The organism is Synergistaceae bacterium, from assembly GCA_031267575.1.
In the GTDB taxonomy this organism is placed as follows: Bacteria; Synergistota; Synergistia; order Synergistales; family Aminobacteriaceae; genus JAIRYN01.
Map to the genome: position 1 here is coordinate 1 of JAIRYN010000052.1, position 105164 is coordinate 105164.

The 105164-nt window shown below is 52.0% G+C and carries 97 protein-coding genes, 10 tRNA genes and 1 pseudogene; 30 read left to right on the plus strand and 78 right to left on the minus strand.

Going from position 1 to position 105164, the window contains the following annotated elements; all coding sequences use genetic code 11:
* A partial coding sequence (locus LBJ36_08495) for a site-specific DNA-methyltransferase (protein MDR1379078.1) occupies positions 1-230 on the plus strand: 230 nt, incomplete at its 5' end.
* 123 nt (positions 231-353) lie between these two features.
* Here LBJ36_08495 and LBJ36_08500 read toward each other — a convergent pair.
* The 10 genes from LBJ36_08500 to LBJ36_08545 form a co-directional block, all read right to left on the minus strand.
* A tRNA-Gly gene (locus LBJ36_08500) sits at positions 354-428 on the minus strand.
* A gap of 12 nt (positions 429-440) precedes the next feature.
* Positions 441-516, minus strand: a tRNA-Phe gene (locus tag LBJ36_08505).
* 21 nt (positions 517-537) lie between these two features.
* A tRNA-Asp gene (locus LBJ36_08510) sits at positions 538-614 on the minus strand.
* A 16-nt stretch (positions 615-630) separates the two neighbouring features.
* Positions 631-702: transfer RNA gene (locus LBJ36_08515), tRNA-Val, on the minus strand.
* A 571-nt stretch (positions 703-1273) separates the two neighbouring features.
* Entirely contained in the window at positions 1274-1462 is a 189-nt protein-coding gene (locus tag LBJ36_08520; GenBank protein MDR1379079.1) for a transposase family protein, read from the minus strand.
* A 348-nt stretch (positions 1463-1810) separates the two neighbouring features.
* Positions 1811-3037: an ABC transporter substrate-binding protein gene (locus LBJ36_08525; GenBank protein ID MDR1379080.1), complete on the minus strand. Its 1227-nt coding sequence runs from the start codon at positions 3035-3037 to the stop codon at positions 1811-1813.
* 93 nt (positions 3038-3130) lie between these two features.
* Positions 3131-3850: an ABC transporter ATP-binding protein gene (locus LBJ36_08530; protein ID MDR1379081.1), complete on the minus strand. Its 720-nt coding sequence runs from the start codon at positions 3848-3850 to the stop codon at positions 3131-3133.
* Positions 3847-4725: an ABC transporter ATP-binding protein gene (locus tag LBJ36_08535; GenBank protein ID MDR1379082.1), complete on the minus strand. Its 879-nt coding sequence runs from the start codon at positions 4723-4725 to the stop codon at positions 3847-3849. Before LBJ36_08535 ends, LBJ36_08530 begins: the two co-directional genes overlap by 4 nt.
* Positions 4722-5774 carry a branched-chain amino acid ABC transporter permease gene (locus LBJ36_08540; protein MDR1379083.1) on the minus strand — a complete coding sequence of 351 codons (1053 nt, stop codon included), beginning with the start codon at positions 5772-5774 and terminating at the stop codon, positions 4722-4724. Before LBJ36_08540 ends, LBJ36_08535 begins: the two co-directional genes overlap by 4 nt.
* A 24-nt stretch (positions 5775-5798) precedes the next feature.
* Entirely contained in the window at positions 5799-6686 is an 888-nt protein-coding gene (locus LBJ36_08545) for a branched-chain amino acid ABC transporter permease (GenBank protein MDR1379084.1), read from the minus strand.
* A 372-nt stretch (positions 6687-7058) separates the two neighbouring features.
* On the opposite strand from LBJ36_08545, the gene LBJ36_08550 reads away from it, so the two are divergent.
* The 5 genes from LBJ36_08550 to LBJ36_08570 all read left to right on the plus strand — a co-directional run bounded on the left by LBJ36_08550 (position 7059) and on the right by LBJ36_08570 (position 11523).
* Positions 7059-8084: a 3-oxoacyl-ACP synthase gene (locus LBJ36_08550; protein MDR1379085.1), complete on the plus strand. Its 1026-nt coding sequence runs from the start codon at positions 7059-7061 to the stop codon at positions 8082-8084.
* Positions 8085-8121: 37 nt separating this feature from the next.
* Positions 8122-9438 carry a hypothetical protein gene (locus LBJ36_08555; GenBank protein MDR1379086.1) on the plus strand — a complete coding sequence of 439 codons (1317 nt, stop codon included), beginning with the start codon at positions 8122-8124 and terminating at the stop codon, positions 9436-9438.
* Between the two features lie 18 nt (positions 9439-9456).
* Positions 9457-10275 (plus strand): alpha/beta hydrolase, encoded by an 819-nt coding sequence (locus LBJ36_08560; protein ID MDR1379087.1) that lies wholly within the window; start codon positions 9457-9459, stop codon positions 10273-10275.
* Positions 10276-10326: 51 nt separating this feature from the next.
* Positions 10327-10758, plus strand: a complete 432-nt coding sequence (locus LBJ36_08565; protein ID MDR1379088.1) for a MaoC family dehydratase — start codon at positions 10327-10329, stop codon at positions 10756-10758.
* Between the two features lie 114 nt (positions 10759-10872).
* Positions 10873-11523 (plus strand): TetR/AcrR family transcriptional regulator, encoded by a 651-nt coding sequence (locus LBJ36_08570; GenBank protein MDR1379089.1) that lies wholly within the window; start codon positions 10873-10875, stop codon positions 11521-11523.
* A 26-nt stretch (positions 11524-11549) separates the two neighbouring features.
* On the opposite strand, the gene LBJ36_08575 is transcribed toward LBJ36_08570, so the two are convergent.
* The 9 genes from LBJ36_08575 to LBJ36_08615 all read right to left on the minus strand — a co-directional run bounded on the left by LBJ36_08575 (position 11550) and on the right by LBJ36_08615 (position 19431).
* Positions 11550-12398 carry an SDR family oxidoreductase gene (locus LBJ36_08575; GenBank protein ID MDR1379090.1) on the minus strand — a complete coding sequence of 283 codons (849 nt, stop codon included), beginning with the start codon at positions 12396-12398 and terminating at the stop codon, positions 11550-11552.
* 76 nt (positions 12399-12474) lie between these two features.
* Positions 12475-12627, minus strand: coding sequence for a hypothetical protein (locus LBJ36_08580; protein MDR1379091.1), 153 nt, complete (start codon positions 12625-12627; stop codon positions 12475-12477).
* 104 nt (positions 12628-12731) lie between these two features.
* Entirely contained in the window at positions 12732-14240 is a 1509-nt protein-coding gene (locus LBJ36_08585) for a tripartite tricarboxylate transporter permease (GenBank protein ID MDR1379092.1), read from the minus strand.
* Positions 14241-14279: 39 nt separating this feature from the next.
* Positions 14280-14765 (minus strand): tripartite tricarboxylate transporter TctB family protein, encoded by a 486-nt coding sequence (locus LBJ36_08590; GenBank protein MDR1379093.1) that lies wholly within the window; start codon positions 14763-14765, stop codon positions 14280-14282.
* Between the two features lie 170 nt (positions 14766-14935).
* Positions 14936-15544: a hypothetical protein gene (locus LBJ36_08595; protein ID MDR1379094.1), complete on the minus strand. Its 609-nt coding sequence runs from the start codon at positions 15542-15544 to the stop codon at positions 14936-14938.
* A gap of 110 nt (positions 15545-15654) precedes the next feature.
* Positions 15655-16734, minus strand: a complete 1080-nt coding sequence (locus tag LBJ36_08600) for a hypothetical protein (protein ID MDR1379095.1) — start codon at positions 16732-16734, stop codon at positions 15655-15657.
* A gap of 135 nt (positions 16735-16869) precedes the next feature.
* Positions 16870-17835, minus strand: a complete 966-nt coding sequence (locus LBJ36_08605; protein MDR1379096.1) for a transketolase family protein — start codon at positions 17833-17835, stop codon at positions 16870-16872.
* Positions 17836-17848: 13 nt separating this feature from the next.
* On the minus strand, positions 17849-18670 hold the full coding sequence (locus LBJ36_08610) for a transketolase (GenBank protein MDR1379097.1): 822 nt from the start codon (positions 18668-18670) through the stop codon (positions 17849-17851).
* Between the two features lie 35 nt (positions 18671-18705).
* Positions 18706-19431, minus strand: coding sequence for an FCD domain-containing protein (locus LBJ36_08615; GenBank protein ID MDR1379098.1), 726 nt, complete (start codon positions 19429-19431; stop codon positions 18706-18708).
* A 464-nt stretch (positions 19432-19895) separates the two neighbouring features.
* Here LBJ36_08615 and LBJ36_08620 point away from each other — a divergent pair, with 464 nt between their 5' ends.
* Positions 19896-20819, plus strand: a complete 924-nt coding sequence (locus LBJ36_08620) for a class I SAM-dependent methyltransferase (GenBank protein ID MDR1379099.1) — start codon at positions 19896-19898, stop codon at positions 20817-20819.
* A 440-nt stretch (positions 20820-21259) separates the two neighbouring features.
* Here LBJ36_08620 and greA read toward each other — a convergent pair whose 3' ends face one another.
* Positions 21260-21763, minus strand: coding sequence for a transcription elongation factor GreA (greA, locus tag LBJ36_08625; protein ID MDR1379100.1), 504 nt, complete (start codon positions 21761-21763; stop codon positions 21260-21262).
* A 177-nt stretch (positions 21764-21940) separates the two neighbouring features.
* Here greA and LBJ36_08630 point away from each other — a divergent pair, with 177 nt between their 5' ends.
* The 9 genes from LBJ36_08630 (at position 21941) to LBJ36_08670 (ending at position 33460) form a co-directional block, all read left to right on the plus strand.
* A complete protein-coding gene (locus tag LBJ36_08630; protein ID MDR1379101.1) occupies positions 21941-23191 on the plus strand; it encodes a DUF819 family protein in 1251 nt (416 codons plus the stop codon).
* A 10-nt stretch (positions 23192-23201) separates the two neighbouring features.
* Positions 23202-23846, plus strand: coding sequence for a M15 family metallopeptidase (locus tag LBJ36_08635; protein ID MDR1379102.1), 645 nt, complete (start codon positions 23202-23204; stop codon positions 23844-23846).
* A 53-nt stretch (positions 23847-23899) separates the two neighbouring features.
* A complete protein-coding gene (locus LBJ36_08640) occupies positions 23900-25081 on the plus strand; it encodes an acetyl-CoA C-acetyltransferase (GenBank protein ID MDR1379103.1) in 1182 nt (393 codons plus the stop codon).
* 14 nt (positions 25082-25095) lie between these two features.
* The gene (locus LBJ36_08645; GenBank protein ID MDR1379104.1) at positions 25096-25938 is read left to right on the plus strand and encodes a 3-hydroxybutyryl-CoA dehydrogenase; all 843 of its coding nucleotides are present in this window, start codon (positions 25096-25098) and stop codon (positions 25936-25938) included.
* An 809-nt stretch (positions 25939-26747) separates the two neighbouring features.
* Positions 26748-27887 carry an acyl-CoA dehydrogenase gene (locus LBJ36_08650; GenBank protein MDR1379105.1) on the plus strand — a complete coding sequence of 380 codons (1140 nt, stop codon included), beginning with the start codon at positions 26748-26750 and terminating at the stop codon, positions 27885-27887.
* A 13-nt stretch (positions 27888-27900) separates the two neighbouring features.
* Entirely contained in the window at positions 27901-28680 is a 780-nt protein-coding gene (locus LBJ36_08655; GenBank protein MDR1379106.1) for an electron transfer flavoprotein subunit beta/FixA family protein, read from the plus strand.
* Positions 28681-29182: 502 nt separating this feature from the next.
* Positions 29183-30202: an electron transfer flavoprotein subunit alpha/FixB family protein gene (locus LBJ36_08660; GenBank protein MDR1379107.1), complete on the plus strand. Its 1020-nt coding sequence runs from the start codon at positions 29183-29185 to the stop codon at positions 30200-30202.
* An 836-nt stretch (positions 30203-31038) separates the two neighbouring features.
* Entirely contained in the window at positions 31039-32331 is a 1293-nt protein-coding gene (locus LBJ36_08665) for an O-acetylhomoserine aminocarboxypropyltransferase/cysteine synthase (GenBank protein MDR1379108.1), read from the plus strand.
* Positions 32332-32368: 37 nt separating this feature from the next.
* Positions 32369-33460, plus strand: coding sequence for a homoserine O-acetyltransferase (locus LBJ36_08670; protein ID MDR1379109.1), 1092 nt, complete (start codon positions 32369-32371; stop codon positions 33458-33460).
* Positions 33461-33541: 81 nt separating this feature from the next.
* Here LBJ36_08670 and LBJ36_08675 read toward each other — a convergent pair whose 3' ends face one another.
* Positions 33542-34054: a PH domain-containing protein gene (locus LBJ36_08675; protein MDR1379110.1), complete on the minus strand. Its 513-nt coding sequence runs from the start codon at positions 34052-34054 to the stop codon at positions 33542-33544.
* A 173-nt stretch (positions 34055-34227) separates the two neighbouring features.
* Here LBJ36_08675 and LBJ36_08680 point away from each other — a divergent pair, with 173 nt between their 5' ends.
* From LBJ36_08680 to LBJ36_08690, 3 genes are all read left to right on the plus strand, one after another.
* Positions 34228-35604 carry an MATE family efflux transporter gene (locus LBJ36_08680; protein MDR1379111.1) on the plus strand — a complete coding sequence of 459 codons (1377 nt, stop codon included), beginning with the start codon at positions 34228-34230 and terminating at the stop codon, positions 35602-35604.
* Positions 35605-35709: 105 nt separating this feature from the next.
* Positions 35710-36888, plus strand: coding sequence for an iron-containing alcohol dehydrogenase (locus tag LBJ36_08685; protein MDR1379112.1), 1179 nt, complete (start codon positions 35710-35712; stop codon positions 36886-36888).
* A gap of 57 nt (positions 36889-36945) precedes the next feature.
* A complete protein-coding gene (locus tag LBJ36_08690) occupies positions 36946-38073 on the plus strand; it encodes a sodium ion-translocating decarboxylase subunit beta (GenBank protein ID MDR1379113.1) in 1128 nt (375 codons plus the stop codon).
* A 144-nt stretch (positions 38074-38217) separates the two neighbouring features.
* Here the strand turns inward: LBJ36_08690 and LBJ36_08695 are convergent, their stop codons facing one another.
* Together LBJ36_08695 and LBJ36_08700 are read right to left on the minus strand one after the other, a co-directional pair.
* Entirely contained in the window at positions 38218-39363 is a 1146-nt protein-coding gene (locus LBJ36_08695) for an ABC transporter substrate-binding protein (protein ID MDR1379114.1), read from the minus strand.
* Between the two features lie 187 nt (positions 39364-39550).
* Positions 39551-39790 (minus strand): hypothetical protein, encoded by a 240-nt coding sequence (locus tag LBJ36_08700; GenBank protein MDR1379115.1) that lies wholly within the window; start codon positions 39788-39790, stop codon positions 39551-39553.
* A gap of 111 nt (positions 39791-39901) precedes the next feature.
* Between LBJ36_08700 and LBJ36_08705 the strand changes: the two genes are divergently transcribed.
* The 3 genes from LBJ36_08705 to ftcD all read left to right on the plus strand — a co-directional run bounded on the left by LBJ36_08705 (position 39902) and on the right by ftcD (position 43048).
* Entirely contained in the window at positions 39902-40747 is an 846-nt protein-coding gene (locus LBJ36_08705) for an HAD hydrolase family protein (protein MDR1379116.1), read from the plus strand.
* Between the two features lie 53 nt (positions 40748-40800).
* The gene (gene gltS, locus LBJ36_08710) at positions 40801-42054 is read left to right on the plus strand and encodes a sodium/glutamate symporter (GenBank protein MDR1379117.1); all 1254 of its coding nucleotides are present in this window, start codon (positions 40801-40803) and stop codon (positions 42052-42054) included.
* A 94-nt stretch (positions 42055-42148) separates the two neighbouring features.
* Positions 42149-43048, plus strand: a complete 900-nt coding sequence (gene ftcD / locus LBJ36_08715; protein ID MDR1379118.1) for a glutamate formimidoyltransferase — start codon at positions 42149-42151, stop codon at positions 43046-43048.
* A gap of 31 nt (positions 43049-43079) precedes the next feature.
* On the opposite strand, the gene LBJ36_08720 is transcribed toward ftcD, so the two are convergent.
* The 15 genes from LBJ36_08720 to LBJ36_08790 form a co-directional block, all read right to left on the minus strand.
* Positions 43080-43676: a HutD family protein gene (locus LBJ36_08720; protein ID MDR1379119.1), complete on the minus strand. Its 597-nt coding sequence runs from the start codon at positions 43674-43676 to the stop codon at positions 43080-43082.
* 263 nt (positions 43677-43939) lie between these two features.
* Complete coding sequence (locus LBJ36_08725) at positions 43940-45325, minus strand: MATE family efflux transporter (protein MDR1379120.1); 1386 nt, start codon at positions 45323-45325, stop codon at positions 43940-43942.
* Between the two features lie 4 nt (positions 45326-45329).
* On the minus strand, positions 45330-45677 hold the full coding sequence (locus LBJ36_08730) for a hypothetical protein (GenBank protein MDR1379121.1): 348 nt from the start codon (positions 45675-45677) through the stop codon (positions 45330-45332).
* A complete protein-coding gene (locus LBJ36_08735; GenBank protein ID MDR1379122.1) occupies positions 45659-45991 on the minus strand; it encodes a hypothetical protein in 333 nt (110 codons plus the stop codon). Before LBJ36_08735 ends, LBJ36_08730 begins: the two co-directional genes overlap by 19 nt.
* Positions 45991-49857, minus strand: coding sequence for a hypothetical protein (locus tag LBJ36_08740; GenBank protein ID MDR1379123.1), 3867 nt, complete (start codon positions 49855-49857; stop codon positions 45991-45993). Before LBJ36_08740 ends, LBJ36_08735 begins: the two co-directional genes overlap by 1 nt.
* Positions 49858-49934: 77 nt before the next feature.
* Positions 49935-50720, minus strand: a complete 786-nt coding sequence (locus LBJ36_08745; GenBank protein MDR1379124.1) for a hypothetical protein — start codon at positions 50718-50720, stop codon at positions 49935-49937.
* On the minus strand, positions 50717-51823 hold the full coding sequence (locus tag LBJ36_08750) for a type II secretion system GspH family protein (GenBank protein MDR1379125.1): 1107 nt from the start codon (positions 51821-51823) through the stop codon (positions 50717-50719). The genes LBJ36_08745 and LBJ36_08750 overlap by 4 nt, the downstream gene beginning before the upstream one ends.
* Positions 51824-51878: 55 nt before the next feature.
* Entirely contained in the window at positions 51879-52313 is a 435-nt protein-coding gene (locus LBJ36_08755) for a hypothetical protein (GenBank protein MDR1379126.1), read from the minus strand.
* Positions 52314-52938: 625 nt separating this feature from the next.
* Positions 52939-53991: a hypothetical protein gene (locus LBJ36_08760; protein MDR1379127.1), complete on the minus strand. Its 1053-nt coding sequence runs from the start codon at positions 53989-53991 to the stop codon at positions 52939-52941.
* Between the two features lie 603 nt (positions 53992-54594).
* Positions 54595-55902, minus strand: coding sequence for a diaminopimelate decarboxylase (gene lysA, locus LBJ36_08765; GenBank protein MDR1379128.1), 1308 nt, complete (start codon positions 55900-55902; stop codon positions 54595-54597).
* 148 nt (positions 55903-56050) lie between these two features.
* Positions 56051-58060: a lytic transglycosylase domain-containing protein gene (locus LBJ36_08770; protein MDR1379129.1), complete on the minus strand. Its 2010-nt coding sequence runs from the start codon at positions 58058-58060 to the stop codon at positions 56051-56053.
* 79 nt (positions 58061-58139) lie between these two features.
* The gene (locus LBJ36_08775) at positions 58140-59009 is read right to left on the minus strand and encodes a 4-diphosphocytidyl-2C-methyl-D-erythritol kinase (GenBank protein ID MDR1379130.1); all 870 of its coding nucleotides are present in this window, start codon (positions 59007-59009) and stop codon (positions 58140-58142) included.
* A gap of 90 nt (positions 59010-59099) precedes the next feature.
* Entirely contained in the window at positions 59100-59333 is a 234-nt protein-coding gene (locus tag LBJ36_08780) for a Veg family protein (protein ID MDR1379131.1), read from the minus strand.
* A gap of 131 nt (positions 59334-59464) precedes the next feature.
* On the minus strand, positions 59465-60085 hold the full coding sequence (locus LBJ36_08785) for a hypothetical protein (GenBank protein ID MDR1379132.1): 621 nt from the start codon (positions 60083-60085) through the stop codon (positions 59465-59467).
* 28 nt (positions 60086-60113) lie between these two features.
* Entirely contained in the window at positions 60114-60539 is a 426-nt protein-coding gene (locus tag LBJ36_08790; GenBank protein ID MDR1379133.1) for a hypothetical protein, read from the minus strand.
* 98 nt (positions 60540-60637) lie between these two features.
* On the opposite strand from LBJ36_08790, the gene speE reads away from it, so the two are divergent.
* Positions 60638-61516: a polyamine aminopropyltransferase gene (speE, locus tag LBJ36_08795; GenBank protein ID MDR1379134.1), complete on the plus strand. Its 879-nt coding sequence runs from the start codon at positions 60638-60640 to the stop codon at positions 61514-61516.
* A 35-nt stretch (positions 61517-61551) separates the two neighbouring features.
* Here the strand turns inward: speE and LBJ36_08800 are convergent, their stop codons facing one another.
* From LBJ36_08800 to LBJ36_08840, 9 genes and pseudogenes are all read right to left on the minus strand, one after another.
* Positions 61552-62283: a lipid-binding SYLF domain-containing protein gene (locus LBJ36_08800; protein MDR1379135.1), complete on the minus strand. Its 732-nt coding sequence runs from the start codon at positions 62281-62283 to the stop codon at positions 61552-61554.
* A 125-nt stretch (positions 62284-62408) separates the two neighbouring features.
* Positions 62409-63515, minus strand: coding sequence for a hypothetical protein (locus tag LBJ36_08805; protein MDR1379136.1), 1107 nt, complete (start codon positions 63513-63515; stop codon positions 62409-62411).
* Positions 63512-64792 carry a YibE/F family protein gene (locus LBJ36_08810; GenBank protein MDR1379137.1) on the minus strand — a complete coding sequence of 427 codons (1281 nt, stop codon included), beginning with the start codon at positions 64790-64792 and terminating at the stop codon, positions 63512-63514. Before LBJ36_08810 ends, LBJ36_08805 begins: the two co-directional genes overlap by 4 nt.
* 362 nt (positions 64793-65154) lie before the next feature.
* Positions 65155-65457, minus strand: a complete 303-nt coding sequence (locus LBJ36_08815) for a hypothetical protein (protein ID MDR1379138.1) — start codon at positions 65455-65457, stop codon at positions 65155-65157.
* Positions 65454-65865 (minus strand): annotated as a pseudogene (tnpA, locus tag LBJ36_08820) (IS200/IS605 family transposase). Before tnpA ends, LBJ36_08815 begins: the two are co-directional and overlap by 4 nt.
* Positions 65866-66028: 163 nt before the next feature.
* The gene (locus tag LBJ36_08825; GenBank protein MDR1379139.1) at positions 66029-67381 is read right to left on the minus strand and encodes an aspartate aminotransferase family protein; all 1353 of its coding nucleotides are present in this window, start codon (positions 67379-67381) and stop codon (positions 66029-66031) included.
* A 149-nt stretch (positions 67382-67530) separates the two neighbouring features.
* Positions 67531-68553, minus strand: coding sequence for a TRAP transporter substrate-binding protein DctP (dctP, locus tag LBJ36_08830; protein ID MDR1379140.1), 1023 nt, complete (start codon positions 68551-68553; stop codon positions 67531-67533).
* A gap of 58 nt (positions 68554-68611) precedes the next feature.
* Positions 68612-69913 (minus strand): TRAP transporter large permease, encoded by a 1302-nt coding sequence (locus LBJ36_08835; protein ID MDR1379141.1) that lies wholly within the window; start codon positions 69911-69913, stop codon positions 68612-68614.
* A 3-nt stretch (positions 69914-69916) separates the two neighbouring features.
* A complete protein-coding gene (locus tag LBJ36_08840; protein MDR1379142.1) occupies positions 69917-70474 on the minus strand; it encodes a TRAP transporter small permease subunit in 558 nt (185 codons plus the stop codon).
* A 217-nt stretch (positions 70475-70691) separates the two neighbouring features.
* Between LBJ36_08840 and LBJ36_08845 the strand changes: the two genes are divergently transcribed.
* On the plus strand, positions 70692-71570 hold the full coding sequence (locus LBJ36_08845; protein ID MDR1379143.1) for a hypothetical protein: 879 nt from the start codon (positions 70692-70694) through the stop codon (positions 71568-71570).
* A 337-nt stretch (positions 71571-71907) separates the two neighbouring features.
* Here LBJ36_08845 and LBJ36_08850 read toward each other — a convergent pair whose 3' ends face one another.
* From LBJ36_08850 to LBJ36_08880, 7 genes are all read right to left on the minus strand, one after another.
* The gene (locus LBJ36_08850) at positions 71908-72369 is read right to left on the minus strand and encodes a DIP1984 family protein (GenBank protein MDR1379144.1); all 462 of its coding nucleotides are present in this window, start codon (positions 72367-72369) and stop codon (positions 71908-71910) included.
* A gap of 119 nt (positions 72370-72488) precedes the next feature.
* Entirely contained in the window at positions 72489-73478 is a 990-nt protein-coding gene (locus LBJ36_08855) for an ATP-binding cassette domain-containing protein (GenBank protein ID MDR1379145.1), read from the minus strand.
* 32 nt (positions 73479-73510) lie between these two features.
* Positions 73511-74509, minus strand: coding sequence for an ABC transporter ATP-binding protein (locus LBJ36_08860; GenBank protein ID MDR1379146.1), 999 nt, complete (start codon positions 74507-74509; stop codon positions 73511-73513).
* Positions 74510-74543: 34 nt separating this feature from the next.
* Positions 74544-75449 carry an ABC transporter permease gene (locus LBJ36_08865; GenBank protein MDR1379147.1) on the minus strand — a complete coding sequence of 302 codons (906 nt, stop codon included), beginning with the start codon at positions 75447-75449 and terminating at the stop codon, positions 74544-74546.
* 96 nt (positions 75450-75545) lie between these two features.
* Positions 75546-76475 (minus strand): ABC transporter permease, encoded by a 930-nt coding sequence (locus LBJ36_08870; protein ID MDR1379148.1) that lies wholly within the window; start codon positions 76473-76475, stop codon positions 75546-75548.
* Positions 76476-76503: 28 nt separating this feature from the next.
* Entirely contained in the window at positions 76504-78093 is a 1590-nt protein-coding gene (locus tag LBJ36_08875) for an ABC transporter substrate-binding protein (GenBank protein ID MDR1379149.1), read from the minus strand.
* 208 nt (positions 78094-78301) lie between these two features.
* Positions 78302-79909: a fused MFS/spermidine synthase gene (locus LBJ36_08880; protein MDR1379150.1), complete on the minus strand. Its 1608-nt coding sequence runs from the start codon at positions 79907-79909 to the stop codon at positions 78302-78304.
* A 388-nt stretch (positions 79910-80297) separates the two neighbouring features.
* On the opposite strand from LBJ36_08880, the gene LBJ36_08885 reads away from it, so the two are divergent.
* The 4 genes from LBJ36_08885 to LBJ36_08900 all read left to right on the plus strand — a co-directional run bounded on the left by LBJ36_08885 (position 80298) and on the right by LBJ36_08900 (position 85129).
* Positions 80298-80981 (plus strand): hypothetical protein, encoded by a 684-nt coding sequence (locus tag LBJ36_08885; GenBank protein ID MDR1379151.1) that lies wholly within the window; start codon positions 80298-80300, stop codon positions 80979-80981.
* 249 nt (positions 80982-81230) lie between these two features.
* Positions 81231-82238: a DUF4118 domain-containing protein gene (locus LBJ36_08890; GenBank protein ID MDR1379152.1), complete on the plus strand. Its 1008-nt coding sequence runs from the start codon at positions 81231-81233 to the stop codon at positions 82236-82238.
* A gap of 98 nt (positions 82239-82336) precedes the next feature.
* Positions 82337-83038, plus strand: coding sequence for a response regulator transcription factor (locus tag LBJ36_08895; protein MDR1379153.1), 702 nt, complete (start codon positions 82337-82339; stop codon positions 83036-83038).
* A 438-nt stretch (positions 83039-83476) separates the two neighbouring features.
* Positions 83477-85129, plus strand: a complete 1653-nt coding sequence (locus tag LBJ36_08900; GenBank protein MDR1379154.1) for an S-layer homology domain-containing protein — start codon at positions 83477-83479, stop codon at positions 85127-85129.
* A gap of 248 nt (positions 85130-85377) precedes the next feature.
* Here LBJ36_08900 and LBJ36_08905 read toward each other — a convergent pair.
* From LBJ36_08905 to prfB, 24 genes are all read right to left on the minus strand, one after another.
* A tRNA-Lys gene (locus LBJ36_08905) sits at positions 85378-85453 on the minus strand.
* A 12-nt stretch (positions 85454-85465) separates the two neighbouring features.
* A tRNA-Arg gene (locus tag LBJ36_08910) sits at positions 85466-85542 on the minus strand.
* 14 nt (positions 85543-85556) lie between these two features.
* Positions 85557-85633 (minus strand) — tRNA-His (locus LBJ36_08915).
* 5 nt (positions 85634-85638) lie between these two features.
* Positions 85639-85712: transfer RNA gene (locus LBJ36_08920), tRNA-Arg, on the minus strand.
* Between the two features lie 50 nt (positions 85713-85762).
* Positions 85763-85839 (minus strand) — tRNA-Gly (locus tag LBJ36_08925).
* Between the two features lie 76 nt (positions 85840-85915).
* Positions 85916-85992: transfer RNA gene (locus LBJ36_08930), tRNA-Pro, on the minus strand.
* A 271-nt stretch (positions 85993-86263) separates the two neighbouring features.
* Positions 86264-86947 carry a non-canonical purine NTP pyrophosphatase gene (locus tag LBJ36_08935; protein MDR1379155.1) on the minus strand — a complete coding sequence of 228 codons (684 nt, stop codon included), beginning with the start codon at positions 86945-86947 and terminating at the stop codon, positions 86264-86266.
* A gap of 11 nt (positions 86948-86958) precedes the next feature.
* Positions 86959-87678 carry a GerMN domain-containing protein gene (locus tag LBJ36_08940; protein MDR1379156.1) on the minus strand — a complete coding sequence of 240 codons (720 nt, stop codon included), beginning with the start codon at positions 87676-87678 and terminating at the stop codon, positions 86959-86961.
* A gap of 9 nt (positions 87679-87687) precedes the next feature.
* Complete coding sequence (locus LBJ36_08945) at positions 87688-89505, minus strand: N-acetylmuramoyl-L-alanine amidase (GenBank protein MDR1379157.1); 1818 nt, start codon at positions 89503-89505, stop codon at positions 87688-87690.
* Positions 89506-89570: 65 nt separating this feature from the next.
* Positions 89571-90692, minus strand: a complete 1122-nt coding sequence (locus LBJ36_08950) for a threonine aldolase (protein MDR1379158.1) — start codon at positions 90690-90692, stop codon at positions 89571-89573.
* A gap of 89 nt (positions 90693-90781) precedes the next feature.
* Complete coding sequence (locus LBJ36_08955; protein MDR1379159.1) at positions 90782-91690, minus strand: PHP domain-containing protein; 909 nt, start codon at positions 91688-91690, stop codon at positions 90782-90784.
* 3 nt (positions 91691-91693) lie between these two features.
* Entirely contained in the window at positions 91694-92221 is a 528-nt protein-coding gene (locus LBJ36_08960) for a chemotaxis protein CheW (protein ID MDR1379160.1), read from the minus strand.
* 180 nt (positions 92222-92401) lie between these two features.
* On the minus strand, positions 92402-93319 hold the full coding sequence (locus LBJ36_08965; protein MDR1379161.1) for a M23 family metallopeptidase: 918 nt from the start codon (positions 93317-93319) through the stop codon (positions 92402-92404).
* Positions 93320-93340: 21 nt separating this feature from the next.
* On the minus strand, positions 93341-94183 hold the full coding sequence (locus LBJ36_08970) for a purine-nucleoside phosphorylase (GenBank protein MDR1379162.1): 843 nt from the start codon (positions 94181-94183) through the stop codon (positions 93341-93343).
* Positions 94184-94216: 33 nt separating this feature from the next.
* Complete coding sequence (purB, locus tag LBJ36_08975; protein ID MDR1379163.1) at positions 94217-95545, minus strand: adenylosuccinate lyase; 1329 nt, start codon at positions 95543-95545, stop codon at positions 94217-94219.
* On the minus strand, positions 95538-96080 hold the full coding sequence (locus LBJ36_08980; GenBank protein ID MDR1379164.1) for a DUF4416 family protein: 543 nt from the start codon (positions 96078-96080) through the stop codon (positions 95538-95540). The genes purB and LBJ36_08980 overlap by 8 nt, the downstream gene beginning before the upstream one ends.
* Complete coding sequence (locus LBJ36_08985) at positions 96077-97132, minus strand: hypothetical protein (protein ID MDR1379165.1); 1056 nt, start codon at positions 97130-97132, stop codon at positions 96077-96079. Before LBJ36_08985 ends, LBJ36_08980 begins: the two co-directional genes overlap by 4 nt.
* Positions 97129-98097, minus strand: a complete 969-nt coding sequence (ftsY, locus tag LBJ36_08990; protein MDR1379166.1) for a signal recognition particle-docking protein FtsY — start codon at positions 98095-98097, stop codon at positions 97129-97131. The genes LBJ36_08985 and ftsY overlap by 4 nt, the downstream gene beginning before the upstream one ends.
* Positions 98098-98141: 44 nt before the next feature.
* The gene (locus LBJ36_08995) at positions 98142-99695 is read right to left on the minus strand and encodes a hypothetical protein (protein ID MDR1379167.1); all 1554 of its coding nucleotides are present in this window, start codon (positions 99693-99695) and stop codon (positions 98142-98144) included.
* Positions 99667-100500, minus strand: coding sequence for a hypothetical protein (locus LBJ36_09000; GenBank protein MDR1379168.1), 834 nt, complete (start codon positions 100498-100500; stop codon positions 99667-99669). Before LBJ36_09000 ends, LBJ36_08995 begins: the two co-directional genes overlap by 29 nt.
* Entirely contained in the window at positions 100476-100916 is a 441-nt protein-coding gene (locus LBJ36_09005) for a DUF327 family protein (protein ID MDR1379169.1), read from the minus strand. Before LBJ36_09005 ends, LBJ36_09000 begins: the two co-directional genes overlap by 25 nt.
* A 10-nt stretch (positions 100917-100926) precedes the next feature.
* Entirely contained in the window at positions 100927-101571 is a 645-nt protein-coding gene (gene tmk / locus LBJ36_09010; GenBank protein MDR1379170.1) for a dTMP kinase, read from the minus strand.
* A complete protein-coding gene (locus LBJ36_09015; protein ID MDR1379171.1) occupies positions 101568-103403 on the minus strand; it encodes a hypothetical protein in 1836 nt (611 codons plus the stop codon). Before LBJ36_09015 ends, tmk begins: the two co-directional genes overlap by 4 nt.
* Positions 103404-103569: 166 nt before the next feature.
* Positions 103570-104668 (minus strand): peptide chain release factor 2 gene (gene prfB, locus LBJ36_09020; GenBank protein MDR1379172.1). Its coding sequence is split into 2 segments (ribosomal slippage): positions 103570-104598 and positions 104600-104668, totalling 1098 coding nucleotides; the frame shifts between segments, so codons are not numbered across the junction.
* A 167-nt stretch (positions 104669-104835) separates the two neighbouring features.
* Between prfB and LBJ36_09025 the strand changes: the two genes are divergently transcribed.
* Together LBJ36_09025 and LBJ36_09030 are read left to right on the plus strand one after the other, a co-directional pair.
* Positions 104836-104970, plus strand: a complete 135-nt coding sequence (locus LBJ36_09025; protein ID MDR1379173.1) for a MerR family DNA-binding transcriptional regulator — start codon at positions 104836-104838, stop codon at positions 104968-104970.
* Positions 104954-105164 (plus strand): helix-turn-helix domain-containing protein (locus LBJ36_09030; protein ID MDR1379174.1); only part of this gene is annotated, 211 nt, incomplete at its 3' end. The genes LBJ36_09025 and LBJ36_09030, both read left to right, overlap by 17 nt.

Genomic DNA, 105164 nt, shown 5'->3' on the forward strand with positions numbered 1-105164 from the left:
TACATTTTTCGAACAGTGAACATCATGGCCACCCGACAGAAAAGCCTTTGGCGCTTTTCGAGTGGTTGATCCGCGCCTACACCAACGAAGATAACTTGGTTTTGGACCACTGCGTCGGAAGCGGAACCACAGCGGTCGCCGCGGAGAGATTGGGACGGCGCTGGCTGGCCGTCGAGAAAGAGTTGGAGTACTGCACCATCGCGAAAAGAAGACTGGAGGAAAACGGTTGATGAAAAGGGGGAAGGGCGGGGGCTCTCTTCCCTGCTTTTTTTATTTTGTTATATTTGTTATAAAGGTGTTATAACGAAAGAAAAAAGGGCTTACGCTCATCTGCGTAAACCCTTGGTATTACTTGGAGCGGAAGACGGGATTTGGACCCGCGACCCCAACCTTGGCAAGGTTGTGCTCTACCCCTGAGCTACTTCCGCGTTTAAATTACCTGGTGGCGGGACCCAGAATCGAACTGGGGACACGCGGATTTTCAGTCCGCTGCTCTACCATCTGAGCTATCCCGCCTCATCCTGCTATATTTCAAAATGGCGGGGCCGACGAGACTCGAACTCGCGACCTTCGGCGTGACAGGCCGACACTCTAACCAACTGAGCTACGACCCCGCATTTTTCACACAAATGGGCGAAACAGGGTTCGAACCTGTGACTCCCTGCGTGTAAGGCAGGTGTTCTACCACTGAACTATCCGCCCTTAAACATAGTAGAAGTATACCCGTCTATTCCTTTTTTGTCAACATTGCAGTCACCCCCTGTAGGGCAACAGCATTTACTTTTGAGTAAAAAGAATCTTCGACAATACATCCTGCTTGAGAGCGGCTTGAAGTATCTTTTTTCTGGCCTCGAGTTGTTTGCGTCCGAGGCAGGCCTTCTTAGTCAAAAACAGCACGCTTTTCCGTAAAACATTCATGTTTAGCTCATATCCACTGTGATTATATTTTCCTCTACATCAATTATGTCCAGAAGCATGTCCAGAAGTTCTGGCGCGACAGTTATTTCGTTCGTTTTCTCATCAACCTTTATCTGACCCAACGTTATCCGGTTTTCCACAACTCATGAGCTGACAACATGGTACGCTTTATGGTCGGCATTGCCGCTCCCACGTATCGTTTTACCATCGATATTTATAATGGAGCTAGATTGATGACTCTCTCCAATCCAGTTATTGAGGAACTTCGATAACTCGTCGGGTTTAGGCCTCCCAAAACGCGCTGGAATGTGTCACTGTTCGGTATTCTATTGGACAATTCGAGAAAATCACGCAGTCATTCTTTCCGTTTCTTGGCAAACTCCTCCATATCGGCAAAATCTTCTCCCAGACAAATTGTTGACGGCAAACCGAGGATTTTGCTGATTATGATGATTATGTTCTCAAGCTTGTGACGAAGATTCCCGTATGCCCAGCGAGGATCGCCAACTACTGCTAGTGCTTTTTTCAATTTTTGTATATTCATTACCTAATTCTGACTCTTCCTCAGCCAAAAGTAAATGCTCTTGCCCTGCACCTCTAAAACCTGTTCGTGGAATGAAGTAATCAAGTGGTATCACGCGCTAACCATGTGAATGGCTTTTTTTTTCTTAGGCAGAATCAAAAGATTTATGAAAAGTTTCGCCATCAATAGCGATAACTCCTAAGATTTTTTCAGCTAAATCTTGTGTCCAAGCAGTAAAATACCTAAAAAAATCTGTCGGAGAAAGCACAGAACGGGAATTAGACCTGATATCTGTTGTTTACCCTGGGGCCAACTCCAAAAGAGCGGCCCCTTATTGATAAGATTACAATTTCGCTACAAAATTACCGGCTATTTGGCGAGCAGAGCCTCAATGCTGGTGAGAGGCGCCACAACTTCCCAGCCGGATTTCCATTGATCGGAGGCAGGAACGGCCTTGGAGAGGTTCATTTCCTGGGTTCCACGACGCCTGCCGTTAGCGTAGTCGATAACACCGCCAAAGGGATTTTTAATAGGTCCGCCGTTTTCCAGAGTCTTCATGTAATTCTCCCATGTGATGTCCTGACCCGTGATGCGACGCAATCCCTCGCAGAAGAAACACCCTGCGACCCAACCGGTCTGGGCATATGTATTCATCGCGTACTGCTCCGGTGCCCATTTGACATAGAGGTCCAGCGCGCCCTGATCATCGTAGGCCACCCACCCCAAGCCGTACACGTCGAACTTGCTCTTGATATCGTTGACAATAGCACTGCTCATAGCGATGTCCACGTTGACATAAGTGGTGACGCAATCCTTGTTGACGCTCTGAGCGGCCAGCTCTTTCACGATGGTGGGCATAGTGCCCTGAATGGACGCCACGATAATGAAGTCCACCCCCGCGTTCTTGATGGAAGTGACCGTCGCCGACACGTCCGCCGTGCCTGCCGTGACCTGCTCGGCCACGAACTCGATGCCGTCCATCTCCTTGATCTGATCCGTCGCGCCCCGATACAGGTTCATGCCCGCGTCGTCGTTGGTATAGATGATTCCCACTTTCTTGGCCCTGAAACGACCTGTGGCGTAAGCCGCCATGATGCGCCCCTCGGTGATATAGAGAGGCTGTACCGGGAAGATGTTGTAACCCTCAGCGTTGGTTTTGGCGTTGTCGGCGTAAAGTTGACCGATACCAGTGGCGAAATAAACGGCCGGAATGCCATACTCCTTCAGATCCTCTACAGTGGCTGCCACCACGGGGGTGCCAAAGTGCCCGACGATAGCGAAAACTTTTTCATCCTCCACCAGGTTTGCCAGAGCCGCTTTGCCCTTGGCTGGGTCAAATTCGTCATCGGCGATGTGGTTGAAGATGATTTGACGCCCGTCAATGCCGCCTTCCGCGTTCACCATCTTCAGGTAGGCCTCTATACCCGCCAAAAACGGCACACCAACAGGAGCATAGGGGCCGGAAGTCGCGGCGGAGTTCCCTACCACTACCTTGGAGTCATCGGCGCCCTGAGAGTAGTTCACGGCCAAAGCTTCCCCACAAAGGAGCAATCCCACAATCGCTACTACAGAAAGCATAGTAAACAACCTTTTCATCTTATTTCCCTCCCGATCTTGAGATATGTAGATATAGTAACCATTGCCCATTTGTCGTGTTGTCGCGCAAACGACAAACACAAAGGAAAATCACTAGACAGAGCCCAGGTAAGCCTCCACCAGCCGGGTGTCCCGTATCAGTTCAGAGGCAGGGCCGTGTATATTGATCTCCCCTACCTCCATAACGTAAGCGTAGTCGGCGATCTTTAAGGTCTGCAGCGCGTTCTGCTCTACAATCAACACCGTGGCGCCCTCCTGTCTGATCTCGCTGATAATGGCGAAAATATCTCGCACCACCAGGGGAGCAAGCCCCAAAGAAGGTTCGTCCAGCAGCAAAATCTTTGGGTTGGCCATCAAAGCTCTGGCCATGGCCAACATTTGTAGCTCGCCACCTGAAAGAGTGTAACTCATCTGCTTTTTCCGTTCTTGCAAACGTGGGAAGAATCGGTAACAGCGTTTGAAACCCTCTTCGATCACTTTTTTGTCGCGCACTGTGAAGGCGCCCACCTTCATGTTTTCCTCCACCGTCATATCGCCAAAAATCTGGCGCCCCTCAGGGGACTGGGCGATGCCCAGGGCGGCTATCTTCTCGGCGTCCATATTCGTGATGTCTCGTCCGTAACAGGTTATCTTGCCGCTCGCCGCGGGGTTCAGACCGGAAAGCGTCCTTAACGTGGAGGTTTTGCCCGCGCCGTTAGCCCCCAGCAGCGCCACGATTTGCCCTTCCAGCAGATCAATATCTACGCCCTTCACGGCCTCGATCGCCCCGTAGCGCACTTTCAGTCCCTTCACGCTCAAAGCGATTCCGCTCATGCCTCTTCCTCCCCAAGATAAGCCTCCTGCACCAGCTTGTTACGCTGAATTTCCCTCGGCGAGTCGCAGGCCAAAAATTTGCCGAAGGAAATGGCGCAGATTCTGTCACACACTCCCATCACCAGACGCATGTCGTGCTCCACCAAAAGAATGGCGCAGTGATATTCATCCCGCACCTGACGAATCACCCCCGACAAGCTGTGGGTTTCGGTATCATTCAAGCCCGCCGCCGGCTCATCCAAAATAATCAACCGGGGTTTCGCCATTAGGGTACGGGCCAGCTCGACTTTCTTCAAAACACCATAGGGCTGTCCACCCGCCGGCAGATCTTTCCGGTCCGCGATGCCCAAAAATTCCAGAGCTTCCTCCGCCTTCTTTCGGAAAAGCCGTTCTTCCCTCCGGGCCTGAGGTAACTTGAAGGCCTGTGCGAAGATCGTGCTCTTGAAGTCGATATGCGCCCCCACAAGGACGTTATCCAACAACGAGAGTTCCTTGATGACCTCCACGTTCTGGAACGTGCGCGCCAGACCCAGCCGGATGACGTTGTGCACAGGGTAATCGATCAGGTTCACCACTTTTTCCACTTTTTCCGCTTTTTCCGTGTTTTCGTCGCCGACGCGGAAAAACACGTTGCCCTCGTCAGGCTTGTAGAAGTGAGTGATGCAGTTGAAGACCGTGGTTTTACCCGCGCCGTTAGGACCGATGAGCCCAAAAATCTCTTTTTTACGCACGGCGAAGGTCAGATCGTTGACAGCCTTGAGACCGCCAAAGCTGATGGACAAGCGCTCCACCCGCAATACCTCCTGGTCTGTTAGGGTGTGGGTGGTCTCCTGGGGAGCCGCGCCCAAATTCATGAGGGGATCGTCCATACTCATCCTACTTTCCTTTCCCTAGAGGGCGCGCGTCTGAACTTTTGCAGAAATCGCCTCGACAGGTGCCACAGCCCAGAGATTCCCTGAGGCGCGAACATGATGACCACAATAATGAGAATGCCGTTAAAAATGTAAGGCAACCCGTTGATGCCGCCTAGAACTGGAATGTTCTTCAAGAAGATATCCGGTATCCCCCACACCACAAAGGCGCCCACCACTGTACCGTAGATGGAACGGAACCCTCCGATGACCACGGCGGCCAGCACATATAGCGAAAGGTTCAGATTCCACACGGAGGGATAGGAAAATTTGATGAAGAACACGTACAACACGCCGGAGAGCGCCGCGTAAGCCGTGGCCAGGGAGAAGGCGACGAGGCGGTACTTCAGCAAGTTGATGCCCATAGCTTGAGCCGCTACTTCGCTGCCTCTCATAGTGTGGAGCGCGCGGCCTATCTGGCCGTTCACTAGGTTGTGAGTGAGAATCATCATCAAGATGAGAAACACCACCAACAAGATGAAGGTCCCGCTGCGGGTGAACGAGTGCCCAAAGATGACGGGATAGGAGACGCTCTTGCCCTGCATACCTCCCGTTATGGCGTCCACTTGCTCAAAGCTCTTCAGCAGGATCTCCGACACGCAGAGAGTGGCGATAGCGAGATAAATACCCTCGATGCGCAACGAAATGAGCCCCACTATGACGCCTATCAGGGTAGGAATGAGAACTGCGGCCAAAAGAGCCGCCCAAAAGGACATGCCCAAATCCTTGACAATATAGGCCGCAATATAGGACCCCAACCCCATGAACCCCGCCGTCCCCAGCGAGATGAGCCCGGAGTAACCCAGCAGCAAGTTCAGCCCCAAGGCAGCCACCGCGTAGATCAGCACGTTTCCAATGTAATTTAACGTGCTGTTTCTCATCAGGCCCATGTTCGAGAGCTGCGGCAGACCGGCCAGGAGAAGCCCGAAAACAACAAAACGCAGATAGGTGTTGCGCCAAACCGCCGCGACGAACCCGCTTTTGCCTCCAGGAGTCGAATGGATATCGTTCATAGAATTTCCCCCTCAGGCCTTTTTCTAGACCTTTTTGATGAATTTTTGGCCGATGATTCCGTTAGGGCGAAAGATAAGGAAAATCAGAATGAGAAGGTACATAATTTGCTCGCCCCATATGGAACTGACGTAATACACAAGCAAATTGCGTCCCACTCCTATGATATAGGCACCCAAAACCGGACCATAGAAAGACTGGAACCCGCCCAGCACGCAGGCAAAAAGGGCGTTGACCTGCACGGGGTTCATCAAGACTGTGGTCACCGTGGTGGTGGGGGCGATCATTACCCCCGACAGGCAGCCCAAGATCCCCGCCAAGGCCCAGGCCGTCAGCGTTACCTGCCGGGTGGGCACGCCCATCAGGCGGGCCACAGGCTCGTTGGATGCTGTTGCACGTATGGCGAGACCCATTTTGGTTTCCTGAAGCACGTAAAACAAAATTCCCATGATGAGCAGTCCCAGGCTGATGTTCAAAATGGCGTTGTAGGAGATGGACGCTCCCCCAAAAGATAGATCTCCGCTTTGTATGAAGCGAGGCAGCAGCAAAGGAGCCACCCCGAACATCATGGGGGCCAGTCCAAGGAACACCATAATAAGCCCCAGGGTGATGATCTGTTTACCCACCGGCGACACCTTTTTCGTCCGGCGAATGATCAGTACGTCCACCAGGAACCCGGTGAACACGGCGGAGACGACTCCGCACAGAGTGGAAAGCCACAGAGGCAGGCGCAGAGACAAAAACGCGTAGGTGACCACAAAAGTGCTGAACATGCCCATGGACCCCTGAGCGAAATGCGTGATAACGCTGGTGCGATAAATGATGATGATGCCGAGCGCGGCGAGAGCGTATACGCTGCCCGTCTCTAGGCTGCGCGTGAAAAGCTGCAGGATGGTACCCCATTCGTTGCCCACAATATCCGCCCCTCTCCAAAGACATAAGCCTCTGATGATGACAGCTATGTCATTAAAACCGAAAAAAATTATGCTCTGTCAATTCAAATAAACTTAGAGAAACTGGAAAGTTTGAACCCATTATAATTGTAATTTCGCCGCTTGGCAAGAAGTTTTCCGATCTCTTGAGATAAAGAAATTTCTTTGATATACTTATAATTGACGGGATGACATGCTTGTCATACTTGTCATATTTAATCGACATTCAAAACGTCCATAATATTGACATTTATACTTTTTTATACTTAATGTTTTTATACTTGTATTTATACTTGTTACTTGTTACTTGTTACTTGTTACTTGTTACTTGTTACAGAAAGGAGATTTTGCAGGGTGAAAGCTAAAAATGTTGGCATTGTGGGTCATGGTTTGTATTTGCCTCAATCGATCATGACCGCCAAAGAAATATCGGAGGCGACTAAGGGCATTTGGAGCGAGGAGGCCGTCAGAGATAAGCTGGGGATTGTCAAAAAAACCATCCCGGGCCCGGAGGACGGCACCCAGGAGATGGGGGCTCGCGCCGCGCAAGACGCGCTGAATCGCGCCAGTCTGGACCCGAAGGAGATCGACGTGATTCTCTGCGTGGGCGAGGAGTGGAAAGAATACCCCCTCACCACCTCAGCGCTTTACATCCAGGACAGAATCGGCGCCGTGAACGCTTGGGGCATCGACGTGGCGAACCGCTGTTGTACCACCTGCGCGGCCATTAAAATGGCGAAGGACATGCTGATCGCCGACGACGAAATCCGAACCGTCCTAATCGCCGGCGGGTACCGCAATGGCGACTTTGTGGACTATACCGACAAAGACATGAGCATGATGTACAACCTAGCGGCTGGCGGCGGCGCGCTGATTCTGCAAAAAAACCTGGACAAAAACCTGGTGCTGGGAAGCCACGTTATGGCCGATGGCTCCCTGGCACGAGACGCGGGTGTCGAGATCGGCGGTATCGCGGTACCGTTCACACCTGACAACGTGGAAGAAGGCTACAAATCCCTGCGCCTGCTGAACGCCCCTCATATGAAAACACGCCTGAACGAGGTCAGCGTCTCGAATTGGTACCATTGCATCGACGAGAGCCTCCGCAAAAGCGGCGGCCTCACTCGAAAGGATATTGATTACCTCGCCATCCTTCACTTCAAACGGAGCCAGCACTTGGCGATGGTCGCGGAGCTGGGTCTCACGCCGGAACAGACCTTTTACTTAGAAGACTACGGCCATATGGGACAGATCGACCAGATTCTTTCCCTGTCCCTGGGACTGGAGCACGGCAAGGTCAAGGACGGCACCCTTGTGACCATGATAGCCGCCGGCATCGGGTACGTGTGGGCCTCTACCTGCGTGCGCTGGGGCAAATAAGCGAGTCTAAGCGAGTCTAAAAGGAGCGATAGCGATAATGATATTCGACTACAGCGCGAAGAAAATTTCTGTGGAACAGGCTCTCGCTATGGTGAAGTCGGGTGACAACATCACCGTGGGCATGGCCGCGGCCGAGCCAAAGGAGTTCCTAACCAACCTGCACCACATAGCGGATCGCGTGGAGGATGTGACCGTCACCAATTGTCTGTCCACCGTCCCGGGCGAATACCTTTCAGAAAAATATTTTGAGCGCGCCTTCAAGCTGGATAGTTGGTTCTACTCCCCACCTCTGCGCAAACTGCACAAAACCGGGCGCGTCTCCTTCATTCCCAACCATCTTCACTTCGCCGGCACCAAGCGCAACTATCACAAAAAAACAAACATTTTCATCAGTTCAGCCTCCATGCCGGAGGAGACCGGCCGCGTCCGCTTCTCCGCCGGTAACGTGTATGAGGAGGAAATCGCCAAACATTCCGACGTGGTCATCCTGGAAATTACGCCGGGAGCGCCCCACAGCTTCGGCGAGAACTACCTGGAGTGGGATGATGTGGACTACGTGATCGAGTGTGACTACACTTTGCCCACCATTCCAGACGTTCCCCCCAACGAAAAAGACCAAAATATCGGCAGGCATATTGTGGATCTCATCCACGACGGGGATTGTGTTCAGGTGGGGATCGGTGGTATCCCCAATGCGGTCTGCGAATTTTTGAACGAGAAAAAAGACCTGGGCATCCACACCGAAATGATGACCACCGGCATCATGAAGCTGATGAGACAAGGTGTGGTGAACGGCAGCAAAAAGCAAATGGACCTTGGGAAAGTGGTGTGCGCTTTCGCCCTGGGCAGCCAGGAGATGTACGAGTTTATGAATGATCACCCGGATATTCTGGTAAAACGGGGCAGTTGGGTCAATGCTCCCCACGTCATAGCCCGCAATGACAACCAGGTCAGTATCAACACGTCGGTGGAAGTGGATTTGACCGGTCAGTGTTGCAGCGAAAGCGTGGGCCCCACGCAGATTTCCGGAACCGGCGGTCAGAGCGACACGGCAGTGGGCGCTCAGGACAGCAAAAACGGGCGCAGCGTCATCGCGCTTTACAGCACGGCGCTGCTGAAGAACGAGACCACGGGCGAGAAAGAGGAGGTTTCGAAGATCGTGCCGACGCTCAGACAGGGCGCGGCCGTTTCCCTTTCTCGCAACGACGTGGACTGGGTCGTCACCGAATACGGCGCGGTAAACCTGAGGGGCTCCACCATCCGTGAGCGCGCCGAGCTTCTGATCTCCATCGCGCACCCCAAGTTTCGGGAAGAATTGCGTGCCGCGGCGCGAAAATCGCAATATTGGCTGTAAGCCTGGGAGGATCTTGTCATGGCGACCTTTCGGTATGAGGAGCGGGATCTGTATTACGAAGACATGGGCAGCGGCGAACCCTTGCTGGTCTTAAACGGGGTCTTCATGTCCTGCGAATCCTGGAAACTCTTCGAGCGCAGATTTACGGAGAAAAACCGTCTTTTGTTGCTGGACTTCCCAGATCAGGGCAAAAGCGCGAAAATGGACCGGGAGTACACTCAGGACCTTCCGGCGGGGGCGGCGGGGGCTCTCATAGAACATCTGGGATTGAGCTCCGTGAATCTGGCGGGCATCAGCTACGGCGGTGAAGTGGCCATGAAGCTGGCCTCCCTTCGCCCGGAAAAAGTAAAGCGCCTGGTTCTCGCCAACACGACCGCCTATACCTCTCCTTGGCTACGGGACATCGGGCATTCCTGGGAGTACGCCTGCAAGAGTTACGACGGCCACCAGTTTTTCAAGACCTGCATCCCGATTATCTACTCCCCTTGGTTTTACGAAAAAAATTACGAATGGTGCGCGGCCAGGGAGGAAACGTTCGTCAAGACCTTCGCTCCGGAGGTGTACGACTCTTTCGCGCGATTGATTCGCAGCGCTGAGTTTCACGACGAGCGTGAGAATCTGCGTAAAATAACGGCTTCCACCTTGGTTATTTCCTCCGAATACGACTATGTGACCCCGCTCTGCCAGCAGCGGGAGCTGGTGGATCTTATACCCGAAGCTGTCGGACATGTGGTCATCGAGGGGTGCGGTCATGCCTCGATGTACGAAAAGCCGTCGGAGTTCGCTTCCCTGCTTCTCGGTTTCGTCAATGGCTCGGCGGAAGTACGCGTAGCCTGAAATAGCGTCTAAAATAAAACCTGAAATAAAGGCAAGAAAGGAGAATAAAATATGGGAGTTATTCGATACACTTTTTCCGAGCTTGCGATAGGAATGAAGGATTCGCTGGCGCACACGGTCACTCGTGAAGACGTTCAGCAATTCGCGGATTTGACGGGGGACCGTAACCCTCTCCACGTGGATGAGGAATTCGCGCGAAATTCTATATTCGGGAAGCCTATCGCCCACGGGATGTTCGGAGCCGGCTTCATCTCCGCCGTGCTGGGCCTGCGGCTTCCCGGTCCGGGCAGTCTGTACATGGATCAGTCCCTTCGATTCAAAAAGCCCGTTTTTATCGGGGACACGATCACGGCCACCGCCGAGATAACGGACCTCAACCCCGAAAAATATCAAGTGCGCCTGTCGACGATCTGTACTAACCAAGAGGGCGCGGTCGTTATCGAAGGCGAAGCGTTGTTACGTTTCAAAATTTTGGAAAAATAAGATTTAGGCGGTATCGCGGGTTGGTATAACATGGACTTTGCGCTATACTGTTTTAGATTTACTTTGAAAAAATTGAAAAAATAAATTGAAAAAATAAACGCAAAGGAGCCAGCAATGCCGACTCGAACATTCCGCAACCTGGCAGTGGAAAAACAGGAAAAAATTTTACAGGCTGCCATTAGAGAATTCAAGCAGCGCAACGTACAGGAGGCGAACCTCTCCAACATCGTCAGCGCGGCCGGAATTTCTCGCGGTAGCCTGTATCAATACTTTTCAAACAGGGAAGATATGTACGTCTATATTTTCGACACTTTGCGCGCGCGGCGCGCCGAGTACGTAAAGCCCGCCTTCAATCTGTATAAGAAAGCGCCTTTCATCGAGTTTTTCGAGGCCTTTTACTTGCGCGACAGCGAGTTTTTGCTGATGCACCCGGACCATATTGAGTTGGGTAAACAACTATACAGTCATGCTCACGGCGTTTCCCGTGGACTGATCCAGCGTCAGCAAATCCAATACAAAGAATCCTTTCTCATCGCCATCGAGTTCGACAAGGAACGAAATATCATTGCGCCCGATATCGACTCCTCCGCCTTGGCCGAGTTGTGCGTGCATTTTGTCACCGACATCTTCATCTTCCATAGCGTGACGAGCCAGCTTTCCATGGAAAATATCCGCCGGCATGCGAGCAAGACCCTGTACATCATCAAAAACGGCATCACCCTGCGGAACGCGTTCCCTTTGGACAACCAATCGAGCCGTCAATGAATTATCAATTAGTCATTAATGAGCCGTCAATACTTAGTGTCGAAGTCCCAGGGCGCGCCGCCGGCCAAACAGCCGCCGTCGATGTGGACCATCATCCCGGACATGTACGAAGACGCGTCGGATGCCAGCAGAAGGGCGGTTCCCAGTATTTCCTCCGGTGTGCCAGGGCGCTCCATCGCGATACGTTCCTTCAGGTAACGGCTCCGCGTCGGATGCTCCCAGGTCACGGTGGTCAGGGGGGTCAGGATATGGCCGGGCGCGATGGCGTTGGCACGGATGCCGAACTTTGCCCACTCCACCGCCATTGAGCGGGTCAGCGCGGTGAGGGCGCTTTTTGTCGCGCCGTAGACGCCGCATCCCCCCAACATCCCCACGGAGTTGTGCGACGCCATGTTGATGATGTTACCCTTCCCCGCTTTCCGCATGTGTTTCGCGACCTTCTGGGAGATGAAATACAGCCCCTTCAGGTTGATCTGCATGATGCGGTCGTAGGTGCTTTCCTCCACGTCAAGCAGGCCCTCGCGTTTGTTGATTCCCGCGCAGTTGAACAGGACGTCGATCCGCCCGTGTTTCTCCACCACCCGTTCCACGCAATTCTGGATGTCGTCCATGCGCGTAAGATCAAGGACGAACGAAGAAACCTCCCTTCCGCTCTCTGATTCGATTTCTGATTCTGATTTGATTTCTTTCTCCAGTTCCGCCAATTTAGCGGCGTCCATGTCACAGAGCGCCACGGACGCACCAGCGTTGGCGAAGCCTTTGCAAAGGACGCTGCCGATTCCTCCGGTCGCGCCTGTAAAAAGAATCACTTTTCCGTCGAGAGAAAAAATCTTCTCCAGATATACCCCCACGGACGGGCGTCCTGAATCCGCCAACCCTACCACTCCTATCTTATCCTACCTATCTTTTCCTACCGTTCTACTAAACCTATGCAAACCTGAATAAATCCGATCAAATATGATCAGGAGCAAGTTTACTGTTGGCTTCCTGCTTCACCGAGGCCAGTTTCACCATCATCTCGCGACGACGTCCAGAGCTTTCCTCTCCACAGGCTGACACCGCTGACACCGTGGAACTCACAGCGTAATGTTTTAGATGCTTCACCTATGCTTAACAATATATTCATAATTACATATATTAACATAGATTTAATCATATTTCAATCGTACTTTTCCTACCCTATCTTATATTCATACTGATATTCACGCTCAGGAGGCGGCTTCGGCTTCCAGTCTTCTATAGTAGGCCCTCGCGCGGACGATGCCGCCCCAGATCAGCCACGCGACAGCAACCAGCAGAATCAGGCCGATGGGACGCTGAAGAAGGGGCAAGAACGCCCCGCGGCTTTGCATAAGGGCCTGCCGGAAACTAACGTCGGCGAGGGGTCCTAAGATCAGTCCCAGTACCATCGGGGCCAGCGGGTAATCCATTTGCCGAAGGAAGTAGCCGATCATTCCAGCGAATAGCATCAGGTACACGTCGAAAATTCGGACACCGCCGCTGTAAGCCCCGATGACCGTCAGAGGGACGACAAGGGGAAGGAGTAGCTCTCTCTTGATTTTGAGAACGCTCACCATCGGTTTCGCCAGAAGCAACCCCCAGAAGAGCATCGCGACCGACGCGCACATCAGCGCGGCCCCTACCATGGGAAGGAACGCCGGGTTTTCAATGTTGAGCATCGGTCCCGGGCGGACGCCGTGGAGGTTCATCGCGGCCAAGAACATAGCGGCGGGGGGGCTTCCCGGTACGGCCAGCGTCAGAAGAGGAATCATCGCCCCGCCGATGACGGCGTTGTTCGCGACCTCAGGGCAGAGAACGCCCTCCAGAATTCCAGTTCCGAATTTGTCGCCGTCTTTGGATCGCCTTTTGCCGATGTCGTAGGCCAGCCACGCCCCCACGTCTTCCCCGGCGCCAGGGATAATACCGATAATAACCCCGATGACCCCGGAGCGTAGAATAGAGGGAATTAGCGGTTTGAAGACATTGAAGGGCGGAATGACTCGGCCTACTTTTCCTTCGATTTTATAGGGAACACTCTCCTGCAACACGCCCAGGACCTCCGAGATGCCGAACACGCCGATCAGGGTCGCGATCAGGGGAATGCCGCCCCTGAGCTGGAAAATGCCGAATGTGAAGCGTGGATAGGCGTAGATTGCCTCCATACCCACCATCGAGAGGGCGAAGCCGAGAAATCCGACGATCCAGCCTTTGATGGGGTCTTTGTCGGTGCTGAGGGAACCGCAGATCATGATGCCGAATATCGCCAGAAGGAACATCTCCCAGTGCCCGAATTTCATGGCGATGAGATAGAGCACCGGCGTCAGGGTCAGCATGATGAGAATGCTGAAGACCGTTCCGATGAAAGACGCGATAAACCCCGTACCGATGGCCAGTCCGCCCTTGCCCTGCTTAGCCAGAGGAAAGCCGTCGAGAGTTGTCGCAGCCGCGGCGGGTGTTCCAGGGATGTTGATCATGATGGCCGAGCACAATCCCCCCGACGTCGCCCCGACATAGACGGCCAAAAGAAAAGCCACGGCTCGCTCCAGCGGCATTCCGTAGGAGATGTTGATCAGAAGAGCCAGAGCCATCGTCGCGGTCAGGCCGGGAATGACCCCCACCAGAAGCCCCATGACGGACCCGCCGAAAATTAAAGCAATAATCCACGGGTCCCGCGTCATAGCGACGAACATTCCCGTGATATGCTGGAAATATTCCATGTTTAATTTAGTCTCCTCTCTCTATCGTTCTCGGGTTCCTCATGGCAAGGGAATCCTGAAGAGTTGGCTGAAAACCACCTGAACGATTAGCGGTGCGGCCACGGAGATGGCGATCATCCAGTACCATTTCGTCGCCTTCAGAAAAAGGAACGTCAAAAAAAGGTACGCCATGCTCAGAACGGCGAAGTTGAATTTACCTAGAAGAGCCACGTAGCCGAGGATCAATAAGAAAACGACGCTTCCCTTTTTAAAGACGGGAGAGGTGAAGCTTCTTTTGAGGTTGCCGGCCGAGAGAATACGAAGGGCATCCACGCGTCCCCCTCTCAGCGACGAAGTATAAAGAAGAACACCTCCAAAGAATACAAAAAGAATCCCCAGAATCATCGGAAAAAAACCAGGCGATATGAAGAACGTCTGGTATATCCTCATGTTCCGCGCGCCCATAAAAAACATTCCGCCGAATAGAATCAACAGAACCGCCGTAATGAAATCCGCTCCCGCCAATTTCTGCGCTTTATTTGACAAGCCTTAAAACCTGCCACTGAAAACCCACATAAATGTGTAATAGTCCAGATTTTTCCTTTTTCATCCTTATTTTTCCTTCTTCATCCTTCCCTCTTTCGCCAAAGCTACTCAAGTTTGTACGGAAGTCCAAAGGCTTAAATTCCCGTGTAGCCCACCCACGGTACATAGCTTTACACTACAGGTTCATAGCCGCGTTTAAATCGCGGTCTATTTTCAACTTTCAACCCGCATTCTTGGCGGATATAGACACGGTCACCGAGCTTCAAATCCTTCTTTAATAGCTCCACAATTCGAGCACCTCTCGAGCGCATCTTCAATGAGGGAAAAAGATGAGGGAAAAAAGATGAGGGACAAAATCGGTCAGCGGCTCGAAGCTCTATACCGTGCCTCTTACATTTCTCTGCCAGCTTGCTTTCAAAACAGTAAAAATTCTGTTCCGCTATAGCCTTTGAGAGACGCTTGTTTTTCATCATTCCAAGAATATTAAGGTCCTCGATTGTGATATAGCCCGGCTTGGCCATCACCAGCGCACAGGCTATTTTGTTGGTATAGTTTTTTCTTACACAATCAAGTCCGTAGTAGGCTTTCTGGACTTTAATACGCTGTTTATATAGGTTCGTAAATTTTTCAGTAGCAGGTTTCACCTTCTTTCTATAATTATTTTTTCGAGAAAATTTACGTTGCTCTCGTTTAATCCCGCGTTTTAATTTCTTAACGCTGGATTTCTTAACTCTGGATGCTTTGTTTATATTGCTAAAAATCTGATGGTTATTGTTCAAAACCTGATGGTTAGAAACCGTAGCTCCTCTCGCTCAACGCCCCAGGGTATCGGCTGCTAATGGGGCGCAGGGGCCTTAGGCCCCTGCCGGGTTTGAGTGGAGCCTAAGCGTCACTGATATCCGTACTTCGCCTTTTCCTTGTTCCAGTCCCATTCCTCCGCGCGTGGAATACCAAAGGCCGCCGGCGATTTGTCGGTTTCGGCCAAACCGGCGTCGTACACCACCCAAGCGTAGGCCGCGTACTGATAATCCAATACCTTGTCGGCTTCCTCGCCATAACGGGAGATAACCTGATAGCCCATTCTTTCAGCGAACTCTTTCATTTCGGGCTGTTCGCACGCCCAGAGAAAGGCCTCCTGTAATTTGTCGACGATGGGCTTGGGGGTGTCGCGCGGAACCATGACGGGCCACGTTTCCGCCAGGTCGGGGACGCTCGCGTACTGCGGTCCGAAATCGGTGATTGGGGGGATAGTGAGGCCGTTGCCTAGTTCAAGAGCTTCCCGCCTGTTTAGGAAGAGAACTTTCAAGCTGTTGGAACGAGCGTAATCGACGCCCGCCGAAAAGGAGATGGAGCCGATCTCGATCTCGCCGGCCATGACGGCGACGCAGGTTTGGCCGTCCCCGCCGGAGGTGACGTAGTTAATCCTCGTCTCGATGCCTGCCGCCTTAGCGAACGCTTCAACGAAGGCATGAATGCCCGCTCCGAGAGAAGAAACCCCCACGTTGGCCTTGCCCTCTTTCAGAACCGTGATCGCGTCCTCGACCGTGTTGATTCCCGATTTTTCGGGATTGACGACGAGAGCTGCCGGTCCCTGAATGTGGTGGAATCCCCACCAGTTCCAGGGCACGCCGTTGGGCGAGGTGTTGTTGATGGTGTAGCCTCCGAAACAGCCTGACCCCGTGGCGAAGAGGCTGTAGCCGTCATGCGGTTTCCCCTGAACATCTTCCGCCGCTAGAGCGCCTGCCGCTCCAGGCATGTTGGCGACGTTGATAGTCTCGCCGAGATGTTTCTCCATCAGCGCGACCAATGGACGAACCGCCGTATCCGTGCCGCCGCCGGCACCAAAACCCACGTATACCGTCGGGGTTCCTCTGTCCCAGACCTTATCCGCCGCTTCCGCTCCCACAAAAACCCCTCCCGCGAGAATCGACACAACGAGCGCCACCGCAAAGAACCTGCACTTCCTCATAGTCGCTTCCTCCTTCTGTTTTTTAGTATCGACAAGCTGCTTCAGATTATTTTCAATATCATTTTCAATATCAATATCATTTTCAATATCATTAGATCATTTCCAATCCACTTTCAATTCATTTTCAATTCATTTTCAATTCCTTTTCAATATTTTCTTCGCGGCCTGCTCGATGGCCTCCGCCGTCAGTTCGTAATGTTCAAGAAGTTGTTCGTAAGTGCGCGCGGACTGACCATAACGGTCAGCGATTCCAACGCGCTCCATTGGCAAGGGCGAGTCGGAAAGACATTCGGCGATGGCGGCACCTAACCCGCCGATAACGCTGTGTTCCTCGGCCGTGACCAACGCGCGAACCCCATTCAGAGCCGCGCGAACGGCTTCCCTGTCCAAGGGTTTTATTGTACTGAAGTTCACCAAGCGGGCATCAACATCCTGCTCTTTCAGAAGCGCGCGCGCGACGATCCCCATACCCGCCGTGACGGCATTGACACAGATCGCTACGTCCTTGCCCTCGACCAGCACCAGGGGCTTTCCAACCTTGAAAGGCGTCGATTCGTCGGTCAACACGGGAAGGTCGTTGCGGTTGAGCCGGATATACACGGGTCCTTCAATCGCCGCCGCGGCGTGAACGGCCTTGCCCACTTCGACGGCGTCGAGAGGCGCCAGAACGGTCATGTTGGGCAAAGTGCTCATGAGGGCCAGGTCTTCAAAAGATTGGTGAGTGGCGCCGTCCCCAAAGTCGGAAAGTCCCGCGCTGGAACCAACGATTTTTACGTTCAGGTTCGGCAGGCAGACGCTTTGCCGGATTTGGTCAAAAGGACGCCCCGTTGCGAACACCGCGAAAGAGTGCGCGAAGGGAATTTTGCCACATAGCGCTAGCCCCGCCGCGACGGAGATCATATTGGCCTCTCCGATGCCCATTTCGATATACTGGTCGGGCAGGTTTTTTTCGATTTGGATGGACTGGGTGGAGGCGCAAAGGTCCGCATCCAGAGCCACGATATTCCTGTTAGCCCTGGCCAGCTCCAAAAGCGCCAATCCGTAAGCGACACGGGGGTTGTATTCCTGTTGTTCTATTTTTTCTTTTTCTGCTTTTTCCATGTCAATCTTCCCTTCACATTACCATGACAGACGCGATAGCCTTTTCTTGATCTTCGACCGTGAGAAGGTTGTTGTGGTAGATGTGCGTGTTTTCCGCGAAGTAGACGCCCTTTCCTTTGACCGTGCGGGCAACGATGGCCGTTGGACAGCCTCTTACGTTCGTTGCGTTGTCTAGAGCCCTGGCAATATCCGCTACGTCGTGCCCGTCGATCTCAAACGTTTTCCAGCCGAAAGCGGCGAACCGTCCGGGAATGTTGCCTATAGCGTAGCGGTCGCGGGTTCTACCCATAGCCTGAACACCGTTCATATCCACGATCACCGTGAGATTCGACAGCGCGTAATGACTGGCTGCCATCGCGGCTTCCCAGATTTGTCCCTCCGCGAGTTCCCCGTCTCCGACGAGGACGTAGACGTGATAGTCGAGGTCATCCATCTTGCCAGCCAGAGCCATACCGACGCCCACAGACAGGCCCTGACCCAGAGAACCGGTGTTGGCCTCGATGCCTGGAGCGCGTCTTTCGGGGTGACCCTGTAGAAGACTGCCCAGGCTCTTGGTCGTGGCGAGAAGCTCTTTTTTGAAGTACCCGGCCTCGGCTAAAGCGGCGTACTGCGCCAGTACGGAGTGCCCTTTGCTCATGATGAAACGGTCGCGGTTCGGGTCGTTCCGTTCGTCGGCGGATTGGCGCATTTTGTAGAAATACAGCACCGCCACGATGTCCGCGCACGACATCGATCCTCCAAGATGTCCCCTGTTACCGATACCAAGGGTGTCGATAATCCCCAGACGAACCTTACGCGCTTTCTCCCTGAGAAAATTTTGTAGGTCTTTGTCCACTTTTCAAACAACCTCCTCAATGTTTCAGCTTTCTTTCAGTTTTCTTTTTCTTTCAGCAACGACGAAATGGAACCTTTTGTTTCACTGACATGTTCGTACATGACCAACTGAGCTTGCGTTTTTTCCCGTCTCTCAAAAGCCTGAATGATCTGTTTGTGATATTGCAGCGCTTTCTTTCGCCTTTCGGAGTAGGAAGCGGAGATAATCTGCTGTTTTAGAAGAGATTCACGAATCAAATCGAAGGAATGGGAAAAGAGGACATTTCGAGTCGCCCGCGCGATTAGGCCATGAAACAAAACATCCATCTCGGCGAACTCAGGGCATTTTCCCTCGGACGACATACCCGACGCCTGACGTTCGATGCAGGAAATCAGTTCCTCGATCTCCTCGCGAGAGATTCGTTCTGCGGCCAACGCCGCGCAGTAGGGTTCGTAGCCAACCCTGAATTCCATAACATGAAGAACGTCCCGGAGGTTCATGGCGTCTAGAAAAAGAATTTTTCGTTCCGCGTCAGGAGCGTCACTCACGAACGTTCCCAATCCGGGGACGGTGTAGATCAGGTTTTTAGCCTTTAAGAGGTTGAGAGCCTCCCGCACTGTCGAACGGCTGACGTTGAACGCGGCGGACAGCTCGGCCTCCGTATAAATACGATCTCCCGGTTTCCAGAAACCGGATTGAACCTTTTCTTGTAACGCCTCGAAAACGACAACGCTCCTGCTCTTTCGCTCCAAGGGGCTGAAAACCGCTTTCACAAACATCACCCAATTCAAAACATTATTATCGGATGTCTGACATCATACATTATAAAGAATAAATTTGTCAATAGGGTTCGGAACTCCCCAAACCGTAAGTTGTAAGGATATCGATTGCAAAAGTAAAGCAACCTGGACGGCGAGCGAGGGTTGCGATCAATCTTGCAAAAGTGCAGATAAAAGTTTGTTGCAATAAGTAGTGCAATATTCTCCATATGAAAAAACGTCCTTCTATATAAAAAAATGTCCTTCCATATGAAAAAATGTTCTTCTATAGCAACACAGGAAGACGATTTTGAGCGCCAAGAAATCATCACCTCCTGTGAAAAGTGAACACAGACAGTGACTGTCTGCTTGGCATCAAAATAAGTTGTGTCTTTGCAAAGATAAGTTTACGTGCTCTGTTGGCCATATTTATTGCTATAATGTGTATACTACGTTGTTTGAATATTTCACTTTAAGGAGTTTTTTTAATGTTACTAAAAGATATAAATTGTTCTATAGAACAATATGCCACTTCTTATGTAGATGAAATATATACGGACATTAAGGAATTTTCGGAGATGACGTACCAAGAAAGTTGTTTTCTTAACGGCTTTGTGCGATATTTCAAACCTAAGAAAATATTAGAAGTTGGTGTTGCAGCAGGTGCTAGTACTTGTGTTTTATTGAATGCTCTTAAAGATAACTCTGAAGCAATCCTTCATTCGGTAGATTGGTCAAAAAAATATTATAAAAATTTTTCTAAAACTTCTGGCTGGAAGGCCCAAGAACTTTTCCACGGTAAGTCTCAATGGAAATTACATCTAGGAGTTGACGTTGCGGAAATAATAGAAGATCAAATAAAGGGAAATATTGACTTTTTGTTATTGGATACTGTTCACAAACATCCAGCCGAAACTTTGAATTTTCTTTCAGTGTTTCCTTATCTTAATAGGAATGCTATCGTCGTGTTACATGACGTTAATCTCTTTTTTAAGCCACATCACCCAACAGCTTATGCCACAAAAATATTATTCGACACTGTTGTAGCGGATAAAGTTACTTTAAGTATTTTTGAAAACGACTACATCCACCCTAATATTGCGGCTTTTCAAATTAATGAAGATACAAATAAATATATTGGAGATGTTGTACGCAGTTTATTTTTCTCTTGGGGTACAAAAGAACCTGCAAGGATTTTGCAAGCGACTGGGGTCATTCTCAAAGCAAAGTATTGCAATGATATATATAAGTTATATGAAAGAAGCGTAAAACAAAACCAAATTCATTCACAACTCACTTTTAAGAAAATATTCTTGAGAATAAATAGCGCGTTACGTGAAATATTAAAGATGTTTTTACCATCTTCCGTTATCATATGGCTCAGAACAATACAACAAAAACTCAAAATATAAATTTATAATTGTAAATCCCCCAATATATTTATAAGTATATGCGTAATATCGAAGTGACTGACATTACTGTGTTTTTATACATCTATAAATTTTACGGGGATTTACTTGACATACTCCCACGACTAAAGCCATGGGATTCTAAGATCGACAAAGACAGCCGACTGAAACCGGTCTTACGTCTTCTCCTTTAATTTAAGAGTGGATGCCCCCACTCTGAGAAGATTTACAGCTACATTGATATCCCGGTCGTGTTCCGCCCCGCATCTTACGTTGATAAACCGTTAAAGAAGTTTAACATGAAAGTAGAGATATGACAAGAAACCAAATACAAAACAAACGCCGCTGTTGGCGGCGTTGCGATTCTCATCCAACGGCTTCAGCCGTTGGCTTTCTCATCGCTTTATCGTAAAGATTCATCTAATATAATATCGAAACCGCTTTCAAGATCTGTCGGCTAAGGTGATTTCGATGATTTTTAGATGACGCACGCCTTTTGGGATTTTCACGTAGACCTCTTCGCCTACGGTTTTGCCCAGAATAGCTTGGCCTACGGGGCTTTTTTGAGAGATGCTGTGAGTTTTCGGGTCGGCCTCTTCCGAGCCGACGATCGTATAAGTGAATTGTTTCGATGGGGGAGTCATTTCCTCTAGGGTAACTGTGAGACCTAATGAGACTTTTTTTGTGTCCAGCGTTTCCTCGTCCAAAATTCGCGCCTTGCTCAATTGTATTTCCAGCTGAAGGATCCGCGCTTCGATCTTGGATTGCTCTTCTTTGGCCGCCGCGTATTCTGCGTTCTCGCTGAGGTCGCCGAAAGACCGCGCCTCTTCCAACTGTCGCGCGATTTCCGCCCTGCGCTCCGTCCTCAGTTCAACCAATTCAGCACTCAGGCGTTCGTAGCCGCTTCGGGTCATTGTTGCGTTGTTGTCGATCGTCTTTATCGCCATTACTCTGCCTCCAAAACTTAGAATCGGGGCGTATTTTAACAGCTATTAACGGGATACACAATAGCATTAGCGAGGAGCGTATAGTCGAGAAAACACGATAAACTATGATAAAATTAAAATAACTGGGTATTGTTCGACAATATTAGAATAGTATATATCAGGAAGGTGAGAAAATTTATGGGCTTGTTTGGAAGTGGAACGTTGATTGCCGCGGACGACACGTGGTTTTTGTGGACGATTATCATCGTCTTCGCTTCGGCGTCTATCTACATTGAGCAAAACTACAAGTGGGGAGAAAGACTGTCGGGGCCGGTTGTTGGCCTGATTCTGGCTGTCATTGCCGTTAACTTGGGAGTCATTCCATCGAGCGCCGAGGTTTACGACGCGATATGGACCTACTGCATTCCTTTGTCCGTGGCGATGCTCCTGTTCCGAGCAAATATCAAATCCATCATCAAAGACACGGGCAAAATGTTTTTTTGCTTCAACATCAGCGCCATTGGGACTTTGCTGGGAGTGATCGTGGCCTTTTTCACGCTGAAAAATTTTATTCCCGAACTGGATAAAATGGCGGGAGTCCTGACCGGTTCCTACATTGGCGGTGGGGTGAATCTCTTTGCCGTCGCTAACTCGGTTCACGTTTCCGAAACACTGCTCAGCGCCGAGGTCATTGCCGATAACTTCGTTATGGCGCTAGTCATTTTCGTTCTGCTGTGGATCCCCAGCAGCGATTACTTCAAAGCGCGCTACAGACATCCGTTCCAAGCCAAAATCCAAGCCAAAATTGAAGAAAAGGGCATTGTTGGAGAGGCTAAAACGATGTCGGCGGCCTTTTGGGGCAAAAAAGAAATGTCCCTGTTGGATATCGCTTTGACCATCGCTGTGGCCTTTGTAATCGTGACATTTTCCACGAAGCTCTCGGATTGGCTCAAGGTGGCCCTGGCGGGACCGGAGGGTGGAGACTTGTGGAGCGGGCTTCCCTCCATGATTTTTGGCAACCAGTTCGTCATGTTGACTTTGGTGTCAGTGATTCTCACCTCCATTTTTCCCAAATTCTTCAATAACCTCAAGGGCGCGCAGGAACTGGGTACGTTTTTGATCTACACGTTCTTCGTGGTGATCGGTTGTCCCGCGGCCCTAAAAGATGTCATTGTCACCGCGCCGCTTCTTTTTGTATTCTGCGGTCTCATCGCTTTCATCAACATCGGATGGACGCTCTTCTGGGGTAAATTGTTCCGCCAGAACATCGAGGAGCTGACCATCGCGTCCAACGCCAACATCGGCGGACCCTCCACGGCGGCGGCCATGGCGGTAGCCAAGGGATATGGAGACCTGGTTGTCCCCGGTATCCTGGTGGGGTTGTGGGGATATATCATCGGGACTCCTTTGGGGTTGTTTATGGTACAGTGGTTGAGTACTTTTATGTAGCTGGACGCCCATGAACGTCAGCACGATAGGGGTTCACAAAGACGGGCTTCCTGAGGGTTTCGTTTATATCGACGAGCTGATCGAAGACTGCGTCGTTGACGCAAAGTACTGGGGAACGGACAATTTTATAGGCCGAGGGGTCGACGGCTACGAAACCCCCCTGGTGGTTATGACTCACGAGGCCGCTGAGGCTTGTGTCAGAGCAGCGGATATTCTACGAAAACGAGGCTATTGGATCAAGTTTTACGACGCCTATCGGCCCCAAAAAGCCGTTGATGATTTTGTCCGCTGGGTCGCGGACGTGGACGATCTCCGCCGAAAACCGATACATTACCCCCATGTGAACAAAAAAGACTTTATCGTCCTGGGCTACGTTGCCGAAAGGTCGGGGCACACCCGAGGCAGCGCCGTGGACTTGACCCTCGTGGATATGGAAACCTGTCAAGAACTCGACATGGGTTCCATCTTCGACTTCATGGACCCTCGCTCTCACATCGTGGCACTGGGCCTGGCCGACTACCAGGAGGCTAACCGCGCTCTTCTCCGCGACGCAATGATGGTCAGCGGTTTCGAGGTGTACCCCTACGAATGGTGGCACTTCTTTTTGCGACACGAACCCTACCCCGAAACTTATTTCGATTTTCCTGTTAGATAAAAAATGATTTCGCATACTGATTTTACATACTACTGAGGAGAGGTGAAGTCACTGTGAGCAAAGAAATCATACTAGCCGGTGCCTGTCGGACGGCGATAGGAAAAATGGGAGGTACCCTTGCAGGTGTGCCCGTGGCTAACTTAGGCGCCATAGTTATCAGGGAGGCCATGAGCCGCGCCGGCGTAAAGTCGGATCAGGTAGACGAGGTCTTTATGGGCTGCATTCTACAGAGTTCCCAGGGGCAAAACGTGGCACGTCAGTCCTCCATTAAGGCGGGGCTCCCCGTGGAGGTTCCCGCTCAGACGTTGAATATCGTCTGCGGTTCGGGCCTGAAAAGCGTCAACCTGGCGGCGGCCATGATTCAAGCGGGAGAGGCGGATGTCATTATCGCGGGCGGGATGGAAAACATGTCCGCAGCGGTTTACGCCCTGGATAAAGCACGCACGGGCTATCGCATGAACAATGGAACACTGATCGACACCATGGTCAAGGATGCCTTGTGGGATGTCTTTAACGACTATCACATGGGCGTCACGGCGGAGAACGTCGCCGAAAAATACGGGGTAACTCGCGCCATGCAAGACGCTTTCGCCGCGGGAAGTCAGCAGAAATACGAGGCCGCCCAAAAAGAGGGCAAGTTTAAAGACGAGATCGTGCCCGTGCCGATCAAGATAAAAAAGGAAACGCTCCCCTTCGACAAGGATGAATACCCTCGGGCGGGTGTAACGGCGGAGTCTATCGCCAGTTTGCCTCCCGCATTCAAGAAAGACGGTACGGTCACGGCCGCCAATGCATCAGGAATCAACGATGGCGCGGCTGCCGTGGTTGTTTTGAGCGCGGAGAAAGCCAAGGAACTGGGCGTGAAACCGATGGCCAAGTGGATTGCTGGCGCCACGGCGGGAGTGGATCCGTCGGTGATGGGCATCGCTCCGGCCATGTCCACGCAAAAGCTGTTGAAAAAGACGGGACTTACCGTTGCCGATATCGATTTGATCGAGGCCAATGAGGCCTTTGCAGCTCAGGCCGTGGCGGTAGGGCAATTGCTTCAGTGGGACGCAGCTAAAGTCAACGTCAATGGCGGCGCTATTGCGCTGGGGCACCCGGTAGGCGCTTCGGGCTGTCGCATCCTCGTCACGCTGTTGCATGAAATGGGCAAACGTAAAGTTCAGAAAGGCTTGGCGACGTTGTGCATTGGTGGCGGCATGGGCGTGTCCACCCTCGTGGAGCGGATATAAGGGAGGTCCTGACAATGAAAGTTGGAGTAATCGGAGCGGGAACGATGGGAAGCGGCATCGCTCAAGTCTTCGCGTCCAAAGAGGGTTATGAGGTGACCCTGTGCGATGTCAACATTGAGCTGGCCGAGAAGGGAAAGAAAAAGATCGCCGACGGCCTGGAAAAGCTGGCCATTAAGGGCAAGATGACCCAGGAGACCGTTGCGGCCATCGTGGGCAGAATCAAGACCGGAGTCGTCGAAAACGTCGCGGGCTACGATTTGGTGGTGGAGGCCGCGCTGGAGAACCTGACCGTGAAAAAGGAACTTTTTATCCAGCTTCAGAATATCTGCGGAAAGGACACCATTTTCGCCTCGAACACGTCTTCTCTGTCGTTAAGCGAGCTGTCGCGCGGTCTGGACCGGGAAGTGGTGGGGATGCATTTTTTCAACCCCGCACCGGTCATGAAGCTAGTAGAGGTGATCTCCGGCGTCAACACGCCTCAGGAGCTGGTGGACAAAGTTACGAAGATCGCCTCCGACGTGGGGAAAACACCGGTTCCAGTCAAGGAGGCGCCGGGGTTTGTGGTGAACCGCATGTTGATCCCTCTGATCAACGAGGGCGTTGCTCTCTACGCAGAGGGAGTAGCCTCCGCCGAGGGCATCGACACCGCCATGAAGCTGGGCGCCTCTCACCCTATGGGGCCGCTGGAGTTGGGCGACCTGATCGGGCTCGACGTTTGCCTCGCGATAATGGAAATTCTCTATGAGGAGTTTGGAGATACGAAATATCGTCCTCATCCTCTTTTGAGAAAAATGGTGCGCGGCGGTTTGTTCGGAAGAAAAACCGGAAAGGGCTTTTACGACTACGGACGCAAATAAGCACGAATACGTATTGAGGGTTATACATAGTATCTGAATAAGCCATAATACGCTAATATTTATATCTGATAAGATATTATAAAGTGTTACTATATGTTACAGTAAATTATATACGGTATATTAAGCGGCATAGTTAACAAGATTGTGCGTTTCGACAATAAGGAGGTGGGCCGATAAAGGCAGAATTTACGATAAAGCGATGAGAAAGCCGACGACTTCAGCCGTTGAGCCGTTAGATGAAAATCGCAACGCCGCCAACGAACCGCCAACGAGCGGTGTTCGTTTTTGTTTTTTGTTGTGTCTCTAAATTCATGTTAGACTTCTTTCATGATTGCGATATCAATGCGGCGCTGAAGATCCGCAGAGTCGGGGCATCGACTCTTAAGGGAGAAGACGTAAGACCCACTTCGGTTGGCTGTTTTTGTCGATCTTAGAATCACACGACTTTAGTCGTGGAAGTATGTCAAAATTGGTTCTGGAGTCTGTTGGTTTTGGAGTCTGTTGGTTCTGGAATCTGTTGGTTTTGGAGTCTGTTGGTTTTGAAGTCTAATAGATGGTACGTACGCGTTCCGATAGCCGCTGACGTTGTAGCCGAAAATTAAGGCCGCGCAGTGGCTATTGACTTAGGTGTCCGAACGGTTGTGACCTTCTACTTTCCAAAGTTCTACGGAATATTTCCACGAGCTTTGCGAGATTCAGCTTTTCCTTTGACTTCATAATCTGACTTCATAATCAAAGGAATATTATGCGAAATGTATCTGCTATTTATCAGTAGGTATTAGTACGCTGAAAGGATCGGATTAGCGAGGATGAATTTTGATCTGTCTAAAGAACAACAGATGGCCAGAGGGCTTTTCGAGGAGTTTGCCGAAAAGGAAGTTCGTCCTCTGGCTCAGGAGATCGACGAGGAAGAGCGTTTTCCGGCGGAGACTGTAGAGAAGTTGCAGCGTTATGGTTTTATGGGAATCCCTATCTCGAAGGAGTACGGTGGTCAGGGTTGTGACGTGTTGACCTATATCCTGTGCGTTGAGGAGCTTTCCAAAGTCTGCGGAACGACAGGAGTGATCGTGGCGGCCCATACTTCCCTGATCTGTGAACCTCTGGCAAAATACGGAACGGAAGAGCAAAAAAAGAAATATCTCGTGCCTCTGGCGTCCGGGAAGGCCATCGGAGCCTTTGGACTGACGGAACCCAACGCCGGCACCGACGCCTCCGGACAGCAAAGCAAGGCCGTTCGAGAAGGCGACCACTACGTGCTGAACGGCAGCAAGATTTTTATCACCAGCGGCGGCAAGGCCGATACTTACATTATTTTTGCCATGACCGACAAGTCCAAGGGCACCCGGGGAATCTCCGCGTTTATCGTGGAAAAAGGCTTCCCGGGCTTCAGCATCGGCAAGAGAGAGCTGAAAATGGGCATTCGTGGGTCCTCCACCACGGAACTGGTGTTCCAGAACTGCGTCATTCCGGCGGAAAATATGCTGGGCGCCGACGGGAAGGGATTCAATATCGCGATGGGCACCCTGGACGGCGGACGCATCAGCATTGCGGCTCAGGCCCTAGGTATAGCGGAGGGAGCTTATAACGAGACGGTGAAATACGTCAAGGAACGCAAACAGTTCGGATCCTCTTTGGCGAAATTTCAGAATACCCAGTTCAAGATCGCCGACATGTATGCCAGAATTGAGGCTACGCGTTATCTGGTTTACCGCGCAGCGGAGGCCAAGCAGGCTGGGAGCAATTTCTCGGTACACGCGGCCACGGCGAAACTTTTTGCCTCGGAGACGGCGATGGACGTCACGACCCAGTGCGTCCAGTTGCACGGCGGTTATGGATACACGCGGGATTATCCCGTGGAGCGCATGATGCGGGACGCGAAGATCACGGAGATCTACGAGGGCACCAGCGAGGTGCAGCGTATGGTTATTTCCGGCACCGCCCTGCGTTAGAGGAGGGCTCGTAATGGAGATCATCGTTTGCATCAAACAGGTTCCCAATACCAACGAAGTCAAGCTGAACCAGGAGACCGGGACGCTTATCCGCGAGGGTGTGCCGAGTATCATCAACCCTGATGACAAAGCGGGCATCGAGGCCGCCTTGAAGCTGAAGGATCAGATGGGGGCTCACGTGACGGTTTTGTCCATGGGGCCGCCACAAGCGGACGTGGCGCTTCGTGAGGCTCTCGCGATGGGCGTAGACGATGTGGTCTTAATATCGGACCGGGCCTTTGGAGGAGCGGACACCTGGGCGACTTCGTCCACTCTGGCTGCCGCCATCAAAAAGCTGGAGTTTGACCTGATTATTACGGGAAGACAGGCCATTGACGGGGATACGGCGCAAGTAGGGCCGCAGATCTCCGAACACTTGGGGATTCCCGTTATCAGTTACGCCGAGGAGATCAAGGTGGAGGGTGGAACCATCATCGTAAAGCGCCAGTACGAAGACCGCTATCACATGATCCGCGCGAAGCTGCCCTGCCTCGTCACCGCTTTGAGTGAGCTGGGGGAACCCCGATACATGACGCCCAGCGGCATTTTTGACGCGTGGAAAAGAGAGATTCCGGTGTGGACCCGCGGCGACCTAATGATCGACGACGAAAACATCGGTTTGAAGGGCTCCCCCACCAGGGTAAAAAAATCTTTCACCAAAACGGCGAAGGGCAAGGGCACCGTGGTGACGCTGGACACTGATGAATCGGCGCACTGGCTCATTGATCGATTGAGTGAAAAATTTATCATATAGCGCATAATTAAATATTAATTTCTATATATACTTATACTTAGCAAAGTATATATATGCCATAATATGGCCACTATAGCGAAATTATACACGGTGTATCAGGTAGCAAATGGGCAAAGCTAGCTGCAAGCAAAGGCACAAGATAAAGCAAGCGGATAAGCGTTTGCACTGGAAGATTAGATACCTAATTGACGAGCTTCATCACAAGATTGCCTTGTTTTTCGTTAAGAAATTTGATGTCGTTCTTATTTCAAAGTTCGAGACTAGCGATATGAGTAAAAAGTCAAAACGTAAAATCAGAACTACATCAGTAAGATCTATGCTCACCTTTGCTCATTTGTTGTAGATCGGGACTACAACGGCGCTCGTGGAATCTTTCTGCGAGCTTTGCGAGATTCAGCTTTTTCTTTGGCTTTATAGCTTTATAGTTGAAGAGATACTATGCGAAATATATCTATTCGTTATAAGTAGGTATTAGTACGCTTAAAGGATCGGTGGCATGCAGATGCAGATGCAGATTGAAGAATATAAGGGCGTATTCGTGTTTGCCCAGCAAGTGGATAACAAGTTGGCCGGGGTCTCCTACGAGCTTCTTGGTAAGGGCAAGGAGCTGGCAAAAGATTTGCGGTGTGAAGTGACGGCGGTTCTGCTCGGCAGCAAGGTGAAAGATTTGGCGGTAAAGTTGGCACAGTACGGAGCGGATCGGGTCATTTTGGCGGACGATCCAGCTTTGGAAGTCTATATGACTGAACCTTATGCTTACGTTCTATCCGAGGTGGCGCGGCGATACAAGCCGGAGGTTTTGCTGTACGGGGCCACGACCATCGGGCGAGATTTGGCGCCGCGGGTTTCCGCCCGGATTCACACGGGCCTCACGGCGGACTGCACGGGACTGGAGATTGAGCCGGAGACCCACCATATGCTGATGACGCGGCCCGCGTTCGGGGGTAATATCATGGCGACAATAGTCTGCGCGGAGTTTCGACCTCAGATGGCCACCGTGCGTCCAGGGGTTATGCAGCGCCTGGAACCCAACGATAGTGCTCGTTGCCCGGTGGAGCATGTGGAATTAAAAGACATCGCCAGCCACGTCAACGTGGAAATCTTGGATGTGGTAAAAAAGGTGAGTGGAAAAATGGACATTCAGGACGCGAAAGTGCTGGTATCGGGAGGGCGCGGCATGGGAAATCCAGAGAATTTCGCGATTCTGGAGGAGTTGGCGAACGTTTTGGGAGGAACCGTTTCCTCGTCTCGCGCCGCGGTGGACTCCGGCTGGATGGAGAAAGACCGCCAGGTCGGTCAGACGGGCAAGACGGTACGACCTAACCTGTACATCGCCTGCGGTATCTCCGGCGCGATCCAGCATTTGGCCGGAATGGAGGAGTCCGACATCATCGTGGCGATCAACAAAGACCCCACCGCTCCGATATTCGAGGTGGCGGATTACAGAGTTGTGGGTGACGCTCTGAAGATCGTACCTCTCTTTACGGAGGAAATCAAGCACGCCAAGGAAAAGAAAGCGTAACCGTTCGTTACATTGCGCGCCCGGCGTCAGACAGCCCGCTCACGAGCATCTAGCTGTTCGTGAGCGTTTTTTTGTCTTGATTTGCCTGACCAACGTTATTTTGTGAAGGTATTAGAATGGCGAGCCTGGTCTTGTCGATTGCGATCAGCGCGATTTTGAGAAAGCAACGCGAATATAACGCTTTTACGATAAAGCGATGAGAAAGCCAACGGCTTCAGCCGTCATTGGATGAGATTAGATAAGAATCGCAACGCCGTCAACGGTGGCGTTTGTTTTGTATTTGATTGCTTGCCATATGTCTACTTTTATGTTAAACTTCTTTCATGGCTTATCAACGCGAGATGCGGGGCGGAACACGATGGGGATATTAATGCAATCGTAAATATTCTCAGAGTGGGAGGCATTCGCTCTTAGGCATTCGCTCTTAAAGGAAAAGATGTATCTTAAAGGAGAAGACGTAAGACCGGTTTTAGTCGGCTGTCTTTGTCGATCTTAGAATCTTATACTTTAGTCGTGGGAGTATGTCAAGGTAGCATCCATGACGTTGGATGAATTGATATTGGATGAATTGATAAATGATTCTCAAAAGTGGATCGTGTCTGGGAAGTAATTTTGATTAAGGTAATTTTGATTAAGGAGGATGCGTAAATGTTCAAGTACACTATTTTCACGCAAGCTCAATTTGCGATGAGCATGATGATGTGCATGGACTACGGATCCTCGCCTGGAGCGATCGCCGTCTAGTCGATCATGTGCTCAAGCGACGGGGATCCCCAAAGTGGGGTCCTCGTTTTTTTTGTTCTAGTAACATATATCAAGTCAGGAGGAGTATCGTAATGAGCAAAAACTGGCACTTTGAAACACTGGCTATCCACGGAGGGCAGATTCCCGACCCGGCAACGTTGTCCCGGGGCGTGCCCATCACCCGGACGAGTTCCTTCGTCTTCAAAAGCGTGCAACACGGCGCAGACCTTTTTGCCCTGAGGGAGCTGGGAAACATCTATAGCCGGTTGACCAACCCCACGGTGGAGATTTTGGAGCAGCGGGTCACTCTTCTGGAAGGGGGAGCGGCCTCTGTGGCCACATCCTCCGGCACCAGCGCGATTCACTACGCCATCGCGACCCTGGCTCAAGTGGGCGACGAAATCGTATCGGGAACAAACCTCTACGGTGGAACCTACACCATGTTCGATTCCATATTCCCCCAGTTTGGCCTCAAGGTCAACTTCGTGGACGCCCGTGACCCGAAAAACTTCAAAAAAGCGATTACCGCTAAAACCAAAGCGCTTTATATCGAGACCATCGGTAACCCTGCCCTGGACGTGACGGATGTGGCCGAGGTCGCGCGCATCGCCCACGAAGCGGAGATCCCCCTGATCGTTGACGCGACCTTCACCACGCCCTACCTGTTGCGAAGCATCGAGTACGGCGCCGACATCGTGGTCAACTCCCTGACGAAGTGGATGGGCGGCCACGGAACCGCTATCGGCGGCATCGTCACCGATTCCGGTAAATTCGCCTGGAAAGGCAACAAAAAATTTCCCTTGCTCAACGAACCGGATTCCAATTACCACGGACTCCGCTGGGCTCATGACCTCCCAGAGGCTCTGGCCCCCATCGCTTACGCGCTGCGGGTACGCACCGTTCCTCTCCGCAACCTAGGCGCGTGTCTTTCGCCGGATAATGCGTGGATTTTCCTTCAGGGTTTGGAAACGCTGCCCTTCAGAATGGAGCGCCACGTGGAGAACGCGGCTAAAGTCGCCGAATACCTCGCTTCCCATCCCAAAGTAGAATGGGTCCGCTTCCCAGGGCTCAAGAAAGATCCCACCTACGACACGGCATCAAAGTACCTCAAGAAGGGCTTCGGGGGCATGGTGGTCTTCGGAGTCAAGGGAGGTGTCAAAGCGGGCGCGCGCTTCATCGAGGCACTGGAACTTTTCAGCCATCTGGCGAACGTGGGCGACGCGAAATCTCTAGCGCTCCACCCGGCGAGTACGTCCCATAGCCAATTGACGGAGGAGCAGCAGAGGGCTGGCGGCCTTCCTCCCGAGTTGGTCCGGCTTTCTATCGGTATCGAGCACATCGACGACATCTTGGCCGATATCGAAAACGCCCTGGCGAAAGCCTGAGTTCGCTTTTCGAGCGATTTCGAGAGAATACTGAATTATGTCCGAACGATTCGGCTCGGTCGTGCTTCCAGAACTGACGCTTCACTCCGGGAAAGTTCTGAAGCAGGCCCGGGTGGCCTATTCTGTCAACGGTACTCCGCGCCCCGACGGCTCCAACGTCGTGGTGGTCTGCCACGCGTTGACGGGCAGCCATCACATGGCGGGGGAATCCGTTTCCGATTTGCCCGACGCGTGGTGGGATCCGCTGGTGCGGCCGGGCGGAGTCCTGGACACGGGCAAGTTGTGTATCGTCTGTTGCAACAACTTGTGTAGTCCTTACGGAAGTTCCTCCCCCACCGACATTGAGCCCGGCACGCGACGCCCTTGGGGAATGCGTTTTCCCCTGATCGATCCCCACGACATCGCTCTCTCGCAGAAAATGACCCTGGAGGCCCTAGGTATCCCACGGGTAGCCGGGGTCATTGGCGGATCCCTGGGCGGCATGATCGCGCTGGAGTGGATGTCCCAATTTGCCGCTTCTATGCACTTCGGAATCTCCATCGCGGCGCCCTTACGTCTTTACCCCCAGGCCATCGCCTTCAACGGAGTCCAGCGTCACGCGATCACCTCGGACCCTGAATGGTTGGGAGGTGACTACTGTCCCGGCAAAGGACCCATCAACGGTCTCTTCAACGCGCGTATGCTGGCAATGATCACCTACCGCAGCGAGGAATCCTTTGTCCGGCGTCACATGAGATCATCCCGCAACATTGACAATTGGGCGGGGCACTTCGACGTCGAAAGCTATTTAATGCATCACGGAAAGCTCTTGACCAGGCGTTTCGACGCGAATTGTTATCTTTACCTCACGAAGATGATGGACCTGCACGACCTGGCCAGAGACCACGCCGATGCGGAGGCGGCTCTGGAACCTCTGCGCAAAAAACATTTCTTGGGAGTCGGAATCAACAGCGACATCCTCTTCCCCACCTGGCAAGTGCGGGAGGTAGTGGAAGCGGCCAAGGACGTGGGAGCAAACGCTGTCTATCGAGAGCTTCACAGCGACGTGGGACACGATGCCTTTCTAATAGAGACCGATCAAATGAGCGCGATTTTCGGGGAATTTTTCGACTCCATCGGCCTCTATTGATCGGGTAATTTGTGAATACCGTCAACGTTCAAGCTCCATCTTCCCTGAGCTTGAACGTTGATTTGAGCTGAACGTTGATTTTTACTTTTTTTCTCCTGTCTCCTCGGCGCTGGCGGTCTTTGCCTCGGGGGCGCGCTCGTAGGTTTGCATCACATCTCGAATGGCGTAGGGGTTAGGCATATCGGAAACGGAGATCTCCTCATTGTCCCCCGATGAGGTCACGATGATGCTGCCCGTCTTTAAAATACGTTGCATGACGCGCTGGCGCACCTGAATCGATCGAATGCTTTTCGTACTGATCTCAATAGAACGACGCCCGATAAGTCCCTCTTCCATCGCGATTTCATCGGGTTTTACGACCAATACCACGCGGAAACGGCGGCGCACCATATCCAAAGAAACATAAAGCACGAATACCAAGAAGAAGATCCACAGCCATTTTTGGTAAGTCCACGCTAAACTCAACTTCGAGGACAAAACCGTCACCACTACCAGGCAAGCAATCATTGCGGCCATGTGCTTATAAAAACTTCTCCATGCCGGTCTGTATTTTTGTTCGGTCAAGTTTTGTTCTTCCACGTTTTGCTCCTCCATATGCTCTGTCTCCCATCGCAATCGGCATTCGTCTCGGTTCATGCTTATTTATTATATAGTGAATTGGAGTAAAAAACCTAAAAATCTCGCGAAGATCGCGTTTTTGCCTTTCATATCATTATGGTAAACTTCACGTTCGGCATTTAAAAATTATGTACCGAGGTATAGAGAACATGCACAAACCCGAACGTATGGCGACCGAGCCTATCCCAAAGCTGATTCTCCTCTTCGCCCTGCCCTCCATCATCGGAATGCTAGCCAACGCCCTCTACAACATCGTGGACCGCATGTTCGTCGGATTGTACGTCGGTCCGGGCGGGCTGGCCGCCATCAGCCTCTGTTTTCCCTTCATGATTTTCAACATTGCCATCTGCCTGTTGCTGGGGGTCGGGGCCGGACCTCTGATGTCTATTGCCCTGGGGGAGAAGGACGAGAAGAGAGCCGAGCGCATCCTGGGCACCGCGGCGGCGGGGGCCTTTATCGGCGCCTGTGTCGTTTCGCTTCTGGGCTCCTGGAAAATCGACGCCATTCTAAAACTCGTCGGGACCAGCGAGACGCTGTTCTCCCAGGCGCGAGAGTATATGAAGATCATCCTGTGGGGGATTCCCTTCGCTAATGTAGCTTTCACCTTGAATTTCTGCATCCGCGCTGAAGGCCGGCCGACTTTCGCCATGGGAACACAAATGGTCGGGGCGTTTTCCAACATCGTCTTGGACGCCCTCCTCATCGTGGGTATGGATATGGGGGTGGCCGGCGCGGCCTGGGGGACGATCATCTCGCAAGGAATCTCCGCGGCCTGGGCCCTCTCCTTTTACCTGCGCCGCCTGGGCGTGCTGCGCTTAAACTGGAAGCACTTCTCCCCTTCCCTGCTGACGCAGATGTTGCCCTTGGGTTTTTCTTCCTTTTTAACGGAGGCCTCGTTTACCCTCTTCTCTCTTCTCTTCAACAGGGCGCTGGTCACCCATGGAGGCGACCTGGCGGTTTCGGCTATGGGGGCCTTTATGGGGTGGGACTCCCTTTTATTCTTGCCGGTCATAGGTATAGGAGAAGCGGCAGGGACGCTTCTCGCCTACAACTACGGCGCGCGTTTTATGGGGCGCATTTTGGAGATTTTAAAGTGGGCGCTGGGCCTGGGGTCGGCCTACTTCCTCTGTAGCGCGGGAAGTGTCTACCTATGGGCCGAGAAAATGCTGCGACTTTTCACCACCGACGCTGAACTTCTGGAGATGGCCTCCGAGGGCGCTCGAATATCCTACGCTGGGGTTCTTTTCGTGGGAATCACTCTGATCTCGCTCAGCTTCTTTCAAGGACTGGGGAAAGCCAAGATATGCCTTTTCCTGAACTTGACGCGCCAATTTATTTTTTTGATCCCGGCTATTTGGTTTCTACCCAAAATCTGGGGGCTGTCAGGAATCTGGTACTGCTTCCCCACCATGGACGTGGGGGGCGGCCTCGTGGCCCTCTGCTTTCTTTTGCGGGCTTACAGGCGCCTGGGCCTGAGTAGATTGGAACCCGGTCGAAAACAGAAAAACTCGCACGAATCGCCATAATGAGGAATCTCTCTGTATAATAGTGCCAACACGTCGAAACATTGTAATGAAATACCTAGAATGAAATCCCTAAATTATTTCGACTGTGCTTAGGAGGTGTCAGGTTTGAAGAACTTTACATGGTGGAACCCTACAATTGTGATTTTTGGTCGAGACACGATCCCTCAGATCGCCGATCAACTAGCTGCCATAGACGCAAAGAGTGCGCTTTTGGTTTACGGCGGTAAGGCGATTTTCAAAAATGGCGTCTATTCGCGGGTGACGGAAGCGTTGGCCCAAAAAAATATCGCCTTCCCAGAGCTTGGCGGAGTGAAGCCCAACCCTACCATCGACAAGGTCCGCGAGGGCGTGGCTCGGATCAAAGCGTCTGCAGTGGATGCCGTGGTGCCTGTGGGGGGAGGCAGCGTTTTTGACACGGCCAAGGCCATCGCGGCGGGGGTCCTGTACGATGAGGATCCTTGGGATTTTTTTGAGGGAAAGGCGGCGGAACCGCAAGGCGCATTGCCGATTTTCGGCGTTTTGACGGCCTCGGCCACGGCTAGCGAAGTTAACAACATCTCGGTGGTCTCTAACCCCGAAAAAGAGTCGAAAACCTCGTGCAGCAGCCCCTTTTTGTTTCCCCGCGTCTCTATCATCGACCCATCGGTACAGTGTTCTCTGCCGGAGTCCCAGACGGTCAACGGTGGCATCGATATCATCGCCCACACCCTGGAGCGCCTTTTCGACGGAGCGACCGGCGTCGACCTGATGGACGAACAGGGATACGCCATCATCAAGAGCATGATGAAGCTGATCCCTCAGTTACGCTCCGACCCCGATGACTACGAGGCTCGCGCGCAGTACGCCTGGGCGGCGTCTCTGGGTCACAATGGATCTCTTTCCTGCGGGCGCGGCGAGAGAGGGGACTTTTCCTCTCATAAACTTGGACATTCCCTCAGCCTCCTTTTCGGAGTAGCGCACGGGGCGTCTTTGGCGGTGATGATGCCCGCGTGGGCTCGCTATCTCTACAGGGACAACCCCGCGCCCTTCGCCCGCTTCGCGGAAGCGGTGTTCGGCATTGAGCAAGACGCAGGGCGAGATGAGGAAGAGACGGCTCTCGAAGGTATCGAGCGACTGGAGAGCTTTTATCGTTCAATAGGGGCGTCGACCACTTTGCGCGAGCTGAATATCGGCGAGGCGGATATTGAACGAGTCGCCCAGAACGCTGCCGCGTTCGCGCCCTTCGGTGTCTTGAAGTCCCTTTCCGCCGAGGATATTTTGGAAATTTACAAGTTGGCTTATTGATTTCAAATTTAGCTGCGTTTGGTCACATATTCGATCATTTGAATCGGGGGGTTTTGTATGGAGCTTTTCAATGGTATTTTTATGTTGACGTGGCAACAGGCGGTTATGCTCGTGGTCGGTTTAACGATGGTCTACTTGGCTATCGCCAAGGAGTACGAACCGACGCTGCTGCTTCCTATGGGCTTTGGCACAATATTGGTGAACATTCCTTTGTCCTCCGCCCTGACCCAAATCAGCGGCGGGCATATCGAAATCGGCGCAATCACCCGCCTTTTCGATATGGGAATCGCAACGGAGCTTTTTCCTCTTCTAATTTTCATCGCCATCGGGGCGATGATCGACTTCAAGCCCCTTTTCTTGACGCCCGTGGCGATGGTGTTTGGTCTGATGGCCCAAGGAGGTATCTTCCTCACAATGGGTATTGCCTGGTACTTCTTCGGTTTTTCCATCCGGGAAGCAGCCTCCATCGGCATCATCGGCGCGGCGGACGGGCCAACTTCTATTTACGTCGCTAACCGCTTCGCCCCCCACTTGCTGGGTTCCATATCGGTGGCCGCGTATTCCTACATGTCGCTGGTTCCTATTATTCAGCCGCCTGTGATTCGTTTACTGACGACAAAAGCGGAGCGCCGTATCCCCATGACGTTCCATGAAAGGGAAGTCTCGCAAAGGGCCAAGATCCTGTTTCCCATCGTGGTTACGTTGATATCGGGAATTCTAGTGCCGGCCTCGGCCTCCCTCATCGGTTTCCTGATGTTTGGCAACCTACTGCGGGAGTGCGGCGTCGTGAATCGCTTGGCCCAAGGCGCTCAGAATGAGCTGGCGAATATCGTGACGATCCTTCTGGGACTCGCGATCTCCAACAAGATGACTGGCGAGGAGTTTTTGCAGGCCAGAACGCTGGGTATTATGGCGCTAGGGTTGGTGGCTTTCATACTGGACACGGCTGTGGGAGTGGTCACGGCTAAGATCTTGAACCTCTTCTTGACTCACAAGATCAACCCCATGATCGGAGCGGCGGGAATCTCCGCTTTTCCCATGTCTTCCCGGGTGATCCAGAGAATGGCGGCGAAGGAGGACAAGCATAACTTCATCTTAATGCAGGCCGTGGGGGCCAATGTCTCTGGTCAAATTGGATCGGTTTTGGCGGGTGGCTTACTGCTGGCTTACCTGGCTGGTTTGTAAGAAGCACACCATCAGAAAATCACGACCAGAAAATCACGTTTATTGCTTGCTCTAATTCATTGCTTGCTCTAAAGTAGCGTAATAAAAATCCCCTCTCCGCAATCACGATGGAGAGGGGATTTTATATCTGTTCGGTGTTTTTGGTTATTCCGGTCTGACCTTCTTGAAGAACAGCGCTTTTTTCTGGGCGGTGTCACAAACCAGCATAACACCGTCCTTGTCCTTGGGGTTATGAAATTCGTCCATCGTCAAAACGGCGTGCAGTAGCTTCAGATCTTTCGTGGCCTCTAGGGCGTCTCTCACCTTTACGGGATCGTCCGTGCCCGCACGCTCAATGGCGTCCTTAAGCCAGTACATGCAATCATAAGCCATGACGGCATTCATGAACTCCTGACATTCGGTGCCCGTCTTTTCCTTATATTTGTCGAAGAACGGCTGTAAGGTGGGGTCGTAACGATCTACGTGGCTAACCCAATAGGTATTGCCCAAAGCATCCCCGGCCACCTCCCACATGAAGTCGCCGTAACCGTCGCCGCCGATAATCGTTTGTTGAATGCCCAATTCACGCGCCTGTTTTACGGCCAAGGGCAGAGATTTGCCCATAAAAGGGAAGATCAGAACGTCCACGTCGCTGTCTTTGATGTTGGTGAGCTGAGAGCGAAAGTCCACGTCATCGCCGCGGAACCCTTCGTCAACCAGGATCTTTCCTCCGTATTCCTGGAAACTGGAGACGAAGAACTCTCTTTGGCCCTGGGAGTAGTCGCTCGACACATCGTAGAGAATCGCCGCCTTACTGAGGTTCAAGTCCTTGGCCGCGAAATAGGCCATCATACGGCCCTGGTAGGGATCCAGGAAACAGATACGGAAGTTGTAGGGACGAACCTTTCCTTCCTCATCTATGGTGACCAGGGGATTCGTGGGCAGCGTGCCGAGGTGGGAAACTCGAGCCCTGTTGAAAATAGGCGCGGCAGAGATGCAGAGTCCGCTTCCGCTGGGTCCGAGAACCGCTATTACCTTGTCCGATTCGACCAAGCGTCGAGCCGCGTTGACCATGTCCTCCTGTCGCGTGCGGCAATCGTACATAATGAGTTCAATGGGTTTGCCGAGAATGCCGCCCGCCGCGTTGATTTCCTCGACCGCGATCTTAACCGACTCGACCTCCGCCACACCGTAGGCTGCAAAGTCACCTGTCACAGTGGCGATCTCGCCGATCTTGATCGTGTTCGCTCCCCACGCGGGAAAGCTCCACAGTAACGACAACATGATACTAAACATCATAACTCTTTTCATTCTAAAACCTCCTTCATCGAATTTTTGGCGCTATAAGAGCATAAGAGCATAAGAGCATAAGAGAGAGATTGCTTTGAACTTTCTATATTATTTTATTTTTTTGGAATCGTTTTGCGTATCCTTGACATACTTCCACGACTAAAGTCATGGTATTCTAAGATCGACAAAGACAGCCGACAAACCGGTCTTACGTCTTCTCTTTTAATTCTCTTTTAAGAGTGAATGCCCCCACTCTGAGAATATTTACGAGAATATTTACAGCCGCATTGCTATCCCGATTGATATCCTGATTAATATTCTGGTCGTGTTCCACCCCGCATCCGCATCTCACATTGATAAGCCATAAAAGGAGTTTAACATGAAAGTAGACATATGACAAGAAACCAAATACAGAATCAACACCGCCAACGGCGGTGTTGATTCTCATCCAATGGCTTCAGCCGTTGGATGAGAATCGCTTTATCGTAAGCTATGAAAAAATACTGTTTTAGGCTCTCTGTGTTATGATAAAAAAAATAGAAACAAGGATGGGACAAAAATGCGTCAATACAAACTGGCATACAAACTGGCGGCTTTCGACATGGATGAGACCCTTTTGGCTCCCGATGCCTCCCTTTCTGAATACGCGGTGGGTGTTCTTCGCGCAATCGAAAAAACGGGGGCAAAGATCGTTCCTTGCACGGGACGCCCTTATGGGGGAACTTTGCCCCACCTGCGGCGTATTGGCCTGGAGACCTGGGGGGTATTCTGCAACGGCGCTCAGATCCGCGGCGCTCTGAGCGGAGACATTCTGAGCGAGTATCCCATGCTCCTGGAAGATGCCCTGGCGGCGACGCGCATGGGTGAGGAGGCGGGAGGACACACGCGGTTATATATGGGAGACCGCGTTTATGTTGCCCATATTGTCGAGGACGACAGGCGCTACATCCAGCGGACGGGTTCCGCCGTGGAGGAAGTGGGAAACCTCTACGCCTTTCTAGAAAAAAATCTGGAAGCAAACTCGAACCACAGCCTTTTGAAATTAATGAATGTGATGCCTGACCCCGAATCCGTTCCAGCGCTTTTCGAGAAAAGCAGGCGTTTTTTCGAGGGACGGCTTTACGTCACCCAAAGTCTTTTGACTTTCGTCGAATACATGCGGGCCGACGCATCTAAGGGCATAGGGTTGAAAATTCTAGCCGACCGTTGGGGTATCGCTAAAGAAGACATTGTCGTCGCAGGAGATCACCTCAACGACTTAACTTTGTTCGCGGAGGCGGGGTTCTCCATCGCGCCTCAAAACGCCCGACCCGCCGTGCGCGAAGCCGCGTCCTGCGTCTGTCGGAGCAACGCCGAGGACGGCGTGGCCAGAAAACTCGCGGAGATCTTCGAGATCTCCCTATAAAGTCTGGAGTCGACTGGAGAACCTTAAATTCTTATACGGAAGGAGGTTTTTTTATGAAGTGGGAAATGGTCGATGGGGTGTTCAATCTTATTTTTGACCCACTTTTCACGACGGCGGTGGCGGCGATTTTCTTTATTGTTGGGGTGACGTTGCGGCGTCACATTGTGTTTTTGACGCGTTTTTGTATCCCCCCTGCGGTTATCGGTGGACTGATCATAGCCCTGATGGTGTTGGGGATACACCATCAGGGAGGAGCTTCGGTGTCCTTTAACACGGTAATGCAAACCCCAATGATGCTGGCCTTTTTCACAACCATAGGGATTGGAGGTAGCTTATCGCTTTTGAGCCGTGGAGGTAAGGCTTTGCTCGTTTACCTGGTTGTCTGTTGGGGACTGGCGGTTTTTCAAAACGCGTTCGGAGCTGGTTTAGCTACACTGTTCAATATACACGCGGTGCTTGGGATTATGGCTGGGGCCGTCTCTCTAGAGGGTGGTCATGGAGCCGCGGCAGCCTTCGGGCCAACGGCGGAGAGCCTGGGTGTTGTGGGAGCTCAAGCGGTAGCCATTGCCTCCGCGACCTACGGCCTCATTGCGGGTGGTCTTCTAGGCGGTCCTGTTGCTAGTTGGTTGATCAGTAAGAACAACTTGGAGTTGACCGCATCCCAGGAACGCATTTTTCAAGAACACCGAGACGCCGGCAAGAAGACAGAACTAAGCGACAGCTTCGATCTTTTCCGCATGTTGGCACTGGTTCTCGTCATCATGGCAATCGGCAGCATGGTTTCAAATTGGTTCAACAACCAAGCCAAAAATGTTTGGCAATGGGAAAACTTCTCCCTGCCTGACTACGTGGGCGCCATGTTTGTCGCGGTGGTTTTTCGCAACCTGAACGACGTGCTGAAAGTGATCAAGATTTATAACAAGGCTATAGACCTGATCGCGGAAACTTCGATCGGACTTTTCCTCACGATGGCGATGATGAGCCTCCGTATCTGGGACCTCTACGACCTGGCGATTCCGTTGATCGCGATTTTGCTCCTTCAGACGGCAGCAATCGCGGTTGTGGGCATATTTGTCCTTTTTCCGATTTTGGGCAAGGACTACGACGCGGCAGTCATGTGTTCGGGGTTCCTTGGACACGGATTGGGGGCCACGCCAAACGCCGTCTCAAACATGAATACAGTGTGCGAGCGTTATCGGGTGATGTCTTACAAGGCATTTCTGATCGTTCCCCTCTGCGGGGCGGTGCTAATTGATCTTGTTGGCATTCCCAATATCGTCTGGTTCATCAATTATTTCACACATTGAGAAGTAATTGAGAAGTAATTGAGAAGTAATTGCAAAGTAATTGAAAAATAATTGAAAAATAATTGAAAAGTCGTCAGGGAAAGGATGGAAAACCATGAGTCAATTGGTGGAATGCGTTCCGAATTTTAGCGAGGGGCGGCGGGCAGAGGTCATTGACGCCATCGTGGACGCGGCGCGTATCGTGCCGGGAGTGAAGGTACTGGATCACTCCTCCGACGTCGATCATAACCGGACGGTTTTGACGTTTGTTGGTGAACCTCAGGCGGCCAAAAAAGCGGCGTTTGCCTGTTGCGCCAAGGCCGCTGAGCTGATCGACATGGAAAAACACAAGGGCGGACATCCCCGCATCGGCGCCACGGACGTGATCCCCTTTGTTCCCATTTCCGGAGTCACGATGGAAGAGTGCGTCGCTTTGGCTCACGAGCTGGGCAAGGAAATTGCGGAAAAGCTCTTGATTCCTGTGTACTTCTACGAGGCCGCGGCCAAGCGGGCAAGCATGAAAGCCCTTCCCGACGTGCGCAAAGGGGAATACGAGGGACTGAAGATGGCCATCAAGACTCCTGAACGGGCGCCGGACGAAGGACCCCAGGCGACGCACCCGACGGCAGGCGCGACGGTGGTGGGGGCACGGCCGTTTTTGGTGGCCTTCAACATCAACCTGAACACCCCGGATATCGCGATCGCCAAGCGAATCGCCCAAACCATCCGCGCGGCCAAGGGCGGTTACGTGAACTGCCGCGCCATTGGCTTGCTTTTAGATGACCGAAAAATCGCGCAGGTCTCCATCAACATGACGGACTATACCTCCACACCTCTTCATCGCGTTTTCGAGACGGTAAAGTCTGAGGCCGCCCGTTACGGCGTCAACGTCGTGGGCAGCGAAGTCATTGGTCTAACCCCCATGCAGGCGCTGGTAGACGCTGCGGTTTTCTACCTCCGCGTAGAGGATTTCAAACGCGAACAGGTTTTGGAGGCTCGTCTTCTCGAAGAATAATAAGCTGAAGAATAATAAGCTAAAGAATAAGCTAGCGTCCTTCGAGGCGAGACACCGCGGCAACCACCGGCGGTATAGCGCATTCCAAAACACGGAACCGCGGGAGTTCTTTCGGTCCGGTCTCGACGACGAGCAAGTCACCACAGTCGAGTCTCACCTCGAAGGATTCTCCGGTTTCACTCTTCAGCTCGACTCTTGTGTTTTCATCTTGCGCGTAAACGCAAGTGAACCCATCAGCGGCACAGGAAAAGAGTAGAGGAGAATCCGCGAAAAATATCTCTCCCTTCCAATTCGGCCTGTGAATCAAATTGAAATCCACACACCTGCCATAGGACCGCGTTGTCCATTTCCCCTCGAAGGTATCAATCCGCGAAGGAGCCAGCAGAACCTCCCCATGCCCCTCGTGAATCAGGCGTATTTCTCCCGTCAGGGGTGTGATGTGCCTGATATATCCCGCGAAAGAAGAAAAAACGGACTCCTCAACCTCCACTGTCGCTGAAGATACCCGCAACTCGAAGTTTCTCTTTGCTAAATCAGTGTCGCCAGGAAATATGAACAACTCTACCGTGGAACCGCCTGACCAAGCGGCAATCCGCAAAGAGAGTCTCTTTTTGACGTCGTATCTCATGTTCGTATCGAATGTGGGCTTCTCGAATATGGGCTTCGTGGATTCCCACAGTCTCCGCGTCCAATACTGCTTTTTTTCATGTTTTTCATATTTTTTATATTTTTCATATAGTCTCTCTCTTTTCGCGGAGGATTTTTATGAAATTTTATCGTTATATTGTGCTATATGGCATAGAAAATCAAGTATAGAAAATCAAGTATCGAATCCATGGCGGATGTTCCTTATATCTCCGTCCTAATATCTTCACCCTAAAGGATGGGGTTTTACGAAACATGGGATAAGGATTGGGATTCGAGTTTTTTGACGGCTCGCATCTCATTGAAGATCAAAAGCACTGATACGACGATGGCAGCCAGGTCTGCTATGGGACCGGCATACATAACGCCGTCTATTCCCCATCGCATGGGGAATAGGATGATCATGGGCAGTAAAAACAGAATTTGTCTTGTCAGAGAAATGAAGAGCCCTTTTGTCGCCTTGCCGATTGATGTCAGGAAACTCGACGTGATCGGTTGTATTCCAATGGCGAACGTCATGAAAAGGTAGATTCTGAAGTACCGCTCGACAAAACGGTAATACTCCTCTGTTCCTTTGCCGAAGAGGCTGATGATTTCCCGCGGAAAAAACTGAAAAACGACGAAGGCGGTCAGAGATAAGAATAAAGCGAGGTTGGCGATGAGGCGAAACGTCTGCCGCACCCGAGCGAAGTTTCCGGCACCGTAGTTGAAGCCGATAATCGGCTGCCCTCCTTGAGCCAGTCCGACAAGCACCGAGATAAAGATCATGTTGACCTTCGTGATCACCCCGGCCGCGGCCAAGGGGGCGTTGCTACCGTAAACGGACAGGGCGCCGTAGTGGGTCAAGGTGTTGTTTAAGGCGATTTGCACGATCATCATCGACAACTGATTGAAGCTGATGGCGGCGCCCAGGGCGGCGATTGAGCGCAAAACAGACAGACGAGGACGAAAGTCGGCTCGCGTTAGGCACACGCTTTTGTAACGCAGAAAATACCGCGCCACTAAGAGCCAGCCCATGAATTGAGATATGGAGGTGGCCCACGCGGCTCCGGCGATGCCCATGTCGAAGGTAAAAATAAAGAGGGGATCGAGAATTGTGTTGAGCAGCGCCCCGGTCAAGTTGCAGACCATGGAATACCGGGGACTGCCGTCCGCCCGTATCAAATGACTCCCGCAGGTGGTCATCACCATAAACGGGATTCCCCACGATGTGATGCCCGTGTAGGATATGGCATAGGGCAAAACGTCTTTCGTTGCTCCGAGCTTGAGAAGCAAGGGGACGAGAGTCAGGCGTACCGCCAGACACAGCGCCGTCCCTGTGAGCACAGCGAAAACAGCTGCGTTTGCCGCGAAGCGTGCCGCCTTGTCTCGGTTGCCCCTGCCGAGTTCGAGGTTGAAGTTCGAGGCGCCGCCTATACCCAAAAGCGCGGATACGGAGATACAAATCGTGACGATGGGGAAGGCTACATTTGTGGCCGCGTTGCCAAGCATCCCCACCTTCCATCCGATAAAAATCTGATCGACGATGTTGTAAAGCGCCCCTACCAACATAGCGATGATGCTGGGGGTCGCGAACCTCAACAGCAGCTTTTTTATGTCTTCGGTTGCCAAAGGGTGCATGGTATTTGTCATCGCGTCAGTCCACTGTATTGGAAACCCCCACATCACGATTCCCCGTTCTCCGAGGAAACACCACAATCTTTGGAAGATCGTCGAGGAAGGACATATCCTTCGGTACATGAACGCGAAGCTCGCCAGTTTCGACCACATCGTAGTTTTCTGGCCCCTCTGGTATTCCGTTTCTCACCATTGCGAAGGCGTTGCCTTGTCCACACGAGTAAAAAACGTTGGCAATCCATACGTCTTTCGCTTCGTTACCCCTGTCTAGCAACATCTTCGTCGCCTCCGGCGATATGTCCACACTGACAATCGTGGCATAAACGGCAATGATCCCTAAAACGTTTTTCAAGAACCTGGCCGGCATGAAATGACCTCCCCTGTGTCTTCGATAATTCCAACGGTAATGACGCGTTTGAGATAATTTTTCACGAAGGTTTCCTGATCGAGTTGCCGTCCTCTTTGGTCAAAAAACTGGCAACGGGAATGCAATGGCCCCGCCGCGTCCTCTTCACCGATCCGTAAAGTGATCTCGTTGGGGGTGAGGGTTGTGTCGATTGACTCAAAGACGCCCGTCGCCTCCAAGATCACGATTTCCATTTTTGCCTGGGTCACTGAGGGAAAAAGAAGAAACGCGGCCAAGAGAAGGGCGTATATCATTACGGCGGCTAATTTTTTCATCAATACGTCTCCTTCCAATATTGAATATAGGGAATATCTGGAGAGACTGTCAGCGTGATAACATCCGGCTGATTGAGAGATGGCATCTGCATGAGGTTCGGCGCTAACTGTTTGCCTTTCAGTAGGGCAGGAAGGTTTTCGAGAGCCCCCGCTTTTAATGGCTTTACTCCAAGATAAAGTTTTCCATTATAAGATGACATGCCGGCAACTTTGATGTCTTTGAGTACCAACGCCTGAAGGTGCCCCGGCCACATCCCGCTTCCCGTAAAAGGTTCGAACGCGTACAGCTTCCCATCCCCAAGCTCAGGACATAGAGTCAGATCAGCCTGGTCCTTGGGAATAGGTTTGGGCACGAACGTGGACACATAAAGCACGCCGTAATAAAGATAAGGCGCGGTCGTGACGTATTCGGCCTTCGTTTCCAGCGTAGGAGGACGCAGTTTTAGCGCCCAGCCTTTATAGTCAGGATCCAGCGGGTTTGCTCCGACAAAAACATTCGGCTCGACCCCATAGTTCGTTCCTCCAATGGGAGGGTTGTCCTGCATATAAGGCAATGAATAAAAGTCGGCGGTCGTTACGTTGCCGGAAGCGCGTGTTAAATCATGACCCCAGATATATTGCTCCGGGTTTTCCAACTTTCTTGCTTCGCTGAAATCTGGCACCATCAGGTCGGATGTGCCGCCAAAAATCATCTCATCTTCGATCTCTCCCCTGCCCTTGGCGTACACGAGGGCTTTGGGGATGGCGATGGGTTTGTTTCCCGACGCTCCAGAACTGAGCAACTGAAAAATGCTTTCGAGCTTCCAATCCTGCACGGGGAGACTCGTATCGCAATAAAGCACATTGCCCTGACTATCCGCCGTGTAAAAACTTTTCGTCGTCTGATCGTCAGACACGACATAAATAATCGGTGAGATCATCATTCCCAAGTCGCGCTGACCGACGGTCGGATCCACAAAATCGCCGGTATACTCCCCTATAGGCTTGATGATCGTGCCCGAAAGGGGATCGAAAGCGTAAAGCACTTTTCCATGATCGTCCATCCCCAATCGATATCCCAATCCTCCAGGCAGTAGGCCCACGTCTCCTCGCCTACCCGCGTCTTTTTGGTCTACGGAGACGATGACGGGATTCACGATGGTAAGCCCCAAGTTGCTGTAATCCCATTTCACGTTGGGCAGCAACATTGTCGCCAGGTTTCCCCAACGCCTGACTCCGTTGATCAAGAGATCCGCCTCTTCCCCATCTCCGTAACGGGCGTTGTCTATGGCCCACAAAAACTTGGGGGAGTCTGAGGGTGTCGTGACGTCCATAGCGTAAAAGCCGTTGCCTCCCCATCCCATATTGCCGATGAGAACCGTTCTATAGCTCTCCGAATCGTCGCGCACGTCCCGCGCGCTCATCCCGCCGTCCAGCAAAACACCCGCTATGGAGTTATTGTGCGTTATCCCATCTCCCTCGATCCACTGCCCGGTAAGAGTCTCGAACTTGAGAGATTTCAAGCGACTCTGAAAAATGTTGGGAGGGATGAATGCCCATTCTTCTTTGCCGGTTTCGTCGTTGACCGAATGAAGGACTCCGCGGTTGGTCTGGAGGTAGACCCGGGATGGTCTGAAAGGAAGATTCGTATAGGGGGCGGTGTCGCCTACCATCATGAACCCCGAATGCTCCATATCCCCCAAAACGCTATTAGATGACATTTGATCCAATTTTTTGTAAGAATGGAGCCATTTTGTGAATCGAGAGACGTCGGACGCGGGAATGCCCGCTTTCGTGGCTACATCGATGTTTTCGATAAGATCCACAGCCGTTAGATTATCATTAGTTTCGTTGGTCGTAAAAACACGCCGGGCATCCGCTCCGGACAATAGCTTCTCGTTGAGTTCCCATACCTCCTCTAGGTGGTCGTCATCGACCAGTCTATACTTAGAGAACCAAGCGTCCCACTGATCGTAGGCATTGACCTTGTAAGACGGTGAGTAAACGGCGTTACCGGTCCCCTGGGGAAAGATCACCGGAGCGCTGGACGCAAATCTATCGGCATTGATACGCATCAACACCGATTTCAAATTTGAGATCAAGCTGGTGACGTCGTTGGCGAAATAAGGCGTGGAAGCGAGATTGGGGGATCCGTCGGGATAGGGGTTACCGTAGTTTGCCATCGATGTCAGGTCGGTCCGCAGGTTCACGGAAACTTCGTCATTAGCCTCTGGGTCCACAAAGCCTACCACCAGGGTGCGCACTCCGCTGTCCATGGTGAAATTCGCGGATTCCCATTTTCCCGTCGTTTTGTTCCACTTGCGGCCTCTCATAGTTTTCGTGTTGTCGTAAAGTTTTTTGACGGCTTCATGGGCCTTAAGAGTGTCGGGATCGCTGTCGTTACCTGCCGTGAAGACGACCAGCCAGTTGCTCTGGCACGAACCGATGACGGGAAAATAACCTCGGGTATCGCCGGTTCCTCCGTCCACAAACGGCAGGTTGTCCGCGCGCGGGGAAAAGAAATCGACCACGCTTCCGACTCCTAGCCCTGCCCGCAGGGTTTGCCCACTGGTTTTGTCGTCGATCCGATAATCCTGAAACTGGAGATAAGCCTGTGTGCCATTGTAATACTGTTTTTTCAATCCAGTTCCCTTTTCAAAATAAATGGCATCGTAACTATAGCCATTTGCGCCGGCGTGTTGTATGGTATTGCCGTTCAGATGATAGTCTCGCCCGTAGATGGAGGTGGAAAGAGGCGTTTTACCGTCGGCGATGAGCTCTGGCTCCAGAAAGTTCGTTTCATCCCCTCCATGTATACCGTTGATGTAGCGCCGGAACTCCGCCAAGTTGGGCGTCGAGTGAAAACCGCTCTCGTCGGACCTGTAGAGATAGTCGAAAGGCAGTCTCAAAACGGATCTGTTCGCCGCGATCCACTCATTGGACGTCTTGGACATGCCATAATATTCCCTGTCTACCCCGGCCATGGCACGAGAACTGTCTGTGTAACCAGTACTGCCTGAAAGCCCCGTTGACCAGTCTGGACCGGTTCCGTAGTCGAAGGAAATGTTATTCGCTCGTTTTACGGGATTTGCGTTGGGGTCTCCGCTCACCACGTTATCGTAAAGCCCAGCTCCAAAAGGAAAAGATTTGTAAAAATCAGCCAAATAACCTGTATAGGGATAATTAAATTCCTGATAGCTATTGGCCATGGCAAGTTTCATGCGGGATAGTAAAGCCCTGTTTTCATCGCTCAACAAACGCCACAACACCAGTTTCATTTGGTACATACGGCTATCGTTAGGCACCAGGTACTTATCCGCCAAGAGTTTCGGCACGGGCTCTCCCCCATACACTCTTCCCGGCAAATAGTTGGTCACGGCGGAGGTCGGCCCAGGAATGTTACCTATTCCGTTCCAGTTGGCAGCGTCTGGATCTTTAAAGGTCAAATAATAGGGTTTGTTGGGGTAAGGAGAGTAATAGCAAAAGGGATTTCCGATAATGTTATTGGTAATATCAAGATCCCTGCCGAAGACGTAATAATTCACACTTGTCATTTCTGATATAACATTCCCGTCGGTGTTTGTGATAACGAGAGGCCGCATTCCAGTGCCATAGGTGTTCTGCTCCAGAAGCTTGGCCCGTTCGTGAGGGTCCCAGATGACGTCGACCATGGGCAAACGTCCCTTGGGCGTCATGGTCATGGGAGAGCCCGTGTCCAGTAAGAACAGGACGTTGGGGTCGATACCCACCGCGTAACTGTCGTCCATGGGGTAGTCCGTGGTTTTCATAAAAAAGCGCGGCAAGGGGGGGGCCGCGGCTTCCACAGCCGCGTTCACCGCGCAAAAAGTCAATACGATAAACATAAAAATCACTATACGCTTGTTCATCCTTGGCCTCCAAATACGAATAAAAATTTAAAATCGTGCAAACAATTTATTATATCTAACTCCTGTTTTTTTATTTTTCAACTGTCGGGGCTGGAAATTTGAAAAAAAGCTTCCTCCACAAGATGTTTTCTCCTTCTTCCCCCTCCGTCCACGTCGAAGAGTTCTACCTTTACCAAATACGATCCCAATTGTTTCAAACTCAATCTTCGAGTGATCTCGCTATCTTGGCCCTCAAAAGTATTCCCCGATCCTCCAGCCCCGGCGAAAAAATAAGCGTCTCCGCTGACTTCTTTGGACCCGTCGTTGCCCTGATTAACCATCGGTATATCGGCATCTAGGCTGGATTTTCTGAAAACCAGCATGGGAGCCGGTATCTCAGCGAGTATCGCGGGTGGAATAGAGCTATCTAGTTTCTTCGCCGAGTAGGCCACGTCGTAGACACGCAAGGTCACAGCCTGGCGCTTTTCAGGAAGCGTCACGTCCAGACTCAGGCTTCCTGACGCGTCTCCGGGGATCCCGGTAATTTGCAGATCCTGGGGTGTATGAATTTTTATGGCGTCGTTATCGATATTTGGCACATGAAGCGCTTCGTTTGTGTGGGCATTGTAGTCCGAGATCTTTCCCTTCGCCTCTTCCACGTAGTCGGTCACCCTTGTGTGCTCCATGTAGACTTCTTGTTGCCGCTCGGTATTCCTGCGAAACTGGACCGTCGCGTGGAAGGCAAACGCGATCAGCGTGCTTCCCACCAGAACGATGACCAACGCCAGGGGAAGAGCCATTCCACGCCGTCTTTTTCCTTTTAAAAAAGGTAAATAGGGTAAATAAAGTAAATAAAAGATTCTCCTGTTCACGTTCACGTTCAATTTCGTATCCTCCATGTTATGCTTTGCGCCTCGACACGGCGCCTTGACGCTTCCGGCGGCAGCGGAGACGCGAAAGGCGGCCACGCCGCCGCGCCCCCTACATCCGCTGGGACGACTTCTTCCCCCATGATGGCCAAGTACATGGTCAAAAGCCGGTTTTCTTGGTCAAAGCGGAAAAACATCCCCGCCACGTTATGGGTCAAGATATTGACTGTATTGGCTGTCTCCGCGGAACTCATATAATTCGCGCCGAAAATCTCCTGCACCAGCTCGCGGCGTTCATTGACGTAAAGACGGCAAGCCTGCACCGTGTAGAGTTCTTCATACCCTCCTAAAATTCCCTGCAAGGAGCTCGTGCAGTAGGGCGCCAATTGTAGATCGATCGTGTTATCCACCACATTGATGTCCCTGACCAACATGGGAATCCGAAGTGTGGGAAATGTAACCCACGAACGCATGTCTTTTGTGCCTTCATCTGACATTGCCGCCACCAACCCCATGCTTCGCCCATCATTGAGCGTAAAATTCTGCGCCTTGGCGGCGCTGTTCGGGAAGGCGAATCGGAACCTCTTTACCTCGCCTTTTTCGAAATCGATGTTTCCGTCTTCAGGAGGCAGCACTTTCAGGGGAAAGCGAACACCTCCTTCCTGTCCGACAATGAGCTCCGCCCAAGCGTAATAGACTTGGGGACCCACGTAAATGAGTGAACCCGGGGACACGGGATCAGTGACCATCTTGCCGAAATTCCTCAATTCCGAGACGGGGTCGAAGGACGCCACGGTAACGGGTCCACCCCAAGACGCGCCCGACGTGCCCATATGCCCCATCACGGGATGATGTTGAGGCAACGAGCTCCTGAACGAGTCCGCGAAAGTCCCTATGCGGAGTCTGTTGTTCGGCATACCCAAGGAGACGTTGGTTATTTCCTTTCCAATTTTTTGGAAAACATATTCTATTTCTCCTCGGGCGGTGACGCGGTCTTGGTTTTGAAAATACCCCCCAAACAAAACCCATAAAGTGGTGAGTACCACCGCTCCTAAAATCCCCATAATGACCAACGATATCAATATTTCGACAAATGTAAAGGCCCGTGAACGTCGCAACTTTCTACCCTCCAAGCAACTTTCTATCCTTCAATAAGCAACAATAAGCAACTTTCTATCTTCCAACCCTATCGTCCGAAACCGTCTCGCTGGATTTTGCGTTAATTCTCCTTACGAGAACGAAGGGGGTTACTCTCTTTGATGCGGAGCTCCACCTCAGCGTCAGGCGAACGGTGCGCACTCCGCCAAGTTCGGTGACTTCTTCGGCCAGCACTCGGTAACCCTGAATCATAAACCCAGTGATGGGGTTTCCCGATATTTTGGAATCTAAAAAATGGGCAACGTAAGTGGCCGCCGTGTCCATGTTGAAAGCAAGAGGCGGCGTCGGTTCGGGGTTGACCGACTCGAACACTTCGAACCAACTGGAAGCCAAGATGCGCGCGTTGATCTCTTCTTTGGCGAAAACGCGCAGCTCCGTCACCCAGACGGCCGTCGCTAAAAGAGACCACAGCGTTATTCCCAGGACGATCATGAGAATCACACATTCCACTATGCTAATGCCCTTCCGTTGCCTAAATCTCATTCTTTTTGTACTCTTCGTGCTTTTTGTACTCTTCGTATGAAGCATAAAAAGAAAATCCCTCTCTTTCTTCTTCTCCCGCCACTTCTCCCGCCAGCTCAAAGGTTTTTCTCATTCAGCTCCGCGTCGAATCCAATACAATATTGAGCCTTGTGTATATTCTGTGATACTTTTGAAGCTATTGAAATTATGTAATATTGGATTAGGTTATGCATGACAAGTCATTCGGTCAATGGGTCTATAGGCACAGACTAGCTAAGTAATATGACGCTGAAAGGCGCGCGATAATTCTTTAAAATTTCTGTACTCATCCCCAACCCCGTCCACAGTAAAGCGCTTGATGGCATTTTAATCTGTTGACGCGCAATATCGAGATTCGCCTCGATCAAATATATTTGCATTGGTCACGAATGAGAGGATGGTGACTTTTGAGAATGATTTCTCTAAATATTGTTTGAGAAAAAAGAGTTATGCGGTTTCACGGCGGTTTCACGTGGGTCAGAAAGATCTCCCACATCTCATCTAGCAAAAAAGGAGGCTCGAAGCCTCCTTTTTTGCGTACAGGGTTAATAGGGTTAAACGGTTAGTCGCTCTCTTAGGATCTTTTGCGGATGAATAGCGGCGGTATCGCCAAAACCGCAACCCCCAACCCCAAGACGTCGCACGTCCCGCCGCCACCCGCGTCGTCGTCCGCGGTGACCGTGACGCTCACATGCGGCGTTTCAACCGAGATGCCATTCAAAGTGGCCCCGTTCCCCAGTTTCCCAGTAAACGTAAGTCGATAAACAAATTCCGTAAAGACAGGGTCATAATTACTGCTTTGGGTTCCGCCCGGATTTGAGGCTGAGACTTTGAGCATTGTGATAGTGCGCGGAGGTACTGTCATGGTAGGCACAGGGGTCAATCCCAACAAGTTAGGCAACGCGGAGGCCACCTCAATGCCACTTTTTTTCTCTATCACACGTTCCAGCTTGGACTCATTTACCGCGAATACACGATAGTCGTTGCTAGGGTCGTCATCGTTGCCGTAATCATCCACTTCCACATAAAGCTCTCTCGTTGAACCGGCCGTCATGCGGAGACTCGTCACCTCATTGCCATTACCGTCTCGCACATTCATGCCATGGGGAATGAAAAAGTAGTTCATATTCATAGTAGGAAGAACTCGAACACGAAGAGAGAAAACTTCGGTATTCCATTCACCTCTTGGTCCATCCGCATCTACTACTGTAGATTTGAGCTGAATCTTCAGAACTCCATCCACAACATTTTGAGTATTTATTTGAAGAGTCCTCGTTATTGTCCCATAATCAAGAGTGACAGTTCCGCCCCCTATAGTCTGGTTTCCTTCGATTACCCCTACAGTAACGGAGACATATGAGTAGGTGTGATCACCCGAAGTCGCCACTTGTATTGGACGAAGGTACCCAGGAATTACGTCTAAACTAACCGGTACATTGGGTTGAAGGTCAATGATCCCTCCATTAGGTATCTTCTCCCCATTCCGTTCCAGGCTAAACGTCCCCAAGACAGAAACTGTCCCATCGCGAGGCAACGCCACGGCTTCTTTCGCGCCTGTCAACAACATCGCCGTTACCATTAACAACACCAGAATGCCCATTGCCTTTTTCACACCAATTTTCTTCACTTCCATTGTCCCCTCCACAAAAAAATTCTAGTCTTTTCCAGCTCACTTATGCGGAAAATTATACTCTACTTTTGCATGGGAAACACGTCAGTACTTCTACAGGGCAAACGCGTCAGTATGTAAGTAATTGACATAAGCAATTTTATATTTTACGTATAAATATCTAAGCAAAAAACGCAAATCTAGAATTTACGATAAAGCGATGAGAAAACCAATGACTTCAGCCGTTGGATGAGAATCGCAACGCCGCCGTTGGCGGCGTTTGTTTGGTATTTGGTTTTTTGCCATATGTCTACTTTCATGTTAAACTCCTTTTATGGCTTATCAACGCGAGATGCGGGGCGGAACACGACCGGGATATCAATCGGGATATCAAGGCGGCTGTAAATATTCTCAGAGTGGGGGCATCCACTCTTGCGGGGGCATTCACTCTTATTAAAGGAAAAGACGTAAGACCGGTTTAAGTCGGCTGTCTTTGTCGATCTTAGAATCCTACAACTTTAGTCGTGGGAGTATGTCAAAAGTGTCTTAGCGATCCTGATGCGTTTGCCCTGTCTACTTCTGGCGCTTCGCTTTAACCTAAGGCAGGTTCTTCCTCAAAATTCACCCCACGCGCCGCGGCATGTAGTCGCCCCGGAGCAAGTCGTCGTGGGTTTGGCGCTCGATGATCACCTCCGCGTCGCCGTCCTTCACCAGAACCACCGCCGGGCGCGGAAGACGATTATAGTTGCTCGCCATCGAAAAATTATAAGCCCCCGTGTTGAAAACCGCTAGAACATCGCCGCGTTCCACGGAGGGCAAAGCGATGGACTCGATCAAAACGTCCCCCGTCTCGCAACATTTGCCGACGACCGCCACTTCCCCAACCGCGGGGTCCCCGAACTTGTTCGCCAGGGCGCCTCGATACTTCGCCTGGTAGAGCGATGGTCGTGGATTGTCGGCCATGCCTCCGTCTACGGCAACGTAAATGACACTTGGTAGACGTTTGACCGTCTCCACGGAGTAAAGAGTGATGCCGGATTCTCCTACTACCCATCGGCCGGGTTCGATGGTGATAAAAGGGCGCTTCAGGCAACGCACCTGGCACTCCCGGACCAGAGTCTCCATCATGGCGTCCGTGAAGAGGCGTAGGGGAACATGGGAGGTACCGCCAAGCCCGGATCCGCCGTCTCCCAAATCGGGTAAAGTTCCGATCCCGAAACCTCCGCCGAAATTCAGTTCCTCCACCTCGATCCCCTTGTCGATCTTCAACTTTTCGGCCAGGGTTACGACACGCTCCACCGCCTCCAGGTGAGAGGTATTTTCAAAGATCTGAGATCCCACATGAAAGTGAAAACCCTTAAAGCTCAAGCTCGGTGAGGCCACAGCGAAACAGAGGGCGTCACGGAGAAGTTCGCCGTCGATGGGAAAGCCGAATTTGCTTCCCTCTTGGCCCGTGACGATGTGGGAGTGAGTGTGGGGGGTCACTCCTGGCGCGACACGGAGAAGAATACCGGGGCATTGCCCAGTTTCAGCCGCTAGCTCGGATAAAAGCTCCAGCTCCATAATTCCGTCCACGACAATGCGCCCCACCCCGGCGATTAGTGCCCCCCGAAGCTCTTTTTCCGACTTGGCGTTGCCGTGCATCTCCACCCGAGATGAAGGAAAATTCGCCGCCAACGCCACCCGCAGCTCTCCCTCGGAAACAACATCGAGCCCCAGGCCCTCCTGCTCCACGATACGAGCCATGGCTTTCGTCAAAAAGGCCTTGCTGGCGTAACAGGCCGCCGTGTTGGGCCATTTGTTCAAAAAAGTCTCCCGAATCTCCACGCAACGGGTCCGAATGAGGGACTCGTCCATTACATAAAGGGGTGTTCCGAACTCGCGCGCCAACTCCACACAGTCCGCTCCACCCCACAAAAGACGCGACAAAATACAGGCCTCCTTGTGTTTTACTTTTGTTTTATTATGAAACTTCCCAAAGCTGTCGGACACGTTCACCCACATGGCCAAAAGCGCCTGTCCGAGTTCGCAAAACCTCCCGGACAGGATATCGGACCACAACGTTTCTTACGCGCTTTCAATTCGCGCTTGCGGTGTTCCCTCCATAAAGCAGCCGATAGATCTCCAAGTTGCCCAGAACCTTCTGAACATAATCGCAGGTCTCATCGAAACGGATCTGCTCGATCCAATAATCGGCGGCCAGGTTCTCCCCTCCGTTCGCTAGCCATTTTCGCGCGTTTCCAGATCCAGCGTTGTAAGCGGCCATGATCAATTCCGGACGGCCGAAAGATTTGCGTAAACGCGCCAAATGGGCCGTTCCCATAGTGACATTGTCCGTGACGTCGTAAATGTCGTATTTTTGAAGCCCGATCTGCTTCGCCTCATCCTTGGCCGTCCCAGGCATCAACTGCATCAAACCCGACGCTCCGGCCCAACTGGTCGCCTTGGGCTTGAAGGCACTCTCCTGTCTCATCACGGCCCACACGAAACTCGACTCCACGCCATACTTCGTGCAGGCCACCTCTACCTGCTTCCTGAAAGGCCGCGGATAAAGACGCTCCAGTCCATTACGGTAAACCTCTCCCGAAGAGAAAAAATAACGAGACAAAAGCCGGGCCTGGGCATAGGCTCCTTCCTCTTCCCCTAGCCACTCGGAAAGGGCGATGGAGCGATACAGTTCTTTGGAAGACGTTTTGAGACGCTGCATCTTGAGCCTGGCATAATAGACGAAGCCCCATTCCTCCAGTAGCGTCGGTTTGGAGGCCAAAGCGGGGGGATCTCCCTCTCTCAGTTTTATGGATCCAGGCTTAGCCAAAAACGCGTAACAGGATAGGGGATAGTTGCGGAGCAGGTCCGAATAGGTTTTTTCGGATTCTTTCGTCTGCCCCAAAGACACCTGAGCCGCCCCGATCCAGTAAAGAACTCGGGGTCGCCAAGAAGCGTCCAGTCCGGGTGCATAAAGGCGCTTCCAATAACTCAGGGCGTCCGCCGTCTTATTGGCGTTCCAGGATTCCCAGCCCCTCCGCCAAAGGAGCTTGACGGTATTGACGGAATCGGGATAGGCTCGTATCAAGTCGTCTTCGAGTTTTTTCACCTCGGCGGCGTTCAGTAGACCGCCGTTGCTCGTTATCAGGGAGTACATGGCCCGTGCTTGGACTTTCCCCTTGCGTTCCTTGACCACCCGGCGCAATATCTCTACGGCTTTCGTCGCGACGGAGTTCGCCTTCCCCTTCCCCACCATAGAGGAGACGCGCCGAACGGAACTCTCGGCGTAGCCGTTTCCCGAAAGCGCTAGAGTCCCCCACAAATTCAAAGCGTCGGCGCGACGTTTTAACTTATCCAGGGAATAAGCGCGATAATAGGTTGCCTTCCTCCAGCCCTGCGACTTTTGCGGGACCGTCGCGAGAAGATCAATGGCGGTCTTGTAATCGTTTTTCAGGTAGGCGTATTCCCCCATCGCCAAGACGGCGGCCGTAGGCCAGGGCTTCGGACGCGCGGCCAGAACCTCGTAGGCGTTTTTGTTAGTGGGTTGCTGTTCCAGGAGCTTCAGGGCGTTAGTGCTCTGGTCCCCCGGCAGTTTTACCAGACGGGTGAGAGCCAAAATTTTTTGGTCTTTGGTCTCGGCTGTTTCCAACATTTTGCTCAACGCCTGTTTTGTTGCTTCGGGATTTACGTCGCCCAAAAGGCGAAACTGCGCGTAAGCGATGTAATAGCGAAGCTCTTCCGGGGCATTCTTCTCCATTTCGCCGGTCAGCTTCCACGCCTTCTGTTTTTTCCCCTGCTTTTCGTACCCCAACAGCAAGGTCATGTTGGCGTAAGGCCGGACCTCCGCGGGAAAGGAACTCGCGTGTTTTTCCAGAATAGTCACCACCTCGTCCCACTTGTTGCGGATCCGCAGAGAATTGGCCATGAGAGCGTGCTCCACCGGTGTGGGGGGTTTCCTGGAGGAGTAAAACTCGTCCAGCGCCTCCCAGGCCTGCTTCTGGAAAAGCGAATACGACGAGATATCCGCGCCTTCAGCAGCGGAGAAGGCGAAAAATGTCACTAATACACACCACAAGCCCCATCGATATTTGTACTGACGCAACCTTAAAACCTCTTTTCTGTAGTTTTTTAGCAGAGTCAGGGGACGAGTCCCCTGTGGGATGCGGGGCGGACCCCGCATCTTAAACGTCTAAAGACAACACCTGTTTTGTCCCCAAGGGCCACTCCACAGCGAAAACAGAAGGCGATTCACGCAAGATCGCAAAGGCCGCCCCTCCGCTGCCGGTGATGCCCCAAGCGTAAGCGCCGATTTTCTCGAGTACTCCGAAAAGAGTACCATAATCGGGAAATTTATCCATTAGCTCCGCCGCGAAGTCGTTGGGCAAAAGTCCCACACGTTCCCCATTCCGCAGCTTTGCGCAAAGCTCCTCCGCTTCGGATCGGGCCGCGGTCTCGCTCAAAGGATAATCTCCCCTGTACCAGTGGTCCAATCGTTCATAGGCGCTCCCCGTCTTCACGCTCCAAGCGGGAAAAACGACCACAGCGTGTAGTCTCATCGGGTCCAAGGGCTCCAGGATCTCTCCCACCCCCGAAACTAATGCCAAGGGTAAACCGGAAAACAAAAACGGAACGTCGGCCCCCGTCTTCAGCGCCACGTTTCGCCAGAGATGGGTCGCCTCTTTTTCAGGGACTTTTTCGACTTCTCCAGCCAGCCAGCGCAAGATGGCTGCCCCGTTGCCGCTACCAGCGCCCAAGCCCGACCCTGGGTAAAGGTTTTTTACGATCTCCACATCAAGAAACGGAACCCGGCATCCCGCGTCCCTGGCGTAACGCAAAGCCCTGGAGACAATGTTTTCCCCCTCTACCTCCGCGCCCTGGACACGCACCGAATCCCCTTCCTCATTCCCTTTCTCGGCCTTGGAGATCGACAGCGTCTCCACACCAGGGAGGCGCAAGAACAGCGACACGATATGATGATAACCATCTTCTCGCCTCCTCGTCACCCGGAAAGACAAATTCAATTTTGCCGCGCTATACTGCACGAAACGCACCTGAAAACCCCTTTCATAGAAAACGATAAAAAGAAAACAACAAAAAGAAAACGACAAAAACGCCCCCGACTTTTGCCGGGGGCGTATTAGTTAAACCGAAGGAACAATTTCAAGCTCTACTTCCTTGGTCAATATCTCAGCGTAACTGAAAGAAACCGTACTCGCCTTGGACTCCACATACATGGTAAACAACTTCGGATACACATTCAACAAAATCCCCTGCGTCACCTCTATTTTGTTACGCCCCTTCGACGTGCGGCACTTGACCAACTGACCTTTATAAGAGACAATTTCGTCTTTTATCGAGGTGAGCGTTCTTTGCATAAACCATCACTCCCTCATTCATGCTACATTTATAATAGCATAAATGTAGCAAAAATACAAATTCAAAAAACAACAAATTACTATTCCTAGTCTTTCTTTTGTCCATTCCATTTATTCCATTTTTTAAAATGTCATTTATCCCATTTCGAATAGCTATAGCTGAGGTGAATGGGATAGTCTCCAGGAGATTCGCCGGGAAAACGGTTAGCAATTTCAGGATTGAAGGAAAGGGCGATGAGGGTGTCTTTATCAGGTCTCCAAGCGCTGTTCAACATAATGCGCCCCTTGACGCGGGGATTGGGGACGACTCGTTCCTTTGTCACACCAAAACGAATACCGTAGGCTTGGCGAATGCCGTCATACAGGGCGCGGTCCGATTGGGTATCTCCCGAACTCGCAATGTAAGCCGTCTTATGTTTCAATCCCTTCTTGGCGTGGAAGCTGAAAATGAATATAGCTGAACGGTATTCAAAGGTTCCTTTCATCGTAAGCTGTCCGTTGCGGACAAAATCGGCCGCCACGGCGCCACTCTGTTCCATGCGCTTTTGGGTGCGCGTAGAGGAAAGACCAAAGGTTACTGACATGAAAGGCTCCGCGCTGTCGTTGGCCCATGCGGGACCTACGAAAAATGCGGGACCTACGAAAAAAGCGAACAATAGCGCCGCAGTGATGACGACCCAAAGCCATCGTTTTTCGGCGAAAACGCTCCTGCCGGAATCGGACAAGTCGAACAAAGATCTCATGTCATTCATGCATGGTTACGACCATTTCTCCGGCTCGTTAGCGAGGCCCGAACTCCCACAAAATCCGCGAAGCTCGGCGTGCCGTCTCTCCCGTGCCCTCCACGAAATACCCTCTGTAGCGCTCCACGCTGTCATGAATGATCTTCTTGGGTAACAGGCGAGCGCTGGCCACGGGCCTACCCCGGCGGTCAAAAAACGTCAAAGTTCCGCCAAACATCATGTTTTGGTTCGTCATGTTCACCACGTCAATGGCAAGACTGTCCCAGGCATAAAGCATATTCTCGAACCGGACACCAGGAACGTCTTCGACTCTGCCGTCCATGACGACGCCGGCCACAGCGAAAGAAACCCCGGACGGCACCAACGACAGAGCCAAGGCCAAGATCAGGAGAACGGTCCACCTCATCCGCCTTCGCGCGAAAATCGAACCTTTACGAGAATCTTTTTCTCCGCTTTGTTTCATGTCAATTAAGCCCCCTTTTTCGCTTTTACCTTGTATCGTATATAATATTTTATCATCGGCGTCTCGCGCGTACAAAGGTAATCTAGGAGGTAATCTGAATGAATGACAGGACTCAGACGGAGCCCGTGGCGCGCGCGAAGCGCGTGAATGATCTGTGGCTGACGGAGGAGCAAACCGGAGACACGCGCCTTTCTCTCCGTGTGGAACGAACGGTTTACCAGGAAAAGACCCCCTATCAGGACCTCTTGATTGTGGATACCCGCGAATACGGGCGCGCGTTGATCCTGGATGGAGCCATTCAATTGACGGAACGGGACGAGTTTTGTTACTCAGAGATGATGGCCCACGTGCCCCTCTGCGCTCACCCCAACCCCCGGCGCGTGTTGATTGTGGGCGGCGGAGACGGAGCGATCCTGCGGGAGGTTCTCCGGCACGCGGAAGTGGAAACGTGCGTTTTAATCGACATTGATCAAGGGGTGATCGACGCCTCGAAGCAATACCTTCCCATGATGAGTTACGCTCTGGAAGATCCCCGGGCAGATGTGCGTTGCATGGACGCGCTTCAGTATATCAACACCACTGACGACCGCTTCGACGTGGCCATCGTGGACAGCACCGACCCCGTGGAGTTTGCGGCGAATCTTTTTCAGGCTCCATTCTACATGAACATCGAAAAAATATTGACTCCTCAAGGCATCCTGACGGAGTTGACGGAGTCCCCCTTTGCTGATACGGCACTGATGCGTCAGTCTATCAAGGAAATGCGGAAGGTTTTTCCTATCGTGCGGATGTATTGGGGAGCTGTGCCCACTTACCCCACAGGAATGTGGACTTACGGCGCGGCTTCCAAGGCTCCGGACCCCACCATACCCCTGCGAGGGATGGCGGGGACCCGGTATTACACCTCTGAAATCCACAAGGCTGCCTTCGTCTTGCCTCCGTTTTTACAAGAACTGATTGCTCTGGAGACCGCCTAAACTAAACTTCTTCAAGTTTTCAAGTTCCGGCCATCCTAAACGTGACCGGAACCTTTTGCCTTTTGCGAAATGCGCTGAATCTCCTGGATCAGGGGAAGAATGCGTTTGTCCGTCGCGGGCGTTTTCAAGGCGTCGGCAGCGGCCATGTCCTTCTTCCAATATTCTTTATTCCTTTTGACGCTGATGCTCAAGGCGGCGCCGTCTAAAGAAACTCCTGCAAACAACCCCTTCGTCATAGAGTAGCTATAAATAGAGGCTTCCAATCGCCCATCCGTGGCGGCGTCCCCGCGCCTCCCGACAGGCCCGGCGGCCACGGCCACGTCCGCTCCCAGTTTCGCCCTGCTACGCAGAAACGCCTCCACGCCTTTTTCGTTGTTCACGATCAGCACAAAGGCCGTCTTCTGCACTCCGATCTGAAGTCCCAACGACCCGCCTCCCATGTTGTAAAAGCTGGGTCCGAACCATTTATTGCCCTCTTTGCGGAGGATAAACCCCTCTCCATACTCGCCACCGATGATCAAGCCCGCCTTCACCATAGCCGGAATGAAGGCCACCGCGTGGGCGTCTTTGATGACGTCTGCCATGCTCTCCACGTCGGACTGTTCCCCCATAGCCTTGATCACGTTGATGGAGTCCTGGATCAGACTATTTGCGTCTGCGGCCCAGACCGGCTCAGCCGCAAGCGTCACTCCCCATAACATCAATATCAACACCGACACCACGATGCGCCATTTTCCGCCCAACTCTTTCGTCCATAAATTCCGCATTCTTAATTTCCTCCTCATTAATTTCCACATTATCACAGCACCTCCATTTCCAGGACAGAAAAATTTCCCTTGCGGTCTCTGGCTTCAAACAGAGACGCTCAGTCCAACACATGCTCTTCTCTGCTTTAACGCCCGCCTTTTCGGCCTCCGAACATTTCAATCAGCAGTCCGTGACGGAGGCCGTTGATGCTGACTCGAAAAGACTCCGCTTTCAAAACTTCTAGCGCGCATTGCACAATGCACGCGCTGGCGAGAATAATATCCGCCCGCTTGGGAGGCAAGCCCACGATTTTCATACGCTCCTCTAGGCTGGAACGCGCGTAAAGTTCCAGCTGACCGTCAATATCCTTCCGCGTTAAAAAGGTTCCGTTAATCTGGTCGGGGACGAGAGACGTCAGTCCCAGTTTGACGGACGCCATAGACACCACTCCTCCGCCCAAACCAATGACGAAGGGCGCGGAATCGCAAGGAAACGAAAACTCCTCGGCGAAGCGTTCCCGAACAAGACATTCCTGAATGTATTGCCGCGCCGAGTCCACGGCCTCCGGCTTTATAGGAGTCTCTGACCCCACGGGTCCAATAGACCCCGCGCTAAAAAACTTTTCGGTCAGAAACACCGCTCCCACGGCAATGCTTTTGGATTTCTTTATTTTGTTTCCCGTGCCAAGAATGAACTCTGTGCTACCCCCCCCGGTGTCGAAAACCACCGTGGATCTTTCTGTAGAGCCCTCTTTGGATCCTTCTTTAGATCTTTCTTTGGGTCCCTCTTTGGATCCTTCTTTAGATCCCTCTTTGGGTCCCTCTTTGGATCCTTCTTTGACGTCCAAGGTGTGGATGGCCCCCAGCCAAGCCAGCCGGGCCTCCTCTTCCCCTGAAAGGACCTCCACCGAAATGCCCGCGCGATCCCGTACCTGGCGGACAAAATCCCCCGCGTTCCGAGCTGCGCGCAGCGCCATTGTCCCCACCAGACGGGGCCTGGCCCCCAATGCGCCGGCCAACCGGACCAATCTGCGTACCACGTCGACCCCGTGTCGTATGGTTTCTTCGTCGAGAACACCCTTCTCCAGACCCGCGCCCAATCGCACGACCTCGGTGGTGTCCAGCAAGGTGCGCAGCAAAAGACCCTGTTTGCGCACAACGCGCATCTTGATGGAATTACTGCCGATATCAATGACGGCTTTGGTCTCTTGAAAACGGCCCGCCCGCCAGTTTTTTTGGGGGTGCCGCCTCATGGAATTTTCTCCTCTTCCGCGTCCGAATGGGTTTCGAGTGAGAGTTCGAGTGAGAGTTCAGGTGAGAGTTCAGGTGAGAGTTCAGATGAGAGTTCAGATGAGAGTTCAGATGAAGATTTTTCCTCCGACACATTTCTTCCCAGGATTGTCTCCCGCAAAACGAAGAACGTGGCCGTGATGGGAATGGTCAACAACAGCCCTGAGGTACCGGCAAGGCTCTGGACGATCTCCTGCCCCACATAGGGGTCGTTCATTAAGCCCCAGAAATCAGCTCCCGCGTTGCTGATCAAGATAGCCAGAGGTAAAGATGTCCCCAAGTAGGCCAAAATCAGCGTGTTGATCATGCTACCTAGAACCTCCGACCCCACGCGGATCCCGGCGGTCCAGAGGCGAAGCGGGGGGATCTGAGGGTCGTACTCCACGAGTTCCGACATGGCGGCCGTTATGGAAATACCCACATCCAACACCGCGCCGATGGCGCTGATGATAATGGAGGCCAACAACACGCCCCTGATGTCGATCCCTGCGATGGTGGTAACCAGAAGAGACGTACTCTCCTCTCCCGCCAGCCCGGAGAGCTGCCAGAATTCCACCATACAATACCCTAGAAAAAACGCGCCCGCGGCTCCGCCCAGGGTTCCCAGCAAGGCCACGATCCGGGCTTGCTTGCGGCGGACGACGCAAAAGACAGTGACGGTGGAAATGAAAAACACCGCCACGAAAGCCAAAGGTATGGGAGAAACGCCCCTGGCCACCAAAGGGATATAGACCCACAAAAGGCAGGCCACGGATAGCCCCAGTCCCAACAAGGCCATCGTTCCGGCCCGCCCGGCGAAAGCGATCAGGCAGGCGCAGGCGAAAACTACCACCCCCACCACCGAGGGGATGCGAAAAGTGTCCGCTATGGAGTATTGCACGGCCCCATCGTCGAAAACGTCGACCAGGAGAATGTATCGTCCTCCCTTTTTCACGTCGATGCCTCCGCCCTCCATCTGGGTAATGGTTATCGGAAAGAAATGCCCTTTTTGGGCCCCGGTCAGAATCTGTATCGTTAAATCCGACTCCACGATCCTAAAAGGATCCTCGTCTTCCTGGGGCAGAATTCTCTCCTCGCCAACTCGCTCGGCCTTCACCACCAGGGACTCGTCCGTTTTCCAGTTCCGCAGCGTCCAAAAATCCACCACGGCGTAGACGCCCACCGTCAAAAGCGCCGCCAGGGCGAAACGGAACAGATACGCCTTGTAGTCGATGTTTAAATCGGTTACCAGTTTATTCATCGCGTATTCCTAAATCCCAAATTTTCACATTTAACTTTTTCAATCCCGTTTTCCTCCGTCAAAAACAGCCGCTGTTCGCTTCCAAGCCTAGACCCCTTGCTCGAAAAGATAAAGAGCGGTGTCAGCATAATAACAGAACTTTCGTCGTAGTCCTCTGTATTACAAACATAGAGACTATAAGTGGATTGACCTTTCAAGTGCCTTCATAATTATAAAGACGCTACCTTATTATAAAGACGCTACCTTTTGTTGACATACTTCCACAACTAAAGTCATGTGATTCTAAGATCGACAAAGACAGCCGACTGAAACCGGTCTTACGTCTTCTCCTTTAAGCGTGGATGCCCCTACTCTGATAATATTTACAGCCACATTAATATCTTGCTGAAGAACAGTTTATACGCTCTGTCAATACGTTGCGCGATATCTTGTATCGCCTGAGAGCCAATATTATTCCAGTGTCCGTAGCGTTTAGTGTTCTTCAGTTTGGTTATATGCCGTTGCAAACGGATAACATGGATAACATTGAGGCTTTTACCGAACATCCGATAGTAGCGGTGATGAAGCGCGATCAAATAATTGTAGATCGACCCGGCAAGGCTAATCTTATGGTGAAGATGTTTATTCCGTTTGGCCTTGTAGAGTTTGAAAACGTAGGTTCTCATTTATTTTTCTGCCCCTCGATATACTTCATGATAGTTTTATCTGAAATATGCCCTACAGATTCACAACAGATTCACAACAGATTCACAGTAGTACGAACGTGTTCGCAAAGAAGGCATTTTCAGGAGATGAGGAAGTTCCAAGCGCAATACTCTTGCGGTATAGCCCTTGAGCTGTCGGACAATATAGTGAGGAGCGTTTATAGGCCGCGTTTTGACAAAGGCGTGAATGTGATCCGGCATGATATCAAGCTTCGCAATCTGAACATCGATCTCATCAGCTTTCTCGTATAAAAGTTCTTTGAGTCGGATTTCTACACCACCAACAAGCACCTTGCGCCGATATTTGGGACACCAGACCAGATAAGATGATAGCCAATATTGAACACAGATGTGTTCGAATGAATCCATCGTTAATAAACCATAAAGCCAGCATCCACTCTTATAAGGAGAAGACGTAAGACCGGTTTCAGTCGGCTGTCTTTGTCGATCTTAGAATCCCATGACTTTAGTCGTGGGAATATGTCAATGAGTTATTGACGCCGCCTTTTTGTTGAAGACGGCGTTTGGGTTTTTACCAACCCTTTACTGTTTCGAGGACGGAGTCGGGAATCCGGCCCTTCTCGAAATCTTCCATGCTTTCCTCAATGATATCCAACGCCCTGTTCATTTCCTCTTGACTGATGATCAGCGGAGGCTGAATCCGCAGGACGGAGCCGCTGAAGAAGGAAAGCAACAGTCCCTTTTCCCACGCGCGATAGCAGATCTTCGCGGCCGCTGTTCGGTGGCGTTCCTTTGTCTCCCGACCGACGACGAGGTCCACGCCGATGGAGAGACCGATGCCGCGCACGTCGCCGATAAAGTCGAATTTTCTCTGCATCTGCCGGAAACGCTCTTGCGCGTAATCGCCCAACTCGGTTGCGTGAGACAGGAGTTTCTCCTCGCGAATCACCTCGATGGTGGCAAGGGACGCCACGCAACACACGGGGTTTCCCGCGATGGTGAAGCAGTGGACGGGCGCCTCTAGCCCCTCCATCAGCTCGGCCCGCGCGACCACGCCGCTCAGCGGAAGCCCCGAGGCCATAGCCTTACCCATGATAATGGCGTCAGGCACGACGCCGAAGTTCTCGATGCCGAACCACTTTCCCGTGCGGCCAAAACCCTGCTGCACCTCCTCAGAAATCAGGAGAATCCCGTGCTGGTCGCAAAGGGCGCGAAGGTCTTTCATGAACTTCACCGGAGGCACGATCAGCCCGGAATCGCCCTGTATCGGCTCGATGATGAACGCCCCCACCTCGTCCGCGGGCATGTAGTTCGCGAAAGCAATCTGGATCTGCTCGATGCAGTAGTCCGATGTCTGATCGGGCGTCATCCCTGGCACAGGAGGGCGGTAGGGGTCGGGGTAGGGCATGTGGAAAATATCAGGCAGAAGTGGGCCGATTTTGCGGCTCATCGGCAGGCTGACGGCGGAAAGGGATATAGCACCATAGGTGCTACCGTGGTAGGAACGAATGAAGGAAACGATCTTGGAGCGTCCCGTGGCGGCCCGCGCCATTTTGATCGCGCCATCGTTGGCGTCCGAGCCACAGAGCCCATAGAAAACACGCTTCCGATAATCTCCCGGCGCAATGGAGATCAGCTCTTTGGTGAGTTTCACCAGGGGCTCGTGGTACATATAGACGTGGGTGTAGAGAAGCAGTTCTTCGGCCTGATTTTTAATGGCTTCCACCACTTTGGGGTGGCAGTGGCCGGTGTTGACGGCGCCGGCGCTGGAAAGCATATCGATATATCGGTTTCCGTCGAGGTCCTCAATCATTGCTCCCCGACCCCTCTTGATGGCCAGGGGATAATAGGGGATCTTTCCTCCAGGAGAGGTTAGAGTTTTGTCCTCCTCCACCAGTTTGAGACATCGCGTCAAATCTCTCATCGTTACTGCCCTGCCTTTCGTTTTAAAGAAATTTAAATAAATTAAACAAGAAAATCATGGGCTCTGCCCATACCCGCAGGGGACTCGTCCCCTGACCCCCATATAAAAAAGGCGGGGGGGCCCCCCGCCTAGCTTTTTGCGAAAAAATTCTAGGGTCTAGGAATACCGGATTCCTGGTAAATGCGATCCATCAAATCCTTACCGATCAGCTCCTCCATCTTCGGCCATACGGTCTTGCGGACGTGATCGGCCATCGTGGTCAGCTCTTCGGGCGTTAGGATAACGATCTCCCATCCATATTCATCCTTCAGCATCTGACGATATTTCTCGTCCTCCGCCGCGGCGCGTTCCCACTGTATGGCGGACTCTTCAAGGGCAACCGCCTGAATAATCTCCTGGTCTTCCGGGCTCAACTTGTTCCACAGGTCGAGGTTCAAAGCGACCCACCAAGACTCAAAAAAGTCGTTGTACTGAATCCAGACTTTATTGATGTCTTTAAACTGCCACGACTGGAAGGGAGGTCCGCCCATCTGACCATCGGCGATCCCCGTCTGGATGGCGCTGTAGGCCTCGGCGTAGGGGATCGGGGTGGCGATGTAACCCATAGCCTCATAAGTTAGCTCGCAGGGTTTTATCGGCATGACGCGAACCTTCATCTGATTGTGAACCGTAGGGTCGGCGTAGCTGGGTGGCTTGCTCTTCAGGGAAACCCCAGCCATGCCCACAGGAATAACCGCAAGAGCCTTGACGTTATGAGCCGCCCAAAGATCTTGAATGATCTTGTAGGCCCACCCATCGCTGCCATAAACCTGCTTCGCCTCTTCGATGTCCTTCACAAGGTAGGGGAAGTAATAGGCCAGGTTCAGTTTAGGGTCGAAATTGGAGTTCGCCTGGGCCATGTTCACCTCCAGCGAGCCGCGTGACAGCATCTCGAACGTTTCCGTCCAGTCGCCCAGAAGCCCTCCCGAAAAGACGTCGATGTGAATGCGTCCGTTAGTGCGCTCCTCGACCTTGCGGGCGAACTCCTTGGCGCGGATGTCGTAGTCGCTGTCGACCGGATGGACCTGGGCCATACGCCACTTGTACTCAGGCTCCGCCGCCGTGCCCGCTACGGGCGTCAAAAGAACGACGAAAAGCGTCAGCGCGAAACAAAACATGCTCCATTTCCTCATTGCAATTCCTCCTCATTTATACTAGATTTATACTAGATTTATATTAGATTTTTGGGATTTATTTAATGCCCATCACGAGTCTCGGCAGCCAAAGGGAAAGTTCAGGAAGGTAGGTCGTCAGGATGATAATCGGAAGATGTCCGACGATCATGTAAACCAGCGCCGGGCGAATGTACTCGTTGATGGGAACGTTGCCGATCCGGCCTCCCAGGTAGAGAATGGGCGCCGTGGGAGGCGTGACGTTTCCCAGGCCCAGGTTTGTGCCCAGAATCGCCGCGAAGTGGACGGGATGCACCCCGATCTTGATCATCAGGGGCATCAGGAGGGGAGCCACCAGCATCGTCCCGCTGAGGTCATCCATCAGCATCCCAATAATGATGAGAAACACGTTCACCATCAGAAGAATGACGTATTTGTTATCCGAGACCCCCAACAGGTAATCCGCTATTTTCATAGGCACCTGTTGCATGGTGTAGACGCGCCCCAGGATACTCACGAAAAAGAGCATCATGCAGATGACGCCGCTGGTGGTCGCCGACACGCAGAACGCGCCCCACAGGCTTTTGAGCTTGAGCTCTTTGTGAACGAAGAACCCCACCAAAATGGAGTAAGCCACAGCCACGGCCGCGGACTCCGTCGGCGTGGTGATACCACCATAGATGCCCCCCAGGATGATGATGGGCATCAAAAGACTCCAAAACCCTTTCCCAAAAGCGCGGCCGATCTCCCGATTGCGCGCAGCGGACGGCAGAGGCGGATCTACTTTGATTGTGGGAAATTTTTTGCACATAAAATAATTTATGACGCAAAACACCGTCATCAGTATTATCCCCGGAATCACCGTCGCCAGAAAACAGGCCGCCACGGACTGTTGCGTCACCCATCCGTAGAGAATCATGGGAACAGAAGGGGGAATAAGCTGCCCCAGCACCGCGGCGCAACTGACCATAGCGGTACTGTAGTTGCGCGGATAGCCCAGTTCTTCCAGACGCGGGATCATGATGCTGCCGATGCAAGCCACAGCTGAGGAACAGGTCCCGGAAATGGCTCCAAAGATGGCGCAGGCTACGATGGTCGCGGCTCCCATACCGCCGCGTATGCGCCCCAGCATGGAGTTGGCGAATTCCGTCAGCCGTGAGGCGATCCCTGCGGAACTCATCAGGGACCCGGCCATGATGAAAAACGGAATGGACAAAAGGGTGAGAGAGTTGAGTCCCCGAAAGCCCACGGTCGTCAGAAAGGAGAAGTCCGGAAAGTAGATGACGCCCATGTAGAGCGTCGCGGCCATGAAGCAGAAGGGCACGGGAATGCCTACGATGATGGTGCCGATCAGAATGACGAGATCAATGACGATATGCATGGGTTACTCACTCTCCTGTGCTGTGGATTGGGATGATGAGGGTTGGAGTCCGGTGAAGTGGAAGGGCGCGTATCCAAGGGCCTGCCGCGCGTAGTCCAGAAATTCAATAAAAAAATAGAAGAACATCAGCGCCGCATTGATCATGAGGCTTGCCTGGGCGAAGACCATGGGAATAGACAGGGCGGGAGAACGCTCCCAAGACCGAAGAGACCAGCGGAAATAGCTGATGGTCCACTCCGTGAAAATCCCCGCCAGCACGATCAACACCAGAGAAACCAGCGTTTTGGCGCCGTAGAGTACCCGTTCGTTTTTGATGAAGACATTCAAAAGGTCCGCCTTGATGTGACTGCGCTCCCGCGAGCCGTTGGCAGCTCCCGTAAAGTAGAGCCAAAATCCGCACAGGCAGGCTAACTCCTCGACCCCCATCAAAGGCATCATAAAACCGTAACGCAACACCACTTGTACCAGGATCAACAATACAATGGCAACAGAGGTCGTCACCATTATGATTTGCTGTACCCAATCCAAAACACGCCAGACCAGCAGAAACAAGCGTTTCATCCCACAGATTCATCCTCTCGTTAAATGCCGTATCACTTTGTCGCTTTAGACTAATTTTATACATGTTACTATAAGACATTAATAATGTCGAGCAGCAAACTTGATCAGTGTTCACTACCTAAAGAACCAAGTTCTTCGACGCGCTGTTTGCCTCCTCTGATAAACTGGTATGATATTTCTGGAACAAAGTTCTGAAACTGAGGGAGGTTTTGTCAGTATGAAATCGCGATTCGAGCGTTTGAAAAATATACATCTTCCAAGTTCTATTGATTTCTTGGAAAAAGATGGCGACACTCTTATCATGCAAATGGCGTCCAGGGGATTCGGATGGGGAGATCAGCCTATGAACATGCAAAACGATGGAGCCGCTTTTGAAGCATGGGCACTGGTTGCCAAAACTCACGAATATGATAAGGTCATCTTAAAAGGGGATGTTCCGGATTCTCTTGATTTATCGCGTCTTCATTACAACCGTTTTTTATATCGGGCGCAGCGATTTTATGAGAATTTCGATTGGTTTTCCCTGTCGGATAACTTGAACTCAGCTACTTCAGTTTTTTGTTGCGAAGTTTTTGACAAAAACCGAAATCTTAAGTTGAATGCGCCGTTGCATTCCAGGACATCTGAATCCCACAATCCCGAGGCTCAAGCAGAACGTCATTTCATCGAAAGCCCTGACAAACTCCGTGAATTAACCCAAATAAACGCGAGTGAATTTTTTCGCCAATTGCCTGTGGGGCTTTGCAGCGAAGAAGTAAGAATATTTCCGGGACGCAAAGCCGCAATCGATCTTTGGGCTATTGAAGGAGATTGCGTTCACGTTATCGAGTTGAAAGCAAAGGGGAATAAATTAGGCACATTGTCTGAACTGTTTTTCTACGTCAATTTCGTATATGATTTCTATTGCCTGAAGTTGGCGAGTCCTGAACATATTTCGGAAAACCGCGGTTACGCAAAATTATTGACTTCGTCGCCCAAACGCGTGTATGGACATATCTTAGCGGAAAGCAAACACCCCCTATTGGATTTGGCGTTAGCACAGTTGGCGCAATGCAAAAATAAAAACATGCACTTTAAACAAGCAATAACCTATTAGTTGCTAAAAGCTAAAAGATATAAAGATAAAGATATAAAGATAAAAGATATAAGATAAACTCTTTGCCCAATACCTAATTAAAACTCTACCTTTGAAGCTCTACCTTTCAGCAATGACACCTCCAGTATATCAAAAATTCCCCAAACCCACCCTAAAATCAATCTGACGCTGGTAGTGACAATAACATATAACATATCTGGACAGCGGTCTTATCGCGCTGCGATAGGTACAACATCATTATTTCTGCCCTATGCTCATTGCTTATGCGCGTGATAAGATAACCCTTATCCGGTTTGCGCCACGCCTTGATTTTCTGCCAAACTTTACATAAACTACATTATATCAGTTCAGTAGTCCAGTTCTTTCCCTGCAACTCCGTGTCTAATAGTCGGAACTCCTTAGATAACCCGTCGATTTTGTCTTTAAGTTTGTGACTGTCTAAATACCTCACGTATTTTACACGAGGTTCTCCCTTGTCGAATTGATTACGGCTGTGACTTGTGACTTCGTTATAAATCTCGGTATACGCTTTGATATGAGAAGAGAGGCAGTCACGTCTGGCAATAGCGTCGGTAATGGTTCTTCCGGCCATTTCCGTTAGACAGTTGGTTTTGTTGATCCGTCTTATCAACTCGGAGAGTCTAAGCATATTGGTCTCGTACTCTCGTATCAAATTCTCGACGCTAACGGTCGGTTCCTCGTCTTCCGGCAACCTAACATTTTCTTCGATATGCCGCACGATACTTCTGTTTTGGCGTTGTAATGCTGCCCTTTCACTAAGAGCTTCGGCCAGTTTCATCGCAAATCCTCCTTTCATTATCGTCTGATTGTCGTCGACAAGCACCCGCGCCGGTATTGTGGGCACCGATGAGATGATACCATATACACGGATATATTCGAGTGAGTCCATCTAAATTCCTAAATCATGTGGCAAGCGGCCTGGTGTCCCGGAGCGAGGTCCCGCAGGGAGGGCGTTTCGGCCTTGCAACGCTCGTAAACGTGGGGACAGCGGCTACCAAAGGGGCAACCGGGTGGAAGGTTTACCGAACTGGGCAGGTCGCCCTTCAGTTGGGCTTTGAGCGGAGGCGCGCCGAACTCGATTTTGAGAATGGACCCGATCAGCGCCTGGGTGTAGGGGTGAGCAGCGTGGAAATACACGTCCTCGCGACTGCCGATCTCTACCACGTAGCCCAGGTACATCACGGCTATGCGGTCCGAAATGTGGTAGACCACGTTGAGGTTGTGAGAGATGAACATGTAGGTAAGCCCCATTTTCGTTTGAAGATCAGTAAGCAGGTTGATGATCTGGGACTGGATCGAAACATCCAAAGCCGATACCGGTTCGTCGCAGACCATCAGCTTGGGAGTGAGGGCGAGGGAACGCGCGATACCGATACGCTGGCGTTGCCCGCCCGAAAATTCATGGGGGTAGCGGCGCACGTAAATCGGATCCAGTCCACACATCGCCATCAGCTCTCGTACTCTTTCCCTGCGCTCGGCCTTAGAGTACATTTTTTGAAACACGAAAGGCTCCGCGATGATGTCCCCGACGGTCATGCGCGGGTCCAAAGAAGAGTAGGGGTCCTGAAAGATGATCTGCATGTCCTTGCGCAACGGGCGCAATTGTCTTTCGTCGCAGCGCGTGATGTCCCTTCCGTCGAACTCTATTTTGCCTCCCGTCGGCTCCAGGAGGCGTATGATCATGTGCCCCAGGGTCGTTTTTCCACAGCCGCTCTCACCAACGACACCCAGAGTCTCGCCTTGTTGGATTGTGAGGGAAACGTCGTTCACGGCCTTTACGTAATTTCTGTCAGTGCCGAACCGGGAGCTCCGCACGGCGTACCACTTGCGCAGGTTCTCCAGAGCAAGCAATATTTTCCCCGTTTTTTCCGTTTTTCCCTCGCTCACGTCATCATCCTCTTTTCGCGTTTTCGCGGGACTCAAAGTCTAGCGGCGTCGTATAGCCAGCAACGCACCCGCCGGCTAGAGGAATCCGAGGAATCCGTCGTCAGTTCGGGCCGCTGGGTCTCGCAGATTTTCATGCGGCGCTCGCATCTGGGATGAAACAGGCAGCCACCGGGTCGATGGCTCAGGGAGGGTACCATTCCCTCGATGACGTGAAGATGTCTCCGCTGGTTCTCGATGGTGGGGATGGACTCCAACAACGCCTTCGTGTAGGGGTGAAAGGGATTTGTAAACACTTCTTCCACTCCGCCATATTCCATGACCTTGCCCGCGTACATCACCAGTACGCTTTGGCTCACCTGGGCCACAACACCCAAGTCATGGGTGATCATGAGCACCGAGGTGTTCAATTCTTTTTTCAGTTCGTTGATCAGTTCGAGAATCTGGGCTTGGATTGTCACATCTAAGGCGGTGGTAGGTTCGTCGCAGATTAAAAGGGCAGGATTGCAGCACAAGGCGATGGCGATCATCACACGCTGACGCATACCTCCGGAAAGCTGGTGAGGGTAGTCGTCGAAACGCTTCTCAGACATGGGAATACCCACTTTTTCCAGCATTTTGATAGCGACCCGCCGCGCCCGTCTCCTGGACATGCCCTGGTGGATGCGCGGACTCTCCATGATCTGGCTCCCGATGGTGTACACCGGATTCAGCGCGGTCATGGGCTCCTGAAAGACCATGGCAATTTTCCCTCCCCGCACGGCGCGCATCTCTTTCTCGCTCAACCTCAAGATATCTTCGCCCTCTACTCGCACCTCACCAGTCACGATCTTGCCTGGCGGCGTCTGGACCAGCCTCATGATGGAGAGCGCCGCGACGCTCTTGCCGCTGCCACTCTCGCCAACGATGCCCAGGGTTTCTCCTTTTTTCACGCTGAAGCTCACGTCATCCAGAGCGTAAACGACGCCTTCGTCGGTGTAAAAGTAGGTAGACAGATTGCGGACGTCCAGTAAAGTGTCGTTTGTTGTTCGCATTGTTTGCATGATTTGCATTATTTGCGTCGTCTGGCTAGAGGTTTTTGAGTTTGGGATCTAGAGCGTCGCGCAAGGCATCCCCCAGCAGGTTGAAAGCCAGCACGGTCAACACCAACGCAATGCCTGGGTAAACGCTGTATCCTGGATTCGAGCGCAAATGCCGCCGAGCGACACTGATCATCTCGCCCCAACTGGACTGAGGCGGCTGTACGCCAAGCCCCAGAAAGCTGAGGCTCGCTTCATACATGATATCGGCGGGAATCTCCATCGTGGCGATGACGATGATTGTGGAGAGGCAGTTGGGAATCATGTGACGCACCACAATGGCCAAGTTACTTCCGCCGCTGGCCCTTGCCGCCTGCACGTACTCGTTTCCCTTCAACTGAATGACCTGCGCGCGAATGACGCGGGCAACGCTGGTCCATCCCACAAAACCGATGGCGAAGAAAACGTTGATGACCCCCGTTCCAAACACGAACATAATGACAATGGCAAAAAGGATCTGGGGAAAGGCGGCGAACATCTCAATAATTCTGGAGATCACGGCGTCCGTTTTGCCGCCGTAGTAACCGGCCAGAGCCCCCAACAGCACGCCGATGGTGATGGCTATCGCCTCGGCGACGATGCCCACCGCCAGAGATACGCGAGCGCCGTAAACGATACGGGATAAAATATCGCGCCCGAACTCGTCGGTTCCCAACCAATGTTTTGGAGTGGAGCGGGACATGACGGCCTCGATATCTTGGTAAGATTGGTCATACGGGGTGATGAATGGGGCAAAAATAGCGACCAACGCCATGAAAACAATAAAAACAAAACAGGTCATCGCGATTTTGTCGCGACTCAGTCGAAGAATGGCATCGTGGTAAAAACTGGTAAACCTCACGGAGTCTTCTGGAGGTGTTTTTGTTGAGTTTTTCGAGATCCTGACGTTTTCCACTTTTTATGCTTCCTTTTTTTGTGCTTCCTTTTTTTATACTTCTTTTTATACTTCCTTTTTTTATACTTCCTTACTTTTGTGCTTTTTTATGCTTTTTTATGCTTCATTTGTTACGCGGATCCTTGGATCAATCAGGCCGTACACGAGGTCGATAAGAAGGTTCATCAAAACGAACACGGCTGCGATATAGATCGTACAGCCTTGGATAACCGGAATGTCCCGTTTCATGATACCGTCGACCAGGAGCCTGCCGAGTCCATTAATGGCAAAAACCGTTTCAACTAAGACGGAACCACCCAGGATGGATTTCATGAGTGTGCCAAGGTAAGTAAGAATAGGAATGGCGGCGTTTTTGAGCGCGTGTACCACCACCACAGCCACCTCCCCGGCGCCTTTGGAGCGGGCGGTGCGCACGTAATCTTGATTCAGCGCGTCGAGCATGTTGGTGCGGGTGAGCCGCGCCAGGGACGCCGCGTAGATCATGCCCAGAGCGACGGAAGGGAGGATGTAGGAGGAGACAGACCTTAGCCCTGAGATGGGTAAAACCTTCAGCCACAGTCCAAATACGAGCTGGAGAATGATGGCGAGCCAGAAAGAGGGCAAAGCCATGCCTAGCGTCGAGACAAACATGATAATCCTGTCCAGCGCCCCGCCGCGGAACACGGCGGCGAGTATCCCCATAAGGATGCCCACGGCGATAGCGAAAAAGAGCACTCCCACGGCGATAGACCCAGTGACGGAGAAGCCCCGCGCCAGCAAAACGCTTACCGGCAGTTTTTGAAAATAAGAGTTACCAAAGTCGCCTGAAAAAGAATTTTTCAGAAAGGTCCAATACTGTACGTACAGCGGATCATTAAGCCCCATCTGCTGGCGTATGCGTTCGATGGTGGCCGCGTCCGCCTTTCTCTCCATCATTACGGCCACGGGGTCGCCTGGGGCGACGTTCACCATGATAAACACGATGAGCGTTACCCCAACGAGCACCACAATAGCCTGCCAGAGGCGATTCAGAATGAATTTGAGCAAAAAAGATTTCCCACGCGAAATTCCGACTTTACTTGGCGATATCGATTTCGGCGATATCGATTTCATAAAAACGAAGCAGGCTGTTGTCGTAGATCACACCCCTGACACCGTCGGCCACCAAGTAGTAGGTGACAGGGTTATAGAGCGGCGCCACGATGTGTTGTTCTTCCACGAGGTAATTTTCGAGTTCGAGGTAAATTTTCTCTCGCTCCGCTCCCATGGACGCGCGTCCCCGCGCTAACATTTCGTCGGTTTTCGCGTCCTTCCAGTTGGAGGAAAAAAGCTGGGAGCTGGTGGAGTGATAAAACGTGTAGGTGAAGTTATCAGGGTCGGAGATGTCCTTGAACCACGTAAGAAGCGGAACCTGCACCTGACCTGCCCGGCGTATGTCCACGTAGGTGCCCTGGTCAACACGGTTCACGTTCAGCGTGATGTTCGAGGCCTTGAATTGTTCCTGCAGCACGACGGCAACTTTGGCGACCTCCTGAGTCTCGGAGACGTAGCTCTCGATGGTGACGCCGTCGGGGTAACCGGCCTCAGCTAGCAACGATTTGACCTTTGTGGGGTTGTATTCATAGGGGCGATCCACGTGGGCGGCGATGCCTGGAGGAATCATACAGTTGGCGGGCGTACCATTACCGTCTAAAAAGCTCTTCAACAACCCCTCGCGGTCGATGGCATAGGAAACGGCCTCTCGGACTTTGACGTTGTTTAGGGGCGGCATATTGACATTCATGTTCATCGCGATGATACCCATCAGGTCCACTCGCACAAGGTTTTTCGCGAAATCTCCCGTTTTATAAGAGGCGACCACGTCGTTATCCACGCGAACCACGTCCAGGTTCCCCACCTCGTACTCCATCAAAGCAGTACCTTGGTCCATAACGTAAATATAGAGTTCGTCAATCTTGGCCGGAGTGCCATGGTAGCCTTTGAATCGTTTGGCGTGCATGACCTCTTTGCTGGAAAACTCCACCAGTTCGAAGGGGCCCGTTCCCACGAAAGTAGTGAGACCCCAATGGGTTCCCGCTTCTTCGCAGGCTTTTTTAGGATAAATCATCATCTGCTCGCAACCCAACACCGAAAGGAAAGGGGCATAGGGTTCGCTGAGTTCTATGCTGAAGGAGTAATCGTCGATAATTTTGAAGCCCTCCAGCGTCGGGGCCTTGCCCTCCAGCATTTCGGGAGCGCCTTTGATCATGTCGCAAAGCCAGGTGTTCAGGTTCTGGGTCTTGGGGTCGAAAATGCGGTTAAAGGTAAACTCCACGTCGGTGGCGCGCAATTCAGTTCCGTCGTGAAATTTGATTCCCTCTTTTAGCTTGAAGATGAACAAAGTGCCGTCCTCCGACATTTCAGGAAGCGCGTCAAGCAGCAGGGGATGGATGGTGCCCTCGGAATCGACGCGGACGAGGGGCTCACCTAGGGGATTCGCGGCCTGCATAACGTCGTTGGTGGTGTGCTTGTGCACATCGAGAAGCTCTAAATCGGCAAAGTTATAAGCATAGCGGAATACTTTGGGTTCGCCAGAACCCGTGGCGGCGAAAGCGGCGGAACAAGCGACGAGCGACAAGACAAAAATCGACAAAAAAGAAAGCGATCGCAATGTCTTACGTTTCATATCAAGTCCTCCTTAATTTAGAACACGAAGTTCAGAAATTTAGAACATGAAGTTCAGATCGAACGACGAGCGAACAAAGAAAAAGCTCTCCTCAATAATCTCCTTTAAACAATTTCCTTTAAATAAATAATCTCCTTTATTCTTCTATTCTTCTATAATTTTCCTGTTATCTTTTCCTGTTCTCTTCTCCTGCTACCCGATTATCCAATTATTCCATCAAAGCGTAGCGCTCCACAGGAGCAAAGGCGTCCGTAAAAGGGGGAATCGAGGGGGTGAAGGGCTCCATCCATCGGTGAGAAAGCAGGCGGGATATTTCGGGGTCGTAGGGGGGCAAGATGGGCAGCTCGTCCACCGACTTGAAGGCTACAATCATAATGTTCTGCCGCGCTTGGGCGAAGGGCGCTTCAGGACGCGAGGCGGGAAAAATCAGCACCCGAGGGAAAACCTGGCTGAGAGCCGCGTAGATGCCGTGAAAAACGCCGCTCTTGGGACCGCGCAAGGAGGAAATAACGTTAGAGACCAATACTCCGTTGGGGGCCAAGAGCTTCGACATGTTTTCCGCGGCCTCCACCGTGGCCAGATGGAAGGGGATTGTGTACCAGGAAGCGAACACGTCCGCGAAGACCGCGTCGTAAGACCCCGCCAAATTAGGGTTCCTGACGGCTCTGTTCAGGTAACTCCGGGCGTCTTCATGGTAAACGGAGAGGGCGGGACTGTCCCGAAGGTCGAAGTATTTCCGCGCGACCTTTGTGATACCTGGGTCGATCTCCACGATATCCATAGAAAAGGTGGGAAACCGAGCCTCATTCACGTGAGTGGCAACCAGGTGGCGAGGGACACAGTATCCACCGCCTCCCAGCATCAAGATCTTTTGCACGCCGGGGTTGTAGTAAAAAGCCAGATCGTAGAACTTGGTGTAATCGCTGACCAGTTCCGAGGGATTATCTGTGTAGATGATGGACTGGGCTCCCTCTCCCACCGCCGCGGTCATCAAAAAGCGGGCGCGGCGTCCGTTGGGGCGTGTCTGCTCCGCGATCCAGATGTGATTGTAAGCCGTGTCCACGTGCTCGCCGATGGGCATCATGGGCATTCCCCAGAGCTTTGTCCCCGCCACTAACATCAGAAACGCTACGCAGAGCACGTTAGCTTTCTTCCAGATCGACCGATAGAGCAGAAGGGCCACAACCGTCAGGGTAAAAGCCACCAGCAGAAGAATGGTCCCTGCGGCGAAGACCGAGATCAAGACGAACCCGCCCAGAAACGTCCCCAGAATGCTGCCCGTTGAGGACAGGGCCGAGAACCGTCCCACAGTCTTTCCAGAGGATCCTACGTCCCGCATGGCCAAGCGCACGATGAAAGGGGACACCATCCCCAACAATACGCTGGGCAGGGCGAAAAGCAACAAGGCCGCGAAGACGGAGGAGATATAGACGCTGCTGATGGTTTTGGAGAGAAACGTCAAAATGGGATTCGCGAAGAGGGCCAGAAAACCCGTACAAAAGGAGGCCAGCAGAACAATCCTCGCCAAGACCTTCTGATCAGGGCGAAAGTCCGCCGCAACTCCGCCCAGCCAGTAACCCGCGCTGAGACTGGCCATAATGACGCCGATCAAGGCTGTCCAGACCACCAAAGACGTCCCCATATAGGGGGCAATCACGCGAGATCCCGCCATTTCCAAGACCATGACAGCGGCGCCGCAGAGAAAGGAAGCGACCTCCAGCGCGCCAAAACGAAAACGGTTCTTGCCGTCTTTCCGCTCGCTGTTTTTATCTGTGGCGGCGGTAGCTTTGTAAGACTTGGTTTTAATGGAGTCCATTTCAGAAATCACCTCATGGCATGTCAAGATGGAAACACGATCCCTATTATATAACAAACACTTCTCCATACATTTTCTTGCATTTTCTTGTTATCCAGAGCTGGAGGCAGTGGATTCGGGACTCTGCTTCTCTCTCCGGCTTTGTTTTGTGGCTTTGTTTTGTGGGTCTATTTTAGAAAATACCGCCATATTATGAATAATTTTTTTATTCGCCTTGTTCCGTGATGGTTTTCCAAAGCTACAGGTCATTGTTTAACATTTTCTTTACGCAAACCCAGGATTATGTACGGTATCTTAATGGGCATATCATTTACAATGTGCTTATAAACTGATTTATTATTATAGTAAGGTGGTAGAGATACTTAATTCACTGAAAGGGGACAAAAGAATGCCTGACAATGACAATTTAAAAAAGCTGCTCGAAGAAGGAGAGGAAATACGCTGGAGCGGTTCTCCTCAACCATATGGACTCTTTGACGAGACTCACAAAATTTTGACCCTTCTATCTCTGTTTTGGGCTGTGACGTGGGGAGTGATTTTGATAGGTGGTTATTACGCGTTTGCCGTTTCGCGGGCGCTGGAGATCAAGACCTCCGTCATGATCTTCTGCGCGGCGGTACCTCTCTTGTTGGCTTGGAGTCCCTGGAGGGATAAAAACAGCATCAAAAAACTGCAGTACGCAATTACAGATAAAAAAGTCGTCGTTTTTTCCTCGGAGGGGATAAAAGAGTGTGTTCTGCCGATCACAAACATTGACGCCATGCGGATTGAACGGATTGAGCGGATTCAACAGACTCAACGGATTGAAAAGAATGAAAAGAATGAAAAAAATGGAAAGAATGAAAAAAATGAAAAAGCCAGCAACGGCACCTGCCATATCAGATTTGGATCGTCCACCTTCAAAGCGTCGGCGAAGAAGTTGCTCACTTTGGCGACCCGCGGCGAATACGAGATCGCAAGCGACACAAAAAACTACACAGGTCTGGTGTTTTACAATGTGAGCGCTAGCGATGGAGACGAGATTTGTGACTTTTTGAAACCCTACGTCACAATCGAGAGCAACGTTCGATAAACGTTAAACGTTAAACGTTGCGCTAGTTTCTATTGTTCTATTATTATGATCGATCATGATGATCAATAGCTATAATCAATAACTATAATCAATAACTATGATCGATAGTGATAAGCAATGAATGAATTGACAGCGGAATTTCGGTTCTACTGTCAATTTTTTGTGTGTTTGTGCTATGATAATAATATGAAGTCACGTTTTCTAGGTAAAGGGAAGCATTTATTTCGCATATCTCTGAGGGATCTATTGATGACCGCCTTTATCATCGCGGTATCTACGTTGCTGTGTGGCGTTTCGAGTTTTTTCAGCAGTACGGATATTTACGCGCCATTGATTTTCGTGCTGACCGTTCTAATGGTGTCCCGGTTGACCGAAGGTTATTTTTATGGCATTTTCACGTCGATTATCGCGGTTTTTGGTGTCAATTACGTGTTCACTTATCCTTATTTTGCTTTCAATTTCACGATCAGCGGTTATCCTTTGACGTTTTTCACGATGTTGGCGGTGTCGGTCATCACCAGCACCCTCACCACGCAAATCAAACAGCAGGAAAAACTGCGCATCGAAACGGAAAAAGAAAAACTGCGCGCTAATTTGTTGCGGGCAATTTCACACGATCTGAGAACTCCTCTCACCTCCATCGTCGGGTCCACTTCTGCGATCTTGGAGGACGAAAATCGCTTGACCGACGACCAGAAGCGCGACTTACTGCGAGAGGTCAGGGACGATGCTCTGTGGCTTATCCGCATGGTGGAAAATCTTCTATCCATCACGCGGATGGGGGGAGAGGCGGCCATTCACAAACAACCGGAGGTTCTGGAGGAACTGGTCGGGTCGGCCGTCCATAAATTCCGTAGAGGTTATCCTACTGCGCCTTTGCATGTCTCGATACCCGATGAACCGATCTTTATTTATGTGGATATCATTCTCATCGAGCAGGTCTTGATGAACCTTATGGAAAATGCTATAAATCACGGAAAGCCACTAACGCGTATCAATCTGTCCACCATAGTGGAAAGGGAGGAAGTGATTTTCTCCGTGGAAAACGATGGAAAACAGATCGATGAGTCTATACTGTCTCGCCTCTTCGATGGATACTGCGCTAGGACCGATGAAAGGGGAGAAATCGGCAGCAGGCGCAATATGGGAATTGGATTATCGGTGTGCGCGTCAATTATCAAGGCGCACGGTGGGAAGATTTCCGCGGAAAACATAGCGTCCGGCGGAGTTCGTTTCCGTTTTTCGTTGCCGTCGTAGGAGTCGTAGGAAAGGGCCCTCGTATAGTTCGGAATACTATGCGAAATATATCTGCTAGCTATGAGTAGATATTAGTACGCTAAAAGGATCGGTGTCTTATGCCTCTTAAAGACCGTATATTAATTGTAGAAGACGAAAACAGTATTAGCCATTTCATCGCGGCGGTTTTGACTTCCAATAAGTACGACGTGATTGTCGCGCGAACAGGATCGGAAGCCTATACTATGATCACGTCCCAATGTCCTGATCTTGTTTTGCTGGATTTAGGTCTTCCGGATATGGATGGGATTTCCATCATTAAGATGGTTCGTGAATGGTCACGGCTTCCTATTGTGGTGGTTTCCGCCAGAATGCACGAACGAGATAAAGTGGAGGCTCTGGATATGGGGGCTGACGACTACATCACGAAACCCTTCGGCCCGTCGGAGCTGTTGGCCCGCATACGCACGGCAATTCGACATACCCGGAACACGCTCCCCGACGTAACACAAAAAGGCAAATATCAGGTTGCCGACTTGGTGATCGACTACGACAAACATCAAGTACTCATCGCTGGCGTCAACGCTCGCCTCACGCACAACGAGTACAGGGTCATAGCCTTGTTAGGGCAGTACGCGGGTAAGGTGATCACGTATGACTACCTTTTGAGAGAGATCTGGGGTCCCAGATTGAAGGGAGACAACCAGATTCTCAGAGTGAACATGGCCAATATTCGGCGAAAGATCGAAAAAAACCCGGCGGAACCGGAATATATTTTCACGGAAGCGGGCGTTGGCTACCGCCTACGGGAAGAGGAATGAGGAATAAATAGAATCTCGTGCATACCTCTACAAAAACATAGGAAATGAACGAAAAGAATCAACGCAAATGAACACTAAGACCCGTATAGAATCTTGCTTCTTGGTGGTATCATCCCCATAAGTAAGGCTACAAGTTACAAGTAAGGCTGTAAGTAAGGCAATGAAATGGGTAATGTTTTTGGTTTTTTGATCTAGCTTCTGAGCCCGCAAGTATTCCCGATGGCAAGAAAGAGAGGTGCGACTTCCCCCGATAGCCAAAAAGGACAGGCGGATTTTAAAAGAAGGCGTTAGAGGTTTTTAAAGGGTAAGTTGACGTGAGCGGAAACGAGAATAAGGAAACAAGGTCACTTGATCTCGTCCCTCTTTTGTTTTCTTTATCTGAAGAGAACTGAAAACGCGTAATAAAGGTAGCACAAAATTTAAGGGGGAAAATCAAACATGAAAAAGTATTTAGTAGCAATCACGGTAGTCGTTTTGGCTACTGTAGCGGCGCCGGCTTTTGCGGCCATTAATCCGTTTATGGACGTGCCGCTTAACCACTGGTCTTACGACGCCATCGGCCAGTTGGCCGCGCGGGGAGTTCTGTCGGGTTATCCAGACGGGACTTATAAAGGCAGACAGCCGACTACTCGTTATGAGATGTCGTCCGCTCTCGCTCGTTCTCTGGCCCTCGTTGACATGACCAAGGCCACGAAGCAGGATGTGGAAACGCTGAAGAGGTTGGTTGTGGAGTTCAAAGACGAACTGGACGCTCTGGGTGTCCGCGCTGATCAGCTTGACATTCGTCTGGATGTTATCGAGAGTCGCCTCAACGGTTGGAGAATCAGCGGCGTTATGCGTCTGGATATTGATGATCAGGATGACAACGATGATAAGGATGGCCGCGCAAGTCTGACCAGGGCGCGTCTGATCTTTGAGCGTTGGTTTGGTGAGGATGAATCCCTGAAGTTTACAGGCCGTATCAACGTTAATGGCGATGGTATAAGATATGAGCTTTTCAACGTGGAGATGCCGGCATATTGGGATTCTACTTTGACGGTAGGGCGTTTTGTTTGGGATAGCGAAGCCGCTTATTATATGAACGGTAACGACTTGCTGAATGTTCCTTGGTTGGGCAATGACGGCTATTTGACGGATCGTTACGTTGATGGTTTAGGCGTGCGAAAAAGTTTTGGCTTGGGTAAGTTCAGCGCTTATTTGGCGCGTCCCCAATCAGGAACTCTAGGAGGTCAGGATGAACATCCCTGGAGTATGTGGGAAGCCTTTGCGATGGGAGAAGTCCAATTCACGGAACGGTTTGGTTTCGACCTGGGAGTTCAGTATTTTGGTGGTGACGACTCGACTGCGAAACGTAATTCTATTGACCCTGCTACGCAAAAGTCATGGGTAGACGCTGACGGAGTGGCCGTGAAAGAGGGCGATCAGCCAGGTTATCGTGTAAATTCTATCTTCACGGTTTTCGGAGGTTTGCGCTTTGATTTCAGTGAGAACATCGCGCTGAAGGGCATTTACTATCACCAGGATGCCAATGTGGATACCAGTGGTGTGGCTCTCGACGATACTCTTTATATTGGCGATAAGGGATGGCATGATGCTCAGTGGGACAGTAAGTCGGCATACAAGATTATTCTCGACATCAATCAGGATCTTTTGAAGTTTACGAGCCTCTGGTTGGAATATGATCAGCTAGATGGTTACTTTGTAATGCCCAAAGGTAATAACCTCTGGGGAGGTTATAGTGGTGCCCCAAGCACAACTTGGAACGGTCAAGATCCAAGAAATACAGCTTTTACATTGGCGGGTTTACCACTCCCTGGCAATATTGTAAGAGCGGATACTACTATTTGGAAGATTGGCGCACAGCAGAAGTGGAATGACAAGTGGACTACGGCTCTTTATTTCGGAAACCATGAGTGGGAGGCCACAACAAACCCCAGCGCTACGCAGTTCGATGTCGGTGTGAAGTATCAGTATACTCCTAATGTAGCCTTTGGTTTGGCCTATTCGATGTTTGATTATGATAAGGCCGCTACCGATATGGGAGCTAAGGACGAGAACGTCATTCACTTCCGTAGCGAAATCACGTTCTAGTTTCACGGAACTACGTAACTGAACTAACAAAGAGCGAGGGCCTAGGCCCTCGCTCTTTTTGTGCGCGTGCCCCAGGTCCTCCTGGAATCCACCATAACTCCATACTCGACACTCGCGTTTGGATACTCCGCTGTATGGATGGGCTGTATGGATGATGATGGATGGATGATAAGGATACCTTATAATGAAAAAATCCCCTGCTTTCGCAGGGGTTTTAAATGTATCTGGACGCTTCTGGATTTTTAAATTGGTGGATTGTGAGGGACTCGAACCCACGGCCCGCTGATTAAGAGTCAGCTGCTCTACCGACTGAGCTAACAATCCATTTAAATTATTTGGCGCGCCCGGCAGGATTCGAACCCGCGGCCTACGGATCCGAAGTCCGTCGCTCTATCCAACTGAGCTACGAGCGCGTGTCACCTTTATTTGGGGTGAGCGAGGGGACTCGAACCCCCAACATCCGGAACCACAATCCGGTGCTCTAACCGTTTGAACTACGCTCACCATAACGCGCCCGGCAGGATTCGAACCCGCGACCTACGGCTTAGAAGGCCGTTGCTCTATCCAACTGAGCTACAAGCGCATATTTCCTTATTGCACTCTATATTGCTCTCTATTATTCTCTTTATTCTCTGGAGCGGGAAACGGGATTCGAACCCGCGACCTACGGCTTGGAAGGCCATCGCTCTAGCCAGCTGAGCTATTCCCGCAATTTTACCCTAAGACTACTCTACTTTTTACTCTACTTTTTGCCGCTCCATTCTTTCCATTATTCTTTCCATTCTTTGGTCGGGGCGAAAGGACTTGAACCTTCGACCCCCTGCTCCCAAAGCAGGTCCGCTACCAACCTGCGCTACGCCCCGAATAAAACCAATTAAAATTCATTAAAATCAATTAAAACTAAACGATCCAACAATCCAAGAGCCCAACGATCCAAACGTAACCCATTTAGATCTATTCGAATGATTACTTACATAGTATATAACATCGTAAATATACCGTCAAGCGTTCGATCATACCAAATCAAGTAACGTGATTCGGTTAGCCGGCCAAAATATCATAAATTCAACATAATTAAATTCAACAATTCAACATAAATTCCACATTAAATTCAGCATTAAATTCAGCATAAATTCAAGAAAGAGCCTTCAAAAGAGCTTGCAGGGCCTTCGCTCGGTGGGATATTTTATTTTTGACGGCGGAAGAAAGTTCACCAAAAGAAACTTCGTAACCGTCGGGGATGAAAAGAGGATCGTAACCGAATCCAGCGGTTCCCCTCGCGTCTTTCCCCAAACGTCCGTTACAGATGCCCTCATGGACTAGAGTCCACTCTCCTTTTTCGGGAGAGAAGGGAACCGCCAAAGCGACGGCCGCCACGAAGCGGGCGCGGTTACTGTTGAGGTCGTTTGGGGTGTCTTGTTTTTTCTTTCGCGCCACCCGCTCCAGTTGCGCTAAAAGCCATCGGTTACGGTCCGCGTCCGTACCATCTACCACCCTTGCGGAACGAACTCCTGGCCCCCAGGAGAGAGCTTCGACCTCCAGACCGCTGTCATCCGCCAGACAAGGCAAATTCGAAGCCTCCGCCCAGGCGCGCGCCTTCAAAAAAGCGTTGGTAGCGTAGGTCGTTCCTGTTTCCTCCACCTGAGGAGGGTTTGGGTTTGGGTTTGGGTTTGGGTTTGGATTAGGGCTAGGGTTTATTTGCGACACCAAGAGAGGCGCGAAAAGAAGCTCTCTTACCTTGTCGCGTGGTAACAATTCCAAAAATTCTTCATATTTGCCACGATTGCTGGTGGCCAACAAAAGACGCTCGAAAAACAAAAGATTCCTCGTTACCTGGGCAATTGCCAAACAACCGCCAAGTCCACAGGCGCCCCTGAGCTGACAATTTTAGAATCCACCAAGAAGCGCACCTTGCTGATAGGGTGAAAGTTGTCGCGCATCGTGTGCACGATGCCTGTTATAAACTGCGTGCTGAAGTTATTCCCCGCCGTGTTCAAAGCGGAAATGAAAGGTCCTGAAAAATCCAAGTAAACTGTATCGACATTCCTGAAAACATGTTTCACGTAAACTTCATTGCTAAACAAATTACTGAGAGAAAGTAACTTGTGGACCGCGTCTTGAATGTTGCCCTCGAAGGTGCGGGAGATAATCTCAACCTTTTCCTCCTTTAGAACCCCCTCCTTCGGATAAAAAAGCGACAAAGTGGTTTTTTGCATGTCTAATCTGATGTCGGCAAAGTTAGTGCCTCTCACGCCCTCCTCCACGCCGCCGCTTCCAACCTCGATTTTCCGCTCGAAGACGCGCTCGTCAAGCAGCCTCAAGAGAGAAGAAGCCCCCAGATAGCCCACCACAAAGCAGAGTAAAATCACTCCACACCAAGCCAGGACACGAAGAAGAAGAGGCGCTCTCGTCTTTTTCCCTCGTTTTTGAGAGCTCGAAGAATGCCGGGGGGAACGCTTGCGTTTAGCCTTTACCCGCTCTTCGAACTCCCGCTCTAACATTTCTTCCCTATAACGTTCGGAATAACCGTCACTTTTCCGGCGGGCCATCTCGTCACCTCATCGTTGCCTCAGGTAATTGTAAACGCCGTCCGTCATCGCGTCGGCGATCTTCTGCTGGTAATCTGGGTGGGCCAACAGCTTCGCCTCCTTGGTGTTCGTAATGAAGCCCGTCTCCAACAATACAGCTGGCATCATCGCTCCTCGCAGAACGAAAAACGGCGCTTGAGCGACGCGCTTCATTGGTAATCGGCTGGCGTTACCGGTCTTGAACAGCACCTCGGCGGCGACAGTGCTTTCATTGATCTTATTATTCTGCTGCATGTCTCCCAGGATCTTCAGCAAAACCTCGGTCCTGTGATCCGACACGGCCCCGCTCCCAGCTTTGTCCTCTAGATACTCCCGGTTTTCGATCTCCGCCAAAGTTAAGGCGTCGTTGTCTGTGGGCAAAGCCATCAAGTAAATCTCGAACCCTGCCGAATTCTTCCCCGGAGGCAAAGAGTTGACGTGAATGCTGACGAACATATCCGCGTTCGCCTTGTTGGCAATATCCGTCCGCTCTTGGAGCTTCAGGTACACGTCCGTCTTTCGGGTCATCTTGACGTCGAACCCCTTGGCCTTCAATGTCTTTTCCATTTTTAAGCCGATGGCGAGATTGATGTCTTTTTCCTTGAGGTTGTTCCCCATGGCCCCCGGATCCTTGCCTCCGTGTCCGGGGTCCAACACCACCAGAATTTTACCCGATGGTTGCGCGACGTCCCGGGAAGGCCGCGTCGCAGCGGGAATCTCAATAGCGGGAATCTCAATGGGCGGGTCTGGGGTCTGAACCACTAGAGTCTCCCGAATAGGTGTCGGAACGGCAAAAATGAAATCCAATACAATACGTCTGGGGTCATTTAAAACCAATTTCTCGACCCTTACGCCCGTCGCGAAAAAAGTGAGCGTGGCAGAACCATCCGCGCCTTTGGTCAATTCCACCCTGACGTTTTCGTAGGGCGAGGGAATGCCCTGGAGGGCGTCGACCATGCTCGCGAACTTCATGGAAACCTGCCCCGAAACCACTTTGACCTCTGGATTTGTTGCGTCGCTACAGTCGGCCACGGCCCGTATTTTTTCGCGGGAAGTGCTCCACCGCAGAGCGCGAAGCTCGCCTATTATTTGAGATACCGCAGTCTGCGATACCGCGGTTTGAGGCATTGTGGTTTGAGGCATTGTGGTCTGAGACGTTGCCGTCTGAGGCGTTGCGGTCTCAGGCGCTACGCTTTGGTAAGCAACGACTACTGGGGGCTCCGCCGCGAGAGTGGAGCGCGTGACCACAGGCGATGCTGTGGGCGCTACGGGGTCCGATACACCTACCACCTCCACCTCGTTCGCTATTGGGGAGACGGCCGAAGGCGCGGCGACGAGAATGGGCTCCGTTTGAGCCGTTTGAGCCGAAGGAGGGTCTGAATTTTTCTTGGGGCTTGACGCTTCTTTCGATTGCTCGACTCGGAGCCTGTCCTCTTTTCCGTAGCCGGCAAAGCGCTGCAAAAGACTCAACGAAGAGGGAACATCCAGCCACCAACGACCGTCCTGTACATAGCTAGCCCCATAGAGCGGCACCAACTGAGAGTTGTACCAAGCCGCCACAGCGTTCAGAACGATCCTCAGCTTTTTGTTTCCAAGGGAAAGCTGTAATTCCTCTCCGGCAACCATGGCGTTCAATCCCAAAAGGGCTCCCGCGTCCGCGATAGAGATGAAAAATTCTCCCTCTCCATCCATCGTGGCCATCGTGGGAATTTCTCCCAAGGCGGTGTTTCCTTTGTATAATATGGCTATTCCCGCTTCCGATGGCACAGCCCAAAACAGGCAAAGCGCGGAGACAATCGCTGTGATCAACAGCCATGTCGGAGCCCATGATTTCCTCGCCCGAATAAACGGTCCATTCCCGGAAAAAGACATTTTTAGGGTCGATACTCCTTGACGATGATGTCCGCCGCGGTGTTGGCCTGCTGCCGGCTTACGTCCAAGTGCGTGACCAGGCGAAAGGTGTCTGGAGCGGTTTTGTTGAAAAACACGCCCTTTTTCCGGCAGGCTTCGAGCAGCTTATCCGCACTCGCCTCGTCCCGCGCGCTGAAGTACACCATATTCGTCGGCCGCTTCACCTCCGTGACGCGGAGTCCACCCTTTTGGAGAATATTCTGAATCAGCTGGGCGTTTTTGTGGTCTTCCGCCAAGCGGTCAACGTTACGTTCGAGGGCATAGAGTCCAGCCGCGGCTACGATGCCGACCTGACGCAGGCCACCCCCGACTTTCTTTCTCCAGAAACGCGCTCTTTCAATAAAACTCCGCGAGGCACAAATCAGACTCCCCACGGGAGCGCCCAACCCTTTAGAAAGACAAACCTGTACCGAATCCACATCTCTCACCAAAGCCGATGGCGCGACTCCTTGAGCCACGGCGGCGTTGAAAAGGCGCGCCCCGTCCACATGCACAGCTAGACCTTTTCCATGAGCCCAGTCCACCCGCCGAGCGATTTCCTGAGGCGAAGACGCGTGTCCGCCACCCCGGTTATGGGTGTTTTCGAGGCACAATAACGTAGATTGAGCGAAATGAACGTTATTTTTCGCGGTCAAGAGGCGCTCTAGATTCGCGATGGAGGGAAGGCTTTTTTCGTCTCCTCCATTATTTTCTTTATTGTTTCCCACATCATTGTTTCCCACATCGCCCCCCGCATTGTCGTCTACCTGTATCGACACGATGCTTCCCAGGGCGCACAAACCGCCGCCCTCGTAGTTCAAAATATGGGAATTTCGCCCGACAATGGCGCCATCCCCCCTGCCGCAGTGCGTCAAAAGAGAAACCAAGTTGCCCTGGGTTCCCGATGTCACATAAAGCGCCGCCTCCTTGCCCAGAAGTTCCGCGCCTTTTTCTTCCAGGCGCTTCACCGTGGGATCTTCGCCGAAAACATCGTCGCCCACCTCAGCTTCACTCATCGCTTGGCGCATTTCGGCGCTGGGCTTCGTCACTGTATCGCTTCGCAAATCTATAGATTCTAAAAAATCCGCGGAGAACAAACCACGCACACCTCCATCTATCATTTATCGTCCATTTATCGTCTATCTACCGTCCATCTATTTCCCGCGTTTTACGCTCAAATTCCCGCGTTTTACGCTCAAAGGCCGCCGCATAAATGGGCCCAAGGTAAAAGGTCCTCTCTTACAACCACTCCCACCGATACCGAGGAATGGTTGCCTCCATGAAAATCAGACCCTCCCGTAGGAAATAAATCGAAGGAGGCTGCGATCTGGAGACAACGATAAATTTCGGCCGCGCTGTTGCCAGGAGACCAACACTCCAATCCCCATAGCCCATCATTTTTCAATCGGCTTAAAAGAGGAGGCAGTTGGTCCAAGTCGGGAGTGGTCTGACGCGGATGAGCCAAAACAGGTAAACCTCCCGCTCGGCGGATCATACGGATACACTCCTCTGGCGGCAAAAGAGGGCGCGGAACATAAGCCGCCCCCCCTCGTCCCAAGTACTTGTCGAAAGCGGCCTTGACGTTGGGGACGTATCCTTTGTTCCACAACACCCGTGCCATATGGGGACGCCCTATTGCCCGGCCGTCCCCCTCGAAACCTACGCCCACAGAAGCCTTCACTTCCTCTACGGAAGCCTTCACTTCCTCTACAGAAGCCTTCATTCCCTCTATAGAAGCCTTTACTTCCTCTATAGAAATAGCAAGCCCCAAGTTCCGCAATTTTTCGCAAATCAAAAGATTCCGCGCGTGGCGCGCCTGCCGATTCCGCTTCAAGGTGGTTCGCAAAACCTCATTTTCGGGGTCGAAACGATACCCCAACACATGCAACACCCCATTATAAGCGGCGGATAATTCCACACCGGCAATCCCCTTGATCCCGAACTTACCGCACCGGGAAAGAAAAAGTTCTACTCCCTCCGCCGTATCGTGGTCTGTCAGACTGGCGACAGAAACTTTTTTCGCCTTCAGCCAGAGCGCCAGCTTTTCTGGAGACAAAATTCCATCCGAAAACGAGCTATGGAGATGAAGATCGATCTTCAGCAATCACTATGCCTCGGCGTCCTCGAGCAGAATCTGATCCAAATCGAACAGCGTCGACACGTCCAACAACAGAATCAGCCGTCCATCCGCCGGTTTAGCGACCCACAAAACGTAACGCTTATCCAGCGTGGTGGAAAGTTTGGCCGCGGCCTCCAGTTGGGCGTCGTAGATCGTCCGAACCTCCCGGACGGAGTTTACGATAATACCAAACATAACATCGCTGACGGAAAGGACCACAATACGCGCCTCATCCGTCAAAACGGTGGAATACATACCAATTTTGAGTTCCATGTCGAACACTGGAACAATGGTCCCCCGCAGATTGATGACTCCTCGAATATAGTTGGGCGCGTTAGGCACTCGGGTAATGAAGGGCGGTACCCTCACGATCTCCCTTACGATATTGACATCCACACCAAAATCCTCGCTGCCGAGCGCGAAAACAAGATTGATATGCTCCTGTCCCAGAGACTCAACATTGATTTCTTTTTGGGAGGCACCCACGATGGTATCTCCTCCTGTATGCACAGCCACCTTTCGCTCACCTTCCTCACGTTGTCCTCTTGCCCGATGATTTCATTCTTGTAATTTTCTCATTTCGGGATCGAGTCCGTTTTAAAAGCTAATCAATTCGGAATTTATTATAACAGTAACAAAATAAATCCAAGACGTTAAACGAACCAAAATGAAAAATGAGCGATCAGCTCGTTGTTATTATTCTACGACCACCGAGGTTTTCATCTCTTTCAAAAGGGCCGTCACGCTAGTCGCGAAAAGAGGCGCCGCGTCCACGTATTGCCCCGCCAAACTGAGCCCGTAATGAAGGTGAGGTCCCGTGACCCGACCCGTCGCGCCGACCTTACCAATAACCTGTCCTTTTTTGATGAAATCTCCTTCCTTCACATTCACCTCGCTCATATGAAAAAACAGATTGATGACCCCGTTGCCGGAGTCGATATAGACGCTTCCTCCCGCGTAATAGTGCTGCCCAGTCAAGATGACTTTTCCGGCGAAGGGCGCTTTGATGGGCGTTCCCACGGCGGCGCGAAAATCCGTCCCAGCGTGGTAGCCTCGAGGAATGCCGTTGTAAACGCGCCGGAAACCGTAGCTACTGGTAAATATTCCCGGAACGGGACGAGTGGGAGGAGTCGTCCAGAGGCGCCGCTCTGTCATGGCGTTCCGCGCGGCGGTGGTCAGCCGGGCCTCTTTTTGGATGCGCGCGGCTTCGCTTTTGGGCGGCGTCACCATTCTATCGGCGACCTTCAAATGTTCCTCCGGGTATTTTTTCGCCTTCAACCGCACTGTACATTGGACCCGATAATGCCGCTCGTTTTGGTTGAAACCGAACTCCAGAGGATAGTCGCCTGGCTTCACGTCACGCACGTAAGAACCCAAGAGCGCGTAAGAGACATGTCCTTCCCGCCCCACTTCCACGTCAAGGGAGACCACCCGACCCATCCAGGTCACGGAAGGACTATCGAATACCGAGTGAGACGAGAGGGCAACCGCAAATGCCTGACCCACCTCCCAATTCTCTGGGAAAGTCACGGAGGTGGAAGCCCATCCAGGAGCGGTCAGCAAACATCCCCACATCCAAATAACATACACTAAAAGCGGAACCTTTTTTTTCATCTAACCCAGTCCTATCCCCAGCTACAGAGCTTTTTCTTCGAGGCCCCTCATCAGACCACGAATCAGCTTTTCCACGCGGCAGCAGGCATCTTTCACCACCGACAGAACTTCTTTTTCCGTCAGCTCCTCGTCGCTCATGCCCGCGGCTGGATTAGACACGCAGGAAATCACCGCCGTTTCCATGCCCATAGCGCTGGAGATAATGACCTCTGGAACGGTGGACATTCCCACCAGCGAGGCGCCCAGCGCGCGGGCCATACGGATCTCCGCTGGCGTTTCGTAAGACGGACCGGAAAAAGCGATATACACACCCTGGGAAACATGAATGTCCTCCGACAAAGCTACGCTCTCGCACAAATCAATCAAACGTTGGCTATAGGCGTGAGTCATGTCCGGGAAACGGACGTTCCAGCGAGGTTCAGCGAGTCCCATCAAAGGATTGGCCCCCATGTAGTTGATATGGTCCCGCACCAGGACGATGTCCCCCGACCTGTAAGAAGCGTCCACCCCTCCCGCCGCGTTAGTTCCGATGTACTGAGCGACACCCCACATGCCCAAAACTCTGGTAGAAAAGGTGACTTCCCTCATGTTGTATCCCTCGTAATAATGAACTCGCCCTTTGAGCAGCGCCACGGGGCGGCCCTCGATTTTACCCAGAACGATTTGCCCGGCATGGCCGGGAGCTGTGGAGCGAGGCCAATAGGGGATATCTTTCGTGTTCAACACCTGAGGATTCTCCACGGCACCGGAAAGGGTTCCCAGCCCTGAACCTAACACCAGCGCCGTTTTGGGACGAAAATCCCCCGCGGCGGACCGAAGGTAGTTCAATGCCTCTAACACATTATCGTAATAACTTTCACTCATATATTACACCTCAAATCATGATTTGCGGGAAAGTCAAAACTCAAAACGCTCAAAAATCCGGTCCACGTAACGAGTATAGAAGCTCACGTCGAACAACGAGGCCAATTCCGCCTCCTCCAGCGCGCCATTGAGGCGATCATTGAGGCGATCATTGAGGCGATTGAGGCGTTCGTCCTTCGACAGCAGATCGAGGAATTTTCCCTCACCTCGAACCGTGCGTTTCGCGTTGTCCTGCACTATAGCGTAGACCGTTTCCCTAGGTAGCTTCAATTCGTCGATCAGGGTCAGCATCACCCTCTGGCTGTAAATCAAGCCCCCCGTCAGCTCAATGTTCTCCTGAATCCGTTCTTCGTCCACGACGAGCCCCTTCACGATCTTCGTCATGTCCGAAAGCATAAAGTAAATCGTGTGGAAAGCGTCGGGCCAAATCACCCGCTCCGTGGAGGAGTGGCTGATGTCCCTCTCGTGCCACAAGGCCACGTTTTCCATAGCCGCGAGGGCATACCCTCGCAAGAGGCGAGCCATGCCACAAATTCGCTCGCACTTGATCGGGTTGCGCTTGTGGGGCATGGCGCTGGAGCCTTTTTGGGCGCTGCCAAAGGGCTCGTACAGCTCACCCACCTCGGTGCGCTGAAGGTGACGGATCTCTGTGGCCATGCGCTCCAGCCCGCAGCCTAAAAGGGTCACGGAGTTGAGCGCATTGGCGTGACGGTCTCGCTGTAAAATTTGGTTGGATACAAGCGCGGGCTTCAGGTCTAAAAGCTCGCAAACCCTCGCCTCGATCTCAGGCGGGCATAGGGCGTAAGTTCCAACTGCTCCAGAGATTTTTCCCCATGATATTTGATCTATCGCCAAATCGACGCGCTGAAGATCCCGCTCTAGCTCGGCGTGCCAGTTGAGAAACTTGAGCCCCAGGGTCATGGGCTCGGCGTGTATGCCGTGAGTGCGGCCAATGCAGGGCAGATATTTGTATTGTCGGGCTTTTTCCGTCACGGCGCCGTCTAGTTCGAGGGTCGCTTCCTTAACGAGTGACAGCGCTTCTCGTAACGTGAGCGAAGAGGCCGTGTCCAGAACGTCGCTGCTGGTGAGGCCTAGGTGGATGTAACGCCCATTCTCGCCGATACTTTCGGCCACCGAGGTGACGAAGGCAATGACGTCGTGGTGGACGGAGTTTTCGATCTCCGCGATACGGTCTACGGAAAAACTCGCCTTGCTCAGGATATCTTCCAGAGCTTCTGGCGGAATCCGCCCCGCCTCGCTCCAAGCCCTGCAAACCGCCAGTTCGACCCGCAACATGACAGCAAACCGGTTTTCTTCGTTCCAGATTCGAGACATAGCGGTGGTGGTATAACGGTCAATCATACGCTTTTCCTCCTCTTTTCCCCCTCACTTGGCGTGTTGTTAGCCAGGAACTCCGCGCCTCCGACAAAAACGTGTCGTAAACACCGCTCGCGAAATCAGGAAAAGTATAGTCGAAAGATACCCATCTCCCGAATCGAAAACGCATTGTCACCTCGGCGTAGATGCCATCCCGCAGGTAAACGCGGTGGGCGTGGTCCTTGGTAGAAGCCAAGACGAGGCGCGCCCCATCTATATAACCCGGATCGACGTTGACAATCCGAGGCGCGCGGCTTTCTGTCTCTATGGTGATCGAGGCTCGTTTCCACTCTGAAAGCCCTCCTGCCGGCGCGAGTTCCTCAAAAGCGACGAAACGCCGGACAAGATTCGGGGCTATATCCCGATAATAATCCGTCGCCGTAAAGGGGACAGGCGCGCCCATAATATGGGGATCGCCCCAAAGCTCCCTCAGCTTTTCCACAGTCCAGTCAAACCACTGGTCGCCCAAGTCTCCGGGATACAGAATACCCGCGATTCGTTTCACCCAAGGGTCAATCATCGGGGACCACCTTGCCCTTTTTCTTCTTTTTTCTTCTTTTCGGGGTCGAAGCCGAGGCCCGGCGCCAAGAGCCCCATCGCCTGGGGTCCCAGGGACATCAAGGGGGCGCTCTCAGATGAAACAGATGAAACAGATGAAACAGACTTATGGCGGATCTGTTTCTTTTCGCCTGTCGCTACTCTTTCCCCCTCCTTCCCTTCTTCCTCTTTTTTTTTTTGCTTGAAGGTTTTTTTTAAGGGTTTTTTCTCGATACAGAGATATCCTAGCAGCTCACCCTCCCATTCGCAGGGAAGAACAGTGTTTTCTTTTTCGGTCTGCAGGTTTTCCACCTCTGTTTCAGTGCATCGCCGATAGACGAGTTTCGCTCGGTCCAAGGTAGCGATCCAGGCTTTGCCCACCGCCGCCCACCAGGTGATGTCCACAGCCGCGGCCACGTCGCCGGTGCAATCGTCCAGCATGAAAATGTCTCCCTCCAAGCGTCGGAACATCACCGAGCAGGGGCTAGCTTTACCCTCCAGCGTTACCAAAAACTCGTTTTTGTCGGGAAGGTCACTGGTGGCGAGGCGTTTCAAGTCGGAGCCAAACATCAACATGGCCGTGCGATTGATGTGCAGAGCGCCGCCTCCGCACATGACAAAAGGAATGGGAGCCTCCCACCACTCTGGAAGATTCGGGCCTTTGGGGGTCAGCGCTTCTTTCAAGGACGACACGGTCGCCCCCTCCTTGTCGATGAGCAGGACTTGAAGCTGTTCCGGATCTCCGAAACCTTTCTGCGACACGAAGTCGCTCGACGAGGAATCGGATTTGAAAATCGCCACGGGTTTGAAGAGCCCTTGAGCGACCCGCTTGAGGATATCAGAGATGGAGGCTTCCGAGCTGCCTCGCTCGATCAGAGACACTAATTGGTCTTTGCTGAAAACGATGATGTTCCTAAAATCCTCCCAGGGAAGTAAAACGCAGTAATCCAACTTCATACAGAAGAGCGTGCGCAACAACACGGTAAGACTTGACCGGATGGTTAACGTTTTGAGCGCCTGATTATAGGACATCATTTCAAGTTATTCTCCTTTGTTCTCTTTGGAGAACAATCGTTCTCCATAAGAGCCGACGCGAACTCCAGGGGGTCGAAAGGACTCAGATCTTCTATTCCCTCTCCCAGGCCGATGTAGCGTATAGGAATTTTTAGGTCGCAAGCGATGGGAAGCACAATGCCGCCCTTGGCGGTGTTGTCGTATTTGGAAAGGATCACCGCCGACAGTGGCAAAATCTGATTGAAGGTCACAGCTTGGATGATACCATTCTGCCCCGTAACCGCGTCCAGAACCAGAACGGTTTTTACGCGCTCCGCTCCCGCCTCCCGTTCGAGCACTCGGTGAATCTTTTTCAATTCTTCCATCAAGTTATGTTTGGCGTGCAGGCGTCCCGCCGTATCGATGATCAGGACGTCCGCGGAAGACGCTCGAGTCGCCTGCCAGGCGTCGAAGGCGACGGCGGCTGGATCACTACCCTGTTTTTGGGCGATGACCCTCACGCTGGTTCGCTCGCCCCACACCTGCAACTGTTCCGATGCCGCGGCGCGAAAGGTATCCGCGGCGGCCAAAACCACCTGTCGTCCTTGACGCGAAAATTGCATCGCCAGTTTTCCCGCGGATGTCGTTTTCCCACTGCCGTTGACGCCCACCATCAAAAGAACGAGGGGCGGATTATCCACCGTGAAAGGTTGTCCCATCCCATCCACAGCCGCCAAACGGTTGGCGATGGAAGAGATGAAAACCTCAAGAAGGTCGGACTTGGTGGAAATGCCTTTTTTCTTTGCCTCGCGCCTCATCTCCTCGACGATGCGCTCGGAAAGCTCCACTCCCACGTCACCCAAAATCAGCAGTTCCTCAAGTTCGTCCCAAAAGGCCTCGTTGAAGTTGAAAGGTTTCCCCGTCCCTGTAAAAAGCGAGGCGATATTTCCACTCCATCGCTCTTTCACGCCTTTGAGACTCTGCCTCAATCTCGAAAAAAAAGCCATTCACGCATCCCCCATTCTCAGTAGAGACGCGCGGCCGCGCGTCTCTACGATTCACCATTTCCCGCGTCGCCCCGTTTTTCACCGTCACGTTTTTCGTCGTTTTGTTTATCATATTGTCCCTCGCGCCCGCGATTCTCGCCGCCTCCATGACGGAACGGCTGACTTCGGCCGCGGTTATCTCGATGATCCCGCGCGTCCTTTCGGAGGTCTTTGCGTGCCGTATCGAAGGAACCGCGGGGACGGGTTTCAGCGGGACGGGTTTCAAAGGGGCGAGTCTCAAGAGGGTGAGCCCCATCTTTCCGAGGTGGAGCCGGCTTTGCCTTGGGCCCCACGATCCTCTTTGCGTCTTTCGCCGCCGGTTTTCCCTGGACCGCATCTCTTACCGGAGAGGGCGCGACGTATGCTCCTTTGTGCTTCATGGGGCGTCTTTTCACGACCTCCGCGTCAAGCGCGGCGGTGAGGGCGACGTTAATGGCGGAGGCGCTGTTCCGTTTCATATCGCCGACGCGGCCCGCGATATGCTCTTCCAACGTGATCTTCTCAGGTCTGAGCTTTTTGTTGTTTTTAACGAAATCTTTGGGGTTTTCTACTTTCGGTTCCACCGGAGCGGAGCACGGGATTTTAGAAACGAAGAGCTTGGAGGCGGCCGCCATTCGCGGGGAAAGGGAAGGCCTGAGAGTAAGTACAGAGCGGCGCGGCGCGTCTTTTGGGGGTTCCACCTCCCAGGTCTCGCCTCGCGAAACAGTGTCTTTAAAGTTTTCAAATTCGGAGACGGCGATGGAAACCTCTCGTCCCTCCGGGAAACGGATCCTTACGCTCTGGGTACGCAGATCCACCCCTTCGAGAACATAAGTTCCCAGTGCCGTCTTGATTTTCGAGCCGGGGTTGGGCAGGGACTGCCAGAGTTCGCTGTAGTTGGAGTGTTCATAGCACATGCAACACATCAGTCTGCCGCAGATTCCCGATATTTTCGTAGGATTCAAGGCCAGATTCTGTTCCTTTACCATGCGGATGTTGATGGGGGTGAAATGATGCAGCCAGTAGCTACAGCAACAAGGCTTTCCACAAGGAGCGATTCCCCGGACGGTCTTGGCCTCGTCCCGAACCCCTATCTGACGCATCTCGATGCGGATGCGAAACTCCTTGGCCAGATCGCGCACGTAAGCTCTGAAGTCCACGCGTTGCTCAGAAGTAAAGTAAAAAAACAGTTTCTTGCGGTCCATAATGTACTCCACGTCCACCAGCTTCATGGGAAGCTGATGGTCGCACAGGATCTGCCGGGATCGAATCAACACCCGCTCCTCGTCGAAGCGACGCAGATAGTGTTCCTCAATCTGGACGTCGCTGGCGGGATCGACGAAATCCACTTCCTGCAACATAGGTTCTGGTCCTCGGGTGTGCTCGTCGCTGGGTTCGTCGATACAAGCCTTTCGGTATTTGACCTCTTGCTCTTGGGACAGAGAACCGCCCAACAGGCCCATTTCCAAGCCCCGGATCGTTTTGATGACGATCCATTGTCCCGCTTTCGGCACGGGGTCGCCGATGTCTACCAGTCCAAGATAGCGGGGTTTACCGAAAACCGCCAAGTATATGCTCAAAAGGAAGATCCTCCTTAAGTGCTAAAATCAAAAGATCGCACACCATCGTCTGTGAGAGTTTTTTTTGCAGGACGAGCAAACGGAGTCTTTCCACACGTGCGGCGAACTCCCTCAATTCTCGTCTGGATATCTCTTCGGGTTCTTCTTCTCCCGCCCGCAAAAAATACGAAACCCACGAGGACAAAAGCTCCGGAATGTCCTCGTCGTCTTTCAAGTTTTTCAACCATTCCAACCATTCCTCTTCATTTCGGGGCATGGGATGAGCTTTAAAGGACGGAGAGTCCGCCAGTGTCGTGAAGCGGGAGCGGCTCCGCAGAGTGGGCAAAAAATCGTCCCCCTCCATCAGAAAAAAAAGTTTGGCGTGAAGAGGAGGCTCTTCCGCGATCTTCAGCAGACTATTCGCCGCGTGAATCAGCAACCGGTCCGCCGCCAGCACCACACCCACTCGGCGTTTCGCTTCCACGGGCTTCAACCGCAGCTCTTTTATCAATTCGCGACAGGTCGCCACGTTGGCCGCCTTGTCAAACTCTCCCGCCACGATCAGGTCGGGGTGATCCAAACAACTACGGCTCCAAGCCTCGCACCCCTTACACCCATCATCACCTCTGCCGTTGTCGCATAGGTAAAGACGCGACATGACGTCCAAAAGGACCCCATGCCATTGCATTGGGGCTTTCATAGCCCAACTGTGAGGAACGGTCCCGGCCGCGAATGCAGCGAGTACATCCCGCCATGTGGGCGTATCCATAAAGGCCGGCCCTGTGGAAGAACCGGTCTGATTCAAAACAAGAGCGAGATCAGACACCCTTTTATCTCCTCCATCAACCGTAAGGCCCTGATTCTACCACCTTCCTGCTGAAAGGCCTCCTCCAGCTCGTTCAAGGAAGATTCAACCTTTTCCACAGTGATGTAAGTGCTGCGGCTGGTTCTCCGCCACTGCAGGTCCCGCCGCAGGGTGAAACCCCTCATCGTCCGGGTCAGAAGTTCTTTCAAGATGGTCCTGTATTCGAGAAGTAAACGCTCGGCCGGAAAAATCGATAACTGAACCACCAGAGCGTCCAATCGTCCCAGAAGTTCCCGCACCTCCAGCTCTTCCATAGCGTTGTTCATAGCAACGCCGAAAGGTGGCCGCGCGGCAACAACCCCCTGAGACTCTGAATGACGCCGGGCAGTCCCTCCGCTTCCCTCTTCCACCTTACCTTCGCCGCGTTTTACCTTCATCGCTGTTCCTTCAGAACCTCATGCGTTTTCCAAAACGTTCCTCCACGCGCAAGCATAGACGCTCGGCCACGTGCTCGGCGCTGGCTGTCCCATCAAGAACCATGATCCGGTTTGAATCGCGACGCGCCAGCTCCCGATATCCCTTGACCACTCGCGCCATAAAATCCGCTCCGCCGGACTCCATCCGATCCGCCTCGCCCCGCCGCTTCAATCGCGACCACGCCGTTTCCTCGTTCACGTCCAGAAGAATCGTCCCATCGGGCTCTGGAAAACCACACCAATCAAGAAGTCCTTTTATTTTTTCGTAGGCGATGCCTCGTCCCCAGGACTGGTAGGCCAAAGTGGAATCCGTGTAACGTTCACAGACGACCCAGCGCCCCTGCGCGAGAGCCGGAAGGATCTCCTTGTCCAGGTGGCCGCTCCGATCCGCCAGGAAAAGAAGCAACTCCGTCCGTGACGTTAAGGTCGTCCCTCCCAGTAGAAGCCGGCGCAACAATTCTCCACCGCTCCAACCGCCGGGTTCAAAGGTACGCAGAACCCTCCCGGGTCCCAAAACGTCCTCCAGCCATTGACAAAGCCGCTCGGACTGGGTGCTTTTCCCGCTGCCGTCGATGCCCTCGATTGTTATAAAAAGCCCCTCGCTCGACGCCGTCATCGTGAGGAACCACTGCCTCCTGAACTCTCGTTCACGTTGATCTGGCGCTTCATCATGCCCTCCACCACGTACTCCGACCGGGAGATCCTCAAGGTTCCCTCTTTGACGCGTCTCGCCTTGGTCTCACTCAGAAACTCCTTTTCTTCAGGCGACAGCTTCGCCGTGTTTTTTTTCTCGTTTTCGTCCGTTTTTTCATCCGTTTTTTCATTCATTTGATCGTGCACAAATTCCACAATCAACTCGTTATTGGCGTCCGCGGCGTTGATTTCCGTCAACATGCGCTGAAAGCCGTCGATGGACTTCCACCCGCTATCCACGGCAACCTGGGAAAGAGAATTCAATCCGCCACCCCGCACGACCAACTCGCAGCTTCCTGTGGCGTCCGCGGGAACCACCACCTCAAAATGCTTCTTGACGGGATTACGCCGCCAAGGGCGCAGGGTTACCTCCACGCCTAGTTTTTCACCCGGCTTCGCGTCCGACGAAACCACCACGTCTTCGATAAAAAGCACCTTGGGTTCCTGGGTCACGGTGACCTCAAGACTGAAGCCTATCGGAAAAACATCCCCGAAAGGTTGCAGCAAAATCATCTCTATCATGGAGGCGGGCTCGTACATGGCGGCCTTTCCCACATCCGAATCCGAAACAAAAACATTAGTGCGCGTCCACCCCTGGGTCAGGCCGCGCCCTTCCGCCCGCAGAGTCACGGTAGCGGTACCCTGCCCCGTCCGTCCCCACAGGTCGCCGATAAGGCCCTCGTAAACCCCCTGGAGCAGTTTCGCTCCCAAGAAGTTATCCGGCGCTACACGAAAGTTTTTCTCAACGCGGGCACCCAGGAAACCAGCGGGAAGATCGGCATCTTTGAAAACCAGGGTCGCCGTGATCGACGGCGTAAAATATCCCGCCCGTCCCCCCACGCCAGCGGGTCGGTCCTGGGTTACCGTGCCCGCCAGAGAAATCGGAGACGCGATCTTGAATGGGAACGCCTGACTGGAGATAGTTTCGTGTACATAAGCATGAGCGGCTGGAAAGTTCACCGCTCCCCACTCCAGAAAAGGGTGTCCAAAGGCCAAAAAGCGCCCATCCTTGGCTGTTGCCGTCACGGTACCACTGGCGCCTACCTCCACATCGCCCCAGACCAGAAGGAGAGAGACGGCTTCACCGGGTGAAAAGCGAGTGTCGACTAACGACAATTCTCCTCCCGCTGCGTAAGGGGCCGCCTCGACTGGAACTCCTATTCGGGCTTTGAGCTTAGTTGTGGCCCGTTCGCTCAATCCACCCGCCATCAGGGGCAAAGATCTATACGAAGGTTTTTCACCTTTACCTTCACCTTTACCTTCGACCTCGCCGATGGTTTTCACTCCAACGAGTCTGTCTGGACGGGAAAACACCCTGTACATGTCCTCAATGGGCGTCACCAGCGCCATCTCGTGGTCGCTGAAGTTCCAACCTATTCCCACAGCGCCCACCAGCTTCCCATCCACATAGACGGGAGAACCACTCATTCCTTGAGCCATGCCCGTTTTGTTTTTGGATGACGGCAACATCCGTACCAGGATAAAGTTCCTCACGGTTTCCTTCTGAGGGATGACGCTCACCACCTCAATCGGCAATCGGACGGGCTCCGTTCCTTTCAACACCGTGAGCATATACCCCTTCATTCCAGCCTGCAGCTTTTCCACCGATAGGATAGGTTGTTCCGGGACAAAAGCCCCAACCGGCTCCGCCGCGCTGGAAGAACAATCATAAAAAAAACTATCAAATAGGAGAAATACCCACAAAAACCATTGAAAAACGCTGCCACGCCGAAACGAAATCCAATTCACGACCATAACCCCTCATCCTAGACCCCGACGAAAGGGGTTTAAAAAATCGACGCTTATATAAATTAAATTATGTCTCTTTATACTGCGTACTTGGCCAGTTTGTCTGACGACCGACGATGCTCCATTTTTATCTGTTTTCTCTATTTTATCTGTTTTCTCTATTTTATCTGCTTTATCCATTTTTCTTCCAGCGCAGATAACCCATGAGGAAGTCGTCGATGTCCCCGTCCATCACCCCTTGAACGTTCCCTTTTTCCGTTCCCGTTCGGTGGTCTTTCGCCAAGGTATAGGGGTGCAACACGTAGGAACGGATCTGGCTGCCCCAGGTACTTTCTTTTTTGTCGCCAACCACAGCCGCCAGCTCGTCGCTTCTTTCCTGCATGGCCCGCTCGTATAGCTTACTCTTCAGAACGTTCATGGCAACTTGGCGGTTCATGTGCTGGGAACGCTCATTCTGACAGCTTACCACAATCCCCGTGGGGATATGGGTGATACGCACCGCCGAGTCTGTGCGGTTGACGTATTGTCCCCCGGCTCCGCTGGCGCGGAAAGTATCCATCCGCAGATCTTCGGGCCGCACCTCGACCGTTACATTGTCGGGCAGTTCCGGCGACGCTCCCACCGAGGCGAAGCTGGTATGGCGGCGATGGGCTGCGTCGAAAGGGGAGATGCGCACCAGGCGGTGTACTCCCTTCTCGGCCTTCAGGTACCCATAAGCGTAATCGCCCTCCACAAGAACGGTGGCGCTTTTGATACCCGCCTCCTCATCGGAAGTAGCCTCCAGCACCGTAGTTTTGTAGCCGTCGCGTTCGGCCCACCTCAGGTACATCCGCAATAACATCTCTGCCCAGTCCTGGGAATCCAACCCTCCAGAACCGGCGTGAACCGTGAGAATCGCGTTCGCGCGATCATATTCCTCGTTCAGGAGGATTTGGAGCTGGTAGCGGTCCAATGCGTGACGAAGCTCTCTCGACCGAGTCTCGAACTCTTTTTGAAGTTCTGCGTCCTCTTCCTCACGCAATATGGTGTCCAGAATCTCCAGGTCTTCCACTTCTCGGCAGACTCTATCCCATTCTTCCACACGTCCCGCTATACCGGACATTTCTCTCAGGATTTCTTGATTTCCCTCTCGCGACCAAAAATCGGACTCCGCAGTGACGATCTCCAGCTCCGAGGCTCTGGCTTTCAGCGTGGGCAGGTCAAAGACTGTCCTGCAGTTCCTGTTTCAGGGACCGCAGTTCTTCCAGTACGGAAACGTTGGCTTGCATCATTTTAAAACATCCCTCCATCTTTTACCTTTCACCTTTCACGCGCGGACATTTTGAACAAAATTTGAACGCGCGTGTATATAATAACGTAACATGCTCGAATCGTGGAGAGTGGAGGGTGTGAACAGTACGATAGAAATATAATCAAATCTATGTTAATATATGTAATCATGAATAGATTGTTAAGCATAGGTGAAGTATCTGAAACATTAGGAGTTTCAATCACAATGCTACGGCGTTGGGAAAAAATCGGGCGAATCAAAGCAGAACATATAGTAGGCGGCCATCATGTTGATAGCGCATAGGTTGATAGCGCATAGGATAGACCTCAACCCGAACAACAAGCAAGCAATATATTTTGCCCGTGCGGCAGGTTGCGCCCGGTTTGCGTACAATTGGGCGTTGGCTGAGGCGTTGGTTGAGTTGAATGGAAGCGGCAGTACGAGGCGTGGAAAGCCGACTCTGCAAACCCAAAACCTAACCAGATGGCACTACGGCG

Excerpts from the sequence above, each read along its gene's own strand:
- LBJ36_08520 (MDR1379079.1), bottom strand. The coding sequence starts at position 1,462 with ATGAATATACAAAAATTGAAAAAAGCACTAGCAGTAGTTGGCGATCCT.
- LBJ36_08525 (MDR1379080.1), bottom strand. The coding sequence starts at position 3,037 with ATGAAAAGGTTGTTTACTATGCTTTCTGTAGTAGCGATTGTGGGATTG.
- LBJ36_08530 (MDR1379081.1), bottom strand. The coding sequence starts at position 3,850 with ATGAGCGGAATCGCTTTGAGCGTGAAGGGACTGAAAGTGCGCTACGGG.
- LBJ36_08535 (MDR1379082.1), bottom strand. The coding sequence starts at position 4,725 with ATGAGTATGGACGATCCCCTCATGAATTTGGGCGCGGCTCCCCAGGAG.
- LBJ36_08540 (MDR1379083.1), bottom strand. The coding sequence starts at position 5,774 with ATGAACGATATCCATTCGACTCCTGGAGGCAAAAGCGGGTTCGTCGCG.
- LBJ36_08555 (MDR1379086.1), top strand. The coding sequence starts at position 8,122 with ATGATATTCGACTACAGCGCGAAGAAAATTTCTGTGGAACAGGCTCTC.
- LBJ36_08560 (MDR1379087.1), top strand. The coding sequence starts at position 9,457 with ATGGCGACCTTTCGGTATGAGGAGCGGGATCTGTATTACGAAGACATG.
- LBJ36_08565 (MDR1379088.1), top strand. The coding sequence starts at position 10,327 with ATGGGAGTTATTCGATACACTTTTTCCGAGCTTGCGATAGGAATGAAG.
- LBJ36_08570 (MDR1379089.1), top strand. The coding sequence starts at position 10,873 with ATGCCGACTCGAACATTCCGCAACCTGGCAGTGGAAAAACAGGAAAAA.
- LBJ36_08585 (MDR1379092.1), bottom strand. The coding sequence starts at position 14,240 with ATGGAATATTTCCAGCATATCACGGGAATGTTCGTCGCTATGACGCGG.
- LBJ36_08600 (MDR1379095.1), bottom strand. The coding sequence starts at position 16,734 with ATGAGGAAGTGCAGGTTCTTTGCGGTGGCGCTCGTTGTGTCGATTCTC.
- LBJ36_08605 (MDR1379096.1), bottom strand. The coding sequence starts at position 17,835 with ATGGAAAAAGCAGAAAAAGAAAAAATAGAACAACAGGAATACAACCCC.
- LBJ36_08620 (MDR1379099.1), top strand. The coding sequence starts at position 19,896 with ATGTTACTAAAAGATATAAATTGTTCTATAGAACAATATGCCACTTCT.
- greA (MDR1379100.1), bottom strand. The coding sequence starts at position 21,763 with ATGGCGATAAAGACGATCGACAACAACGCAACAATGACCCGAAGCGGC.
- LBJ36_08630 (MDR1379101.1), top strand. The coding sequence starts at position 21,941 with ATGGGCTTGTTTGGAAGTGGAACGTTGATTGCCGCGGACGACACGTGG.
- LBJ36_08635 (MDR1379102.1), top strand. The coding sequence starts at position 23,202 with ATGAACGTCAGCACGATAGGGGTTCACAAAGACGGGCTTCCTGAGGGT.
- LBJ36_08645 (MDR1379104.1), top strand. The coding sequence starts at position 25,096 with ATGAAAGTTGGAGTAATCGGAGCGGGAACGATGGGAAGCGGCATCGCT.
- LBJ36_08650 (MDR1379105.1), top strand. The coding sequence starts at position 26,748 with ATGAATTTTGATCTGTCTAAAGAACAACAGATGGCCAGAGGGCTTTTC.
- LBJ36_08655 (MDR1379106.1), top strand. The coding sequence starts at position 27,901 with ATGGAGATCATCGTTTGCATCAAACAGGTTCCCAATACCAACGAAGTC.
- LBJ36_08660 (MDR1379107.1), top strand. The coding sequence starts at position 29,183 with ATGCAGATGCAGATTGAAGAATATAAGGGCGTATTCGTGTTTGCCCAG.
- LBJ36_08665 (MDR1379108.1), top strand. The coding sequence starts at position 31,039 with ATGAGCAAAAACTGGCACTTTGAAACACTGGCTATCCACGGAGGGCAG.
- LBJ36_08670 (MDR1379109.1), top strand. The coding sequence starts at position 32,369 with ATGTCCGAACGATTCGGCTCGGTCGTGCTTCCAGAACTGACGCTTCAC.
- LBJ36_08675 (MDR1379110.1), bottom strand. The coding sequence starts at position 34,054 with ATGGAGGAGCAAAACGTGGAAGAACAAAACTTGACCGAACAAAAATAC.
- LBJ36_08680 (MDR1379111.1), top strand. The coding sequence starts at position 34,228 with ATGCACAAACCCGAACGTATGGCGACCGAGCCTATCCCAAAGCTGATT.
- LBJ36_08690 (MDR1379113.1), top strand. The coding sequence starts at position 36,946 with ATGGAGCTTTTCAATGGTATTTTTATGTTGACGTGGCAACAGGCGGTT.
- LBJ36_08695 (MDR1379114.1), bottom strand. The coding sequence starts at position 39,363 with ATGAAAAGAGTTATGATGTTTAGTATCATGTTGTCGTTACTGTGGAGC.
- LBJ36_08700 (MDR1379115.1), bottom strand. The coding sequence starts at position 39,790 with ATGAGAATCAACACCGCCGTTGGCGGTGTTGATTCTGTATTTGGTTTC.
- LBJ36_08705 (MDR1379116.1), top strand. The coding sequence starts at position 39,902 with ATGCGTCAATACAAACTGGCATACAAACTGGCGGCTTTCGACATGGAT.
- gltS (MDR1379117.1), top strand. The coding sequence starts at position 40,801 with ATGAAGTGGGAAATGGTCGATGGGGTGTTCAATCTTATTTTTGACCCA.
- ftcD (MDR1379118.1), top strand. The coding sequence starts at position 42,149 with ATGAGTCAATTGGTGGAATGCGTTCCGAATTTTAGCGAGGGGCGGCGG.
- LBJ36_08720 (MDR1379119.1), bottom strand. The coding sequence starts at position 43,676 with ATGAGATACGACGTCAAAAAGAGACTCTCTTTGCGGATTGCCGCTTGG.
- LBJ36_08725 (MDR1379120.1), bottom strand. The coding sequence starts at position 45,325 with ATGACAAATACCATGCACCCTTTGGCAACCGAAGACATAAAAAAGCTG.
- LBJ36_08730 (MDR1379121.1), bottom strand. The coding sequence starts at position 45,677 with ATGCCGGCCAGGTTCTTGAAAAACGTTTTAGGGATCATTGCCGTTTAT.
- LBJ36_08735 (MDR1379122.1), bottom strand. The coding sequence starts at position 45,991 with ATGAAAAAATTAGCCGCCGTAATGATATACGCCCTTCTCTTGGCCGCG.
- LBJ36_08740 (MDR1379123.1), bottom strand. The coding sequence starts at position 49,857 with ATGAACAAGCGTATAGTGATTTTTATGTTTATCGTATTGACTTTTTGC.
- LBJ36_08780 (MDR1379131.1), bottom strand. The coding sequence starts at position 59,333 with ATGCAAAGAACGCTCACCTCGATAAAAGACGAAATTGTCTCTTATAAA.
- LBJ36_08785 (MDR1379132.1), bottom strand. The coding sequence starts at position 60,085 with ATGAATGACATGAGATCTTTGTTCGACTTGTCCGATTCCGGCAGGAGC.
- LBJ36_08790 (MDR1379133.1), bottom strand. The coding sequence starts at position 60,539 with ATGAAACAAAGCGGAGAAAAAGATTCTCGTAAAGGTTCGATTTTCGCG.
- speE (MDR1379134.1), top strand. The coding sequence starts at position 60,638 with ATGAATGACAGGACTCAGACGGAGCCCGTGGCGCGCGCGAAGCGCGTG.
- LBJ36_08800 (MDR1379135.1), bottom strand. The coding sequence starts at position 62,283 with ATGCGGAATTTATGGACGAAAGAGTTGGGCGGAAAATGGCGCATCGTG.
- LBJ36_08805 (MDR1379136.1), bottom strand. The coding sequence starts at position 63,515 with ATGAGGCGGCACCCCCAAAAAAACTGGCGGGCGGGCCGTTTTCAAGAG.
- LBJ36_08810 (MDR1379137.1), bottom strand. The coding sequence starts at position 64,792 with ATGAATAAACTGGTAACCGATTTAAACATCGACTACAAGGCGTATCTG.
- LBJ36_08815 (MDR1379138.1), bottom strand. The coding sequence starts at position 65,457 with ATGAGAACCTACGTTTTCAAACTCTACAAGGCCAAACGGAATAAACAT.
- LBJ36_08825 (MDR1379139.1), bottom strand. The coding sequence starts at position 67,381 with ATGAGAGATTTGACGCGATGTCTCAAACTGGTGGAGGAGGACAAAACT.
- dctP (MDR1379140.1), bottom strand. The coding sequence starts at position 68,553 with ATGAGGAAATGGAGCATGTTTTGTTTCGCGCTGACGCTTTTCGTCGTT.
- LBJ36_08835 (MDR1379141.1), bottom strand. The coding sequence starts at position 69,913 with ATGCATATCGTCATTGATCTCGTCATTCTGATCGGCACCATCATCGTA.
- LBJ36_08840 (MDR1379142.1), bottom strand. The coding sequence starts at position 70,474 with ATGAAACGCTTGTTTCTGCTGGTCTGGCGTGTTTTGGATTGGGTACAG.
- LBJ36_08845 (MDR1379143.1), top strand. The coding sequence starts at position 70,692 with ATGAAATCGCGATTCGAGCGTTTGAAAAATATACATCTTCCAAGTTCT.
- LBJ36_08850 (MDR1379144.1), bottom strand. The coding sequence starts at position 72,369 with ATGAAACTGGCCGAAGCTCTTAGTGAAAGGGCAGCATTACAACGCCAA.
- LBJ36_08860 (MDR1379146.1), bottom strand. The coding sequence starts at position 74,509 with ATGCGAACAACAAACGACACTTTACTGGACGTCCGCAATCTGTCTACC.
- LBJ36_08875 (MDR1379149.1), bottom strand. The coding sequence starts at position 78,093 with ATGAAACGTAAGACATTGCGATCGCTTTCTTTTTTGTCGATTTTTGTC.
- LBJ36_08880 (MDR1379150.1), bottom strand. The coding sequence starts at position 79,909 with ATGGACTCCATTAAAACCAAGTCTTACAAAGCTACCGCCGCCACAGAT.
- LBJ36_08885 (MDR1379151.1), top strand. The coding sequence starts at position 80,298 with ATGCCTGACAATGACAATTTAAAAAAGCTGCTCGAAGAAGGAGAGGAA.
- LBJ36_08890 (MDR1379152.1), top strand. The coding sequence starts at position 81,231 with ATGACCGCCTTTATCATCGCGGTATCTACGTTGCTGTGTGGCGTTTCG.
- LBJ36_08895 (MDR1379153.1), top strand. The coding sequence starts at position 82,337 with ATGCCTCTTAAAGACCGTATATTAATTGTAGAAGACGAAAACAGTATT.
- LBJ36_08900 (MDR1379154.1), top strand. The coding sequence starts at position 83,477 with ATGAAAAAGTATTTAGTAGCAATCACGGTAGTCGTTTTGGCTACTGTA.
- LBJ36_08940 (MDR1379156.1), bottom strand. The coding sequence starts at position 87,678 with ATGGCCCGCCGGAAAAGTGACGGTTATTCCGAACGTTATAGGGAAGAA.
- LBJ36_08965 (MDR1379161.1), bottom strand. The coding sequence starts at position 93,319 with ATGAAAAAAAAGGTTCCGCTTTTAGTGTATGTTATTTGGATGTGGGGA.
- LBJ36_08970 (MDR1379162.1), bottom strand. The coding sequence starts at position 94,183 with ATGAGTGAAAGTTATTACGATAATGTGTTAGAGGCATTGAACTACCTT.
- purB (MDR1379163.1), bottom strand. The coding sequence starts at position 95,545 with ATGATTGACCGTTATACCACCACCGCTATGTCTCGAATCTGGAACGAA.
- LBJ36_08980 (MDR1379164.1), bottom strand. The coding sequence starts at position 96,080 with ATGATTGACCCTTGGGTGAAACGAATCGCGGGTATTCTGTATCCCGGA.
- LBJ36_08985 (MDR1379165.1), bottom strand. The coding sequence starts at position 97,132 with ATGATGTCCTATAATCAGGCGCTCAAAACGTTAACCATCCGGTCAAGT.
- ftsY (MDR1379166.1), bottom strand. The coding sequence starts at position 98,097 with ATGGCTTTTTTTTCGAGATTGAGGCAGAGTCTCAAAGGCGTGAAAGAG.
- LBJ36_09005 (MDR1379169.1), bottom strand. The coding sequence starts at position 100,916 with ATGAAGGTAAAACGCGGCGAAGGTAAGGTGGAAGAGGGAAGCGGAGGG.
- tmk (MDR1379170.1), bottom strand. The coding sequence starts at position 101,571 with ATGACGGCGTCGAGCGAGGGGCTTTTTATAACAATCGAGGGCATCGAC.
- LBJ36_09015 (MDR1379171.1), bottom strand. The coding sequence starts at position 103,403 with ATGGTCGTGAATTGGATTTCGTTTCGGCGTGGCAGCGTTTTTCAATGG.
- LBJ36_09025 (MDR1379173.1), top strand. The coding sequence starts at position 104,836 with ATGAATAGATTGTTAAGCATAGGTGAAGTATCTGAAACATTAGGAGTT.